The following is a 113,491-nucleotide window of genomic DNA, read 5'->3' as shown; positions in this document are numbered from 1 at the left end:
GCGCGAAGCGAACCGGGCATCCACAGCCCCTCGGGCTCTTTCCCTTCCGCCTTTGCCGCCGCGATCATCGCGGGCGTCGGCTTGCCCTTCTTCGTGCCGCCCTGGGGGTGCTCGACGAAATTGATCGCCAACCCCAGCTGGTGAACCTCTTCCTCGAACCGCCGGAATGCGTACCGGTCATACCCGACCATGCCGATGTCGAAGTCCCGATCGTCATCGGCGAGCGACTGTGCGACGTGATCGAACCGGATGCTCTGTCCGGGCGGTGCCTGAAGGTGACCCTCCCTGACCCATACCTCGTACGGCGCCTTGTCCCGCGCCGCCCGCGCTGCGAGCGTGTCACCGGGCGTCCATGCCTCGATCCACGCATCGTACGTCGGCTTTTCGACGACGACCGCCTCGCCTTCCACAATTACGGTCACCGGCACGCTGCCCGTCTCGACGACGCAGGCCTTGGCCGTAATGTCGCGGCTTTGGGAAAGGTCGAGCCCCTGGGACACCCTCTTGCCATGATGGATCGCCGGGTCGAAGTCGGCGAGGCAGGGTTCGAGCACCGCCCGCGTCATCCATGCCGCCTCGGCGTCGGTCCAGACGCAGAAGTGGAGCCTCAGAATGCCGTTCAGCTTCCCGGGGATCGCCTTCGCCTGGGCGACGACGTCCGCCAGATAGTCCTCGGTGATCGTCACGCCGAGCAGCGGGTTCGCCTTCGCCCAGCACGAACGATCGTTCAACGGGTCGTCGCCGGGGTCGAGCGAACACACGAACGAGAAGGTCGTGTCGTCGATCGGGACACCCAGATATGCCGGATCGTCGTCCTTGGCGTCCGGGTTTCCTGCCGCCACGCGCACCGCGTGTTCGTGCTCCTCCCAGCAGATGCTGTTGCGGTCGGTGCCGCTGTTCGTGATCATCGCCAGCAAGGGCTGGCGGCGAAACTTGAAGCCGCGCTCGATCATCTCAACCGCGTCGCGGTTCGGATGCTCGTGCATCTCGTCGGCGAGGCCGAAGTGCGGGCGCAGACCCGACCCCGATTTGCCAGCCGAGCGGCTGAGCGGTTTGAAGAACGACGAGGTTTTTAGCCAGGCCATGTTGTAGCGCCGGCCCGGTCCGCCGCTCATCGTGATCCGCGATTCTAGATCGGGCGACTGCTCGACCATCGACACGGCGTCGTTGAACAGAATCTTCGCCTGATCGCGATGCGCCGCGACGGCGTATATCTCCGCGCCGGGTTCGCCATCGGCCATCATGCCGTACAGGCCGACGCCGCCGATGAACGGGCTTTTCCCGTTCCCTTTCCCTTCCTCGATGTACGCACGGCGGAACCGACGGGTGCCGTCGGCGCGCAGCCAGCCGAAGATGTTGCCCAGCTTGAACGCCTGGCTGGGGTGCAGCAGGAACGGGCGACCCTCGAATTGCCCGCCGTTCAACCGCAGCTTCTTCTCATAGAACCGGATGACCCGGTCGGCCTTCGCCTCCGAATATGACAGCCCGCGGTCAGCGCCATACTGCAGGTCGTCGATATGCCGGCGGCAGGCGTTGCGAACATGCGGGCCGGCGACGAACTTGCCGTCAAGGACGTCCAGCGCGAACCGGGTGGCGCGATCAGCAGTCGCCGAAGAACTCGTCTTCTTCCTTCTCGTCATCCGGCACCGCCACCTTACTGCGATCGGCCGGCGATCCGCCCAGCTTGCTGAGGATCGACTGCAACATGCTGAGCGCCTGAACCCCGACGTCGCCGCCGGACAGCAGCTTTCCGCGAACAGAGCAGGCGACTTCGATCAGCGAGCGGTCCGATTCCATCAGCCACGGCAGTTCGCGGCGATATGCCTCCCATGCCATTCGGCCGTGCTCGTCGAGGAAGGTCGACGGGTCGCCAAGGGGGCGGGAAACGGGTTCTTTGCGGTCGCGATGGCGCTGGGGGTTCTTCGCCGCCGCGCCCGTCGCCTTCGCTTTCGCGACAGGGGTGCGCGCACGGGCCATCGGGGTCATTCTTTCAATCGTGGATGCGAGAGTTTTGGGACGGGATCGGTACTAGGGGGCGACGACCCTCAACTTTCCGACCTCCCCCCCTCGGGATGCGCAACAATGTTGCGTGTTGCCGGGTGTCGAGGGGTTTCGCACTCGGTTCGTCGCATTTTCGGTCAGATCGCGTCCGGCGCGGTCAGGTGACCGGCCATCCGTCCTCGCCGATCGTCGGTCGCACCCGGTGCCCGCGATCGGCCGCGCTCTTGCGGTCATGGCAGGGCTTGCACAGGGGGCGCAGGTTGCTCCGGTCATCGGTGCCGCCCTTGGCCTTCGCCTTGATGTGGTCGACCTGCGTCGCGGCGGTGACGATACCGTGTTCCTGTAAGCAGGAACGGCACATCGGTTCGTCAGCCAGCACCTGCGCACGGAGCTTGTCCCATGCCGTGCCGTAGCCGCGTTCGTGCCGGCTCTTGCCTCCGTGGTCCCATGACCGACGCGGGACATAGCGACGCAGCGTCAGGCTGGGCGGCTTGCTCGGCATGATGCCACCTATCGATGTTCGCCAATGCGTCGCACAACCGCTGAAACGCGGGGCGGGAGCCACCGTAGGCGACGGTCGTTGCGACCTGCTCCCTAGCTGCTCATGCAGCGATGCCATAAGGCTACCGATTGGGCTGTACTGCATCACCGGTCAGAATGAAAGTCTCAATCTTCACTTCCATCCGACCGCCGAACGCTACCAGCGTGTACCCGCCATCGCTCGCCTGAACGATGCCATCCAGCCCGGCGAACGGACCGTCAGGCAGGCGGATCGTCGATCCTACGGGAACGGTACGGCGCTCGGCCTTCGGCACCGCTTGCCGCTCGAACATGCGCAGCGCCTCGATAGCGGCGTCGTTCAGCAGGGGCGCGCGGTGGTAGAACCGGAACACCGAGTAGGGCGGGTGGGGGCTGGCCGGTGATCGTTCATACCGAACCAGTTCGTCGAGGTGGTCGGCATCCACGAACACGAACGTTGGCAGCATCGCCGCCTCCCGGACGACGAACGACGGCGATCGACGGGACTTCCGGCGCCGGGCGGTGGTAATTGGTGTCCATGCTCGGACCCCAGCCGTCGCCAGCGATCGGACGAGGGGCAGGGTGCGAGACCCGGCGGTCCGCAGGATGAACCACCGGGTCATGTTGCGGCTCCCTCCGCAGTGCGGTCCTTAATGTGTGGAACACATGAGAACACCACACACCTATATAGGTGTTCCCGTAAACCCACGCTTTTCCGCGCCGGAACACCGCGAACACCCGGAACACCTTGCGCTAAAGCCGCCCCCAAATTTTCCTCCATCACCGTAGCTCCATATCGGCCAGCGCCCACACTGGCGGGGCGTCGGCAGCGATCAGCCGCCATACGATCTCGTCCGCCGCACCTCGCTTGAGGTGCGCGGCATGTCGTCCCCGCTCATCAACGAAAAGACGGCGGACGCTGCCGCCGTTGATCAACAGGACCAATCCAATCGCCCCATTCGGTTCGCCCGGGTCCAGTCCGAACACATGCCCGACTGTCCAACCCATTTCGTCAGCCTGATCGTGCCAGTTCAGCAGGAATGTCGCGGCGTCGCGAACGATCTGCCGCCATCGTTCGGGGCGGGCGCATGACGGGCAGGGCACCTGAGCCAACGATCGCATCGCACCCGTCCAATGAGGCGGCAAATGCGTCAAATCGCGCATCCTTAGCCCTCCCGGTTCTAGCCGGTGTTCCTCGTGTTCCCGGTGTGCAATGGCGGAAAAGTGCGGTTTTTCTTCGAACACCTCTGCCGTGTTCGCGTGTTCCGGGTGTTCTTCGACCTGGGTGTACGAGGTCGTTTCCTCCACATCGCGCTTGCGGATCAAGGCGAACGGGTCAGCCATTCGGCCCCTCCGTTTCCGAGACGCTCACGACATAGACCCGCGCCTTCCCGATCTCTGGAAGGGTTCGGCTTTGCGCGGATTTCTTTGCCTTGTCGGGGTGCAGCAACCCTTCCCGGATCAGCACTCGGGTTACGGTCGCCATATCAAAGCCCGCGAAGACGTCCTTGAACGCTTCGGGCAGGAACAGGTATTCCCGGACCGTCTCGCCGCCGACCAATCGGTTCGCCCAAAAACCGGCTCGATTGTTTACCGGACGTTCAAAGCTGGCATCGGGCTGGACTATTGGTGAGAAGCGCGAACTGCCATGCGCTTCGATGAACGCCATGAGGCGGTCGCGGATATTGCGGTCCTCTGCCGAACCCACGCCACCGCGGCGACCGATCCACGCTTTGAACATGACACCAGCCGCGCCGAACGCTTCGTTCTTCGGCCATGGAAGGATGTCGAGCGCCGTAGCCAGTTCTCCAGCCGCCGCCACGAGACCGAAACGCCGAGCTGCGCGCTGAACCTGTCCATCGGCACCGGCCGGCACATGGGTCGCCACGAAGTCCGCCACACTCGCTGCGATCATGTCGCCGACATCGCCGTGTATCGCGGCCAGCTCCTCAATGAACGCAAGCGAAGCAGTGCCGTAATATTCGTCGCCTGCCGATTTGATCTGACGGGAGAACGCCTCTGGGCTGTCGGCGCCGTGAATGTTTTCGAACAGGCCCATGCCCTTGCCGGCGTCAGCGGGCACGTCGAGGATGCGGACCTCTTGCCCCGCCATCGGCGACTTGCCGGGTTTGCTTTCGCGCGCGATGTCCGCCAACGAAACCTCGCCCGTCGACAAGTACATGATGTTCCATGTTGCCGGGGCTCGTGAACCGCCGCTGCGCGATGCGCGAACCTTTCCCTGACCGTTGCCAAGCATATAGGCGACTGGCCCGGCCTCACGCGGTTCAAGCTGCCCGAGCTCGTCGAGGCACAGCAGCGTTTCCGAATGCTGCGCGGCGACACCTTCGAGGCCGTTTCCGGTCGCCCGCCACGTCCGCATGAACGATGGCGGCCCCCAGACGCTGACCGCGGCTTTGAGACCAGTGGTCTTGCCGGTACTCGACCCGCCGACAAGGTTGACGCCGCCACCCTCTTCGGTCGCGGGCGCGAGGATAGGGCCGACGAATGCCGCCGACATCATGAAGACGAGACGACTGTTACCAATCGCCAGCTTCGCGACGTTGTCCTGCCATTCCCGGAGGGTGCCGGCGCTGGTGTAATGGTGGGCGCCTGCGTCCGGGTTCTGGAATATGACGCGATCAGTGGCGGTGTCGCCGATGGTGACATGCGGCAAGGCGAACGCCGTTCCAGCCCAACCGACCTTTTGCACCGCACGGGCGCGAACTGACGTGTCGACCGTCGACAGAAACTCAAGCAGTTTCGCGCGGGCTTTCGGATCGGTCGACACGAACAGGCCGCGACTGAATAGCTCCTCGCGAACTGCTCCGCCGTCGCCGGCCAGCATCGCCTTCGGCATAGACCAGCGGTGTACCCGGCCATCATCGTCGCGCCATTCGAGCAGCAGGCCCCATGAGCCCCCGTTTAGATCGCGCGTCTTCGCCAGCACCTTGACCCGGCCGCAGATGCGAAGTCGGCGGCTTTCGGACTCGACGTGGAACAAGCCCTCGGCCGTGTTCTCGAAATTGTATGGCAGGACGGTGCCGATGGCTTCCTGATCGACCGCGCGCGCGTACTGGTCGACGAAAGCTGCAGCCCGTTCGGCTGTCCAACCTTCTTTAACGGCGTCGTCCGCGTCCCAGCCATCCTCGCAATCGAACTCCGACAGGTCGAGCAGGCGGATAGTTGCCGCGACACCCTTCAGCCTGCCGACGATGTTCTCGGCTGCGATCGTGCCCGGTTGGTCATCGTACGGCTTCTCTTCGCCGGCCACGTCGGTATGCCGATCGCGATCCGGCCAGATTAGGACGTTGCGCCCCTTTAGGGACGACCAGTTCGTCTGGGATATCGCGTTCGCGCCACCTGACCATGACATCGCAACATGATCCGGCAGCAGCGTGCCGGCCGCGTCCGCGCTCTTCGCACCTTCGGCAATGACAACCGGCGCATCTGGCCGCTCCGCCAGCCGGTCGAGCCCGTACATCGGACGAGGCGCAGGCAATGCCTTTGATCGCCATCCCTGTTTATCGCCGACCTGGCAGAAGGTGACGGGCAGGACGTCTTTCGCCGGCTCGCCGTCCGCCATGTATTCGAACCGGGCGTCATACCCAAGCAGCGCTCCGGTTCCGTCCCGGTACGCCCATGTGCGTTTCGGCGCTCCACCAAGCGCGGGAATCTTGAAGTTGAACGGCGGCGCGTCGGCAGGAACCGGGACGATCGGCACCTTGTCCGCCTTCTTTGGTGGCGCCGCCGCCTCGGTCGCCTCGTCCGGCGTGATCGTGACGAACGGATCGGCCCCGAACGTCATAGACCCACCATTCGCTTGACATCGGTCGCCGCGGCGATCTGGTCGTTTGCGTGGAACAGGTAAGCGGCGAGGCTGATCGGATCTCCGCCCCGCGCACCTTCCTGTGCGAAGTCGGCCCATTTGCCGGTGTTGACGTTGATACGGAACGATCCGGGCTTGCCATCCGCCCGCGTCGGGTTCCTCGCGACCCATTCGTTGCCGTACAGCGTGCCATCGGGAAGCCAGCGCCGGCAGACGGCGTGCAACACCGCCAGCGCCGCCTTGTTGATCGCCGCGAAGTCGAGGGGTTCACGCTCGGCAAGTGCCTGCAACCATTCGAGTTGCCCGGTCGTCAACGGTATCTGCACCCGAGCGCGGTTCTGACCGGCGATCGACGTCAGGAACTCAACTTCCCTAGCGGTATAGATTTGCGACTTCGCCCGGCATTGACCGAGCAAGCCTGCAACCTGTTCGGACCCGGCGACCACAGCGCTGGGCTGCCCCCCTGTCGGTTCAGCCATCGCTATTCGCCTGCGGCGGGAAAGAAGTCGTTCGGCTGAACTCGGCCATTCGTCGCGGCCATGATCTTAGCCATCATCGAACCGGCCGGTACCCGGCCATGCTTCGTGTATCGCTGGATCGTGCGGGCGTTCTTGGCGCCTACCTGTCGGGCGAAAGCTGAGAGGCTAATGCGCTGTTCGGCTAGATAGTCGGCTAATTGCATGGTGGCATAACTAGCCACATGGCTAGTTCGTGTCCAGCTATGAGACTAAGGGTTTAGCCGATTTCTCTTTCCATCCTTAGCCAACCGGCTACTAAGGCGCGGAGGGAGGGCCGCATGGTCGACGTTACGAATATGAACCGCATCCGTGAGGTCCGGCTCCGCAAGGGGCTGACGATGGCTGAGCTCGGTGAGAAGGTCGGCGTCCACTTCACGACCATTGCAAAGGTCGAACGCGCCCAGCGCGCTGCCAGCGGCGATCTCATCATGAAGATAGCAAACGCCCTCGACGTACCAGTTACCGACCTACTGGCGAACATGCCCGCAACGGTCCCTGCGCGAATGATCCCAATCGTAGGGCAGATCGCGGCAGGAAACTGGCGCGAAGCTGTTCTCGATCCTAGCGGCTATATTGCAGTTCCCTATCAGGGCGAGCGTGCTTTCGCTCTGCGGCCAGATGGCGATAGCATGGACCTCGTAGTTGGTGAGAACGCCTACGTCGTTGTCGACCCTGACCTGACCGATCTGCTCGACGGCAAGCTGTACGCGATCATGAATGCCGACGGAGAAACGACGTTCAAACGGTTCCGCGGCGACCCACCGCGACTCGAGCCGGTTTCGTCCAATCCGGACCATCGACCCATCCCGCTAGGTCGGGAACCGTTCACCGTCGTAGGCCGCGTCGTGTTCCAAGCATCACAACTTTAGCCAGTAGGCTAATTTGGTCTTGCAGTCCGCTAGCCGTGTGGCTAAATGGGACATATCAGGTGAGTGCAGCCGTTAGGCCCGCCGACCCTGACCGCAAGGCTAGGAAAGTCGTGCTCGGTATCCCGCAATAGGGGCCAGCCTCCGCCAATCCACTTGCGACCCACACACCGCAGGGAGGATGGCTCATGGCCGCCGAAACCACTTGCTCGACCTCGTCGGGCGAACCGAAGACTGCTGCCCGCGAAGCGCGGACCCCGCCTATTTTCAGCGCTCCGGCCGGCAGCATCGCCGCCCGTCTCGCAGCAGTCGTGTTTCATCCACAGCTTGGCACCGCGGCAGCTTGGGATGCCGCGCAGTGGCGGATCAATCTCGCTAAGGCGACTGGCGACCGCCTGATCGCAGCGTTGCAGGCGATGCCCGACGGGGAAGGCCGGGACGCAGTTCGCGACGCGATCAACGACAACGATCAAGAATACAACGCTGCCGTCGACGCAGCGATTGAAATGCCCGCTCCGCACCACGGCGCGCTCCTGTGGAAGATGCAATATTTTCTGGCGCCGGGCGAGGATGGTTGGAACGACCAGTACAGGGCCGACGTCCTCAAGCCGCTATTCGATGACGTCGCGCGGTTCGCAGCTTCTGAACGTTCGCCGACCCGTCTCGATAGCGAATGGGCGTCCGCCCGCGCCGCCTATGTCGAGGCTCGCGAATGGGAGAACCAAGCCGAAGCGGACGATCAGGTCGACGCTTACGCGTTGGACCGGTGTGTAAAGCGTCGCGATCAAGCGGAAGACGCATTGATGTCGATCCCATCGCCTGACGCCAATGCTTTCGCCTTCAAGTTCCTCGTCGCCAAGGGCGGCGGCCGGTTCACCGATTGCTGGGACGATATGCTCGAAACCGAGGCCATGCGCTTCGGGCAGGAGGGCTGAACGATGGCGAACGGCTTTGAAACTCAATTCGTCATAACCGACCCGACGAAGGTCGTTGATGCCGTCGCTATGTGGCTCGAGCAGGCAGGGTTGGCGCTGACCAGTGCCAACTGCGACGTGATGGACGTCGTTATCCCGTCACTCGACGCCAAGTCGACGGCAGGCATCGCCGCGATGCGGTCATGGAGCGCGGCCGAGATCCTCGCTGACAAGCTGGAACAGATGGCGGCGCTGTTGAGCGACGCCGCGCCGATGCTGACTGCGAAAGGAACCGTAGCATGACGGCGCCTCGTCATAGGGAATGGCTGGCCAATCGGAACGAACTGTGCCGCATCGTCAACGCCGAAGCAGGCAAGTTCTTGAGCACTGAGCAAACCGATGCGCTTTGCGGGGGTATCGCCGCGCTCGAAACTCGCATCCTCGGCACCAAACCTGAAAGCGCAGCAGAACTCGAAGCCGTGATGGTGCTCGCTTTGCAGCTGACCGCCGAAGGCAACGAGCTGGATATGGAGGTAGCGGCAAAGATCGTTGTCGACGCGCAGGCGATCCTCGTTCTCGGCAGCCTCGACAACGCGTGGGAAAGTGTTCGTGCGCAGTTTCCGGAAGGAGCCAGCGCATGACCGCCGCAATGCCCCGCACAACGTGGGATAAGCTGAACGCTGCCTACCTTGCTGCCCGATCATATTCCGACAGCCTGCCGGATCGGCACCCCGACGAGGATGCGGCGGTCGACCGGTACTGTGCAGCGATGGACCTTGTCGTCCATGCGCCCGCCCCGGATTGCGAGGCGCTGGCGACCAAGATCGCCTACATGCGCGACCGCGAGTTCTATGCCGACGACTGGCTGGAGATATTCGAAGCAGACGCGCGTCGCCTTCACGGGGAGGGCCGCTGATATGGGGACCGTTACCCCGATCGCCGACGCTCGCGCCAAGCGACAGCAGCCGTCCGATGCCGTCCGCAAGGCACTGGCATTCGAGCGGACGCCCGCCCTTGCGTTCATCATGGCAATGCTCGAACGGATGCCGCGGAAGGATCGCGGACCGATCCTTGCTCGCGTCATGGGGATGGCGGAGCGGATGCCCGACTGCGACGCGACGCAGGAGGCCGGCCGTATCGCCGCCTATCTCACTTTCGCCATGCAGGAGGGTCGCTGACATGCCCCCTCGTCATCACGAACGCTGCGCGAACTGCGAATGGTGGGAGCGGGGCCGTCCAGCCTTCGCTAGTTGGGAGACGTTGCCCGGCGAACCCGAACAGTTCCTGGGTGTCTGCACAATCGACCCGCCGCGGCTGGTAGGCGACACCACTCGGACTGTCCGGGCCATGTTCCCGCAGACCCATGAAAGCCGGCGCTGCGGCGCGTGGGAGGAACGCGAAGCCGACGACCCGAACGATGGCGAACGTGCGCCGACGGGCTTCGTCGTGAACCTCGCCGATCACAGGGGGAAGGCGGCATGACGTTCTTCGAACGCTTGTCCGAACGCTGGGGCGGTAGCCTTCTGCCCGATATCCGTATCGACCGCGACAACACGACCGAGCGCTGGGACCTGCGCGGCGAAGGGCGTGCGTGGTGCATCTGCTTCGAAGGCTTCGGCCTGTCGTGGTCCCTCTTTTTCGGCCCGACGCCCGACGTTCGTCGCGACGAGCCTACCAACACCACTGCAACGAAAGAAGCCGCAGCATGACCGACAACACCACCGCACCAGCCGCGATCGACGGCGTCACCACCTCGTTTCGCGGCAAATTCCTTCTGTGGCGGAAGGCCGGCGCTGGCGTCGTGAAACCCAGCCACAAGAGCCAGGTGCGCAACCCTCGCTTCCGCCATGCCGATCGCGCAGCGGCAGAGACGGAGGCTCGTCGCCTCCTGCAAGTCTATCCCGAAAGCACCTTCATCATCATGCAGGAGGTCGGAACGGTGAAGGCCGGGACGCGCGGCGATGGCTGACGCAATCGACGACGCAAACGAGCTGGCCGAACAGCACCTCGCGCACAGCCTAGCGGCGGCGCGATTGCCGGTCCCGGCCGGCGAACCCGGCGAATGCGGACAATGCGGCGAGGATAGCAAGCGGCTGGTCGGCGGACGCTGCGCGCCGTGCCGTGATGGAAGGAACAGACGATGACGAACGAGACCACCAATATCGACCCGCGCGTCATCGCGTTCTGCGATTGGCTCGACACGCTGCCGGCCGGCGTCCGGTTTCACGAACAGAAAGGCTATGCTGCCTTTGCCGACCTGAAGGCCGGGCAGATCGAAGCTGCAAAGCGCGAGATGGCTCGCCGCGCGTACGCGGACCTCTCGGCGATCGAGCAGTTGGAGAGGACGCAGCCAACCGAAGGGCAAATGGCGCTCATTCTCGCAATCTCGAAAGCTGTCACCGATAAGGAGCCCGAACCGTGCATAGCGGCGGGTGTGCTATGCGCAGCCGCTTCGAACGTCCTGATGCAGAACTTCGCGCCGATGATTGCTGCGCAACTGTACGACCACGTCGTCGAGGGTCCGCGCTCGGTTTTGAAGGAATGTGAAAAGGATGCCGGCGAGCTGGTAGTGGAATGCGCTTGGGAGGGCGACGAAAAGCGACCTGTCTGGATCGTCACCTTGGTAGGCGGCGACGGGCAACTTGAAGATGTCGGCGGCGTCATCATCACCGATACCCTCGACCAAGCCGTGACGGAGGCGATCCGGCTTTCGGCAGAAACCCATCTGCCGTGGCGACAGGGCTGCGTCGACCATGCCGAAGCGAAGGTTACACCGATTAAGCATCGGAGGCGGCAATGACCGATCGAAGCCGAGACAACTTCCTGCGGCTGGCCGATGTCGTGAAGCGCACGGCTCTTTCCCGGTCGACGATTTATCGTAGGATCGCAGCGAAGACATTCCCCGAACCGACCCCGATCAGTGACGGACTGGTCGCGTGGTACGAAACCGACATCAACGCGTGGGTCGCGAACCCGATGGGTTGGCGCCCGACAGCGTAAGGAGGCAACTATGGGCGAAGCGAAGCGGCGCGCAGCCGCACAGAAAGACATGGTGTGGCACCACACCAGCATCATCCGCACGAACCTAATCTGGATGTCGGGAGTGATCGATCTCGAAGGGCGATCGGACGGTGCAGAGCACCCGGCGTTCGGCAAGGTCTACACCTCGGCCGGGTTCCGCCGGCCGTTGGAGGACTTCCCGGCGCTGGCGTGGTTCACTTCCGACATCAACGTGCCGAAGTGCCTTCAGCACTTCGACGTCTATACGACAGACAAGGAAACTGGTGAAACGAAGCGGCTCGAGCTCGACGCTACGGCAGTCTCGGTACTGGTGATGAACCGGATCGCGCTTGGCTTCCGGACCAGCGACATTCCGGTCGTGCCGTGGCCGACGCATCGAGGGTACGATACGGGCGAGGGCAGGGCACTGAACGAGAGCGCCCGCGACGTCGGCGACAACCCCGATCTATGGTGGGTTTCCGACACCCCGGTCGACGTGCTGGCAGCGTCCGATATCCGCGGCACGCGGTCGTCGATGGCTACCAAAATGGAGAGGCTTGAGGGGTATCTCGCGCAGGTACACAACATGGTTCGGCTCTGCCGAGAGGTGCCGGGGACATACATCCCGCCGACGTGGACGGGGTCGGCAGAACACAGAGCCTTGATCGCAGCAGGGAGGGATTACCGTGGGTGAAGCGAAGCGCCGCGAGGCAATACTGCGCGCAGCGATCCTGCTGGAATGCGACCTATGGGACCGCCCGGGATCGGAGTGGGAAGCGCGACAGGTCGAAGAGATACGGCAGCTACCCTTCGTGAAGGGTGAGCGTGCGCCGGCCCACGAACTCGCTTGGGCCAATATGAAGGCGCGGGAATGCCATGTGAACTGTATCTTCTATGCCAAGAACGATCCGACAGGGGTCAGCAAACACGTTCTCGGTTGGTGGGTACAGGGCGACTTACTGGTTTTGCATTCGATGATTGAGAACGAAGGCCGGTATATCTGCATCACGCCGCAGGAGAAGGACGTGCCCCCCGTCTTTCCGTTCATCCCCGACGACAAAATCGAGACCGTCGAGGATGGGGATGGCATCAACTACCTTCGTGATGGGGAACCGATCGTCGCCGGTTTGCGCGTCGACCCGGAGGCGCACCGGGCAATGATCCTGCTCATGCGCGAACGGGTTCTGGGCGGCATGAAACCGTGGCAGGCGATGCACCTTGCCGACGACGAGGCTTGCGAGCGGCTGGGTATCCCCAAGGCGAAGCGGCGTTAGCCGCCTCGCCGGGCACCGCCGATTAGATCGTTCGCCGCCGCCATTCCCTTCATAAGCATGTCCGACCATTCTTGAGACAGTTCGCGCCGGCGCTCCATGTGGCCGGCGCGATCGTATGCGGCCTTCACCTTGTTCTCCGGGACGTGCGCCAGCATCAATTCGATGACGGCCGGGTCGCTCAGAAACTTCCGCTTCACCGCCAGCGCGTTCATGTTCGTTGAGAAGCTGGACCGCCAGCCGTGGGGTACGTGCCGACCGTGATACCCCACGCGGTTATACAGATACCCGATCGCGTTCTCGCTGAGCGGCTTGTGGCTATGGCGCTGACTGGGGAAGACCAGCCGATTGCGACCCGTCAACCGTCGCGCAGCGCGCAGCACGTCGACCGCCTGCCATGTCAGCGGCACGATATGCTCGAATGATTCCTCGTCCTTCAGATGCAGCGTCAGCTTCATGCGGGCGGCCGGCACGCGCCAGATCGGCAGGAACGGGCCATAGGTCCGGTCATCCCAATCGACTCCCTCGATCTCGTCCCACGCGACGCCCCGGACCATGCCGGGCCGCGATTGGGTCAGCGCGAGGAAGCGCGACGCAAGTTTCGTGATCGGCGACGCGCCGGACGCCTCGGCCGCGAGCAGGACGCCGCGCGCCTCGTCGATCGCGATCAACGCAGGCTGTTGCCCCTTCTTCGGCAACGGCTTCAGCGCATTGCCGACGACCGCCGCGGGGTCGCTCTCCACGATGCCTTCGGAGATCGCGTAGGAATAGACGGCCGATATGCGCTGGCGTAGCCGCTTCGCTGTCTCGATCGCGCCGCGGTCCTCGACGACGCGCAGCGTCTTCAGCACCATAGGCGCGGTGATCGCGACCAGCGCCTTGTCGCCCAGGCTGGGGAAGATGTCGCGTTCGAGGCTCGTTAGCACGTCGTCGGCGTGAACCGGCGCCCAGCGACCTTTCTGCAAGTCGAACCACAACCGCGCCGCCGATTCGAACGTCACCAGTTTGGCTTGTTCGGCCCGCTCGCGCTCGCGTTCTTCCTGCGCCCGACGACGCGCGCCCGACGGATCGACGTTTTGGCGGATCGATAGACGTGCCGCGTCGCGTTTCTCGCGCGCGGCCGATAGCCGCATATCGGGATAGGTGCCGAACGTCAGGAGCTTCTCCTTTCCGTCCATGCGAAACTTCATGCGCCATGACTTCAGCCCCGAGGGGGCGACGAACAGGTAGAGCCCGCCGGTATCGGAGAGCTTATATGGCTTGTCCTTCGGCTCGGCCTTCCGAGCGGCTGCGTCCGTCAGCATGATACCCCGACCTCGTTCTATCGTACCCCGACCGATACCCTCGATACCCCCGCGCTGGGCTGGAACAAATCAGGATCGGTTGAGACGGGCCATAGCCGAAAACGCACGCAAATGCTGCCCCGTAGGGACTGATTGGGCTGTATCGGGATGGGATAATGGCGGAGAGGGAGGGATTCGAACCCTCGGTACCCGTAAAGGCACGCCGCATTTCGAGTGCGGTACAATCGACCACTCTGCCACCTCTCCGCAGAGGTTTCTCGCTCCATGCCGCAGGTCAGCGCGGCACGGTGGTCAGCGAGGGCGGTCGGTTAGCCCAAGGATTCGAGACTTGCAAGCGCCTCCTTGCTGCAATCGCACATCGGACCTAGATTATTTCGCATGAAGGCCCCGTCCTCCCCCCCGCTCGACCGCGGCACGCCGTTGCCGCCGGTCGCCCATGCCCGTTTCTCGATCGGCGACGTCGTGCGCCACCGCCTGTTCGATTTTCGCGGAGTCGTGTTCGATATCGATCCGATCTTCGCCAATAGCGAGGAATGGTATCAGTCGATCCCGGCCGAGGCGCGCCCGCGCAAGGACCAGCCCTTCTATCACCTGCTCGCCGAAAATGCCGATGCGAGCTATGTCGCCTATGTCAGCCAGCAGAATCTGATCGCCGACGACAGCGAGGAACCGGTCGATCATCCCGCGATCACCGGCCTGTTCGACGACTATGCCGATGGGCGCTACCGGTTGCGGCGCGAGCACCGCCACTGATCGCCGCTCAATAGATATCGCGGCGGTAGCGACCGTCGGCCAGCATCGCCTCGACCATCGCATCGCCGAGGATCGTGGTGAGGGCTGCATGGACCGCTGGTGCCATGCCCTGCACGCTGCCGCAGACATAGATCGCGGCTCCGCCCGCGACCGCCTGCGCGATCGCCGGCGCATCCGCCGCCACCGCGTCCTGGACATAGCGATGGCCGCCCGGATCGCGGGACCAGGTGGTGACCGACCGGGTCAGGATCCCGCGCTCGATCAGCGCCTGCCGCTCCGCCACGTGGAAATCGTCGCGCGCCGCCTGTCGCTCGCCCCAATAAAGCGCCACCGGTCCGCCGCCGCCGGCCGCCCGGTGACGGAGATGGGCGAGCAGTCCCGCCAGCCCGGTGCCGTTACCGATCAGGAGGAGCGGCGTGGCGGGGTCCTGCGGCGGGTGGAAGGCCGGATTGGCCCGCACCCGCGCCTGTACGATCCCGCCAACCGGAGCGCCGTTGCACAGCCAGCCCGATCCCAGACCGTCGAAGCCGTCAACTGCCGGGCACCGCCGCACGATCAGTTCGACCCGGCCCGATGCGGCGATCGACGCGATCGAATATTCGCGGTGGCCGATCGGCTTGAGCGTCGCGATATCGGTATCGGGCGCACCCGACAGGATACGCGTCATCAGCAGCGCGCGCGTCTCCGGCGTATCGGCGATGCCGGTCGTGGTCAGGAAGGCGTCGACCCGGCGCACATCCTGTTGCGGTACGATCTCGACGATATCGCCAGCGGTCCAGTCGGCGCTGCCGTCGACCGGTTCGAGCACGACATGCCACGCCTCGCCGCCGCTGCTGCCCGGATTGAGCGGCCAACGTTCGACCAGTCGCCATCCACCCATCGCCGCCGGCGCCCAGTCCGGCTGATCGGTGCGCGCGCCCAGACCGGCCAGTTGCCGTTGCCAATGACGCTGCGCATCGGCATCGTCGCCATCGGCCTCGACCGCATCGAACAGCCGGGTCGCGCCGCGATCGTGCAGCCAGCGGTCGACCCGGTGGCCGAACGCACAGAATTCGGCATATTCGCGGTCGCCCAGCGCCATCACCGCATATTCGAGGTGCGACAGGTCCGGCGCCGTTCCGTCGAGCGTCCGGGCAAAGGCGCGCGCAGCGTCCGGCGGCTCCCCCTCGCCATAGGTGCTGGCAACCACGAACAGCCGCCTGACCCGCGCCAACGCGGCATCGTCCAGCGCCGCGATCGGCAGCGCGGTGGCGGAGGGCAGGGCCTTGGCGGTCAGTCGCGCGATCCGCTCTGCCGATCCGGTCTGGCTCGCATAGGCGACCAGCGTCGTCGCCTGCGCCATCGGCACCTCGGACGTGTCGGTCACGACCGCGGCCAATGCCGCCTTGCGCCGCCGACGCGCGAAATACAGCAGGAAGCCGGTGATGGTGAATAACGGCATCGCAAGGCTGCTCAGTAGGATCGCGATCCGGCCGGCAATGCCGAAATAGGCGCCGCGATGCAGTTCATAGACGCTGGTGACGATATCCTCGCCCAGCGTCCGAGCGGCATAGGGTGTCGCCGATACTACCGCGCCGCTGATGCCGTCGATGGTCAGTTCGTCGCTGACCCGGTCATGGCGCGCATCGGGCAGTTTCGCGCGGAACTGCACCTGATCGTCGCGAACGCTGGCGACGACCCGTTCGTACTGGCGTCCCTCGGTCGCGCGTTCGAAACTCCGCCATGCCAGCGTCAGATCGGCCTTGGCTCCCTTGGCGTGGCGGGTTCGGTCGGCGGGCGCCTCGGCGACCAGCATCGCCTTCACCCCGTCGCGATACCAGTCATAGGACCACCACAGCCCGGTCAGCCCGCTGATGACGTAGAACACCAGCACCCAGCCGCCGACCACCGCATGCAGCGCGCGATACAGGTTGCGTCCGGTCTTCTTCAGGTCGAGTACGAACCAGTTGCGCCAGTCGAGCGCCCGTTTCGGCCAGCGCAGATACAGCCCTGACAATGCGAAATAGATCAGCGCGATCGCCGAAAAGCCGGTGATCTGCCGCCCCCACCCGTCGCCGCCGTCGGGCAGCGCCAGCCAGCGGTGCAGATCCTCCATCACCTCGAACACGCCGATGCCGCGCAATTCGCCCGTTAGCCGCCCGGTTGCCGGGTCGATCCGCTCGATATGGCGTTCCTTCGACCCGGGCAGGGTATAGCCGACCAGCGTCGGCTCGCTCGAAATCGGCCGGCACGGTCAATCGGGTGATCGCCGCATCCGGCCGTTGCGCCGCGAACCGCTCGGCCAGCGCCGGTCCCGACAGACGGGTACCCGCCGCGACGGGGCCATCGCGGTTCAGCGCCGCCAGAATTTCCGGTCCGAAACTGAGCGATGCGCCGGTCACGCCCATCACCGCCAGCACCAGTCCCGCAGTGATGCCGAGGAACCAGTGAAGCTGAAAAAGCACGGTACGGGTCATCGACGGTTCGCTCATCTGGGGTTGCTATTGATAATTGATCGCGATAGCGGCCGCGTTGATACAGGTCAATCGTTGCGTAAGGGAAATGATAGTGTTGTCGAATGGGAGACGTTCGTACTGGCTGATCGGGACGGCGGCGTTCGCGCTGGTCCCGCAAGGGGCATTCGCGCAGCAGGACGTGCCGGCCGCCAGCGACGAAGCGTCGGACGACGACATCGTCATCACCGCCGCGCGCACCATCCTGCCGCCCAACGCCCTGCCGCTGACCATCGACCTGATCGACAAGCAGGCGCTCGACCAGCAGATCGCGATTTCCGGCAGCGTCACCGATGCCGTCGCGACGCTGACGCCCAGCTTCTCACCGACGCGCGGCAAATTGTCGGGGGCGGGGGAGACGTCGCGCGGCCGTTCGCCGCTCTATGCGATCAACGGCATTCCGCAGACGACGCCGCTGCGCGACGGCAGCCGCGACGGCTTCACCATCGACGGCTTCTTCATCGACCGCGTCGAATTGATCTATGGGTCGAACGCGTTGCAGGGCGTCGGCGGTACTGGCGGCATCGTCAATCAGGTGACGGTCGGCGCCCCGCGACAAGAGGGCGTCAGCGGCCGGGCACTGGTGCAGGGGACGAGCGCAGACGGCTTCGAAAAGGATGGGTTCGGTGGCAAGGCGGCCGGACTGGTCCAGGTCAAGACCGGGCGGTTCGACGCGACGGTCGGTGCCAGCTACGAACGGCGCGGTGCGTTCTACGATGCGCAGGACCGGCGCATCGGCGTCAACCTGACCCAGGGCGAGACGCAGGACTCGCGCGCCACCGACATTTTCGCGCGGTTCGGGCTGGAGGTCGGCGCGACCGGACGGCTCGACCTGATCGTCAACCGCTATGAACTGAATGGCGAGGGCGATTATCTCGCGATCGCGGGCAACCGTCGCACCGGCGTGCCGACCAGCGCGGTGCGCGGCGACCCGCCGGGCAAGCCCGCCGCCAACCGGGCCGAGGCACTGTCGCTCTCCTATACCGACAGCGACCTGTTCGGCGGCAATCTCGTCACCCAATTCTTCTTCAACCGCACCCACGATACGTTCGGCGGCGAGGTGACGATCATTCCGACTTTCCAGGACCCGGCGCTGGCCCCCATCGGCACGCTGTTCGACCAGTCCGAGAACCGCTCGCGCAAATTGGGGGCGAAGGCCAGCTATGAACGCGCACTGCCGGGGTTCGAGGCACTGGTCGCGACGATCGGCTTCGACGCGCTGTTCGACAAGACCGAACAACGGCTGATCGCCACCGACCGCATCTGGGTCCCGCCCGCCGACTTCCGCAGCCTCGCCCCGTTCGCCCAGGCCAATCTGAAGCTGTTCGACGGCGTCGTCCGCCTCGCCGGCGGTGCGCGTTGGGAGAATGTGCAGGTCCGCATCGACGATTTCCGCACGCTCGCCTCGACCACCTATGACGGTCGCAACCCGGCAAGCTATGGCGGCGTCGCCGTGACCGGCGGCACCCCGAAATTCAGCGACCTGCTGTTCAACGGCGGCGCGATCGTCGAGCCGGTCGCGGGCGTGCGCGCCTATGCCAGCTATGCCCAGGGGTTCACCATGGCCGATATCGGCCGCATCACTCGCGCCATCGCCACCCCCAATGTCCGGCTCGACGGCTTCCTCGATATCCAACCGGTCGTGTCGAACAATCGCGAGGTCGGGGTCGAGGTGAAGCGCGGACCGGTCGATGCCAGCACCACCTATTTCTGGTCGTCGAGCGATCGTGGCCAGCTGCTGATCGCGCAAGGCAACGGCATTTTCGAGGTCCAGCGCCAGCGGGTCGAGATCGAGGGGCTGGAGGTCAGCCTTGCCGTACAGACCCCGCTGCCGGGCCTGCGCGTCTCGACCGGCTATGCCCATATCCTCGGCCGCTACGACAGCGATCGCGCGCCGGGCGACGGGGTGGTCGACACCGATCTCGACGGCACCAACATCTCGCCCGACCGCCTGAACCTTGCGGCGGACTTCGCCAGCGGTCCACTGACCGCGCGGGTGCAGACGCAATTTTACCTGTCACGCAACTTCCGGGGGAAGGCGAATCCCAATCCCGACAATAATTTCAACGGCTACGACGTGACCGACGCGCAACTCCGCTATCAGACGAAATTCGGCGGACTGTCGCTCAGCGCGCAGAACATCTTCGACCGCTTCTATATCGACTATAACAGCGACACCCGCCTGCCGACCGACAATTTCGCCTTCTTCGCCGGGCGCGGACGGACGTTTACCCTGGGCTGGGATGTGCGTTTCTGAACTGGACAGGTGGGCCGGGCGGGGGCTACCCGCCCGGCCATGCCTATCACTGCTACGATCATGAATTCGTCCACCGGCCAGCCGATCCAGAAGATGACCTTCGGCCGCATGCCCAAGCCATGGGCGTCGTTCAATCTCGAAACCGGCGAACTGGTCACTGCCGATCGCGTCGATGTGGGCAAGCCTGCGCCGGGCAAGGTGGTGGTGCCGGTGTCGGTCTGGGTCACGCCCAAGAAATAACCCCTCCCGACATGGTCAGGAGGGGCTGTTAGCTCAACCGCAGACGCGGCGGCCGTTACGGATGACGTAGCGGCACGGGCCGCGATACTGGACCCCCATCGCCGCGGCTTCGCGCGACCCGCCATAGATGATCCGCTCGCCACGATAGCCATAGCGGTCCCGGCGCCCGTCGCCGCGCCGGTCGTTCCACGCCCGGCGATTGTTCCAGCGCCGCCGGTCGTTCCAGCCACGCCGGTTGTCCCAATGGCGGCGATCGTCCCAGCGGCGGCGGTCATGGTCGCGCGCACGTGGACCGTCGTCATGCCGGTGCGCGTGATGGCGCGGCTGCGCATCCGCCACGGCGGGAACGGCGGTCAGCCCGGCGAGCGTCAGGCCGACCCCGGCAAAAATCTGCATCAACTGCTTCATATCGGTTCCTCTCTGCCCCGTCCTGCGCCGGTCCGGGTGAACCGGCGCTGGACGGTATCGACAGCAAAGCGAAAGCCGATCGGGGCGGCAGGGTTCCGCGATCGTCAGTAGGTGGGTGTCCACATCTGGGCCGCGATGCCCTCGCGGTCGGTCACGGCGCCGGGCGAAGCGACTCCGTCCGCAACCGCCTGCGCCGCCACGACCACGGCGATGTCGAGGGCTACGTCGCGCAATCGCTCGATCGGCGGCAACAGCATATCCTCGCCGCCCATCGCCCCCAGCGCCCGGGCGGCGGCCATGAACATCCCGTCGGTGATCTTCGTCGCGCCCGCCGCCAGGGCACCCAGCCCGACGCCGGGGAAGATATAGACGTTGTTGACCTGGGTGACGCCGGCCACGCCGAACGGGCTGCCGGTGCCGATCAACGCGCGACCGGCGCTCCAGCGATACAGGTCATCGGGGTGCGCTTCCGCCCGCGACACCGGGTTGGACAGCGGAAAGATAACCGGCTGGGCGACCGCCTGTGCCATGGTACGCACTACCGCCTCGGTGAACGCGCCATGCTGACCCGATGCGCCGATCAGCACGGTCGGATGGACATTGGCGACGGTGTCGAACAGGTCGATCGCCCCATGCGCGGTCCGCGTCCACGCCGCCACGTCCTCCGGATCGCGCGCGAGTCCGGCCTGCGCCGGCGACAATCCGTCCATGTCGCTGAGGATCAGCCCGTCGCGATCGACTGCCCAGATGCGCTTGCGTGCCTGCGCCTCGTCCAGCCCTTCGGCCCGCAGCGCCTGCAACAACATGTCGGCGATGCCGCATCCAGCCGCTCCGGCGCCGAACAGCAGGATGCGCTGCTCGGTCAGAGGCACGCCGGTCCGCTCGATCGCCGACAGCAGCGTGCCGACGGCGGTGGCGGCAGTGCCCTGGATATCGTCGTTGAAGCTCAGCAACCGGCCGCGATATCGCTCGAGCAGCTTGTACGCATTGTGACCCGCGAAATCCTCCCATTGCAGCAGCACGCCGGGGAAACGATCGGCGACGGCGGTCACGAAATCCTCGACGAACGCGTCATATTCCGCCCCGCGGATGCGCGGGTTGCGCCAGCCGACATAGAGCGGATCGTCGCGTCGTGCGGCATTGTCGGTGCCGACGTCGAGCAGGATCGGCAGGACTTCCGCCGGATGGATGCCGGCGCAGGCGGTGTAGAGCGCCAGCTTGCCGATCGGGATGCCCATGCCACCCGCACCCTGATCGCCCAGGCCCAAAATGCGCTCGCCATCGCTGACCACGATCACCTTCACCCGGTCGAGCGCCGGATCGGCAAGGATATCGGCGATGCGGTGCCGGTTCGGCCAGGACAGGAACAGGCCGCGGGGCCGGCGCCAGATGTCGCTGAAGCGTTCGCACCCTTCGCCCACGGTCGGGGTATAGACCAGCGGCAGCATCGCCGGCAGGTCGCGCTGGACCAGCGCGTGGAACAGGATTTCGTTCGAATCCTGCAATTCGCGCAGGAAGGAATAGCGGTGGAAGTCGTCGGGCATCCCCGCTAGCGCCCGGCGGCGCCGCTCGATCTGGCTGTCGAGCGTGCCGACATGCGGCGGCAACAGCCCGTGCAGCCCGAACAGGTCGCGCTCCGCTTCGGTAAAGGCGGTGCCCTTGTTGGTCAGCGGATCGGCGAGCAGCGCGCGGGCGGCGGCATGGGCGGCGGGGGACATAAGCGAGCCCTTCGGGTACGGAAACAAAGAAAACGCCCCGGCGGACGACCGCCGGGGCGCAAGTTCGCTCAAGGAACTAGAAGCGGAAGCTGATCCAGCCCGCCAGGAAGTCCGAGCTTTTGTAACCTGCATCGGTGAGGGCCGGTCCGGCGATCAGATGCTCGTAACGCGCGGTCAGGCTGACCCGCGGGCTGAGCGGATAGATCGCCTGGAACCGGATCGTATCGGCAACCTTGCGCGAATTGCCGAGCTGCGTTCCGGCAAAGGGCTGTCCGTTGGCGCGGTACACCGCGTCGTTCAGGCTGTCGCGCCACGACAGCTGATATTCCGCCGCCAGCCGCAGCTTCGACGTCGGCTGCAACTGCACGCTGGGTGCGAACGCGATCATATTGGTCGGCGTCGCATAGAGCTGATAGCTGTAATAGATGTTGTTGCCGAACGGCGCGAGCGAGGTCTTGAGCGTGCCGTTGCCATAGGAGCCGCCGCCGCTGGCATAGTCGAAGTGGAAACCGACGCGCGGTGCGGTCTTCGACTTGCCGACCTTGTACATCTGTTGCAGCAACACCAGCCAGGCCGAGATCGGGCGGTTGTCGAACTCGCCGCCCTGATAGTTGACCGTCCAGTCGATATTGACCGGGCCGGTGTCACCATAGAGGTGCAGACCGTAGAATTTGCGCACTTCCTCCGCCGTCCGGCCACCCCATGCCGCGTTGGTGTTGCGCAGGCGCCAGACGAACGGATCGAAATACAGGTTCGATCCGCCGAGCAAGGTCTTGGGCAATACGAACCCGACGGTCGCACCCGAGAAGCGGCGATTGTCGTCGACGATATCGTCGCGCGTGCCGCCGACGCCGAGCCGCGTCGTCTTGAAATCGAACACGTCGCCGCGGACCTTGTCGCCCTTCGCCCAGGCGCGGACGCCGTTATAGACGAAGAAGATGGTGTTGTTGTCGCGCGGCACGACCATCAGGTTCGGACCGTCGGCAAAGGTCTGCCGGCCGTAGCGCACACCCAGATCGACGCCGCCGACGGTGCCGGTGACGTCGGCGAAGCTCTGCTGCACCACCAGGTCGTTGTGGAGCTGCCCGGCCTTCGCGCCCAGGTTGCGGCCCGACATGCCGGCATGCGCCAGTTCGCCGTACAGGCGGACATGCTCGCCCAGATGCAGGTCGGCACCGCCGACGAGCCGGAAAATATCCTGCCGCTGCGCTTCGCGATCACGCAGATTGGGATTGGTGGTCAGGTTGACGCGGGCACGGAACTCGCCCGACAGCGTCAGATAGACGTCGTCGCCGCCGATCGGAACATATTTCAACTGGTCGAGAATGTCGTCGCGCTTCTTCGGATCGCGGAACTTGGTCCAGTCCTCCGCCCAGCGCGACTGGTTGTAGCCGCCGGCGGTCACGCCGTCGCCGACACCGGCGGTCGGATATTCCTGCGCGACCGGGCGTGCATTGCCGCGATCGGCGACCTGACCCGCGGCCGTTACGGTCGGTTCGGGGGCGGGGGCTTCGACAGCCCACGCAGCGGCGGGGACCATCAGGGCGGCGGTGGTGCAGCAGAGCCGCAGGAACATCTTCATCAAAATCTCTCCGGTGCCTCGCGGGGCAGAAAACCGAATGCCGGTGCGGGTCGTTACCCCTGCACCGGCATCCCCCTTGGTCGATTATTCGGCGGGAACGGCGCCTTCGGGCATCTCATCCACCCGCACGCTGCGACCGGCCAATGCCTCGTCGAATTGATGCTTGTCGAGCTTGCCTTCCCACTTTGCGACGACAACGGTTGCTACCGCGTTACCGATGAAGTTCGTCAGGCTGCGGCACTCGCTCATGAAGCGATCGACGCCGAGGATCAGCGCCATGCCGGCGACCGGCACGGTCGGCACGATCGACAGGGTCGCGGCAAGGGTGATGAAGCCCGCACCGGTGACGCCCGCCGCGCCCTTCGACGACAGCATCGCGACGGCGAGGAGCAGCAACTGCTGGCCCAGCGTCAGGTCGACGTTGCACGCCTGCGCGATGAACAGCGCCGCCAGCGTCATGTAGATATTGGTACCGTCGAGGTTGAACGAATAGCCGGTCGGAACGACGAGGCCGACGATCGACTTCGGAATGCCCGCCCGCTCCATCTTTTCGATCAGCGAGGGCAGGGCGCTCTCGGACGAGGAGGTGCCGAGCACCAGCAGCAGTTCGGCCTTCAGATACGAGATCAGCTTGAAGATCGAGAAGCCGCAGAATTGCGCGACTGCACCCAGCACGACGATCACGAAGATCAGCGCGGTGAGATAGAAGGTGCCGACCAGCGCCGCGAGGCTGAACAGCGTGCCGATGCCGTATTTGCCGATGGTGAACGCCATCGCGCCGAACGCACCGATCGGGGCGGCCTTCATCAGGATCGCGACGACCTTGAAGAAGGCGATCGAGATTTCGTTCAGGCCGTCGAGGACGCGTTCGCCCTTGTCGCCGATCATGGCGAGGCCGATGCCGAACAGGATCGCGACGAACAGCGTCTGGAGAATATTGCCCTCGGTCAGCGCCGAGATGAACGTGTCCGGGATGATCCCCATCAGGAACCCGGTGATGGTCGTGTCGTGCGCCTTTTCGGCATATTCGGTGACCTTCGACGTATCGAGCGTCGAGGGATCGATGTTCAGCCCGGCGCCCGGCTGCACGAGGTTGCCGACGATCAGGCCGACGATCAGCGCGAGGGTCGAGAAGAACAGGAAATAGGCGAACGCCTTGCCCGCCACGCGGCCGACGCTGGCGAGGTCGCGCATGCCCGCGATGCCGGTCACGATCGTCAGGAAGATCACCGGCGCGATGATCATCTTGACGAGCTTGATGAACGCGTCGCCGAGCGGCTTCAGCGCTTCACCCGTCTGCGGATAGAAATGGCCCAGCAGCACGCCGCACACGATGGCGACGAGAACCTGTACGTATAGGTGCGCATACCACGGCCTCGCCGCGGGCGGGACCGGCGGGTGGGCGGAATGACCAGTGATTATCATGTGACGACCTTTCATCCTCTGGTGCGCCCGACCCTGCTCTTCCCCGGCGGTTGGCGCGACCAAGATGGTTTAGCGAATTGCAATCAGGGTTGTCTTTCGTGCAATCCAGATTGTTAAAAAGCGCAAATACAATGAGTTAAACGGAATGCGGCAGGCATCTTGCGCCATTTTCCGCCACCGGATTCGCCAGAAAGTGCAACTTCTTGCACAAAAGCTTTCCGGTTCGTAAAGCTGCACTTCGATGCGGGCGGGACTCAGATCGACATGGATCCGGTGGATGTTCGGGGCATTGCTCCTGAGCGCCCTTGCCGCCGCGCTGGTCGGTCGGGTGGCCGAACGCCGCGCCCGGGCCGATCTCGTCGCTTCGCTGGATGCCGATGCCCGGCTGCGACAGGTATTGCTTGCAAGCGAGATCGCCCGGTTCCGGCTGCTGCCGGTGGCACTGGCCGATGATCGCGACGTGGTCGCCGCGGTGCGCGGTGTCGACGGGGCGGCACAGGCGCTGAACGTCAAGCTCAGCGCGCTCGCCACCTCGACCGGGGCGTCGGTCATCTATGTCATCGGGCGCGACGGACTGGCCGTGTCGGCCAGCAACTGGGCCGATCCGCAAAGCTTCGTGGGCAAGGACTATACGTTCCGTCGCTATTACCGGGACGCCATGCGGACAGGGTCCGGCATGCAGTTCGCGCTCGGCACCGTCAGCCACCGGCCCGGCCTGTATCTCAGCCGCCGGACGGCGGAAGGCGGGGTGCTGGTCGTGAAGCTCGAATTCGACCAAATCGAGCAGGAATGGCGCGCGGCGGGCGGACTGACCTTCGTCACCGATCGGGCCGGGGTGGTGCTGATCTCCAGCCGCCCACAATGGCGCTTCGCCGCGACGATGCCGATCGCGCCGGCGATCGCCGCCGCCGTGCGCGCCGACAGCGGGGCCGCATCGCTGCGCCCGCGACCGTTCGCGATGGTCGGCGATGCGATCCGGTTGAACGGCGAACGGCGGCTGTTGCAGCATGTCCAGACCGAACCCGATGCGGCGGGCTGGCGTGTCCATCTTGCCATGCCGCTGCAACCGGCGGTCGGGGGCGTCGTGCGCGGCAGCGCGATCGCCGCAGCCATCGCCACCCTTGCGCTGCTTGCCATGGCGTGGGGCTTGCGCGAACGGTCGCGTCGCCGGGCGATCCGGACCAGCGAGCTGGAGGCCGCCGTCGCCGATCGTACCCGCCTGCTGCGCGACGAGATGGAGGAACGCGCCGCTGCCGAGGCGCGCGCCGCCGAATTGCGCGAAGGGTTGCGACAGGCCAATCGCCTCGCCGCCCTCGGACAGATCACCGCCAGCGTCGCGCATGAAACCGCGCAGCCGGTCGCCGCGATCCGCAACTATGTCGCCGCCGCCCGCCAGTTGCTGGCACGCGGCGACGCGCGGCAGGTCGACGACAATCTCGGCGCCATCGCCCGGCTGACCGATCGCATCGGCCTCGTGACCGCCGAACTGCGCGGTTTCGCCCGCAAGGGCAGCGGCACGATCGGCCCGGTGCCGCTGGCCGATATCGTCGACGGCGCGCGCCTGATCCTGAAGGAACGGCTGTCGGAGGTCGCCTTTTCCGCACCGCCCATTCCCGCCGACCTGCTGGTGGTCGCAGGACGCGTCCGGCTGGAACAGGTGCTGGTCAACTTGCTGCAGAACGCGCTGGAGGCGCTGGACGGCCGTCCCGATCCGGCGATTGCGATCGACGTGCGGGTCGATGGCGACATCGTCTCGCTGATCGTCGCCGATAACGGGCCGGGCATCGATCCGACGGTCGCCGAACGCATGTTCACGCCGTTCGTCACCAGCCGCCCGAACGGTCTCGGCCTCGGGCTGGTGATCGCGCAGGACATCATGACCGACCTCGGCGGTACGCTGCGCCTTCTGCCCTCGGAATGTGGGGCGCGCTTCGAAGCGAAGCTGTTGCGGGCGTCATGACCGATGCGGGCGCAATCAGGGGGCGGGTGGCGCTGGTGGAGGACGATCCCGACCTGCGCGCCTCGACCCAGCAATTGCTGACGCTGGCGGGGTTCGACGTCGTGCCCTTTGTCGCGGCCCAGCCTGCGCTGCTCGCGATCGATGCCGATTTCGACGGCATCGTCGTCACCGACGTGCGCATGCCGCATATGTCGGGGATCGAACTGTTCCGAACCTTGCGCGAACGCGATCCGACACTGCCGGTCGTGCTGGTCACCGGCCATGCCGATGTCGAAATGGCGGTCGATGCGCTGAAGGCCGGGGCATGGGATTTCCTGTCCAAGCCGTTCGATCCCGACGCGCTGGTCGCGGCGGCCACCCGTGCCGTCGCCGCGCGCGCGCTGGCGCTCGACAATCGCCGGTTGCGGGCACAGGCGGCGGGCGGCGAACAGGTGGCGCTGATCGGCCGCTCGCCTGCGATCCTTCGCCTGCGCGAGATGATCCCGGTGCTGGCCGATACCGATATCGACCTGCTGATCGAGGGGGAGACCGGCACCGGTAAGGAATTGCTGGCACGATCTATTCACCGCGCCGGCCGCCGCGCGCGGCACCGCTTCGTCGCGGTCGCCTGTGCCGCACTGCCCGGACCGGCGATCGAGGACGAATTGTTCGCGACCGTCGGTGATCGCGGCATCGTCGGGGCGCAGCGTGGCACGCTGTTCCTCGACGATATCGATCAGGCGCCCCGCGCGCTGCAGGGCCGGCTGACCCAGGTGATCGAGGATCGTGCGATCCGCGGCCCGCGCGACGCCGTGCCGGTCGACATTCGCGTCATCGCGACTGCGGCGGAGGAGGCGCAGCGGGCGCCGGACGCAATCGCCCCGGCGCTGCTGTACCGGCTGGCGGCGGTGCGGCTGCGCATTCCGCCGCTGCGCGAACGGCGCGAGGACGTGCCGCTGCTGTTCGCGCATCTGGTCGATGCCTCGGCGGCGCGACTGCGGCGCGAGGTGCCGTCGCTCACGCACGAGGCGCGCGACCTGCTCGCGCACCACGACTGGCCGGGCAATGTCCGCGAACTGGCGCATTTCGCCGACCGCTTCGTGCTGGGGCTCGACGGCAGCGGCAGCATGGCGGTGGCCGACGATGCCAGCCGCCCGCTCCCCGAACGCATCGCCGCGTTCGAGCGCGAGGCGATCCTGGCGGCGATCGCGGCGACCGGCGGCGAGATCGGCGCGGCGATCGATCGCCTCGGCATCCCGCGCAAGACCTTCTACTACAAGGTGCAGCGGCTCGGCATCGACCTGAAGACGGTGCGCGGCCAGCCCTGACGATCAGCGCGTCGCTTCGGGCGCCAATCCGTCATCGGCGACATAGGCAAGGCCGGCTCGCGCCTCCAGCGCCGCGCGGTCGCGCATCGTGATCCGCCCGCGCGAGCACCGCACCATATGCTCTCCCTCGAGGATATGGAGGCAGTCGGTCACCGTCGCCCTGCGCAGGTTCAGCGTCGCGGCGATCGATGCATGCGTCACCGACATGGTGTCGCCATCGATCCGGTCGTCGATCATCAGCAGCAGCCGGGCGATGCGCCGTTCGGGCACGTCGCGCAGCGCCGATGCCAGCGTCCGCGCCATCTGCATCGTGAAACGCTGGGCAAAGGTCAGCACCGCCTTCAGCAGCGCCGGATCCTCGTTCGCCGCGTCGACCACGGCCGAGGCGGGGATTTCGATCGCGCTGCCCGACTGGATATGGACGCGTGCGGTGAACGGCGTCGGCTGGTCGCTGAACAGGCGCGACCACCCCACCACGCCGTCGCGACCGATCATGCCGACATCCTGCGACGATCCCCCGGTCGATACCGACAGCATCGCCGGCGCGCCTTCGGGAAAGACCAGTCGATCGATGGGTTCGCCGGCACGGGTTAGCACGTCGCCCGTATTTAATTCGATCCGGCTCGCCGCCATCGCCAGTCGTCGCCGCGTTTCCGCGCGCAGCGATCCGATCAGCCGATTGTCCGTCGTCGGCAGAAAACTGCCGCTATCGGGCGAAATGTCTGTTTGCACTACGAACGCCATTTGCCGACCTTTTGCCTGCAAGATTTTTTGCAATCCAGTCATCGGCCCCGCCTTGTACGGAACCGTACGTCCGGTTTCGGCGTGCATCTTTAGTCGGATCGGCGTCGTTCCATCGCAAGAACGATGCAGGGAGACGGTGCCATGACCGATCAGACGTTGTTGACGGAGGCGTTCGAAGCACGCGCCAAACGCCGCGAGGAGCGGCGAGACTTCTTTCGGATGCTGGGGGGAGCGGCCGCGATCGGCGGTGCCGTGATCTTCGCCTCGGAATCGAACGAAGCGGTTGCGCAGTCGGCGCCAAGCGACGCGGACGTGCTGAATTTCGCGCTCAACCTCGAATATCTCGAAGCGCAATTCTATTATTTCGCCGCCTTCGGCACCGGCCTGTCCAGTTCGCTGCTGACCGGTACCGGAGCGCAGGGCGCGGTGACCGGCGGACGGCAGGTGACCTTCACCGACCCGATCGTCGCGCAATATGCGCGGGAGATCGCCGCCGACGAACGCGCGCATGTCGAATTCCTGCGCGCGGGTCTCGGGACCAGCGCCGTTGCCCAGCCGGCGATCGACATCAGCGCGTCGGCGACCAGCGCCTTTTCGAACGCCGCACGCGCCGCGGGGCTGATCGGGGCGGGCGCCAGCTTCGACCCCTATGCCAGCGACGAGAATTTCCTGCTCGGCGCGTACATCTTCGAGGATGTCGGCGTCACCGCCTATAAGGGCGCAGCGCCGCTGCTCTCCAACAAGGTGTTCCTTGAAGCCGCTGCCGGCATCCTCGCGGTCGAGGCGTATCACGCCGCGATCGTCCGCACGACGCTTTATGCCAAGGGGATAGAGACGCCTTCGTCGCAGTTGATCGCCGCCAGCGACGCGATCTCCAATGCGCGCGATAGCCTCGACGGCACGACCGATCTCGATCAGGGGCTGACGCCGCTCGCCAGCAACCCGAACGCCAGCAACATCGTGCCCCTCGACAGCGACGGCATTGCCTTCAGCCGCTCGACCGGACAGGTGCTGAACATCGTGTACCTGAACAACACCCAGGTCAGCGGCGGCGGCTTCTTCCCCAATGGGGTGAACGGCACCATCCGCGTCAGCGCCGCGAACTGAGCCAGGGAGACAGTATCATGACCAACGATCCGATTCTTCAGGTGCTCGAAGCCTGCGACGAACGCCGCAACGCCCGGCGCGAATTCATGCGCTATGCCGGTGGTGCCGCGATGGCGACCGCCGGTGCCTCGCTGCTCGCCGCATGCAGCGACAGCGGCGGCGGCCCGATCAACGGGGGCACTCCGACGCCCACGCCTACACCCACCCCGACTCCGACCAGCGCGATCAGCGACGCCGACGTACTGAACTTCGCGCTGAACCTCGAATATCTCGAAGCGCAATTCTACTCCTTCGCCGCGCTCGGGACCGGCCTGCCTAACAGCAGCCTGTCGGGTACCGGTAATCAGGGCGCGGTGACCGGCGGCCGGCAGGTGACCTTCACCGATCCGCTCGTCGCCCGCTATGCCCGCGAGATCGCAGCGGACGAGATCGCGCACGTCAACTTCCTGCGCCGCAATCTCGGTTCGGCGGCGGTCGCGCAACCGGCGATCGATATCGGCGTGACCGCGACCAGCGCTTTTTCGAACGCGGCACGCGCGGCGGGACTGATCGGCGCCGGTGCGGCCTTCGACGTCTATGCCAGCGACGAGAATTTCCTGCTCGGGGCCTATATCTTCGAGGATGTCGGCGTCACGGCGTATAAGGGCGCGGTCGGCTTCATTTCGAACAAGACCTTCCTCGAAGCCGCTGCCGGCATCCATGCGGCGGAGGCCTATCATGCCGGGCTGGTCCGCACGGTCCTGTATCGCAAGGGCGTCGCCACCCCGGCGCTGATCGATGCGGCCGATGCGATCTCGAACGCGCGCGACAGCCTCGATGGCAGCACCGATCTCGACCAGGGCATTCGCGCCACCAGCAGCGGTTCTGTCCTCGTGTCGAACATCGTCCCCGCCGACAATATGGGCATCGCCTTCAGCCGCACGCCGGGTCAGGTGTTGAACATCGTCTATCTGAACAACACCGCCCAAACCGCCGGCGGCTTCTTCCCGAACGGCGTCAACGGCACGATCCGCCAGAGCGCGTCGAGCTGATCTTAGCCCCCTGGGGTTTTCGGGCCGCTCCGTTTCGGGGCGGCCCTTTTTTTGGTCGAGTCGCTCGCTCAGCTTGTGACGGTCCGCACCAGCCGTTCATAGGCCGCTTCGGCGGAGCCATAGGTATCGGCGGCCAGCGCCAGCAGCTTTTCCCGCTCGCGCACGATCACCCGCCCACGAACCGACCGGATCGCATGCTGCTCCTCCAGCCGATGCAGCGCGTCGGTGATGCTGCTGCGCCGCACACCAAGCATGATGCGGAATTCCTCGTGCGTCATCGTGATCTCGTCGCCGCGCACGCGGTCGTGATACAGCAATATCCACCGCGCCAGTCGCCGCTCGACCGAATGGCTGAGCGCCGATACGACGGTCCGCCCCATCTGGATCATGAACACCTCGATGAAGCGCAGCAGCGCGCGGCGCAACGTGTCGCTCTGTTCCGCCGCCGCGATCACCCGCTCCACGGGAATGCGCAGCGCGGTGCCGGCTTCGGCGCGCAGGATAGTGGCATAGGGCGACCGGTCGTCGCCCAGCAGCACCGGCCAGCCCAGATACCCCTCGTTACCGATCAGCCCGACCGCATGCAGCCGCTCGCCCTCGATCGTATCGAGCAGCGCGGCAATGCCCGAATCGAGGAAGGTCAGATATTCGATCCGCCCGCCCGCCGGCACGATGACGTCGCCCACCGCGATCGACACCCGTTCGAAGTGTGGGGAAAGCAACGCGAAATCGGCGTCGCTCAGATTGGCCAGAAACAGATTGGCCGACATGCGCCGGCCGGCGGGTGCGGTGGCGGTCCGGTTCGCAAATCCGGTATGATCGTGCTGCAAACTCATGATTGCTCCCGTACAAACCAGCCTGTCATGGGTCCAAGTCCGTAGCGTACCAACGGTAAACCATCGTTACGGTTGCGGACGGCGATGCGACGTCGATCCGCATTGCCGTTTGCGTGCGGCTTGCATAGACAGGGCGCGACCGTGCCCAGCATCCATGCCCTTGCCAATCCCCGTCGATTTCTGTCGATCGCGCGACCGCTTACCCCGCTGCTGGTCTGGGGCGGCCTTGCGCTGTTCCTGTTCGGTTGCTGGGCCGGGCTGACCCGGACGCCGGCGGACTATCTGCAGGGCGAGAGCGTCCGCATCCTGTACGTCCATGTCCCCGCCGCCTGGCTCGGCATGGGTGGCTGGTCGAGCCTCGCCATCGCCAGCATCGTCTATCTGGTATGGCGGCACCCGCTGGCGGCGGTCGCGGCGCGGGCGATCGCGCTGCCCGGTGCGGTCTTCGCCGGCATCTGCCTTGCGACCGGATCGATCTGGGGTCGCCCGACCTGGGGCACGTGGTGGCAATGGGACGGGCGGCTGACCTCGATGCTGCTGCTGTTCTTCGTCTACCTGGCCTATCTGGCACTGGCCCGCGCCGATGCCGAGCGTGACGGCGACGGGCGGATTCCGGCATTGTTCGGCATTGCCGGCACTGCATTGCTGCCGGTCATCCGTTATTCCGTGCTTTGGTGGTACACGCTGCATCAGGGGCCGAGCATCACGCTGACCAAATCGACCATCGATCCGTCGATCCTGTGGCCCCTGGGTTTCACCGCGGGCGGCGCCAGCCTGTTGTTCGGCGGCATCGTGCTGATGCGAATGCGCGCCGATCTCGCGCGGATCAAGGCGGAGGCGCGGATGCGTCGCCGGGCCGCCGCATGAACCATTGGCCGTTCATCCTCGCCGCCTACGGCCTGACCATTGGTGCGATCGTCGCGCTGATCCTGTTCGCATGGGTAGCGATGCGCCGCGCGGAGCGGGGATGAGTCCGAAACGGCAACGCATGACGCTGGCATTGCTGGCGGTGGTCGCGATCGTCGGCGCGGTGCTGCTGGCGATGTCGGCGCTCAGCGACGAAGCGGCATTCTTCTACGCCCCCGCCGATGCCGCCTCGGCGCCGATCGACAAGCCGGTGCGGCTGGGCGGCATGGTCGCCCCCGGATCGGTGAAGCGCATGGCCGATGGCGTGACGATCGCTTTCACCGTCACCGATGGCAAGGCGACGGTGCCGGTCCGTTTCTCGGGCATCGTCCCCGACCTGTTCCGCGAGAATTCAGGCGTGGTCGCCGAAGGAAAATTCTTGGCCGGCGGCGGCTTCGTCGCCGACAATCTCCTCGCCAAGCATGACGAACGCTACATGCCGCCGCAGGTCGCCGGAAAGATGCACAAGAGCGAAAGCATCGCGCAGTGATCGCCGAAGCCGGTCTGGCGGCGCTGTGGCTGGCGGCGGCAATGGCGTTGCTGCAACTGGCGATGGCGGCGATCGCGCTGTCGTCGCGTGCGACGGAACCGCCGCAGATCGTCCGCGATCTGCTTGCCGCGGTTCGGCCGGTCGCGGTGGCGCAAGGGTTGCTGGCGCTCGGCGCCTTTGCCGCGCTGGTCGCGCTGTTCGCGCGGACCGACCTGTCGGTGCTGCTGGTCGCCGAAAACAGCCACAGTGCCAAGCCGATGCTGTACAAGGTCGCGGCGACATGGGGCAATCACGAAGGGTCGATGCTGCTCTGGGTCACCGTGCTGGCGGTGGCGGGCGGGGCGATCGCGCTCTTCGAACGGTTGCTGGCCACACGCACCCATGTCGCGACGCTCGCGGCGCAAGCGGCGATCGCGGCGGGCTTCTATGCGTTCCTGCTGTTCGCTTCCAATCCCTTTGCCCGCCTGTCGCCGGCACCGCTCGACGGTCTCGGTCTGAACCCGCTGTTGCAGGACCCCGGTCTCGCCTTCCATCCGCCGACGCTCTATCTTGGCTATGTCGGGCTGTCGGTGGCGTTCTCCTTCGCGGTTGGGGCGCTGGTCACCCGCGATGTAGGCCGCGATTTCGCGCGGGCGATGCGGCCATGGGTGCTCGGCGCATGGATCTTCCTGACCATCGGCATCACCGCCGGCAGCTACTGGGCCTATTACGAACTGGGCTGGGGCGGCTGGTGGTTCTGGGACCCGGTCGAGAATGCCTCGCTGATGCCGTGGCTGGCGGCGACCGCACTGCTCCACTCGGTGACGGTGCTCGCGACCCGCGATGGCTTGCGCGCATGGACGATCATGTTGTCGGTCGTCGCCTTTTCGATGTCGATGGTCGGCACCTTCCTCGTCCGCTCGGGCATCCTGACCAGCGTCCATGCCTTTGCCGTCGATCCGACGCGCGGCAGCTTCATCCTCGCGCTGCTGATCCTCTATATCGGCGGAGCGCTCGCGCTGTTCGCCTTCCGCGTCGGCACGGTCCGGCAAGGGGCATTGTTCGAACCGGTCAGTCGCGAGGGCGGGCTGGTGCTCAACAACCTGTTGCTTTCGGTGATCCTCGGCATCGTCCTGATCGGCACGCTCTATCCGCTGCTGGCCGAGGCGTTCGGCGTGCAATTGTCGGTCGGCCCGCCCTTCTTCAACCGCGCCGCCGGACCGATCGCATTGCTGCTGGTCGCCGGCATGACGGTCGGGCCGTTGCTGCGCTGGCGGCGCGATCGGGGCAGGGCGGTCGCCCGGCGGATCGCGGTGCCGGCGGCGGTGACGCTGCTCGCGTTCGTCGCGCTGCTGTTCACCGATGCCGGGCTGATGCCGGTCCTCGGCCTGTCGCTCGCCGCCGGGCTGGCGGTCGCCAGTATCCTGCCGCTGGTCGGACGCAGCCCGTGGCGGACCCCGCTGCCCATCTGGGGCATGGTCGTTGCGCATCTCGGCATTGCCGTCAGCCTTGCCGGCATGGCGAGCGACAGCGCCTTCACCGCCGAACGCCTCGTCGCCGCCGCGCCCGGCGAGGTCAATCGCGTCGGCCCGTTCGCCGTCCGCTTCGAAGGGATCAAGCCCGTCGTCGGCGACAATTGGTCCGCCATACAGGGGCGGCTGATCGTCACCCGCGACGGCGGCATGCCCTTCCTGCTGCGCCCCGAACAGCGTTTCTTCGCCAACCCGCCGACCGAAACCAGCGAAGCCGCGCTCGCGACCTTCTGGGACGGACAGCTTTACGCCGTGCTCGGCCGCGACGATCATGGCGGGCGGCGGCAGTTGCGGCTGTGGTGGAAGCCGTTCGTGACGCTGATCTGGGCCGGGGGCGGGCTGATCGCGCTCGGCGGGTTCGTGTCGCTGATCGGCCGCGTCCGGCGGCGGAGGGTGCGGTGAAGCGGCGACTGCTCTGGGTGCCGCTGCTGGCGTTCGTCGTCATCGCCGGCCTGTTCGCGTGGATGTTGTCGCAGGAGCCCGACCGGCAGGTCCGGTCGCGCCTGATCGGCCAGCCCCTGCCGGCCTTTACCCTCGCGCCTGCCCTCCCGACCAAGCCGGGCCTGACCACCGCCGCCTTCCGCACCGGCCAGCCACGCCTGCTCAACGTCTTCGGCAGCTGGTGCGTCCCCTGTGCCGCCGAAGCCCCGCAGCTTGCCAAACTGGCCAGGGCGGGCGCGACGATCGACGCGATCGCGATCCGCGATACGCCCGACAAGGTCGCCGCCTTCCTGAGCGACTATGGCGACCCCTATGCCGCGATCGGCGACGACCGGAACAGCTCGGTACAACTCGCGCTCGGATCGTCGGGCGTGCCCGAAACCTTCGTGATCGACGGGCAGGGCCGCATCGCATACCAGCATATCGGCGCGATCCGCGACGAGGACGTTCCCGTCCTGCTCGCCAGACTGAAGGCCGCGCGATGAGGTGGCTGCTCCCCCTCGCACTGCTGTTCGCCGGCCCCGCCTTCGCGCAGTCGAACGTGCCGCCCCCGGCACTCGCCGATACGCAGCTGCCTGATCCCGCGCAGGAACGATCGGCCAAGGCGCTGATGGAAACGCTGCGCTGCCTCGTCTGCCAAAGCCAGTCGATCGCCGACAGCGACGCCGACATGGCCGCCGACATGCGGGCGCTGGTCCGGCAACGCATCGCAGCGGGCGAACGCCCCGATCAGGTCCGCGACTGGCTGATCCAGCGCTATGGCGATTATGTCAGCTACGATCCGCCCTTCTCGCCGGCCAGCATCCTGCTCTGGGCGACGCCGCTGCTGCTGCTCGGCATCGGCATCGTGCTCGCACGGCGCAGCCTGAAGCGGAGACGGCGATGAACGGCTGGCTGACCCTGTTCGTGCTGCTGGTCGGCAGTTTCGCGCTGCTGGCCATCGCGCGCGTCGCTAAGCCGCTCTGGGGGTTCGTAGGAGCGGCACTCATGCTGGGCGCAGCCGGCTATGCATGGCAGGGCAGCCCCGAGCTACCCGGCACGCCGCGCATCGCGCAACGCGCGACCGAACCGGTCGATATCGCCGCCGACGATCTGCGCGACGCGATCTGGGGCCGGTTCACCTACGACTATGCCTATGCCGTCGCCGCCGACGGCCTCTCCCGCGCCGGCGCGACGCAGGCGGCGGTGAATGCGCTACTGGGCGGGCTGCAGGGTAATCCACAGAGCGCGCGCCTGTGGACGCGGCTCGGCTCAGCAATCCTCGCGCATGACGGCGGCCGCGTTCTGTCGCCCGCCGCCAAACTCGCTTTCGGACAGGGTATCGCCTATGCGCCGGACCATCCCGGGCCATATTTCTACTACGGCATGGCGCTGATCCAGACCGGCGACCTGCCGGGTGCGAAGCGGGCGTGGCTGGCGGCGCTCAAGCGGTCGCGGCCGAATGCGCCCTATCGCGTCGACCTAGCGACCCGACTGGTGCTGCTCGACCGACTAATGGCGATGCGGCCGACCTCCTGACCCTGACCCCCGTTCGGTTCGAGCAGCTTCGAGCGAAGTCGAGAAGCGTCTGTCGAGAACGGGGCGCTCGAGGCACCCACTTCTCGACTACCGTTCTCGACAAGCTCGAACCTCTGCTCGAAGCGAACGGAAGGGGGTAGGGGAAGTGCCGAACCTCAGCCCGCCCCGCGCCCGGTCTTCTCCTGCAACGCATCGATCGCCTTCGACGCTTCCGCCTTGGTCAGCCCGTCGTCGAACGGCTCGCCCGCTTCCTCGCTCAGCGTCTTCAGATACGACGCCTGCGCCCCGGTCATCTTCTCATCGCCGGTCGTCCAGTCGTCCGGGTCCTTCTCGGCATTCGAAAAGGGTTCGCTCTTGGGATTGGCATGTTCGGTCATGGCAGTTCCTTTCGCCGCCACCAACCGCCGCGTTCTCAATTCGTTCCGTCAAGTCACCGCGTTGCGCGCATGATAGTGCGGCACGTCCCAACTGCCATCGCGCAGCACCTCCGCCAGCACCGCCACTGCCCGCCACAGATCGGCAAAGCCGACATAAAGTGGCGCGAAGCCCAGCCGCAGCACGTCGGGCGCGCGGAAATCGCCGATCACCCTGCGATCGATGAGCGCCTGACAGATCGCATAGGCCTGTGAATGGCGGAACGAGACATGACTGCCTCGCGTCCCCGCATCCCGTGGCGACACCAGTTCCATTTCGGGACAATGTTCGGCCATCAGCGCGATACACGCATCGCCCAGCGCCTGCCCCTTGGCGAACAGCGCCGCACGATCGACACCATCGAACTGGGCGATCCCTTCCTCAAGCGCAGCGATGCCGAGGATCGGCGGCGTCCCGCACTGAAACCGCCCGATATCGCCCGCCGGTGCATAATCGTCGCCGAAATCGAACGGCGCGGCATGGCCGAACCATCCCGACAGCGGCGATCGCAACACCGCCTGATGCCGCTCCGCCACATACAGGAATGCCGGCGCGCCCGGCCCACCGTTCAGATACTTATAGCCGCACCCGACCGCCAGATCGGCGTTGCAGCCATTGAGGTCGACCGGCACCGCCCCGACGCTATGGCTCAGATCCCATAGCACCAGCGCGCCCTTCGCCTGCGCAGCGGCAGTGATCGAAGCCATGTCGAGCATCGCGCCGCTCTTGTAATGGACATGGGTGAGCAGCACGACCGCGACATCGTCGTCGATCGCATCGACGATCTGCGCCACCGGCACCGTCTCCACCCGCGCGTCGCCGATGCTCCATGCCGCACCATCGGCCATATACAGGTCGGTCGGAAAATTGCCCGGCTCCGACAGGATCGTCCGCCGCCCGTCTTGCGCCTTCACCGCCGCGACCAGCAGCTTGTAGAGATTGGCCGAGGTGGAATCGGCGACCACCACCTCGTGCGGCTGCGCCCCGATGAACGGCGCGATCTTCGCCCCCACGCGCCGTCCCGCGCCGACCCAGTCATGCGCGTTCCAGCTGCGGACCAGCCCGTCGCCCCATTGCTCGACTGTCACCGCCTGCAACCGCGCCGGCGTCGATTTCGGCAGCGCGCTCAGCGAATTGCCGTCGAGATAGATCACCCCCTCGGGCAGCACGAACCGATCGCGAAACCCGCGCAAGGAATCAGCTGCATCCAGCGCCTCGGCCTCCGCCAGCGACTTCACAGCGCCACCCGCACGGCCAGCAATTCGGGGAAAAACACTTCGTCGATCACCTTCGCCAGATAGGGGACACCGGCCGTCCCGCCGGTGCCGCGCTTGAAGCCGATGATCCGCTCGATCGTCTTGAGATGCCCGAACCGCCATAGCTGCACGCGATATTCTAGGTCGACCAGCTTCTCGGCCAGTTCGTACAGGTCCCACCACCGATCTGGGTCCCGATACACCGTCTGCCACGCCGCCTCGACCGCAGGCGACGTGGCATAGGGTTGCGTGAAATCGCGCTCCAGCCGGTCCGCCGGAATGTCGAACCCACGCCGCGCCAGCATCCGCAGCGCTTCGTCATACAGGCTGGTCCGCGACAGCGCCTCGGTCAGCACCGCCTGCGCTTGCAGGTCGCCGTCATGCGCCGCCAGCATCCCGACATTCTTCGCACCCAGCATATATTCGAGCAGCCGATATTGCACCGACTGGAACCCCGAACTGCCGCCCAGCTTGCCGCGCATCGCCGAATAATCGGCCGGGGTGATCGTCGCCAACACCTCCCAGCTCTGGATGAGCTGCTGCTGCACGCGGGCGACGCGCGCCATCATCTTGAACGCGCTGCCCGGCCGGTCGGCGATCAGCGCCTGCCGCGCCGCCCCCAGCTCGTGCAGGCACAGCTTGATCCACAGTTCGGACGCCTGATGAATGACGATGAACAGCAATTCGTCATGCGTGTCCGACAGCGGCTCCTGCGACGTCAGCAGCCGGTCGAGCCGGAGATAGCTGCCATAGGTCGGGCCGCTGGCGGGCGGGGCGGGGTGGTCCGCCTCGCGGCTCTCCATTATTTCGGCTCGCCCATGTCACGGAAGCTGTCGGGGACGTCGGTACGCGGATGCCCCGACGGCGTCGGCAACGGCTCGATCACCGGCGATTCGGGCGCGTCGAACCCGCCCTCCCACTTGGCGATGACACTGGCGGCGATGGCATTGCCGACGACATTGGTCGCGGTGCGCCCCATGTCGAGGAAGTGATCGATGGCGAGAATCAGCAACAGCCCCGCCTCCGGGATGTTGAACATGCCCAATGTCGCGGCGATTACCACCAGGCTGGCGCGCGGCACCCCGGCAATCCCCTTCGACGTGACCATCAGCACCAGCAGCATCAGGATCATCTGTCCCCAGCTCAGGTCGATGCCATAGGCCTGCGCGATGAAGATCGACGCGAACGTCATATACATCATCGACCCGTCGAGGTTGAACGAATAGCCGAGCGGCAGCACGAAGCTGGCGATGCGCGGCGGCACCCCGAACCGGTCGAGCGCCTCCAGCGTGCGCGGATAGGCGGCTTCCGAGGATGCGGTCGAGAAGCCCAGCAGGATGGGATCACGCAGATAGCGCAACAGCATCTTCACGCGCGGACCGATGATGGCGAAGGCGATGCCGATCAGCACCGTCCACAGCGTGGCGAGGCCGAGATAGAAGCTGCCCATGAAATAGGCGAGGTCGCCGATGATCCCCGGTCCGCGCTCGGCCAGCGTCGCCGTCACCGCCGCGAACACCGCGAACGGCGCGAAACGCATGACATAGTCGGTGACCTGCAACATCACCGCGACAAGGCCTTCGAGCGCGCGGACCAGCGGCCTGCCCTTGTCGCCGACCGCCGTCAGCGCGACGCCGATGAACAGCGAGAAGATGACGATCTGCAAGATCTCGTTGGTCGCCATCGCCTCGATGCCGGAGGCGGGGAAGATATGGCCAACGAACTTGACGAAATCGAACGCCGGCTTGTCGACGCCGCTGGCGGCGGTCACCGGCGGAACCGGCAGGCCCAGCCCCACGCCCGGCTGCAACAGATTGACCAGCACCAGCCCGAGCATCAGCGAGATGAAGCTCGCCATCACGAACCAGCCGAACGACCGCAGCCCGACCCGGCCGAGCGACGAACTGTCGCCCATATGCGCGATGCCGACGACCAGCGTCGAGAAGACCAGCGGGGCGATGATCATCTTGATCAGCCGCAGGAACACGGTGGTCACGGCGGACAGGTAATAGGCGATGTTCTTCAACGTCGCGCTGCCCGCGCCGCCGCCATCGTCCAGGCCGGCGTTCAGTGCCCAGCCGAGCACGAGTCCCGCGACAAGTGCGATAAGAATGAAGGTCGTAAGCCGCTTGGCCATGCGCAGTCCCTGATCGTTTGCGCGGGAAAGGACGGGAATGTTTCGTCCGGGTCAACCCCTGTGCTCGTCCCAGCTTGGCAAGTCGTGCGCGCCTGCGTATCGAGCCGCAATGACCTCGACCAATGATGTCCGCCGCTCGTTCCTCGACTTTTTCGAGAAGGCGGGCCACGCCCGCGTCCCCTCCGCGCCGCTCGTTCCGCAGAACGACCCGACGCTGATGTTCGTCAATGCGGGCATGGTGCCGTTCAAGAACGTGTTCACCGGCCTCGAAACGCGGCCCTATGTGACGGCGACCTCGTCGCAGAAATGTGTGCGCGCGGGCGGCAAGCATAACGACCTCGACAATGTCGGCTATACCGCGCGGCATCACACCTTCTTCGAAATGCTCGGCAATTTCTCGTTCGGCGATTATTTCAAGGAACAGGCGATCCTGAACGCCTGGACGCTGCTGACCCGCGACTGGGGCCTGCCGGCGGAGAAACTGACCGCGACCGTCTATCACACCGACGACGAAGCGTTCGACCTGTGGAAGAAGATCGCGGGGCTGCCCGATCACAAGATCATCCGCATTCCGACCAAGGACAATTTCTGGGCGATGGGCGACAGTGGCCCGTGCGGCCCGTGTTCGGAAATCTTCTACGATCACGGCGATCATATCCCGGGCGGTCCTCCCGGTTCGCCTGATGAAGACGGCGACCGCTTCGTCGAAATCTGGAACCTCGTGTTCATGCAGTTCGAGCAGGACGCGAACGAGATCGTCGGCGAACTGCCGAAGAAGTCGATCGACACCGGCATGGGTCTCGAACGCATCGCCGCCGTCATGCAGGGCGTGTCGGACAATTACGACACCGATACCTTCAAGGCGCTGATCGGCGCGTCGTGCGAACTGACCGGCACCCGTGCCGAGGGACCGACCCAGGCCAGCCACCGCGTCATCGCCGATCACCTGCGCGCCTCGGGCTTCCTCGTCGCCGACGGCGTGCTGCCGGCCAATGAAGGGCGCGGCTATGTGCTCCGCCGCATCATGCGCCGCGCGATGCGCCATGCACATCTGCTGGGTGCCAAGGATCCGTTGATGCACCGCCTGGTCGGCTCGCTCGTGTCCGAAATGGGCGCCGCCTATCCCGAACTGGTCCGCGCCCAGCCGCTGATCGAAGCGACGCTGCAACAGGAGGAAACCCAGTTCCGCCGTACGCTCGACAAGGGGCTGAAGCTCCTCGACGAAGCGACTGCCGATCTGGCCGAAGGCGCGACGTTGGCCGGCGAGACCGCGTTCAAGCTCTACGACACCTATGGCTTCCCCTATGACCTGACCGAGGACGCACTGCGCGCGCAGGGCTATGGCGTCGACCGCGCGGGCTTCGACGCGGCGATGGCCGAACAGAAGCGCGCCGCCCGCGCCGCATGGAAGGGCTCGGGCGCCAAGGCATCCGACGATGTCTGGTTCGACGTCCTCGAAACCGCCGGGGCCACCGAATTCATCGGCTATTCGGTCGAGGCGGGCGAGGGGCAGGTCGTCGCCATCGTCAAGGACGGCGCGCGCGTCGAATCGGCTGAGGCCGGCGACGAGGTGCTGGTCCTGACCAACCAGACGCCCTTCTACGCCGAAAGCGGCGGGCAGGTCGGCGATGCCGGCACCATGACCACCGATGCGGGGTTCAACGCGACCGTCACCGACACCGCCAAGCAATTGGGCAAGCTCCACGCCCATGTCGCGACGATCGACGCCGGCACGCTGAAGGTCGGCGACAGCGTCGCGCTGACCATCGACACCGCCCGCCGCGCGCAGATTCGCGCCAACCATTCGGCGACGCACCTGCTGCACGAGGCGCTGCGCGAGCGGCTCGGCACCCATGTCGCGCAAAAGGGGTCGATGGTCGCGGCCGAACGGCTGCGCTTCGACTTCTCGCAACCCTCGCCGATCGCTGCGGACGCGCTGGCGCTGGTCGAGGCCGACGTCAACGCCCAGGTCCGCGGCAATGGCGCCGTCACGACGCGCCTGATGACCCCCGACGACGCGATCGCGATGGGCGCGATGGCGCTGTTCGGTGAGAAATATGGCGATGAGGTCCGCGTCGTCTCGATGGGGCAGGATCCGCAAGGCACCTATTCGATCGAACTATGTGGCGGTACCCACGTCAATGCGCTGGGCGAGATCGGCCTGTTCAAGATCGTGTCCGAAGGCGCCGTCTCCTCGGGCGTCCGCCGCGTCGAGGCGCTGACCGGCGAGGCCGCACGGCAATGGCTCGGCAACCGCGACGCGAAGCTCCGCGAAGCCGCCGCTGCCTTGAAGGCCACCCCCGACGAAGTGCCCGCGCGCGTCGCGCAGCTGGTCGAGGACCGCCGCCGGCTCGAACGCGAACTGGCCGAGGCCAAGAAGGCGCTGGCGATGGGCGGTGGTGCCGGAGCGGCGCCCGCCGGTCCCGAACAGGTCGGCGATATCGCCTTTCTCGGCCAGGTCATTGACGGGCTGGAGGCAAAGGCCCTGCGCGGCACGATCGACGAAGCCCGTGCGCGGGTTCCCTCGGGCGTGGTCGCGCTGGTCGCGGTCAATGACGGTCGCGCCTCGGTCGGCGTCGGCGTGTCGAGCGACCTTGTCGGCCGGATCAGCGCCGTCGATCTGGTCAAGGCGGCGGTCGCGGCGCTGGGGGGGCAGGGCGGTGGCGGCCGTCCCGACATGGCGCAGGGCGGCGGCCCGGACGGATCGAAGAGCGCCGAGGCGATCGACGCGATCAAGGCGCTGTTGGCGGGCTGATCGCCCAACGCACGGGCGTTATCGTACCCCGGTGAAGGCCGGGGCCCAGTTGGGAAGACCTCCGCGAGATGCGGGCAGCGTCCCTCAACTAGGCCCCGGCCTCCGCCGGGGTACGTCGTTTGTGTGGGGTAGGGCGTGACCCGCCCCAAACCGTATCCCCGCGCAGGCGGGGATCCAGAGCCAAGCAGCGCACCGCGCGTGACCCTGGACCCCCGCCTACGCGGGGGTACGTCCTCTATCGGGGGACGGCCAGAAGCCTCAGATATACGTCCGCAAAAACTCCGCCAGCGCACACACCGCCAGGCTCTGCCCGTACGGCATCGAAGTCAGCGCGATATCCTTATAGAATTGCTGCGTATCGCCCATCGCCGTCCCGAACGACACCTGCTTCAACTCGCCGGTCTCATCGATATTGGCCAGCACCCCGCGCACCGCCTTGATGCCCACCGCCTCGTACGCACGCGGCAGATACCCCTTCCGCACCGCCTTCAGGATGCCGTACGCGAATCCCGCCGCCGCCGACGCTTCCAGATAGCTGGTCGGGTCGACGATCAGCGTATGCCACAACCCGCTCTCGTCCTGCGTCTCCGCCAGCGTCTTGACCTGCGCCGCCAGCGTATCGATCAGGAACATGCGCAGCGCATCGCCCTGCGGCAGTTCGAGGATCTCGATGATCTCGGGGATCGCGATCGTGACCCAGCAATTGCCACGCGCCCACAGCGCTTCGGCGAAATTGTGCCGCCCGTTGAAATCCCATCCGTGGAACCACAGCCCGGTCTTCTTGTCGAACAGATATTTGATATGGACAAGGAACTGGCGCTTCGCCTCCTCGACATAGTGCGGGCGGTTCAGCAGCAGCCCGATCTTGGCCAGCGGCAACACGCTCATCATCAGCGTGTCGTCCCACATCTCGCCCGGATTTTCGTCGTTATAGACGATATGCTGGAACCCGCCCTCTTCGGTCTTGGGCAGGCCGTCGGGCGCCATCAGCCATTCCGCCCATGTATCCAGATACGGGATATAGCGCGGGTCCGGCTCATGCTCGTACAGATAGGCGAGGGTGATGAACGGGGCGACGGTGTTGATGTTCTTTGTCGGCGTGCCCTCGGCAAAGCGATCCTCGAACCATTGCTTGATGATCGCCAGCGCCGCCTTGTCGCCGGTCTGCTCGTAATAGCGCCACATGCCGAACAGGCCTACGCCATGCGTCCATTCCCACCCGGCCCAGCCCTTGGTGTCGATGATCCGCCCGTCGTCGAGATGGAGCAGGAACTCGCCCGTCTCGTCCTTGATATTGACCAGATTGTCCATCAGCAGCGCGATGGCGTTGGTCACCTGTTGGCGGGGAATGTCGTGGGTCAGCGCGGCCATGATAGCTCCGGTAGAAGGGTTGTATTCAGGTGGGTCGGACGGACAATCCGTCAGGAAATTGTCGTCATCCCAGCGCAGGCTGGGATCTCGCGCGGCAGGCGCGACACCTCAGCAACCGGGATGCCCCAGCCTTCGCTGGGGCGACGTCGGGGTAGGGCGGGCGCACAGCTCACTTCGCCGTCGCCAACACCGCCGGCGCATCGACCATCCGCACCGGCACCCCGCCGCGAACGTTGCGCATCGTCACCAGCCGCACCTGCTCCAGCGCGTTGCCCGGCGCACCATCGCTGGTGACGGCGAGCGACAGCACGTTGCGCCCGCGATGGTTCAAGATGCCTTCGGGCACGACGAAGGTCCGCTGCGGCCCGACATGGGCGATGAACTGGCCCATGTGCCAGCCATTGACGAACACCAGCACCCGGTAATCGACCGGCGAGCGCGGCACGGCGGCATCGCCGAACGCCACCCCGATCGTCGCATCTTGCCCCTTTGGAACGTTCAGGTCGAAGCTGGTGCGATACCAGCTGGTCCCCGCGGGTGCCGAGGTCGCCGGCAACGTCACCTTGGCCCACCGCGCATCGTCGAAGCCGGGCAGATGCCAGCCCATCCGCTCGCCATATTGCCCGCCATTATTGGCGACGCCGCGGACCGGGTCGACGATATCCTCGCCGCCCTGCCGCCCCTGTATCTTCCACGCGACCGGCACCGCGAAGGACTGGCCCGCCTGCTTTTCGACCGAGGCCGACACGATCCCGCGCGCTTCCTTATGGAAATCGTCGGCGTCGAGGTCCCAGTTATGCCCGTTGTTGCGCAGCATGACCGACAGCACATGCTCGCCCGGCTTCCGCGCCGCGTCCGGCAACGCGATCGTCGCCGTGCCGGTCGTGATCGGCCGCGGCAGTCCGGCGGGCAGTTCGTCCTGCCCGATCAACTTCCCGTCGAGAAAGACCTGCACCATCCCCGACCCGCCGGCGCCGTAATAGAGCCGTAACCGCTCTGCATCCGCCGTGCCGGTGAAGCGCCCGCGATACCAGACATCGCCGTCGTGAAAGCCGTACGCGTCCATCAGCATGTTCGGCTGCCCATCCGGCCGCGCGGTGATGCTGGCATAGGCGCGATTGTCGATCGCCTGCCACGTCGCATCGTCAAAGCCAAGTTCAGCCTCGGGTGATCCCGGCGCCATCCGCCACTCGGCCAGCACCGGCAACGTCACCGCCGCCGGACCGGGCAGGGGCGACCGCGCCACCAGACTGCCGCCACGGCCTGCCCCGGTCGCGACCCGCGCGCCATTCCACGTCACCGACCGCACCCGCTTCGGTGCCCAGACCTCCAGCGGTGTCGCCTCCTTGGTATCGCCGGTCAGCGCCAGCGTCGCACCGCCCTTGGCCGATCGCACCAGCGCCGGCCCGCGCACCAGCACGTCGCCGGTTTTCCAGAATGTCGCGACCTCGGCCTCATCGCCGATCAGCAGCGTCATCGGCGGCCGTCCGCCGCCCGACACCTGCACCCGCGCGAGGCTGCCATGGGTGTAATCGAGCCGCAAATCGCCCTTTGCCACATCGAACGACGACCGCACGTCCCCGGCGATCACCCGCACGGTCGGCGCGCTGGCATAGCGCAGCACCGTCGTCCCCGCTTCCTGCGCCCGCCCGTACAGCAGCAGCACATCGCCGCCATCGATCCGCAGATGCGACTGCACTTCCGACGTCGCATAGACCAGCCGCTGCCCGCCGAGATTTACGCCGGCGATCAACCACTTCGCATCGAAGCCGTTCAACCGCATCTCGGGCAACGCATAGCGCCCGTCGGGCAGGTCGGCGGTGATGGTGAAGCGGTCGTCGCTCGCCTTGTTCGACGGATTGTGCGTGACCAGCAGGAAGCGGGCGTCGGTCTCGGGCGACTTGTTGTGATAGACCTGGATGTTCGGCGACGAGATCGTCACCGGCCCCGCCGGCACCATCCCCGCCAGATCGGGCACCGCCGCGATCATGCCGGCCAGCGCCTTCAGCTCCTCGGCCTTCTCGCGCACCTCGCGCGTCTCGCTGAACGCCGCACCATAATCATAGCTGGTGAAAACCACCGGCGCCGGCAGCCAGCCCCAGCTCGTGCCCCCGAACCCCATATAGAAGCTCTGGATCGCGATGCCGTTGGCCAGGTTGGTGCCGTAGAATACCCGCTGGAACCGCTTGCCGCGCTGACGGGCATTGCACTCGTACCCGCCGTTCGATCCCCAGTAATCGAACCAGCCGCCGCCGAATTCCGCCGCAAAGCCCGGCGTGTTGGGGCTGGCCGACGCACCACCCTTCGCCCCGCCCGGACCGTAGAAGCCCCAATCGGGCGCGGCGCTCCCGCGCGTGACCTTACCCCCGACGGTGCAGGTGCCGCCGGGATAGCCGTCGAACGCATAGAGATCGGGTGAACCCTCGACCGTCTTCGCCACGTTCGATCCGCGCGGCACCCAGTACCCGTTGCGCCCTTGGTCGTTGTGGAACAGCGGCACGGTGATCCCGTCCGCCCGCGCCTTGGCATAGAGATGGTCCATATACCGCCCCTGTGCCGGGGTGGTCAGCGCAAGTTCGTTCTCGATCTGGTGCAGGATCACCGTGCCGCCCTTTTCTCCCTTTGGGCCACCGTTGATCTGGTGGCGGGCGATGATCGGGTTGATCTGGCTAAGCCATTCGTCGGCGGCGGCCAGATAGTCGGGATCGTCGGTCCGCGCCCGCGCCCGCTGGTTCTGCAACCATCCCGGAAAGCCGCCGCGCGTCAGCTCGGCGTTCACATACGGCCCGGCACGGGTAATGACGTACAGCCCTTCTTCGGCCGCCATGTCGAGCAGCCGGTCGATATCGCGAATGCCCTTGAAGTCGTACACCCCACGCTTCGGGCTGTGGAACCCCCAGTCGAAATAGAAGGCGACGGTGTTGAAACCGCTCGCCTTCATCTTCTGCAGCACGTCGCGCCACAGATCGGGGGAGGGCAGGCGGAACGCATGGACCTCGGCCGACCAGATGGTGAGCCGCTTGCCATCGATCATCAGCGAGCGCGCATCATACGACACACGCCCGAATTTCTTGACCGGCGCGGCCAGATTGGCGGTCGGTTTCGCCGTCTGGGCGACTGCCGGCGTCAACATCGACGCGGCAACGCCACACAGCAACAGGCTACGCAGCATCTGGGTCATGCCATGTGGAACATGGGGGTGAGCGGCCATTCGAGCGGCCGGTGGTCGGCCTGCGTCTCCATCAGCGGCGCCATCGATTCCCACCAACGCTGCATGACCGGATGGCTGGGCAGGGTATCGCGCTGATTCTGCTCGGCCAGTTCCAGCGTCGCGAATAGTGCGCCCGTCGCTTCGTCGAGAAAGATCCAGTAGTCCGAAATCCCCGCCTCGTGCAGCAGCGCCGACAATTCGGGCCAGATCGCGTCGTGGCGCGCGCGATATTCGGCGGCCATGCCCGACTTCAACTGCATCCGAAACGCGTGCCGTGCCATCCGCCCCTCCAACTTGTCCACTATATGGACTTTATATTCAAATAATAAAATGACTGACGCCGCGGGTCAATCGCTACGTGTAACCTTCGTCACCTTTACCCCTGCGACATCGTCCATCCGCATCGCCGGCCGCCCATCGCCCTTGGTCGTCAGGTCCAGCCCCTCGACCGTCAGCCCCCGCACATGCCGGCACCACAGCCCCCATGCCGGCGTCGGCCCGAACATGCTCGGCTCGGGATAGGCGTCGGCCAGTTCCGGCGGCATCGCCACCGGCTGCCCCCCGCCCGAAAAGGAAAGGCTGATATCGCGCAGGGTTACGTCCTCAATCGCGTGCCCCGGCAACCCCGCCAGCGTCGCCGCGAAGCGATGGTCGATCCCCGTCGCGCTCAGTCGTTCGACCGTCACCCCCCGGATCGCACCTACCCCGGTTCCCGCCGGCCCCCGCCGCCGGTCGCCGATCCGCAGGAACAGCGGCGCGGTCGTCACCTCGGCCATGGTCAGATCGCGGACGACCACGTCCTCGATCACGCCGCCATCGACCGTCTCCAGTGCCAGTCCCCGCGACCGTTCGAACCGGCACCGCTCGATCCGGATCCGCCGGAACCCGCCATTGCTCTCGGTCCCCAGCTTGATCCGCCCGGTCACCCGGTCGCGGTCGGGCGCGACCTGCTGTGTCCGCCCCCGCGTCCCGTCGATCAGCGTGCCCGGATCATAGCCCGACACCACACAGTCGCGCACCGTCACATCGCTACAGGGCAGTGCTCGCCCCAGCGCAAAACTGCTCTTCAAAACAATGGCATCGTCATTGGGCGTATTCACCCGGCACCTCTCGACCAACACGTCCTGCACGCCGTCGAGGTCGATCCCGTCGCGATTGGTATCGATGGTCAGGTCACGCAGCACCATGCCCCGACAGCCCGTCGCAAGGATCGCGAAATGCCCGCCCCGCGCGATCGTGATCCCCTCGATCCGCACGTCTCGTGCCTCGACCAGCGCCAGGGCCTTGTTCCCCAACCCGTTCATCCGCGCCGCATCGGGCTCCAGCGCGGCGATCTCCGCCGCCGTCATCTGCCGCATCGACAGCGGCCGCTCGCCCGCCTGCTTGCGCCACCGCGCACCCGGCCCGTCGCGCGTCAGCCCCTCGCCATCGATCATGCCCGGCCCGACGATCGCGACCCGCTGTACCCGGTCACCGAAGATCAGGCTGTTATGCCAGTGGCTATGCCCGAAATCCTGATAGAGCTGCTCGCCGCGATCTTCGGGCAGCGCATAGCGCCCGCCGTCGCGCGCCGGATCGGCGGCGACGATCACCGCCTCCCGCTCCAGCACCAGCGTCACGTCGCTCGCCAGCCGCAACGTGAAGCACCGATAACGCCCCTTCGGCACCACGACCGTCCCGCCGCCCCGCGCCGCATCGATCGCCCGCTGCACCGCCGCCGTGTCGATCGTCCGCCCATCGCCGGCCGCGCCGAACTGCCGCACGTCGAACCGCCGAGCGGCATGGGCCGGAAAGGGCAGGGCGAGCATTCCCAGCAAAAGGGCGCGCCGATCGATCAATTGCCGTCCGGCCGCACGTCGCTGCGCGCCGCACTCGGCACGATCGCCACCGCCGCCGGCAAGGGCGGCCGTGCCGGATCGAAGCGCGCGGCGGTCACATGCGCGGCCATGCCCGGCAGCGCGCGAATCCCCTCCGCCACTGCCCGCGCCAGCAGCCATGCGCCGTAATTATTGTGGTGGGTCCGGTCCTTGCCGCCATCGTTGAACGCCTGCGGACTGACCGCCGGCCCAAGCGCTTCGTAGATGGCGATGCTTGCGGCGTTGAGGTCGATGAGCGCCACGCCTTCCTCCGCCGCGACTGCTCGGACGGCGGCGGGATAGTCCCCCAGTGTCGGCGTGATCCGCCCGGTCGCATCGAAATTGCGCCGTTCGGGACTGGTCACCAGCACCGGCGTCGCCCCCCGCCGCCGCGCCTCGGCAATATAGGCCCTCAAATAGGCGCGATAGGTCGTCCCGGCCTCGACATAGGTTTGCGGCCACTGCGCTTTCTGGTCGTTATGCCCGAACTGGATCAACAGCCAGTCGCCCTTGCCGATCGTCGACAGCACCTTGTCGAGCCGCAATTCGGTCAGGAAGGATTTCAGCGTCTCCCCCGATTCCGCATGGTTCGCGACCGCGACTTGCCCATCGAGAAACGCCGGCAGCATCTGCCCCCAACTTGCCGCCGGTTCGGATGGCTGGTCGGTAACCGTCGAATCCCCGATCAGATACAGGGTCGGCACGTCGGCCGGCTCGATTCGCACCGTGTCGACCGCCGCATCGCCGAGCAGTTCGAGCGTCAGGCGATCGTCCCATGTCGGACTGCCCGCCTCGCGAGGCTTCAGGCGGACCATCGCCCCGCCCGGCGCATTGGCCGGCGGGGGCGCCAGCATCGCCGTCCGGGTATTGACCACGAAGCTGCGCGTCACCCGCTGTCCGGCGCGGGTCACGACCCGGTCGAGCATCAGCCGCCGGGCCTCGGCCTTCACCGTGGTCGTCGCCGTCCGCCGATCACCCAGCGTCATCGTCACCCGCCAGTTACCCTCGGGCAACGCCACGGAGAACCGACGCCCCCCCTCCGGCTCGTAACCATAGCCATCCCGATAGGGACGATCGCGCTCGACCCGAACCTCGCCCTCGCGCGGTCGGGCATCGTCAAGGCGATAGGTGACGGGCGTCACCGGTCCGGCAAGCAGCATTGCCAGCGCTACGATCACTTTGGCGCGACCAACGGATGCGGCGGCTGGTTGTAGGCGGTGTTCTGCCACGCGACGGCCAGTCGATAGATCGGATCGTGCATCAGCGTCTCGCGCCGGATGCTGGTCGGGAAGGGCGTCGCATAGATGCGCAATTCGCGATTATCCTCGCTGCACAGGATCACCTCCTCGCGCCAGTCGCCCAGTATGTCCGCCGACAGCGCGGGTGTCGATTTGGTGCCGTTGTTCGACGTCGCGCCTTCCGCGACCAGCAGCGGTACCTCGATCCCTGCCTTCCAGTCCCATTTGGTGATGCGGTTGCGGTCGAGCAGCTCGCGCTGCGCATCGCCATCCCACCAGATGGCGAAATTCGCGACCTTGGGCTTGGGTCCGGGAATGATTTGCCCCTTGGCTGTGTAGAGGTTGGGCGTGCTCGAGTTCCAGTTTTCCTCGCCCGGATAGCGCGGGTCAATATCGGCCGACAGGCCCCGACCGGTGTCCTTGGTCGCCGGCGTCGTCCACAGGATCGCGCCGGTCCGTGCGTCGAGCATCGCCGATCCGATCCCGCCATTGCGCGTCACCTCTTCATGGACGCCGAATTTTTCGAGCCCCGGCCGGTCGGGATCGAGGTCGCCGACATGCATCGTATCGCCATGCCCAAGGCCCGCGCTCCACAGTCCCCTGCCGTCGTCGTCGATCGCCATCGAACCGTAGACGATCTCGTCACGGCCATCGCCATCGACATCGGCGACCGACAGATTGTGGTTGCCCTGTCCGGCGAATTTCGCATTGCCCGGCGCCGAACTGTCGAACAGCCAGCGCTGCGTCAGCTTGCCGTCGCGCCAGTCCCATGCCGCGACGGTGGATCGCGCGTAATAGCCGCGCCCGAAAATCCCGCTCGGCCGCTTGCCGTCCAGAAAGGCGACGCCGGCGAGGAACCGGTCGGAACGGTTGCCATAGCCATCGCCCCACAGTGCCTGCAGCCCCTCCGGCGTATCGCTGCCGCGGGGCGGCGTATAGGGTTGCGTCGCCAGCGCCCGTCCGGTCGCTCCTTCGAACACGGTCAGATATTCCGGCCCCGTCAGGATGCGCCCCTGGATCCGCGCGACCTTACGCCCATCGGGCAGGGTGGTCGCACCGGTGCGATCGGCCTGCGGCAATTCGCCGTCCTTCGCTCGCCAGTCGGCTTGTCGGTCGCCCAGTACCCGCCCGGTCCCGTCGACCGTACCATCGGCGGTCTTGACCATGATCTCAGCCCGGCCGTCGCCGTCGAAGTCATAGACCATGAACTGGCTGTAATGCGCGCCCGACCGAATGTTGCGGCCCAGATCGATCCGCCACAGTCGCTTGCCGTCCAGCGTATAGGCGTCGAGCAACGTTTCGCCGCTATAGCCGCCGAACGCATTGTCCTTCGAAATGGTCGGGTCCCACTTCAGCACGATCTCATAGCGGCCATCGCCATTCAGATCGCCGACGCTGGCATCGTTGGCCGTATAGCCATAGCGCTCACCGGCCGGTGTCACCCGTTCGGCCGGCGGATCGAGCGGGACCGACCAATAGCCCTTCGACCAGACCGCTGCCGTGGCCGCCGGCTCACCTATCCCAATCGTCTCGAGCCGGTAGCGCGCCGCGGACGTTCCGGTCCGGTCGTGGAAGCTCGACGCCCCGGACACTCGCGCGGCGATCACCCTGCCGTCGCGCAGCAGGCGGAACGTGGTGCCCGGCCGGTCGGTCGCGAGCAGCCGCCACGAAATGTGATTGCCACCATTCTGCGCCGGCACCGCCACCAGTCCCCGATCGAGTCGCTCGACCTGCCGGCCGCCCGTCGCGGCATTCGGCGCGGCGAGGGCGGTTGCCGACACGCTCGCAGCCAGCATCCCCAGAATCAATCCGCGCATCGTCCGCTCTCCCGTCGACCATATTGTTTCACCATATGGACACAAATATCATATTGCGAAGATTCTGCTTTGCAAGCGGTCCGTTCCACGGTAGGCCCGAGGTCGAGCAAAGCGATTTTGATCGGCGACGGGGAACACCCACGCGCCGTCCCGGACATGAGGAGGGGTTTGCATGACGTCGTTCGCCAACATCCGTGGAGCCAGGCTGCGCGCCGCCGCGTCGGGCCTGGCGCTGATCGTGGCGCTGGGTAGCGCGCCGGCCTTTGCGCAGGTGAATGACCCGAATAACGCCGCTGATGCGCCGGCGACCGGTCAAACGGTGGACGATCCCGCCGCGAGCGAAGGTGAGATCCTGGTCACCGGTACGCGCGCATCGCTCCAATCGGCGATTGCTCGCAAAAAGAACGCAGCGACCGTCGTGGACAGTATCGTTGCGGACGATATCGCAAGCTTCCCCGATAAGAACGTGGGAGAGGCGCTCGCACGTATCACCGGCGTGCAGTTGAGCCGCGATTTCGGTGAAGGCACAGCGGTTTCGATTCGGGGAGTCGAGCCGGACCTCAACCGCGTCGAGATCAATGGCGTTAGCCAACAGTCGGCGTTGGGCGGACGCAGCGGCGATTTCCGCGAACTCGCCGTCGAACTCGTCAAATCGATCGACGTCTACAAAGGCTATTCCGTCGATTTGACCGAGGGCGGGATCGGCGGCACCGTCAGCATCCAAACCCGCCGTCCGCTCGAACTGGTCAAGCCGATCTTCAGTGTTTCGGCATCTGCGCAGCGGCTCGACCTCACCGAAACAATCAAGCCCCGCTTCAACCTGACCGCGGGCCGGTCCGACTTGCTGAACGGCAAACTTGGCGTCATCTTCAACGCGACCTACTCCGATGTGGACCTGCGTCAGGATTACGCTTCAAACACCAATTGGAACCGTCTAGCCGATTTCGATCGTTCGAACGAGAAGACGATCGCCGATCCGACCTATGCCAATTTCGGAACGTATGAGAGTTGCGCGGGTGTCGCCGGGGCGACAGCTGCCGCACGACAGTCGAACCGCCTCGCCTGCGAAACCCAATTCTTCGATTGGATGCCGACCGTCGCACGGTATCGTAAGCTCGATCGCAATGACAAGCGGACCAGTGTCGATCTGTCTGTTCAGTACGAATTCGCCGACAACTTCTCGGCTTGGGGTCAGGCGCAAGCAAACTTTCGTAAGAACACATTGCAGGACGCGAATTACTCGGTCGATCTCGGTCAATTCACGCGCTTCAACCTCGACACCGCGTTGCCAACGGTGAACGGTGCCGCATCCCGACCGCGCGTAGCGCCGGGTACGTTCACGATTGACGATCATGTGGTGACCAGTCTCGAAACAGCCTATAACGGCATTACGCCAGGAACCACCGCCAACGGCGCGAACAGCATCGTCGGAGTTCAGCGTCGAGATTTCGATTACAATCAGGAAACGCGATACTTCCAATCGGGCTTTAAATGGGAGCTCGACCGGATGCGAATGGAGTTTCTCGGTTCCACGTCGAGCGGAAAGCTCATCAACAATACCAATCTGGTAGCAATCAGCACCGGCGTAGCGGGCATTACCGTTGACCGTCGGAACGACCTGGGCATTCCCGTGTTGATTTTCCCGGAAAGTTTCGATCCGGCGGACCCGGCGTCGTATGCCGACTTCACGCGTCGTGGACGGGACGGCGCGTTGCTGACGCAAGCCGGCCCTACCGTCCAGTACCGTCCTGCCGAAACCGGTACGAAGGAAAAGCAACTGAAGCTGGATGTCGACTATGACCTCGACTTCGGACCGCTAACGACCTTCCAGTTCGGTGGCCAGTACCGGACCCAAAACTATATCAACTATACCGGTGGTGGTGCGCGGGTGCTCACGCCGGCCGTCGCTGCAGGGCCGGGACGCCCCGCTCGAAATCCGGTCTACCAGACGTCGGCTAACGTCTCGTACAATACGGTCATTGGTTCACCGCCGCCGGCCGGACCGGCAGCCAACACCTATTACTTCACGCAGGCGCAGTACCAGCAGTTCATTGCGCAAAACTCCGGTGTTACAAACGGGGCTCCTCTCTTTACCGGGCTACAAGGTGCGCCGGACGGAGCGCCATCGCGGCTTGCAATACCGTTGTTCGACTATGGAAATCTCTCACGTTACTACGATTTGTCGAATTTCAATCAGGGATTGTTGAAATTCGCCGACGGATTGCCGCAAATCCCGAACTACGTGATCGATGAAGATATCGTGGCCGGATATGCGATGCTTGATTTCGCGCAGGACTTTCTGGGCATGCGACTGACGGGTAACGCCGGGTTGCGCTATACGTTCACTCGTGATCGATCGACTGGCACCAACCGCCGTAACGAAATCAGGTTGCGCGAAGGTACTGGCGTCAACGGGGTTGCCCCGATCTATGACACGATCATCGCAGGTATTCAGGAAGTTACGATCCAGAACGAATATCACGATTTCTTGCCGGCAGTGAACCTTAACCTAGAAGCGCTGCCAAACCTGTTTGTCCGTGCAACGTACGCGAAAAATCTTGCGCGGCCAATCCCTACCGATTTGACACCGGCTATCAACTGCAACATCGATCTTGCCGATTTCGTGGTAGGTGAGGACGTCTGCAGTGCAGGTAATCCTGCTCTGCAACCATATCGCGCCGACCAGTATGATCTGAATGCATCCTGGTATCCGAATGCCGATACCATGGTCAGCGTCGGATATTATTACAAAAATATTACGAGTTTCGTCCTACCGGCTCAAACTCGCAACGGCGTGGACCTGTTTGGTGATGGCGTCCTCTATACCGTTCGGCAGAAGGTGAATGGCTTCGGCGCGAAGTTGGACGGGTTCGAATTTACCGGCCAAACCTTCTTCAGCTTTCTACCTGCTCCGCTCGATGGGTTCGGCGTAAAGGGCAACTTCACCTACGCCCGCGCGCTGAACAGCGCCCTGACCAATCTGTCGACAGGTGAACCACTGGACGGGTATCCTGGGCTGTCGAAATACACGTACAACGCGTCGCTGTTGTACGATAAGGGCTTTTTACAGGCGAGCTTGAACTACAATCGCCGCAGCGATTGGCTGCAAGCCGCCGCAGATGGCAATAACGGCAATAATCCAATTTTCCGTCGCGGCGAAACTTTCATCGATGCGAAGGTGCAGTTTCGCATCAGCCCGCACTACAGCATCACGATCGAGGGGCAGAATCTCGGTAAGGAGTTTTCGAAAACCTACATCGATGATGCGCGACCCATCGAATACTATTATCCTGGTCAGCGCCTATGGTTGGGTATGCAGTTCAAGCTGTGATCGGGTTGGTTAGCCGGTATCTTGGCGTGACACACCGGCTGCTACCTTTGTTACTTATAGGGTGCGTAGGGTCCAAACCATCCGACCAGCAATGGTCGATTGAGACCGAATCACCGCAAGCACAGGTCCGCTACCTTCCCGGCGGCGTGATCGATATCGACACGCCGCGCGGGCTTACCCTGTGGTATCCCGATCGGCTGGACGGGCCGGTACGCATCGCCTTCGATGCGATGGCGGTATCGGCGGGCGGGCCGAACGATCAGGTTAGCGATCTCAACGCCTTCTGGATGGCGACCGATCCGGCGGTACCTGATCGGTCGGTGTTCTCCCGACCGCGCGATGGTCGGTTCGAGGCGTATGACACGCTGACTACCTATTATGTCGGCATCGGCGGCAACCGGAACACGACGACGCGGATGCGACGCTATACCGGCCGGCCCGGGGACCGGCCGCTGCTGCCCGAACATGACCGGGCCGATCCAGCGGCATTGTTGCAGCCCAATCGCTGGACCCGCGTCGCGCTGATCGCCGATGGCGAACGGATCGCTGTCGAACGGGACGGCCGCTTGCTGTTCGTCATGACCGACCCTGCGCCCTATCGCAGCGGCTGGTTCGCGCTGCGCACGACGCAGAGCCATTTGCGCATTCGCCGGGTGACGATTTCCCGGCCCTGACCATCGGAGACACGACCATGCCGATCACCCGCCGCGGCCTGATGGGTGCGACCATGTTAGCGGCCGGTTTGCGCAGCCTGCCGGCATTCGCCGCTCCCGTCGACCATGGGCGAATAGTGGAAGGACGCGCGAACTGGGTCGAGGGACGGCCGCCGGCCGCGCATGCCGGGCAGACGTTCGGCATGGCATGGCCGCGTGGACGGGTGTCGTCGCGGCAGCGCTGGGCGGTGCGCGACGATGCCGGTCGGCCACTGCCCGCCCAAAGCTGGGTGACGGCGACATGGCCCGATGGCAGCGTGAAATGGACGGCCCATGCGCTTCCGGCCGATACGGCACCGGGCGCTGCGGTCATCGTCGGACCGGGTCGGGCGGCGCTGCCGGATGCGCCGGTGCGGGTCGAGGAGCAGGGCGACATAATCGTCATCGCGACCGGCGACCGGCGCTGGGAGATCGGCCGCAGCGGCGACGCCTTGGTCCGGCGCGCAACCTGCGGCGACCGTACGGTGCTGCGCGACGCGGCGCTGGTCGCCGAACTGCGGCAGGGTTCGCCCGAAGGCCCGCGCCTGTCGCTGAACGGACATATCGACCGCGTGACCGTCGAGCAACGCGGACCGGTGCGCGCGGTGGTGAAGGTCGAGGGCTATCATGTCGGTGGCGAACAGCGGGCGCTGCCGTTCGTCGTCCGCCTCTATGCCTATGCGGGGTCGCACGGGCTGCGGATCGTCCACAGCTTCGTCCACGACGTCGATCCGTCGCGATGGTTCGTCTCGGGGATCGGGTTGACCACCGCCGTGCCGATGGTGGCGCCGCTGCACGATCGGCATGTGCGCATCGCGCTGGATGAAGGGGCGATGTTCGTCGAGGCAGTTCGGCCGCTCACCGGGCTGCGGCGCGATCCGGGGGAGGCGACTCGCGCGGCGCAGATCGCCGGCAGGGCGACGCCGCCCCCGGCGGCGATGGCGAAACCCGTTGGCGATCTGCTGGAGCGGATTCCGGCATGGGGCGAGTTCTCGCTCGCACAATTCTCATCGCAGGGTTTCACGCTGCGCAAGCGGACCGGGGCGGATCATGGCTGGGTCGATGCGGGGGAGGGCGGTCGCGCGCCGGGCTTCGCCTATGTCGGTTCGCCGCAGGGCGGTGCCGCGATCGGCGCGCGCTGGTTCTGGCAACGCCATCCCGGCGAGATCGCGGTGACGAACGCGACGGGGGACGATGCTCGTCTGACGCTGTGGCTATGGTCGCCGCGCGCCGGCGCGATGGACCTGCGATCCTATCGCGGCGTGATGGGGATGGAGGGATATGCCGCCCAGAACGAAGGGCTGGCGGTAACCTACGAGGATTTCGAGCCGGGCTGGGACAGTGCCACCGGTATCGCCCGCACCAGCGAACTGATGCTGTGGGCGTTCGGCTCGACCCCGCCGACGGAGCGGTTGCAAACGTTGGCCGCGATCGCTGCCGACGCGCCGCAACTGGTTGCCGGTCCGGCCGGACTGCACGCCGCCGGGGTGTTCGGCCATTGGAGCCTGCCCGACCGATCGACGCCCAACCGGACCGCGATCGAGGATCAGTTGGCGCATCTGGTCGATTTCTACGCCGGCGAGGTCGACCGACGCCATTGGTATGGTTTCTGGAACCATGGCGACGTCATGCACAGCTATGATTCGGATCGCCACCAGTGGCGTTACGATATCGGCGGCTTTGCCTGGGCCAACAGCGAATTGTCGCCCGATCTGTGGTTGTGGATGCAGGCGCTGCGCACCGGCGGTGGTCAGGCCTATCGCCTTGCGGAGGCGATGACCCGCCATACGGGGGAGGTGGACGTGTACCATCTCGGCCGGTTCCGCGGCATGGGCACACGCCACGGCGTGCAGCACTTCAGCGACAGTTCCAAACAACCCCGCGTCAGCAACGCCACCTACCGCCGAATTTATTATTATCTGACCGCTGACGAACGGGTTGGCGACCTGATGCGCGATCTGCTGACATCGGACCGGACGTTGGCGACGGTCGAGATCGGTCGCAAGGTACCGGGCGGCGCGCGCGCCGTCCTGCCGGCTGGCACGGTCGAGATGTCGTTCGGGACGGTATGGTGTTCGCTCGCCTCCGCTTGGTTGACCGAGTGGGAGCGTACCGGCGACCGGCGGTGGCGCGACCGCCTGATCGCCGGGATGGACAGTATCGGCCGTCTGAAGAATGGGTGGATGGCCGGCAGCGCGCCCTATGATCTGGCAAGCGGGCGGTTCACCGGGTCGGGCGACACGGTATCGATATCGCATCTCAACGCGGTCTTCGGTGCCGCCGAGATCAATGCCGAACTGCTGCAGCTGCTCGACGTGCCGCGCTACCGAAAGGCATGGCTCGACTATTGCCGCTACTACAACGCGCCCCGTGCCGTGTTCGAAGCGCGGTTCGGACCGCGCAAGGGGTCGGATAATCTTGCCGAAGCGCACTCTCGCCTGACGGCGTTCGCGGCGTGGGCCGACGTCGATGCGACTCTTGCCAACCGGGCGTCGGTCGAATTCTTCGTCGGCAAGGCTGGGCTGGGCACTCGGATGGACGATCCCAGACGAACGCTGCCCGGCGGCATCGTCGAATGGCCCGGCATCAGTACCAATGCCGCATCGCAATGGGGGCTGGCCGCAATCGAGAATCTGGCGCTGATCCCGGCGGCGATCGACAGCGGCAGGCTGCGCTCCTGATTGGATGCCGATGTGCAACGCCGTTCATCGAAGGTGCAGGTGGATCGGCCCATCAGCGAACGTTGCGCGGCTATGGTGCGCGTGCTAACGGCGCGCGCTCAAACCATTGGGACGCGGTCGACATGACCAACCTCGTTGCCACTTCGGCGCGGTCCCCGCGCCCGTGATGTTCTCCAGAGAGGCTTCCGGCGAAGCCACCGATCTTCCCGCGGAGGGGCCGGGCCATCACGGCCCCGCACAGTCGCTCGCCAAGCTGTCGCTGGGCGCGCTCGGCATCGTCTATGGCGATATCGGCACCTCGCCGCTGTACGCGATGAAGGAAACGTTCGTCGGGCACCATCGCCTGCCGGTCGATCAGATCAACATTTTCGGCGTCGTCAGCCTCGTCTTCTGGTCGTTGATGCTGATCGTGACGCTGAAGTACGTCTTCATCATCATGCGAGCGGACAATAACGGAGAGGGCGGCAGCCTCGCATTGCTTGCCCTGATCCAGCGCAAGACCGGCGGCGGTCGCTGGACGGCAAGCCTCGTCATTCTCGGGGTGCTGGCAACGGCGCTTTTCTTCGGCGACTGCATGATCACGCCGGCCGTGTCGGTATTGTCGGCGGTAGAGGGGCTGGCGACGGTCAATGCCGGCTTCGACCCGTTCGTGATCTCGATCGCCGTCGTCATCATGATCGCGCTATTCTGGTTGCAGGCTGTCGGGACGGCAGGGGTCGGGCGCCTCTTCGGACCGATCATGATTGCCTATTTCGTGACATTGACCGGCCTCGGCATCCTCAACATCCTCGAACGGCCGGAGATCGTTCAGGCGCTCAACCCGATCTGGGCGGTGCGATTCTTCTCGCAGGACGGGATCCTCGCCTTCCTCGCGCTCGGATCGGTCGTGCTGTCCGTGACCGGAGCGGAGGCGCTATATGCCGACATGGGGCACTTCGGACGACGGCCGATCTCTGTCGCCTGGCTTTACTGCGTGTTTCCGGCACTGATGCTCAACTATCTCGGGCAAGGCGCATTGCTGCTCGAGAACCCGGATGCGGCATCGAACCCGTTTTTCTTCATGGCGTCGGAAGATTTCCGGCTGCCACTGGTCATCCTTGCGACGCTCGCAACGATCATCGCCAGTCAGGCGGTCATCACCGGTGCGTTTTCGGTGGTGCAACAGGCCGTGCAACTCGGATTGATGCCGCGCCTGCGCATCGAACACACCAGCGCGGATGCCGCCGGCCAAATCTACATTCCCGCCGTCAACTGGGCACTGCTCATCATGGTGCTGCTGCTGATCTTCGGATTCCAGGAATCGTCGAACCTCGCCGCCGCCTATGGGATCGCCGTGACCGGCACCATGTTCATCAGCACCTGCATGATCGCCGTGCTGATCAAGCGCGTGTGGAACTGGCCGGTAGCGGCAGTCGCGGGCTTCATGGCGATCTTTCTGTGCATCGACGGCGCCTATTTCGCGTCCAACCTGACCAAGGTTCCCGATGGCGGCTGGTTCCCGCTGCTCGTCGGCATCGTCGTGTTCGTCTTACTCACAACCTGGGCCAAGGGGCGCAAGCTGATGATCGAGCGGATGCGCGAGGCGGCGATGCCCATCAAGGTGTTCATTCAGTCGGCGGCCAGTTCGGCGACGCGCGTACCGGGGACCGCGGTCTTCATGACGTCGACGCCGGAGGGCGTGCCGCACGCGTTGCTGCACAATCTGAAGCATAACAAGGTGCTGCACGACCGCGTCATCCTGCTGACCGTCAAGATCGCCGATACGCCCTATGTGGACCCGGAAGTGCGGACAAAGACCGAGGATCTGGGGCAGGGCTTTCATCGCATGATCCTGAAATTCGGCTTCATGCAGGATCCGGACGTGCCAGGCGCGTTGAAGGCGGTCGGCTGCTGCGGCGGCGATTTCCGGATGATGGATACCAGCTTCTTCCTTGCGCGGCAGACGCTGTTGCCGTCGTCGCGACCCGGCATGATGATCTGGCGCGAAAAGCTGTTTGCATGGATGCTGCAGAATTCTGAGAGCGCGATGGAGTTTTTCCGCCTGCCGACGAACCGAGTCGTCGAACTGGGCAGTCAGGTCGAGATTTGACCGATCATCACGGCCCTGCGCCGATCATCGTCACCGCCCTGTTCGGGCACGAGGATCAGGCGTGGTTCGACCGGCAGCGCCGTGCCTATTTCCCGCCGGAGCGCAACGTGCTGGCGGCGCATTGCACCATGTTCCACCATCTCGCACCGGAACTGGGCGCCGAGTTGAAGCAACGGTTGAACGCGGCGACACGGGGGCTGCCGGCTCCGCATGCCCGGGTCGGCGGGTTGATGAACCTCGGGCGCGGCGTCGCCTATCGGATCGAGTTCGCCCGATCTGGAGGCGATCCGTGCCGATTTGGCCGATGCCTTTGCTTCGATGCTGATCCCGCAAGACCGGAGCGGGTGGCGGCCGCATGTAACCGTCCAGAACAAGGTCGAACCAGCTGAAGCCAAGGCGTTGCTGGCGACCCTGTCCGCCGGATTTTCACCGCGACCGGTCAGAATCGCAGGCTTGGCGAGCTGGTGGTATCGCGGCGGACCGTGGGAAGCATTTTCTCGTCACATGTTCGCTTGACCGGGGCGATTCCCGTTCGTATAGGGCCGCCTCCCGACGGGAAGTGGCGGGGCGAAGTAGCTCAGTTGGTTAGAGCACGGGAATCATAATCCTGGGGTCGGGGGTTCAAATCCCTCCTTCGCTACCACCGAATTGTCCAAGATCGGAAAGCGCAAGCCGTTGCGATGCCATGATATGCATCGTTACGGCTTTTTATGTGCCAAAATCGAACTGTTGCCTCCTTCGTTCGTTAAGATTGGACAACGAAATTGGAGAGGCACAGCCATGGTTACCATCAGTCAGCGTCGCCCGATGCTCGATGGATCGCGCGATCGTCCACCCAATATGACTGGTCTGATCCTTTGCACCCTATTGGCGGTACCGTTCTGGGGCGTGGTTCTGGCGTTCGTTCTGTAGGTCGACGCGTGGCGTGGGTTGCAGCAGCCTACGAATGACCCATGTTGCGTTCGAACGGCCCGTCTGATTAGACGGCGCAAACGCCTCGAACGGAACTATCGCAATGTCTGTGACCCATCATACCCGCATGCTCGTCCTCGGCTCGGGGCCAGCGGGACTGTCTGCCGCGATCTATGGCGCGCGGGCCGGTATGGAGCCGATCGTCGTGCAGGGCATCCAGCCCGGTGGTCAGTTGATGACCACGACCGATGTCGAAAATTATCCGGGCTTTCGCGATGTGGTGCAGGGCCCCTGGTTGATGGGCGAGATGCAGGCGCAGGCCGAGCATGTCGGCACGCGGATGATGTGGGACACGATAGTCGACGTCGACCTGACGCGCCGTCCGTTCCGGCTGACCGGGGACAGCGGCGACGTGTACGAAGGCGAAGTCCTGGTGATCGCAACTGGCGCGCAAGCACGCTGGCTAGGGCTTGAGAGTGAGGAACTGCTGAAGGGGAAGGGCGTGTCGGCTTGCGCCACCTGCGACGGGTTCTTTTATCGCGGTAAGAAGGTGGCGGTAATCGGCGGTGGTAATACCGCCGTCGAGGAAGCGCTGTATCTGACCAATCACAGCGACGACGTGACCATCATCCATCGTCGCGACAGCTTCCGCGCCGAACGCATCCTGCAACAGCGGCTGTTCGCGAGCGACAAGATCAGCGTGCTCTGGAACAAGCAGGTCGAGCGGTTCGTCGGTGGCGGCGATCCCCACGGCCTTGTCGGTATCGAATTGAAGGATACCGTTACCGGCGAGATTTCAATGCTGGATGTCGATGGCGGCTTTGTCGCGATCGGTCACCATCCGGCGACCGAGCTGTTTCGTGGCCATCTCGCACTTGATGACGATGGCTATATCGCGGTCGAGACCGGATCGACCCGCACCAGCGTACCGGGCGTATTCGCGTGCGGCGATGTGATGGACAAGGTCTATCGGCAGGCGGTGACAGCGGCCGGCACCGGCTGCATGGCTGCGCTCGATGCCGAACGCTTCCTGCAAGCCGCCGAGTTCGACGATCTGGCGGAAGCTGCCGAATAGCGAAGCGGGCGGGGGTGGTCCTGCACCCCCGCAGCGTGCATCACACGCCCGCGTCGGTCAGCCGGGCAAGCTGGTCGGCTGACAGTTCGACCCGCCACGACCCGACCAGTTCTTCCAGTTGTGCGACACTGGTCGCGCTGGCGATCGGCGCAGCAACGCCCTCCTGCGCAGCGAGCCATGCCAGCGCGAGTTGCGGCAGCGTTGCACCGGTTTCCTTGGCGATTGCGTCCATCGCCGCCAGCACCGCAGCGCCCTTGCCGCTCAGCAACTCGGACATGCCGGCGCCGCGCACGCTCTGCGACAGGTCGTCGGTCGAGCGATATTTGCCGGTGAGGAAGCCGGAGGCGAGTCCGTAGTAGGGCGCGACGCCGATATTGTGCTCGACACAGAGATTCTGCAGTTCGCCTTCGTATCGGCGCCGGCTGACCAGATTATATTCGGGTTGCAGCACGTGGAAACGCGGCAACCCTTCGGCGATGGCAAGATCTATCGCCGATTTCAGGCGCATCGCGCGGAAGTTCGAAGCACCGAGCACACGCACCTTGCCGGCGTCGATCAGCCGTCCGAAAGCAGCGAGATACTCTGCCTGTGGCACGTCTTCGTCATCCTGATGCGCATAATATAGGTCGATGCGATCGGTGCCGAGCCGCGCAAGCGACGCTTCCGCCGCCGCCGCGATCCGTGCCGGCGCCAGCTTCTCGCCGCCCTCGCCGGGCAGCATGCCGACCTTCGTCGCGATCAGCACGCGGTCGCGCTTGCCCGAGTGTCGCAGCCATTCGCCGATGATCGTTTCCGACTCGCCGCCATGATGGCCGGTGACCCATGCCGAGTAGACGTCGGCGGTATCGATCATCGTGCCGCCCATATCGACAAAGGCGTCGAGGATGCGGAAGCTCTGCGCGCGATCGATCGTCCAGCCGAAGACGTTGCCACCGAGGATCAGGGGCGGGGTGGCAAGGTCGGTCGCGCCCAATGTACGCAACGGGAAATCGGTCATCAGGGTTCTTTCTGTTGGGGCGGCAGCACATTGCCATCGAGGCTGTTCGCGTCGAGCATCGCTGCGGCATCGTTCAGCGCTGCGGCTTCGGTCTGGGTCACGCCGCCCGGCCCAGATGGTTCGTCATCGCCGCTACAGGCGGCGAGGAGCAGCGGGGCGAGGGCAAGAAACTGGCGCATCGATCGTCTCCCAACGAAAAAGGCCGCCCCCCGTTGCATCGGGAGGCGGCCTGTAGCTTCTAACCGGTTCGGGTCAGCGCTGCATGTCGCGACCGGCCTTTTCCAGTTCCTGACCCGCTTCACGCTGCGCATTGTCGGCGGCGGCGTCGGCCTTGGCCGCACCGCGATCGATGGCGGCACCGGCGCGATCGGTCGCGTTCTCGATCTTGTCTCCGGCGCGATCGGTGGCGTTCTCTGCTGCACCCAGTGCCCGCTCGCCGGCCGTCTGAACGTCGTCGACTGCTTCGCCCATGGTCGCGTTCACGTCCGCGGCAACGGCATCGGCCGCTTCACCCGTCTCGTTCTGCGCCTTCTGGCTGCATGCTCCGATCGAGAAGGCGGCAGCGGCGAGCGGCAGCAGGAAAATCTTCTTCATGTCGGTTACCCTTCCGTTATGATCGGCCGCCCAACGCACCAGCCTGCCGACAGTTTCCCTTGCGCAATGATGGCGCGGCACGGCGCGCTATCGATTGACGTCATATAAAGATTTCTTTATATGAGGGTCCATGGTTCCGGCCCTCGATATCCTGCGCGCGGCAAGCGATGCTACCCGGCTGCGGGTGCTGATGCTGTTGCGGGCAATGGAATTGTCGGTCGGTGAACTGGCACAGGTGCTGGATCAGAGCCAGCCCCGCGTCAGCCGCCACGTCAAGATCCTGTGCGATGCCGGGCTCGCGGTGCGGCGCAAGGAAGGCAGCTGGGTCTTTGTCGCGCTCGGTGCGCCGACGCTGGTCGAACCGCTGCTTGCGGCGCTGGATGCATGGATGCCGGCAGACGATGCGGTGACCGTCGCGGATCGGGCGCAGCTTGCGGCCGTACGGGCCGACCGGACGGCGGCGGCGGCGGCATGGTTCGAGACGCATGCCGGGGAATGGGATGCGATCCGCTCGCTGCACATCGCCGAGGAACAGGTCGAGGCTGCGATGATCGCAGCGCTCGGCACCGACCCGATCGGGCTGCTGGTCGATATCGGTACCGGCACCGGACGGATGCTCGAATTGTTCGGGCCACAGGCAACGCAGGCGATCGGCATCGACCGGTCGTCGGAAATGCTGCGACTGGCGCGGGCGAAGCTGACCGAACAAGGGCTCGACCATGCCGAATTGCGGCAGGCCGATATTCACGCGCTGCCATTGGCCGAAGCGGTCGCCGATGCGGCGGTGCTGCATCATGTGCTGCACTTCGTACAGCATCCGGGCGCCGCGATAGAGGAAGCGGCGCGTGTTCTGCGACCCGGCGGGCGGCTGCTGATCTGCGATTTCGCACCGCATGCGCGGGAGGAGCTGCGACAGCGCGACGCCCATGCGCGGCTCGGCTTTTCGGACGAACAGATGCTCGGATGGTTCGCCGATGCGGGGCTGGCACCGATATCGACCCAGACGCTGGGCGGCGGTGAATTGACGGTAAAACTATGGATGGCACGGCGGACGTTCGACGTGCGAGAGGTAAAGGCGGCATGACTCCTACCATTTCCGACCTCGAAGAAGCGCGACGCGCCCTCGATGCGCCATTGTTCGCCGATCTGGCGGGCGACTGCGCGGTCAGCTTCGAATTCTTTCCGCCCAAGACCGAGAAGATGGAAGCGGCGCTGTGGGAAACGGTTCGCGCGCTCGAACCGCTGGCGCCGAAGTTCGTGTCGGTGACCTACGGCGCCGGCGGATCGACGCGGGAGCGGACCCATGCGACCGTTGCCCGCATCGCCCGTGAAACGTCGATGCCCGCCGCCGCACATCTGACCTGCGTCGAAGCGAGCAAGGCCGAGATCGATCAGGTGGCCGAGGAATATTGGCAGGCTGGCGTGCGTCATATCGTCGCATTGCGGGGCGATCCGCCGACCATGGGACAGAAGTTCGTGGCGCATCCCGACGGCTATGCCAATGCCGCCGATCTGGTCGCGGGATTGCAGAGGCTGCACCCGTTCGAGATTTCGGTCGCCGCCTATCCCGAATGTCACCCGGATTCAGCGCATCAGGCCGCCGATCTCGATAATCTGAAGCGCAAGATCGATGCCGGGGCGACACGCGCGATCACCCAATTCTTCTTTACGCCCGAAGCGTTCTTTCGCTTTCGTGACGCGGCGGGGGCGGCGGGGATCACTGCCGATCTGGTGCCGGGCATCCTGCCGGTGTCGAATGTCGGGCAGGTGCGGAAGTTCGCCGGGCTGTGCGGTGCGTCGATTCCGGCGTGGATGGATCGGTTGTTCGAGGGGCTCGACGATCATCCTGGTGCGCGGCAACTGGTCGCAGCGACCATCGCCGCGGAAATGTGCCGCAAGCTCTATGCCGGCGGCGTGCGCGATTTCCATTTTTACACGCTCAACCGCGCCGAACTGTCCTACGCCATTTGCCACCTGCTGGGGCTGCGACCCAAGCCGACGCCGGTCGCGGCGGCGGCCTGATCCCCAAAGGTTCGAAGGAAGACCCATGACCTCCGCCCGCGAACGGCTGAACGCCGAAGCCGCCCAGCGCGTCCTCATCACCGATGGCGCGTTCGGCACCGAAATCCAGAACTGGAAATTGTCCGAGGTCGATTATGCCGGCAGCCTGTCGCTCGGCCATGATCAGAAGGGCAATAACGACATCCTCGCGATCACCAAGCCCGAGGTGCCGGAGACGATCACCCGCGCCTATCTGGACGCGGGGTCGGATATCGTGTCGACCAACACGTTCAGCGCGAACCTTATCAGCCAGGCGGATTATGGCGCCGAAGCACTGGTCGCCGACATCAACATTCAAAGCGCGCAGATCGCCCGCCGGTTGGCCGACGACTATGCCGCGCGCGACGGGCGGCCTCGCTTCGTCGCGGGGGCGATCGGGCCGACCAACAAGACGCTGTCGCTGTCGCCCGACGTCAACGATCCGGGCTATCGCGAGATCGATTTCGATTATCTGAAGAATGTGTATCGCGAGCAGATCGACGCGCTGGTCGATGGCGGGATCGATTTCGTGCTGATCGAGACGGTGTTCGACACGCTGAATGCCAAGGCGGGCGTGATGGCTGCGATCGAGGCGGGGCAGGCCCTGGGTCGTGATCTGCCGATCATGTTGTCGATGACGCTGACCGACCTGTCGGGACGCAACCTGTCGGGGCATACGGTCGAGGCATTCTGGCACGCGATCCGCCATGCCAAGCCGGTGACGATCGGGCTGAACTGCTCGTTCGGGGCGGAGCAGCTTCGCCCGCATGTGAAGACGCTGTCGGACATCTGCGATACGCTGATCATGGTGTATCCCAATGCCGGGCTGCCCAATGAACTGGGTGCCTATGACGAGGCGCCGGCGACGACTGCGGCTTTGGTCGGCGACTGGGCGGATCATGGGCAGGTGAACGTGCTGGGCGGTTGCTGCGGATCGACGCCCGCGCATATCAAGGCGATGGCCGAACGGGTGAAGGGCGTCGCCCCGCGCAAGGTTCCGGCAGTGCCGGTGCAGACGCGCCTTGCCGGGCTGGAACCCTTCACGATGGCGGCGTAGAGGCCGTTTTCGGAAGAGGGCATCAGATCCTCTCCGGTATGAGGGGGACCATGCGCAGGATGGTGGAGGGGGGTCTCCGCCATCGCTACCGTTTCGTTTGAGGAGGCCCCCCTCCACCATGCTTCGCATGGTCCCCATCCCCGCGGAACGGGGAGGATTTGAGAAACCTCGATGACCAACGCCTCGACCAATTTCGTCAATATCGGCGAACGCACCAACGTCACCGGCTCCGCGCGCTTCAAGAAGCTGGTGATGGCGGGCGACTATGCCGCGGCGGTCGAAGTCGCGCTGCAACAGGTCGAGAGCGGGGCCCAGGTGCTCGACGTCAACATGGACGAAGGGCTGCTCGACGCGCATCATGCGATGACGACCTTCCTGAAGCTCATTCAGGCCGAGCCGGACATCGCCCGCATTCCGGTAATGGTCGACAGTTCCAAATGGGACGTGATCGAGGCGGGGCTGAAATGCGTCAGCGGCAAGCCGATCGTCAATTCGATCAGCATGAAGGAGGGCGAGGAACAGTTCCTCCGCCATGCCCGCATCTGCATGAACTATGGTGCGGCGGTTGTGGTCATGGCGTTCGACGAGGTCGGGCAGGCCGATACCCAGGCACGCAAGGTCGAGATCTGCACCCGCGCCTACGACCTGCTGATGACGATCGGCTTTCCGCCCGAGGACATCATCTTCGACCCCAATATCTTCGCGGTGGCGACGGGGATCGAGGAGCATAACAATTACGGCGTCGACTTCATCGAGGCGTGCCGTGAGATCAAGGCGCGCTGCCCGCACTGCCATATCTCGGGCGGGTTATCGAACCTGTCGTTCAGCTTCCGCGGCAACGAGCCGGTGCGGCGCGCGATGCACTCGATCTTCCTTTACCATGCGATCCCGGCGGGGATGGACATGGGGATCGTCAATGCCGGACAGCTCGACGTGTACGACACGATCGACCCAGAACTGCGCACCGCGTGCGAGGATGTCATTCTCAACCGCGATCCGGGCGCGACCGACCGGCTGATCGCGCTGGCGGAAAAGTACAAGGGCACCGACGCCGTTGCCGAGAAGGCGGCGGCGGAATGGCGTTCGCTGCCCGTCGTCAAGCGGCTCGAATATGCGCTGGTCAAGGGCATCGACGCGCATGTCGTCGACGATACCGAGGAATGCCGCCAGCAATTCGCCCGGCCGATCGAAGTGATCGAAGGGCCGCTGATGGACGGAATGAACGTCGTCGGCGACCTGTTCGGATCGGGCAAGATGTTCCTGCCGCAGGTCGTGAAATCCGCTCGTGTCATGAAGAAGGCGGTAGCGCACCTGCTGCCCTTCATCGAGGCGGCAAAGGAGCCCGGTGCCAAGGGCAAGGGCAAGATCATCATGGCGACCGTCAAGGGCGACGTGCATGATATCGGGAAAAACATCGTCGGCGTCGTGCTTCAGTGCAACGGCTTCGACGTGGTCGACCTGGGCGTGATGGTGCCGTGGACCAAGATTCTGGAGGCCGCCAATGAGAATGACGCGGACATGATCGGCCTGTCGGGTCTCATCACCCCGTCGCTGGACGAGATGGTCACCGTCGCCGAGGAGATGAAGCGCGCGGGCATGACCATGCCGTTGCTGATTGGTGGCGCCACCACGTCGAAGGTCCATACCGCGCTGCGTATCTCGCCGGCCTATGACGGGCCGATCGTCCATGTGCTCGACGCGAGCCGCGCGGTGGGGGTCGCGACGACGCTGGTCAGCGAGACCGGGCGCGATGCCTATGTCGAGCAGGTCGCAGCGGATTACGAAGCGGTGCGGATCGCGCGCGCGGGCAAGGGGCAGAGCGAACTGACCCCGATCGCGGACGCGCGGGCCAATGGGTTCAAGACCGATTTCAGCCAGAAGCCCGGCGCGCCGGCCGAACCCGGGCGGCATGTGTTCGACGATTGGGATCTGGCGGACCTGCGCGATTATATCGACTGGACGCCGTTCTTCCGGGCGTGGGAGCTTGCCGGCAACTTTCCGGCGATCCTGACCGACGAAGTCGTGGGCGAGAGCGCGTCGTCGCTCTACGCGGATGCGCAGGCGATGCTCGACCGGATCGTCGCGGAAAAATGGCTGACGGCGAAGGGGGTTGCCGCCCTGTGGCACGCCCATGCGCAGGGCGATGACGTCATCGTCGACGTGCCCGCCGAACAGATCGAGCCGGCGCTGGAGGCGGGGCGGGTGTCGCCGCTGTCGGGCGTGCCGCACGAGTTCGCGACGCCGTTGCAGAACAGTCATGCCACCCATGCGATCCGCATGCCGTTCCTGCGCCAGCAGGTGCAGAAGCGCGAGGGGCGGGCGAATATGTGTCTGGCCGATTTCGTCGATCCGGCGGGCGACTGGATGGGCGGGTTCGCGGTCGGCATCCACGGGATCGACCCGCATATCGCGCGGTTCAAGGCCGAGAATGACGACTATCAGGACATCTTGCTGAAGGCGCTGGCAGACCGGCTGGCGGAGGCGTTTGCCGAGCGGCTGCACCATCATGTGCGGACGGTGCTGTGGGGCTATGCGCCCGACGAGCAATTGACCAACGAGGCGATGATCCGCGAGCAATATCGCGGCATCCGCCCCGCGCCCGGCTATCCGGCATGCCCCGACCATAGCCAGAAACCGATCTTGTTCGAGATGCTGGGTGCGACCCAAGCCACTGGAATCACGCTGACCGACAGCTTCGCCATGCTGCCGACGGCGGCGGTGTCGGGATTCTATTTCGGGCATCCGGACAGCGCCTATTTCGGGGTGGCGCGGATCGGGCGGGACCAGCTGGAGGATTATGCGGCGCGGCGCGGGGTCAGCGTCGAGCAGGCGGAGCGGTGGCTGCGGCCTAATCTCGACTGAGCGCGGCCAGTATCCGGGCGCGCAGCCAGTCGCGGTCGGCGGGGCGGGCGAAGCTGTGGCTCGCGGAATCGTGCTGGTGCAGGGGGATACGGGCGCGCAGCGGCGAAAGGTGACGAAGGTGCCACGCAGCGAGGAATGCGCGGGCGGTGTGGTCGTCGCTTGCCAGCAGGATTTCGGCAGCAATTCCCGAGCCTAACCCCTCGGCGAAGCGATTGGTCAGGCCAGTTGGCGTTTGGCGAGTGGTGGCGACGGTGACCAATCCGCGCGCCAAGCGGTGGAAGTTGACACGGCCGGTCAGCAGCCGCCGCCACGCGGAGGGCGAAACCAGCCGCTGCGCATAGGTTGCGCGGATGGCAGCGGGGGGCGGCAGGTCGTTGGTCGGCTCCACCACCCATGGATTGGCGAGCAGCAGGCGGTCGATCCCGGCCTGCACATGGAACAGGGCAAGGGTCGTGGCGGCGTCGCAATTGCCGAAGCCGACGATACGCACCGCGCCGGTCGCGGCACGCAGCCACGTCGCAGCGGCGACAAGGTCCGGTGCGGCCGACAGAAATCCGCCGTTGGTGCCGGTCGAATCGCCGATCCCGCGCCGGTCGTAGCGCAGCACCGGATAGCCGGCCGCGGCGACTGACGCCGCCAGCAGCGCCATGCCGCGATGCGCGCCGATGCGTAGTTCGTTGCCACCCGAGACGATGAGCAGCGCGGTGTCACCTTCGGCGGGATCGAGCGTCGCGGCGATGGTTTCGCCCGCACAAGGGATCGTTACCAGCCGACGCATGCGCGGCTCCATGCGGCGAGGTCGTCGGCAAGCACGTCGGCGAGCACGGGGTCGTCGCCGGGTTCGCTGCGGCGCCATAGCGGCGCGGCGTCGATCCGCCGGTCTGCCGGGCCGGGATCGGTGCCGAGGCGAACGGTGCGCAGCGGCTGTGTGCTTGCGGGCGTTGCAGCCTCGAGTTCGGCGAGCAGCGCCGTCGACAAGCGGTTGCCGCCAACTTCGGCGATGTCGGTGGCGCGATCGATGCCGATGCGGGCCAGTTCGCGCAGCAGCCGTGCACCCGATTGCGGGGCGAGATGCCAGCGGCCGACGACAGCCGCGTCATGGTCGAGCAGCGCATCGGCGCGGATCGCGGCGGTGACGACCGGACGGTCGCTTGCCGCCACCAACGCGGCGACGGCGCTGCGCCAGACGGCAAGGGTAGCGGCTTCGGTCGGCAGCAGGCTCTCGCCCTGTCCGGGAAGGTCGGGCAACATTGCGCCGATATCGCGGGCGGCGAGCGCGCGGAGCAGGCCGACCGCGAAGGTGCGGGTGCGGTTCGCCTCCTCGAACGGGGGCAACAGCAACAGCACGACCGGTCCGGTGGCGGGACCGAAACGCCAGAGCGCCTCGCTGCCGCCGGGCCAGTCGTAGCGGTCGATCAAGCGGGCGCCTTGGCGCTCGCGAAGCGGACGAGCGAGCCGAACGTCTCCATCGTGTCGCCGTCGATATCGTCGTCCTCGATCAGGATACCCAAACGGTCCTCCATCTCGGTCAGGACGCCCGCGACCGCCATCGAATCGAGTTCGGGCAGCGCGCCGAACAAGGGCGTGTTGTCGTCGAACGCGGCGGCGCGTTCGTCGGACAGGCCCAGCACGTCGCGCAACACGGCGCGGACAGTCTGCTCGGTCGATGCTGAACCCTGTGCGATCACTCAATTTCCCCTGTCGGCGATAGGGTCGCCGGATCGCGGGTGTTTAGGGGGTGGGCGGCGCGATGCCAAGGTGGTGGGTTGGGGGGCGGGGGTATGGTTTGAGGTTCGATATAGGATCGTCTGTCGTACCCCCGCGCAGGCGGGGGTCCAGGGTTGCAGTCGCATGCCGTTGTTTTGCTTGGCTCTGGGCCCCCGCCTGCGCGGGGGCACGGCTGGCTGATTGGATTGGATTCCACGCCGCCGGTGCTTCGAAACGGATCTTCGACTCTCCACCTCGCCTCGCCGGTTCAATCCACCTCGCAACTGGTCTAAGGCGCGGACATGCTTGATCCGGTTCCGCAGACGATCGATCGCTTGCCGTTGCGCGGGGACCCCGACGCGCCGGCGTTGATCGATCGTGATGGCACCGTGACCTTTGCCGAGCTCGAAATACTGGTCGCGCGGGTGGCTGGCGGGTTGCGGGGGTTGCCGGCGGGGGCGCGGGTGGCGACGTGGTTGCCCAAGACGCGACTGGCCTGCGTCATGCCATTGGCGGCCGCGCGGGCCGGGCTGGTGCATGTGCCGGTCAATCCGGTGCTGAAACGGGCGCAGGTGGCGCATATCCTCGCCGATAGCGGCGCCTCGCTGCTGGTGACACAAGGCGCGCGGGTCGCGGCGCTGGCGTCGGGGGATGTACCCGAGGGATGCGCGGTCATGACCGATGCGCCCGATGGGACGCCGGTCGGGGCGAGCGAGGGCAACCCGGACGCGCTGGCGGCGATCCTCTATACCTCCGGGTCGACCGGGCGGCCCAAGGGCGTGATGCTGAGCCACGCGAATTTGTGGCTGGGGGCGATTTCGGTCGCGCATTACCTGCGGATCGTACCCGGGGATCGGGTGCTGGCGGTGTTGCCGCTGAGTTTCGACTATGGGCAGAACCAGCTTTTTTCGACCTGGGCGGCGGGCGGCGCGGTGGTGCCGCTCGACTATCTGACCGCGCGCGACGTGGTGAAGGCGGTCGAGCGGTTCGGGGCGACGACGCTGGCCGGCGTGCCGCCGCTATGGACGCAGTTGCTGGAGGCGGAATGGCCGACGGAGACGGCGGCGCGGTTGCGGCGGCTGACCAATTCGGGCGGGGCGCTGACCCCGCGTCTGGTGCGAGGGTTGCGGGAGCGCTTCGCGGGGGCGGACCTGTATGCGATGTACGGGCTGACCGAGGCGTTCCGCTCGACCTTTCTGGACCCGGCGCTGATCGATGCGAAGCCCGAGGCGATGGGTACGGCGATCCCCTTTGCCGAGGTGGCAGTGGTACGCGCCGATGGCAGCCGTGCCGAACCGGACGAGCCGGGCGAACTGGTCCATGCCGGGCCACTGGTCGCGCAAGGATATTGGCAGGATGCCGAGCGGACCGCGCTGCGGTTTCGGCCGGCGCCGGCATGGATGGCGAGCGGCGGCATGGCGGTTTGGTCGGGCGATACGGTGGCGCAAGGCGCGGACGGATTGCTGCGCTTCGTGGGACGCGATGACGAGATGATGAAGGTGGCGGGCAACCGGATCAGCCCGACCGAGGTCGAGGAGGCGGTCGAGGCCGGCGGCGAAGTGGCCGAGGCGGTGGCGGTCGGGCTGCCCGATGCGCGGCAGGGGCAGGCGATCGTCGTCGTCGCGCGCGCGGCGATCGAGGGGGCGGAGGAGGCGGTACGGGCGCGGCTGCGGCGCGACCTGCCGAGTTTTCAGCAGCCGGCGCACTATGTCTGGGTCGAGGCGCTGCCGCGCAACGCCAATGGCAAGCTCGACCGGGTGGCGGTGCGCGCGCTGGCGCAGGCTGCGGTCGCATGAAGCCGATCGGTCCGATTCCGGCGGGCTTTGCCGGGCAGTCGCGGTTGATGGTCGGCGGGGTAGATTTTGCCGAGCTGCTGGCGCGCGCCGGGGATACGCCCGCATTCCTGTATGACGGGGCGGCAATCGCGGCGCGGGTGGCGCGGTTGCGCGTGGCGCTGCCGGCAGAGGTTGGCGTGCATTATGCGATCAAGGCCAATCCGCATCGCGATCTGCTGGCGATGATCGCACCGCTGGTCGACGGGCTGGACGTGGCGTCGGGCGGCGAACTGGCGATGGCGCTGGGCGTGAAGCCGGCGGTGGCGATCAGCTTTGCAGGGCCGGGCAAGCGCGACGACGAACTGGCGGCGGCGATCGGGGCGGGCGCGACCTTGCATGTCGAGTCCGAGGGCGAGGCAGAACGGGCGCTGGCGATCGGAGATCGGCTGGGACTTGCCCCGCGCATCGCGGTGCGGGTGAACCCCGATTTCGAACTGCGCGGGTCGGGGATGCGGATGGGCGGGCGTGCTTCCCCATTCGGGATCGATGCGATGCGGGTGCCGACGTTGGTGCGGCGGCTGGTGGCGGTCGGGGCGGACTGGCACGGTTTTCATATCTTTGCGGGGTCGCAGACGCTCGACAGTGCGGCGATCGTCGAGGCGCAGGCGGCGACGGTGACGCTGGCCGAGCGACTGGCGGAGGAAGCGGGGGCGGTGCCGGCGTTCGTCAATCTGGGCGGCGGGTTCGGCATTCCCTATTTCGCGGGCGATGTGGCGGTCGATGTCGAACGCGTCGGCGCGGCGCTGGGCGAGCGGCTGGCGGTGCGGGGCGACGTGCTGCGCGCGACGGGCTTCGCGGTCGAGCTGGGGCGCTGGCTGGTCGGGGAGGCGGGCGTCTATTGCACACGCGTCGTCGACGTGAAGGTCAGCGGCGGCGAGACGTTCGTGGTGGTCGATGGCGGGCTGCATCACCAATTGGCGGCGAGCGGCAATTTTGGCACCGTGGTGCGGCGCAACTATCCGGTGGCGGTGGCCGAGCGAATGGATGCGGCGGCGACGATGACGGCGTCGGTGGTCGGGTGCCTGTGTACCCCGCTCGACCGGCTGGCGGATCGGGTGGCGCTGCCGCAGGTCGCGGTGGGCGATACGATCGTGTTGTTCCAGGCGGGGGCCTATGGCGCGACGGCCAGTCCGGCGGCGTTTCTGGGGCATCCGCCGGCGCGCGAATTGCTGGTCGGGACAGCGGGTTAGCAACCGACTGTCGCAAAATGGGACAGGATCGACGTTTGTCGCTGTACTCAACCGGATATTTACCCCTTGGCCGGCATAGCGGGCTACAGTCCTGCGCGGTCCGTGTCGGCCGTGCGCGTTCGAACGAGGAAGTGATATGCGTTTGAAGGGTGGAGTTGCCGGGGTGGCGCTATGCGCGGTGCTGGGCGGATGCGCCGGCGGCGCGACGCGCCCCGAACTGCCGCCCGCGCCGTTCGTGCAGGCGAAGGAGGCACCGGGCGAGGCCTATGTGATCGGGCCGCTCGACCAGCTCAGCATCTTCGTATGGCGCAATCCCGAACTGTCGGCGAAGGTGCAGGTGCGGCCCGACGGGCGGATCACCACGCCGCTGATCAACGACATGCCCGCCACCGGCAAGACGCCGGCGATGCTGGCCGACGACCTGAAACTGGCGCTGGGCGAATATGTGAAGGACCCGCTGGTATCGGTGATCGTCGAGAATTTTTCCGGCACGTTCAGCCAGCAGGTGCGGGTGGTCGGTGCGACCGAGAAGCCGGCGTCGCTGCCGTACCGGGCGAACATGACGCTGCTCGACGCGATGATCGCGGTGGGTGGGCTGAACCAATATGCGTCGGGCAATCGCGCGCGGCTGGTCCGGTACGACCGGGCGACGGGCAAGCAGGAGGAGTTCGCGCTGCGCATCTCCAGCCTGCTCAAGAACGGCGATTCGAGCGCGAATGTGAAGCTGCAGCCGGGCGACGTCATCATCATCCCCGAGAGCATGTTCTGAGATGGACGGGCTGGTTGGCGAGCTGAAGCTGATCCTGCACGCGATCTGGCAGCGGCGCTGGATCGCGTTGGCGATCGCATGGGTGGTGTGCCTGGGCGGGTGGCTGGTCGTCAGCCAGATCCCCAACAGCTATCAATCGACCGCGCGGGTGATGGTCGAGATGCGGCAGGTGCTGCCGGGGGCCGAGGCGGCGGTGGCGCAGAATGCGCAGGCCAAGGACATCGATCGCATCCGCCAGACGCTGACCTCGGCAGTGAACCTCGAGAAGGTCGTGCGCGGCACGTCGATGGCGGAGACGATCGCCAACGACCGCGACGTGGCCGATCGGGTGGCGTCGCTGCAGAACGCGATCAAGCTGACCGCGCAGCAGGACAATCTGTTCGAGATTTCGGCGACGGCGGGCAATCCGAAGCTGGCGCGCGAGATCGTCCAGAAGATGATCGATATCTTCGTCGAGGATAATCTGGCGAGCGATCGCGACGCGACGGTGCAGTCGCTGCGCTTCCTCGACCAGCAACTGGCACAGCGGCAGAAGCAGCTGGCCGATGCCGAAGCGCGGCGTCAGGCATTTCAGGCGCAATATATGGCGATGCTGCCGGGGACGGGATCGCTCGACGATCGCATGTCGAACGCGCGGGCCGAACTGGCGCAGATCGACGGCAACCTTGCCGCCGCGCAGTCGAGCCTGTCGGCGGTGAATGCGCAGATGGCGGGCACGGCGGCGACGCTGCCGGGGACGGCCGGCACGGCGACGGTCGGGCCGGCACGCGCGCGGCTGAACGCGATCGAGGGGCAGATCGCCGAGGGGCGCAGCCGGGGATGGACCGATGCCCATCCCGACATGGTCGCGCTGAACCGGCAGTTGGTGGCGGCGCGGGCGGCGGCGCGCGGCGAGGGCGGTGGCGTCAGCGGGGGTACGGCGGCATCGCCCAACCCCTTCTATCTCCAACTCCGCGCGACGCAGGCCGATCGCCAGGCGACGGTGGCGGAACTGACGCAGCGCAAGCGACAGATCGAGGGGCAGCTGAACGGATTGCAGGCGAAGATCGCCGAGGATCCACAGGCGGCGGCGCAGCAGTCGCAGCTCGACCGCGATATCGCGTCGCTCAAGCAGCAATATGACTCGCTGTTCCAGGACCGCGAACAGGTGCGGATCCAGAGCAGCGTGCAGACCGATACCGATGCGGTGAAGTTCAGCGTGATCGACCCGCCGACCCAGCCGCGCGCACCGACCGCACCGAACCGGCCGCTGCTGTTGCTGGGCGTGCTGGTCGTCGGGATCGGGGCGGGCATCGGCGCGGCGTTCGCGCTCAGCCGGTTGAAGACGAGCTTTGCCACGGCGGCGCGGCTGGAGAAGATCAGCGGCATGCCGGTGCTGGGCGCGATCGGCGAAGTCGTGACCGATGCGGTACGCGCCGAACGCCAGCGGCGATTGAAGCTGTTCGCGGGAGGCACGGGAGCATTGCTCGTCGCGTTCGTGCTGTTGCTCGGCCTCGAGTTCGCGCAACGCGGGCTGGTTGCCTGAAGGGAGGACGGCCCAAGTGAACGATCAGTCGCATCGTGGCCTGCGTAGCCAGTCGCTGCTCGAACGGGCGGCGGCGCGCTGGCAGATGGCGCCCGCTCCCGAGGTCTTGGCCGAGCCGGTCGCTGACGTCGCGCCGGTCGCGAAAAAGCCGATGCCGGCCGCGCGCATCCGGCCGGTCGATCCGGCGAAGATCGATCGCGACGCGCTGGCCGAGGGCGGAATGCTGGTCCCCGGCGGGCCGGTGACGGCCCTGGCCGAGGAATTCCGGCTGGTGAAGCGGCAGTTGCTGGCGACCGGGGCCGATATCGCCAAGCGCGACGAGGATGCCGCGCGAATGATCCTGCTATGTTCGGCGCAGCCGGGCGATGGCAAGACCTTCTGCGCGATCAACCTTGCGCTGTCGCTGGCGGCCGAGCGCGACCTGAACGTCCTGCTGGTCGATGCCGATTTCAACAAGCCCGACATTCTCGGCCGACTGGGGCTGAAGGCGGAGCGCGGGCTGCTCGACGCGCTGGGCGATGCGAGCATCGATCCCGAAACGCTGGTGATCGCGACCGACGTGCCGCAACTGTCGATCCTGCCGGCGGGCACGCGGACCAACGCCGATACCGAATTGTTGCGCAGCGACCGGGCGCGGGCGGTGCTCGACGCGCTGCTCGCCGCCGACCCGGATCGCATCCTCCTGTTCGATTCCCCGCCGGCACTGGCGGCGTCGTCGGCAGCAGTGCTGGCGACCCTGGTCGGGCAGACGGTGCTGGTGGTGCGCGCCGATCGCAGCAGCGAAGCCGATCTGCGTGAAGCGGTGGCGCTGCTCGACGGGTGTGCCGAGATACAGTTGTTGCTCAACGCGACGACCTATCGCGCCGAGGGGCCGCGCTTCGGCTATTACGGGCAGGAACAGGATTGATGGTTCGCGCGGCGGTCCTGCCGGTCCTGATCGCGGCCGCCGCGCCCGCACAGGCGCAGCGGGTCGATGTCAGTCCCTATATCGAGGTCGGACAGGCGGTCGCCGCCGACCTGACCGACGGCGATGTGGTGACCTATACGCAGGTGACCGCCGGGATCGATGCGCAGGTCACGACGCAGCGCGTACAGGTACAGGCCAATTACCAGTATCAGCGCATCTTCGACTGGGGCAGCGATTTCGGCGGCGGTGAGATTCATTCGGGGCTGGCGCGCGCCAATGTCGCGATCACGCGCTGGCTGAACCTCGAAGGCGGGGCGATCGCGACGCGGGCGCGCGGCGATCAGCGCGGGGGCGGGTTCGGGCCGTTCGTCAACGCTAGCAACGTCAACACCGCGCAGGTGTACGGACTCTATGCCGGGCCGACGATCGCGACGCGGGTCGGGCCGTTCGCGGTCAACGGCACCTATCAGTTCGGCTATGTGAAGGCCGAGGCGCCGGGCGCGATCGATCTGGCGCCGGGGCAGCGCCGGGTCGATTATTTCGACGAAGCGACCAGCCATCTGGTGATGGGCAGTGCGGGCACGCGGGCGGGAACGATCCTGCCAATCGGTTTCACCGTCTCGGGCGCGTGGCTGCGCGAGGATGCGGGCCAGCTCGACCAGAAGTTCGAGGGCGCGTACGGCCGGGTCGATGCGGTGCTGCCGATCACTCGCACGCTGGCAGCAGTCGGCGGCGTCGGCTATGAAAAGATCGAGGTAACGCAGCGCGATCCGCTGCTCGATGCGCAGGGGCAGCCGGTGCTCGACGGGGCGGGGCGGTTCGTGACCGATCCGGCGTCGGAACCGCGCATCGCCTATGACACCGACGGGCTGATCTGGGACGCCGGGGTCTTGTGGCGACCGTCGCCGCGCACCGCGCTGGAGGCGCGGCTGGGCCGGCGCTATGGTTCGATGAGCTATACCGCGTCGCTGCAATGGCAGAGCGGACCGGGCGCGGCGGTACAGGTCGGCGTCTATGACAGCGTCACGACGTTCGGGCGGCAGCTGACCGGATCGCTGGCGCAACTGCCGATCAACTATATCGACGGGCAGGACCCGTTCGGCGCGCGCTATGGCGGCTGCGTGTTCGGCGGCGGGGTAACGCCCGAGGGGCAGTCGAACGCGGGCGCGTGCCTGACCCCGGTATTTCAGTCGATCAGCGCAGCGACGTTCCGCGCACGCGGGATCGATGCGGTCTATTCGATCACGCGCGGTCCGACCCGGCTGGGGCTGGGCGCGGGCTATGCCAGCCGGCGCTTCTACCTGCCACCGGTGCCAGGAGCGGTCGTTTATCGATCGCGCGACGAAAGCTATTATGTCCAGGGGTTCGGGCAGTGGGCGGTCGACGGGCGGTCGTCGATCGGCGTCGACGTCTATGGCAATTATTTCGTCAGCGGGATCGAGGGCGGACTGGACGCATGGGGCGCAGGCGCCCAGGGCGGATATTATCGCCGGTTCGGGCGGGCCTATGGCAGTCTGACGGCGGGGCTGTATGGCTTCGATGTGGAAGGCGCGGAGTCCGATGTGATCGCGCAGGCGTTGCTGGGGGTCGGGTATCGGTTCTAGGGTACTACGGGAATATGTAAAACCGTTCGTGCTGAGTAGGGGCTGAGCCTGTCGAAGACCCGTATCGAAGCACCTGTCCAAACGGTCCTTCGATACGCGATTTCGACAAGCTCAATCGCTACTCAGGACGAACGGGCAGGGCTTATTTTATCGTGTTCTGAGGTGCCAGGATAACGCCGCGTGCTCCTATCGGCTTCCCGTCATCCCCGCGCAGGCGGGAATCCATATCCGCGGACCTTCGTGAAAAATCGGCTACTTGGCGTATAGGGACGCGCGCCCTCGCGGGGAGACGAATGCAGAATCCCGCGATCTTCAACGGCTTGCGGTGCATTTGCGGCGGACACATTCGTCCCGCCGCAAAATTTTAAGAAGAATAAACCGATCGGGGTTATACAACTCCCAACGGAGATGTTGATGTACGACGATCACTATGGCCTGACCGGTCGCCCGTTCCAGCTGACGCCCGATCCGGCCTTCTGGTTCGATACCGCGACGCATCGCAAGGCGATGGCGTATCTCGGCTATGGATTGAGCCAGGGCGAGGGCTTCATCGTCATCACCGGCGATCCGGGCACCGGCAAGACGACGCTGCTCGGCCATCTGATGCGGACGATCGATGCCGCGCGGCTGAACGTCATCCGCATCGTGACGACGCAGATCGAGGCCGACGACCTGTTGCGGCTGGTCGCCGCCGGACTCGACGTCGAGCATGACGGGCTGACCAAGGCGCAGTTGCTGAGCGGGATCGAACGTGGGCTGCACAATGTCGCGCGCTCGGGGCGGCGGACGCTGCTGGTGATCGACGAGGCGCAGTCGCTGCCGGTCGGGTCGATCGAAGAATTGCGGATGCTGTCGAATTTTCAGGCGGGCGGATATGCGCTGTTGCAGATATTCCTGCTCGGCCAGCCTGAATTCCGCCAGCGGCTGCACGGGTCGGACCGGCTGGAGCAGCTGCGCCAGCGGGTGATCGCGATGCATCACCTCGACCCGATGGAGGTCGAGGAGGTTGGACCGTATCTCGAACACCGGCTGCGCGTGGTCGGATGGAGCGGCAGCCCCAGTTTCTCGCCCGATGCGCTGGAGGCACTGCACCGCTGGTCGGGGGGTATCCCGCGCCGGCTGAACCAATTGGCCAGCCGGGTGCTGCTATTCGGTGCGATCGAGGGGATCGACCGGTTCGGCACGCTGGACGTCGAGAATGTGATCGCCGATCTGGACAAGGACGGGCTGGGCAGTCGGGCGGGCGATGCCGAGGCGGACGAGCCGACGTCGTTCGGCGATGCCGAGCCGCGGCCGATGACGCCGGCGCCGCCGCCGATGCCGCCGCGTCCGATCCATTTGTCGGTCGTCGAAAGCGGACAGCGTCCGGCCCCGCCGGTCGCCGAAACCGAGGCGTTGCTGGCGCGGATCGAGTCGCTCGAAGCGCGATTGAAGCAACAGGATCTGGCGCTGCGCCGGGTGCTCACGCTGCTGGTCGACTGGGTCGAGGGCGAGCAGCGTCGGCCCGACCTGACGTCCGTGCGCGTCGCCGGCTGAGTCACCCCTATGCGCAACGCGATGTCGGTCGACGTCGAGGACTGGTTTCAGGTCGGCGCGTTCGAAACGGTCATCGACCGGCGCGACTGGGACGCCCTGGAGCACCGGGTCGAGGCGAATACCGATGCGGTGCTCGACCTGTTCGCTGCCGCCGGGGTGTGTGCGACCTTCTTCACGCTCGGCTGGGTGGCGGATCGGTTTCCGGCGCTGATGCAGCGGATCGTCGCGGGGGGGCATGAACTGGCCAGCCATGGCTGGGACCATAAGCGCGTCTTCACGATGACGGCGGACCAGTTTCGCGACGATCTGGCGCGGGCGCGGACGGCGCTGGAGGATGCCGGCGGGCAGGCGGTGACCGGCTATCGCGCGCCGAGTTTTTCGATCGATGCGCGGACGCCATGGGCGCATGGCGTGCTGGCCGATGCCGGCTATACCTATTCATCGTCGGTCGCGCCGCTGACCCACGACCATTATGGCTGGGCGGGGGCACCGCGCGGGCTGTACCGGCCGGTGGCGGACAGCGCGCTGATCGAGTGGCCGATCACGCTGGCCAAGGTGCTGGGGCGCGATGTGTCGGCGGGGGGCGGGTTTTTTCGGCTGCTGCCGAACAAGGTCGTCGAGGATGCAGTGGTCCGCAGCAACCGGGTGGAGGCGCATCCGGCGATGTTCTATTTCCATCCGTGGGAGATCGACCCGGGCCAGCCGCGCGTCGCCAATGCGCCCCTCAAATCGAAGCTGCGCCATTATCCGCGGCTGGGGGCAATGGCGGGCAAGCTGCAGCGGCTGATGGCACGGCATGACTGGGGCCGGGCCGATGCGATCGTCGCCGAGCGCGCGGTCGCGCTGTGAGCCTGCGCGTCCGGCGGGCGGAGCTGGCCGACGTCGCCGAGCGCGCGCGGATCGCGGCGTTCGTCGAGCGGCGGGCGGAGGCCACCCCGTTCCATCTGCCGATCTGGGGGGAGGCGACGGCGGCGGGGTGCGGGCAGGCGTATCGCATGCTGCTGGCCGAGGAGGCGGGGGCGCTGGTCGGGCTGGTGCCGCTGACGCAGGTGCGCTCGCCACTGTTCGGGGCAGCTTTGGTATCGACCGGCTTCGGGGTCGGCGGTGGCGTGCTGGGCGACGGGGCGGCGGCGCGGATGCTGGCCGAGGCTGCGGTGGGCGTAGCGCGTGAACTGGGTTGTCCGACGATCGAGATGCGCGGCGGAGCGCCGATCGATGCGGCGGGCTGGACGTTCGACGATACGCGCTATCTGGGGTTCGTTCGACCGTTGGCGGCGGATGATGACGCCGAGTTGCTGGCGATCCCGCGCAAGCAGCGCGCCGATGTGCGCAAGGCGCTGGCCGCGCCGTTCGAGGTGGTGGTCGGGCGCGACGCGGCGGCGCTGGCCGAGCATTTCCGTGTCTATGGAACGTCGGTGCGCAATCTCGGCACGCCGGTCTTTCCACGGTCGCTGTTCCGCGAGGTCGTGGCGGCGTTCGGGCAGGATGCGGATGTGCTGACCATCCGCCATGCGGGGCGGGCGGTGGCGAGCGTGCTGTCAATCTATTGGCGGGGGACGGTCTATCCCTATTGGGGCGGCGGGACGGCCGAGGCGCGGGGGCTGCGCGCCAATGAGCGGATGTATTTCGAACTGATGCGGCATGCGCGGGGGCGTGGGTGCGCGCGGTTCGATTTCGGGCGGTCGAAGGTCGGAACGGGGCCGGCGGCGTATAAGAAGAATTGGGGCTTTGTCGGCGAACCGCTCGGCTATCCGACCTGGACCGCCGATGGGGCTGCGCCGCGCGATGCCAGTCCGCTGAACCCGAAATACCGGTTGAAGATCGCGGCATGGCAGAGACTGCCGCTTGCAGTGTCGAACCGGGTCGGGCCGTGGATCGCAAAGGGGCTGGGGTGAGCGACATCCTGTTCCTTGCCCACCGCGTGCCCTATCCCCCCGATCGCGGTGACAAGGTGCGCAGCCATCATGTGATGCGGCATCTGTCGACGCTGGGGCGGGTACATCTGGCGAGCTTTGCCGACGATCCGCGCGACCTGGACCATGATGCGGCGCTGAGCCAGTGGTGCGCGAGCGCGGGGGTGGTGCCGCGGACCAAGGGCAATGCGCGCGCGGCGGTCGAGGCTTTGGCGAGCGGGCGGCCGGTGTCGCTGACGGCGTTCGATCATCGCGAGATGCGGGCGGCGGTGGCGCGGTTGCTGGCGGAGCGGCGCTATGATGCCATTTATGTCTATTCGGGGCAGATGGCGCAGTATCTGCCGGTCGATGCGCGGTTTGTGATGGATTTCGTCGACCTCGATTCAGCGAAGTTCGCCGGCTATGCGGAGGATGCGCGCGGGCCGATGCGCTGGATGCTGCGGCGCGAGGCGCGGTTGCTGGGCTCGTTCGAGCGGGCGGTGGCGGCGCGGGCGGCGGCGACGCTGTTCGTCAGTGCGGCGGAGGCGGCATTGTTCGTCGGACAGGCGCAAGCGGTGGAGAACGGCATCGACACCGGTTTCTTCGATCCGGCTTCGGTCGCGCCCGTGGCGGAGGCGGGGCCGCTGATCGTATTTACCGGGCAGATGGATTACCGGCCGAACATCGATGCGGTGCGCTGGTTCGTGACCAACGTGCTGCCGGGGGTTCCGGGGCGGTTCGCGATCGTCGGGCGCAGTCCCGTGGCGGCGGTGCGGGCGCTGGCGGGCGAGCGGGTGATCGTCACCGGCGAGGTCGCCGATGTACGGGGCTGGATCGCGGCGGCGGATGTCGTCGTCGCGCCGCTGCTGCTGGCGCGCGGCGTGCAGAACAAGGTGCTGGAGGCGATGGCGATGGCGCGGCCGGTCGTCGCCTCGACGGCTGCGGCGGAGGGGATCGATGATGCCGGATCGATCCGTGTCGCGGCGGATGCCGGTGCGTTCGTTCGCGAAATCAGTGGTTTGCTGAACGATCCTGCCACGGCGTCCGCACTTGGGCAGGCGGCACGGACGCGGACGATCGCGCGCTATGGATGGGATGCGCGACTGGCGCCGCTCGCCGGGTTGATGGGGTTGTGAGCAGTCTCGCGCTCGATCGTCCGGCGCAGTCGCTGACGCCCGAATGGCGGCGGTCGCTGATCGCGCTTGGCGGGATCTGGGCGGCGCTGCTGTTGATCTTTCACCGCGACGTGGCCGATGTGGTCGAGATCTGGTGGAATTCCACCACCTATGGCCACTGCCTGTTCGTGCCGCCGATCATCGGCTGGCTGGTCTGGCAGCGGCGGCGCGAGGTGCTGCCGTTGCGGCCGGGGGCGTGGTGGCCGGGACTGGCGATCGTCGTCGGGGGCGGCATCGGCTGGCTGGTGGGGGAGGCGGCGGCGGTCGCGTTGTTCCGCCATGTCGGGCTGGTGATGCTGTTGCAGGGGGCGGTGGTCACGCTGCTCGGACCGCGCGTCGCACGCGGGCTGTCGTTTCCGCTCGGCTATATGGCCTTCATGGTGCCGTTCGGCGATTTCATGGAGCCGTGGCTGCAATCGGTGACGGTAGGGCTGACGATGCCGATCCTCCATGCGCTGGGCGTGCCGGCGAGCGTGGACGGGGTGCTCATCACGATTCCGAACGGCTATTTCGAAGTCGCCGAGGCATGTTCGGGCGCGAAGTTCGTCATCGCGATGATCGCGTACGGCGCGCTGGTCGCCAATGTCTGTTACGTCGCATGGGGCCGGCGGGCGGCGTTCATGGCGCTGGCGTTGGTAGCGCCGGTATTGGCCAATGGCGTGCGTGCGGCAGGGACGATCTATGCCGCGCACCTGACCTCGGTCGCGGCAGCGACGGGGTTCGATCATATCGTCTATGGCTGGGTCTTCTTCGCACTGACCATGGCCGGCGTGCTCGCGATCGGATGGCGCTGGTTCGATCGCGATCCCGATACGCCATGGTTCGACGTCGCGCGGGTGCAGGCGATGCCGATGCGCGTCGCCGACCGGTCGATGGCGGCGGGCGTGGTGCTAGGCATCGCCGTCGGCTTTGCTGCATGGGGATGGGTGATCGACAGCCGCGCCGATCGTCTGCCCGACCGGATCGATCTGCCGGACGTGCCGGGGTGGCAGCGGACCGCGATTACCGGCGAACCATGGGTGCCGCATTATCCGGGTGCCGACCATTTCCTGATCGGCCGCTATGGCGACGCGCGCGGGCGCAGCGTCGATATGGCGATCGCGGTCTATGCTGCGCAGGGCGAGGGCCATGAACTGGTCGGGTTCGGGCAGGGACCGATCCGCGAGAATGACCGCTGGGTGCGGATCGCCGACACCCCGCCGATCGCCGGCGGCGCGACGCTGCGGATGGCGGCGCCCGGCCCGGTCGAGCGCGAGGTCGCGACCTGGTACCGGATCGGATCGGTCACCACCGGCAGCGAGGATCGGGTGAAGCTGGAAACGCTGAAGGCACGGCTGCTGGGCGGACCGCAACGGGGCGTGGCGGTGCTGTTGTCGGCAGAGAAGGGCGCGGGGGATCCACGTGCAGCCATCACTGACTTCCTGCGCGCCGCCGGGTCGATCGACGCCATCGCCGATCGCGCGACGGGAGCAAACTGACCATGTGCGGCATTGCCGGCCTCTTCCATTCCGCAAGTCCCAAGCCGGTCGATCCGGCGCGGATCGTGGCGATGACCGACGCGCAGGCGCATCGTGGGCCGGACGGATCGGGGGTATGGACGGCGCTGGGCGTCGGGCTTGGCCATCGGCGGCTGTCGATCATCGACGTGGCGGGCAGTCCGCAGCCGATGGCGCTGCCGGGCGAGGGACTCGTCGTCACCTATAATGGCGAAATCTACAACTTCGCCGAACTGCGCGCCGAACTGACCGCCCGGGGCGCGGTGTTCCGGACGCAGGGCGATACCGAAGTGTTGCTGCACGCATGGACGGCATGGGGGCCGGACATGCTGGCGCGGCTGAACGGCATGTTCTCCTTCGCCATCTACGATGCCGATCGCCAGTCGCTGTTCGTCGCGCGCGACCGGATGGGGGTCAAGCCGCTCCATTATGTCGAACTGGCCGATGGTGCGGTGGCGTTCGCTTCGGAGTTGAAGGGGTTGCTGGCGCACCCGCTGGTGCGGCGGACGCCTGATCTCACCGCGATCGAGGATTATATGGCGCTCGGCTATGTGCCCGACGACGCCTGTATCGTCGCGGGGGTGCGCAAGCTGCCCGCCGGACATTTCCTGTGGATGCAGCGCGGGCGGGCGGTCCCCGAGCCAGTGCGTTGGTGGGACATCGACTTTTCGAAGCGCGCGAAGGGCAGCACTCGCGATCTGCAGGCCGAACTGGTCGAACGGATGCGCGAAGGGGTGCGGTCGCGGATGGTTTCCGATGTGCCGCTCGGCGCGTTCCTGTCGGGCGGGGTCGATTCGTCCGCCGTCGTCGCGCTGATGGCGGAAGCCAGTCGCGCGCCGGTACAGACCTGTACGATCGGATTCGACGAGTCGGGGCATGACGAACGCGGCCCGGCGGGAGAAATCGCCGCGCGCTTCGCGACCGATCATGCGGTGCGGACGGTGCGCTCGGACGATTTCGCGCTGATCGACACGATGGTCGCGGCGTTCGACGAACCCTTTGCCGATGCATCGGCACTCGCAACCTATCGGGTTTGTGCATTGGCGCGCGAGCGGGTGACAGTGGCGCTGTCGGGTGACGGCGCCGACGAAGCGCTGGCGGGATATCGGCGGTACAAATTCCACGCTGCCGAGGAGCGCGTGCGCCGGTTGCTGCCGCCCGGGTTCCGCGAACCGGTGTTCGGGGCGCTTGGCGACGTCTATCCGAAGGCCGACTGGGCACCGCGCCCGTTCCGGGCCAAGACGACGCTGCTCGCCTTGGCACAGGACGGCGACGAAGCCTATGCCGGCGCGGTCGGGGTGACGACGCCCGGTGTGCGGCAGTCGCTTTATACACCGGCGATGGCGCGGCAACTGGGCGGGTATCGCGGCGAAGCCCGTTATGTCGCGGCGATGCGGGGGGCACCGGCACGCGACGCGCTGGACCGGGCGCAATATGCCGATTTCCGCCACTGGCTGCCGGGCGATATCCTGACCAAGGTCGACCGGACCAGCATGGCCGTCGGGCTGGAGGCACGCGAGCCTCTGCTCGACCACCGACTGATCGAATTCTGCGCCACCTTGCCGGCCGGGCTGCGGTTACGGCGAGGCGAGGGCAAGTGGCTGATGAAAAAGGCGCTCGAACCGTGGCTGCCGCGCGACATTCTGTATCGCCCGAAAATGGGGTTCGTCACCCCGGTCAGCGCGTGGTTCCGCGACGGACTGGCCGATGAGGCCGCCGCACTGACGCGGTCGCCGGTGCTGGCGAGCTGGTTCGACCTGCATGCGGTCGAGCGGATCGTCGCCGATCACCGCACCGGACGGGCCGAGCATGGCCGGACGCTGTGGCAGCTCGTCATGCTGGAGCGGAGCGCAACCCGGCTGTTCGGCTGATCTCCTTCGAATCTGCACCCAATCCCCACTCGACAAGTCAGGGCACTGCGATAGACCTTGGCGTACCGGCGGGGGCCGGTGGACAGGGGGATGACGTGAAGCCTTTGATAATGGCGCGTGCGGCCGCATTGGCAGCGGTATGTATTCCGGCTTTGGCATGGGCGAGCGATACGCCGCTTTATCAGCCGGCACCGACATTGGTCGTGGCGCCACCGAACGTTCCGGCGGGGCCGGCGGAGGAATTGCCGCCGATCGTGCTGCTCGATTTCCAGAAGCGGATCGAGGGCGACCGACTATGGTCCTATGTCCATCAGCAGACGCGGATCGCGAGCAGCGAGATGCTGTCGCAGGCGGCGACGCTGACGCTTCCCTGGGCTCCGGACAAGGGTGACCTGATCGTCCACGGCCTGACCATCTTGCGCGGCGACCAACGCATCGATTTGTTGGCGAAGGGGCAGAAATTCGTCGTGCTGCGGCGCGAACAGTCCCTCGAGCAGCGTGAGTTGACCGGTATTCTGACCGCGACGATGGCGGTCGAGGGGCTGGAGATCGGCGATATCCTCGACATGCGCTTCTCGGTCACCGGCCGCGATACCGCGCTGGGCGGGCGGGTGCAGGACGTCATCCCGCTGGTCGCGGCGCCGATGCGGGTCGGGGCGGGGCGCGTCCGCTATAGCTGGCCCAAGGGGATGCAACCCAAATATCGGTTGCTGGCCGAAGGCGTGCAGGCGACGCCGGTGACCAAGGGCGAGTTTACCGAGATCAGCTTCCCGCTGCCGATCGCCAAGCCCAAGGACATGCCCGAGGACGCGCCCTCGCGCTTCCGCCACCCGCCGCTGATGGAAGTCGCCAGTTTCACCGACTGGGCCGACGTGTCGAAAACCTTTGCCGCGCTGTACAAGACGGACGGACTGGTCGTGGCGGACGGCCCGATCGCTGCCGAGGTCGCGGCGATCATGAAGGCGGAGGCAACGCCGATCGGCCGTGCCGAGCGCGCGTTGGAAGTGGTGCAGGACAAGATCCGCTATCTGATGGTCGGTATGGACGGTGGCAACTATGTCCCGCAAGTGCCGGCAAAGACGTGGGAAGTCCGCTATGGCGACTGCAAGGCGAAGACGTTGCTGCTGCTGGCGATGCTCCACGCGATGGGGATCGAGGCGGAGCCGGTGGTGGCGAGCGTCGGCATGGGCGACTTCGTACCCGACCGGTTGCCGAGCGCGGCTGCGTTCAACCACGTCTTCGTCCGCGCGACGATCGGCGGCGAGACGCTTTGGCTCGACGGAACGGGCAGCAATGCGCGGATCGTCGATATCCACGACACGCCGGGCATCGGCTATGTCCTGCCGCTGCGTGCTGCCGGGGCCGATCCGGTCAAGGTGCAGACCCATGCCAGCGCCCGTCCGATCGCGAGCGTGACGATCGATGCCGACGAAAGTGGCGCGGTCGACCTGCCCAGTGCGATCGACGTCGCCTTTACCGCCCACGGGGCGATGGCGGCACAGTTGCGGGCGGCCAAGAGCCAGATCGGTCCGAAAGAGCAGCGCGACCTGATTTCCAGCATCTTGCAGAATGCGGTTGGCGTGGGGCAGTTCGCCGACGGGACGATCACGGTCGACCCGGCGACCGGCGATGTCGTGTTGCGTGCGAAGGGCGTGGTCGGCACGAAATGGGGAATGGAGGACCGGCGACGCAAGCGGGCGTTGGGTGGTCCGCTAAGCGAACTGAGCTTCGCGCCGGATCGCAGCCGGCCCTATTGGAGCACGATACCCGTCGCGGCGCCGCCGGTGATGGGGTTCGAACGGCGGTTGCGCGTGAAGCTGCCCGATGCCGGGCGGGGCTTCACGCTCGACGGAACGGCCGATGCCGATCAGCGCTTCGCCGGGCATGCCGTCAAACGGACCACGCGGCTGGCGAACGGCGTGCTGACGATGGACGAACGGGTCGATGCGCTCGGCGTCGAGGTGCCGGCGGCGCAGATCGCGACCGAACGCGATGCGGTGGCGACGGCGATCGCCAATATTCCGCGCGTGGTGGCGCCCGCCGACACGCCGCGGCGATGGACGCTGGATAGCGCGACGATCAACCAGTCGAGCCAGATCAAGGCAATCCGCGCGACCTTTGCCAAGGCGATAGCCGACGATCCCGACGAGATGAGCGGCTATCGAAGCCGCGCCAGTTTCGAGAGCGGGGTCGGTAATTACCGCGCGGCGCTACCCGATCTCGACCGGGTCATCGCCAAGGAACCCAGTCTCGAACTGTATCTGCAACGCGCCTATGTGCAGGACATGCTGGGCGATCGGGCGAAGGCTTTGGCCGATGCCGAACGGGCACGGCAACTCGATCCGTCGAACCAAGGCGCGACGGCACGGCTGGCGTGGTTGAAGGCGGAGAATGGCGACCTGCCCGGTGGCGTCGCGCTGCTCGACCAGCGGATCGCGCTGGGCGGGGAACAGCAGCGCGCAGCGCGGCAGGACAAGGCGGCGTTGATCGGGGAATTCGGCGACGCGGCGGAAGCGGTGAAGCTGTACGACGCGATGATCGCCGAGAAGCCGGGATCGCCCAACCTGTTGAACGGGCGCTGCTGGATCAAGGGTACGCGGTCGATGATGCTCGATACCGCGCTTAAGGACTGTACCAGCGCGATCGAGCTGAGCGACAGCACGCTCGCCGCGCTCGATAGCCGGGCGATGGTCTGGTACCGGATGGGCCGCTATCCCGAAGCGCTCGCCGATCTCGACGCGGTGCTTGCCGCGGAGCCGGATATGGCCAGCAGCCGCTATCTGCGCGCGGTGGTGCTGAAGGCGATGAAGCGCGATGCCGATGCGGTCGCCGACCTGACGATGGCGCGGCGGGTCGCCCCGCAGATCGACCGGCAATATGCCCGGTTCGGGTTCAGGATGTAGGCGTCCGGCGATCCGCTGATACGAGAACGGCGGGGGATCGCTCCCCCGCCGTTTCGTTTCGTGGCGATGTGCGGACGATCAGTCGAACATCTTGCCGAAGGCGCGCTTGGCGCGGTCCTTCCAAGCGCCGCGATGATAGGCGTCCGACGCCAGCAGCGGCATGACCGACCCTGCTTCGGCGAAGACCATCTGTTCGAGCGCGGTGTCGACCTTGCCCCAGCTGGCCGCTTCCTTCAGCGTCGACGACGAGCAGGCGCCGTCGCGCACGTCGGCGACGGTGATCTGCACGGCGTATTTGTGCATCTCGACATCGTCGTGACCCAGGATCTCGGCGCAGACGACCGTGTCCTGGATGAAGTTCTTCGGCACGCCGCCGCCGATCATCAACAGGCCGGTGGTGCCCGCCTTGATCTTGATGTCGGTCAGTTCGCGGAAGTCGGCAATGGCGTCGAGCACCATGTACGGCTTGCCTTCCTTCGCGCGATCGACCTGGTGCTTGACCAGACCGAAGCCGGCCGAGCTGTCGACGAAGGCCGGGCAAAAGATCGGCACGTCATGCTCGTAGGCGAGCTTGACGAGGCTGTTTTCCTTCTTGCCATGCTCCGACAGATATTTGCCCATCTCGCGGATGAAGGCGCGCGAAGAATAGGCCTTCGGCTCCAGCGAGTCGGCGATCTTGCCGATCGTGTGGTCGCAGTCCTGCAGCTGCTCTTCGTCAATATAGGTGTCGTAGATGCGGTCGATGTAAAGCGAACGCAGCGTGTTGTCGTCGGGGATTTCCAGCGCCTGATAATGCTTGTGGCCCAGCCCTTCGAAGAAATCCATGTCGACGATCGATGCGCCGGTCGCGACGACGCCGTCGATCATGTTCGAGCGCAGCAGTTCGGCGTACAGGTCCATGCAGCCGCCGGCCGAGGTCGACCCGGCGATCACGAGGAAGATCGAGCAGTCCTTGTCCTCCAGCATCTGGTTGTAGATGCGGGTGGCGCGCGCGAGGTCGCGGCTGGTGAAGCTCATCTTGCCCATGGCGTCGATGATCGGGCGGGCGTCGAACTTGGTGATGTCGACATGCTCGACGGTGGTCGAGAGCAGTTCGGCCTTGCGGGTGTCGTTGATCGTCGTGTCGGTCATGATGGTCCCATCATCATCGATAAGCCGTCGTCGTTATGGGGACGCGGAAACCCGGTTGGCCTCCTGTCCACAGAATGCGGGAGGAGCCGATGGCGGTCGCATAGCGGCAAAGCCATGCAAAGCCCACCCCCGGCCCCTCCCGCAAGGTGCGGGAAGGGGGAGGTGGGTGGTTAGGATGGTGTCGTTACAGCTTGACGACGTTGTTCGAAACGAACGCCGGCATGGGGTCGAGGTCGATATACATCGACTCCATCGGCTCGTCGTCGGTCAGGACGGTTTCGCCATTGCCGAACCCGTTGAACGCGGTGCGCATGGCCGAGCCATAGGCGCCGAGCATGCCGATCTCGAAATAATCGCCGCTGCGCGTATCGGCCGGCAGCGGGAACGGGCCCTGCATCTGGTCGATATCGTCGCAGGTCGGACCCCAAAAGCTGAAGTCCATGTCGCGCGCGTCCGATTCCGGCTGCCGCAGCAGCTGCACCGGATATTTCCAGCCGATATGCGCCGCATCGAACAGCGAGCCATAGGCGCCGTCGTTGATGAACAGCTCCGAACCGCGGCGATGTTCGACGCGGACGACAACCGACGCATATTCAGCGCACAGCGACCGGCCCGGTTCGGCCCACAGCTCGGCCGAATAGCTGATCGGCAGGCTTTCGAACGCGCGGTGGATCGTTTCGAAGAAACGCTCCAGCGGCGGCGGGGTCATGCCCGGATAGTGCGACGGGAAGCCGCCACCGACGTCGATGACATCGACGGTGACGCCCGCATCGACGATGGCGGCACGGACGCGCTCCATCGCATTGGCATAGGCATCGGGCGACATGGTCTGGCTACCGACATGGAAGCAGATGCCCAGCGCATCGGCGACCTGACGGGTCGCGATCAGCAACTGCTTGGCTTCGCCCGGACCCACGCCGAACTTCGAGCCGAGCGACAGCTTCGCATATTCGGACGACACGCGCATCCGCACGCACAGGGTCAGATCGGTCGCTCCATCGGTGGCGGCGACGATCTTTTCCAGTTCGTCCATGCTGTCGAGCGAGAAGGTCCGCACGCCATGCGCGAAATAGGCTTCGGCAATCGCTTCCGGCGCCTTGATCGGGTGCATGAAGTGGCAGGTCGCTTCCGGCAGCGTCGCCTTCACCAGACGGACCTCGCCGATCGACGCGGTGTCATAGTGGACGATGCCGTTGTCCCACAGGACACGCAGCAGGTCGGGCGACGGATTCGCCTTCACCGCATACATCGAGCGCCCCGGAAACTTCTCCACGAAGAATCGGGCTGCGCGCGCGGCGGCGTGCGGGCGAACGAGCGTTACCGGTTCGACTGGTCGGCGCTCTGCGATGTCGATCCCGCGCTCGAACGAGGAGTCACGGGCGATAAAGGGGGCAGCTAGCCCCAGCGCGCTATGGTGCTTGGCCAATTCAAGGGACCTCCAATTGCCTTTCGGCATACGGTGACAAAAAGCTGCCTTGCGGTTGGAAGTCCCATGGGGCAGCGGAGGCGCGATCTATGACCCGCAAACCTTGATGTAAAGTGTTTGTGCGGCGGAAAGTGCAATTTATGACGATTATGCGACAACCCACCCGTGCCGGCGTCCGCGATGCGGCGGCGAAGATGGCGGAGATCCTGCCATATTCCCCGTTAATGATACGCGAAATCAATGGCTTGGCGGTTGCTTTCAAGATGGAATCGCTGCAGCCGATCGGCGCGTTCAAATTGCGCGGGGCATGGCATCGCTTGACCGCGTTGAGCGACGAATCGCGGCTGCGTGGCGTCGTCGCCTTCTCGTCGGGCAATCACGCGCAGGGCGTCGCATGGGCGGCGAAGCGGCTGGGCATCCCTGCGACCATCGTGATGCCCGCCGACGCCCCGGAGACGAAGCTGAGGGCTACGATGGCGCTGGGCGCGGAGGTCGTGCGCTACGACCGCGCGACCGAGAGCCGCGAGAAGATCGCCGCCCATCTGGCCCATGCGCGCGGTGCGACGCTGGTGCCGAGCTTCGACGATGCCTGGGTGATCGAGGGGCAGGGTTCGGCCGGGATCGAAGCGGCGGAGCAGATGGTTGCCGCAGGACTGCCCCAGCCGTCGCGCGCGATCGTACCCTGCGGTGGCGGCGGCCTTTCAGCAGGGATCGCGCTGGCGCTACCCGAGGCCGAGATCGTGACGGTAGAACCCGAAGGATGGGACGATATGCGCCGCAGCCTCGAAGCCGGTTGGATCGAGCCGGTCGCCGATGGGCCACCCCCTACCGCCTGCGACGCGCTACAGACGATGCGCGTGGCGGAGCGGACCTTCGACGTGCTGTCGCGACGCGGCGCTACCGGCGTGGCAGTCAGCGAGGCGGAAATCGCCGATGCGCAACGTTGGGCGTTACGACACTTGCGGTCCGTGGTCGAACCGGGGGGCGCAGTGGCGTTGGCGGCGATCCTGTCGCGACGGGTGGCGGTCGAACCGGGCACGCTGGTGCTGGTGTCCGGCGGCAATGTCGATCCCGCCGCCTATGGCAAGGTCATCGCCGCGTGACGCACGGGCCGGCGGGAACGCTGCTCGCCGTGCTGATGCTCGTTGCGATCCTGCTGACCGTGTTCGGTATCAGGATGATCGCGCGGGGAGAGCGGCGCAACGGTTGGCTGATGCTGGCGTGCGCCGTCGTGATGGTCGGGAACGTCGCGATCTGGACCGTGTAGCCGTCAGTCGCGCTGCGGCGACATGCGATAGCTACGCTGGTCGAGCGCCTGCCCGGCATTGGCGGCGTTCTGGGTGTCGATCTGCATCCATTCCGCCTTGGTGCGGCAAACCGGACGCGCCATGATCGAACCGGTCGTCACCTCGCGACGGCAGATCTTCTTCTCGGGCTTCGGGGTTTCGGCAGCGGGCGCGGTCTGGCTCGCAGCGACGAGTAGGAGCGTGAAAAGCATGATGCGGCAGTCCTGTAACGGAGTATTGCCAGCATCCTATGGTGTTCAAGCAATATGACAAGCATGAATGCCCGGCGCGGCGGAACCACGTCATCGGTTGGCGCGGGTGCCCCGCCGGCCGGGCGGCCGCGCACGACGCGGATTAGCTTGGCTAATCCGCTCGCACGAGCCTCACTTGATCGGTGAGTTCGGGTCGAGGCGCATGTCCAGATACTTGTCCACGCTGCCCATCAATTCGGGCATCTCGTTCTGGAAGAAGTGGTTGGCGCCGGGAATGACGTCGTGATGGATCGTGATGTGCCGCTGGGTCCGCAGCTTGTCGACCAGCTTCTGCGTCGCGGCGGGGGTGACGACCTCATCGGCATCGCCCTGGATGATGATGCCTGACGACGGGCAGGGCGCGAGGAAGGTGAAGTCGTACATGTTCGCCGGGGGCGCGATCGAGATGAAGCCGCGGATTTCCGGGCGGCGCATCAGCAATTGCATGCCGATCCACGCGCCGAAGCTGACCCCGGCGATCCACGTCGTCTGCGCTTCGGGATGGAAGCTTTGCACCCAGTCGAGCGCCGAGGCGGCGTCCGACAATTCGCCGACGCCATTGTCGAACGTGCCCTGGCTCTTGCCGACGCCGCGGAAGTTGAAGCGCAGCGTCGCGAAGCCGCGGCGCTGGAACGTCTTGTAGAGTTCCTGGACGATGCGGTTGTTCATCGTGCCGCCCGACGACGGGTGCGGGTGCAGGATCATCGCGACGGGCGCGCGGGGGCGCGGAGCGGGGGCGAAACGGCCCTCCAGTCGACCTTCGGGACCGGGGAAGATGACTTCGGGCATGGGACGTCCTGCTAACAAATGGGCGCGGCAATGGCGCGGAATGGGATCGCGGCTATATAGGCGTACCCAATCGGAACGGAAGTGTTTTGACGACCCGCATCTATCTCGACCATGCCGCGACGACCCCGATCCTTCCGCAAGCGGCGGCCGCCGTCGCCGAGGGCATGGCGTACTGGGCGAATCCGTCGAGCCCCCATGCCGAGGGGCGCGCGGCGCGGCGGATGCTGGAGGACGCGCGAGGCCGGATCGCGAAGGCGCTGGGTTGGGATGGCGAAGTCATCCTGACCAGCGGGGCGAGCGAGGCGCTTGCGATCGGACTGGGACGAGCGAAGCGGACGCGACGACTGGTGTCGGCGGTGGAGCATGACGCGGTGTTCCGGGGGGCACCGGGCGCGGACGTGTTGCCGATCGTCGCGGGGGAGCCGGACGGGGATGCGCTGGCGCGCTACCTCGCCGACGGCCCGCCGCCGGTCGTCGCGGTGCAGGCGATCAATTCGGAAACCGGCACGATGCTGCTGCCGGGGGCCGACAGTCCGGCGATCGCGATGGTGCGTGAGGCCGGTGGGCTGGTGCTGGTCGATGCGTCGCAGGCGGCGGGGAAGCATTCGCTGGCGGACGCCGATATGATCGTGGTGTCGGCGCACAAGCTGGGCGGCCCGCCCGGGATCGGCGCACTGTTGCTCCGCGACTATGCCATGGTCGCGCCCGATGGCGGGCAGGAGTCGGGCTATCGTGGTGGGACCGAGAATCTGCCGGGGGTGCTGGGCCTTGCCGCCGCGCTGGAGGCGGGGGGGCTGAATAGCTGGGCGACCAGTGTCGACGAGCGGTTTCGCTTCAAGGACCGGTTGTACGACGCGGGCGAGGTGATCCAGCCCGGCGTGCAATGCTCGCACGTCTTCGCGGTCGCGCATGCGACCCTGCCGGCAGCGGCCCAGTTGATCCGGCTCGATGCAATGGGTTTTGCGGTATCGGCAGGCAGCGCCTGTTCGTCGGGGACCCTGAAACGCAGCCGGGCGCTGGCGGCATTTGGCGTACCAGGCGAGGTCGCGGACCGGACGATCCGGGTCAGCCTCGGCTGGTCGACGACGACGGATGAACTCGACCGTTTCGCCGACGCCTATGCGGGACTGATCCGGCGATGACCTATCTCGATTATCAGGCGACGACGCCGCTCGCGCCACAGGCGTTCGACGCGATGGTGCCGTGGCTGCGCGACCATCACGCCAATCCGCACTCACCGCATCGCGAGGGGCGGCGGGCGAAGGCGGCGGTCGAGGTCGCCCGGGCGCAGGTGCTGGCAGCGCTGGCACCGGAGGAGGACGGACGGCTGTTCTTCACCAGCGGCGCGACCGAAGCGGCGAACTGGGCGATTGCCGGTACGTTCGCACGCGTGGATTCCGCCCGGCCGAAAGTGGTGACGATCGCGACCGAGCATAGCTGTGTGCTCGACACCGTTCGCGCGCTGGCGGCGCGGGGGGCGGAAGTCGTGGTGCTGCCGGTCGGCGCGGACGGCTTGGTTGATCGCGGCGCGGCGCGGGCCGCGATCGATCAGCGGACGGCACTGGTCGCGGCGATGTTGGTCAATAACGAAATCGGGGTGGTGCAGCCGATCGCATGGCTTGGCGAACTGGCCCGGTCGGTCGGCGCGGTGGTGGTCTGCGATGCCGTACAGGGCTGGGGGCGGGTCGCTTTGCCGGTCGCGGCTTGCAACCTGATCGCGGTGTCGGCGCACAAGGTCTATGGCCCGAAGGGGATCGGGGCGCTGTGGGTGCGGACGGGAGCGGAGCCGACGGCGATGCTGCACGGTGGCGGGCAGGAGGGCGGCTTGCGATCGGGTACGCTCAGCCCGGCCCTTTGCGCCGGTTTCGGGGCAGCGGCTGCGTTGTTGGCACGGGATGATCCGTCCCATATCGAGACATTGTGGGCCGCCGCGCGCGAGACCCTGTCGGGACCTGATTGGATATTGAACGGCGATGCAGAGGCGCGGTGGCGCGGCAATCTGAACGTGCGGATGGACGGATTGGACGTGGCGCGGTTGATGAGCGAATGTCGCGATATCGCCTTTTCCGCCGGGTCGGCCTGCGCGAGCGGGTCGGGGCGGACCAGCCATGTGCTGCGCGCGATCGGGTTGAGCGATGCGCAGGCGAAGAACGCGATCCGTATCGGGTTCGGACGGTACACAACTAGCGAGGAACTGGTGCAGGCGGTGCAGACGATCGATCGCGCGGCGCGGGGGCAACGATGATCATCCGCTTCGTTCGGCCCGACGGGAGTGTCGAGGAAGCGCGGGCTGCGGCCGGCGACCGGTTGCTCGATCTGGCGCAGGCCTATGACCTGCCGTTGGAGGGGACGTGCGGCGGACAGATGGCGTGTTCGACCTGTCACGTCATCGTCGATCCGACCGACGCACCACGCCTGCCCGCCGCCAGCGAGGAAGAGGAGGATATGCTCGATTTCGCCGAAGGGGCGGTCGCGACCAGCCGGCTGGCGTGTCAGATCGTGCTGGACGAATCGCTCGATGGCCTGACGGTGCGGGTGCCGGCATCGGCGCGCGACGCGCGTCGGTAACGCTCGATGAGCAGCACCGCGACCGCGCCGCTCGCATAGGCGATGAAGTCTTTCGGATCGAACCCGTTGCCGAGGATCATGCGCGCGAAACGGTTGTGGTCGAGGCCGATAGCCTTGAGCAGCCGAAAATACTGGCTGAACTCGATCACTACGGCGATGGCGAAGGCGATCAGCGTCGCCGGCACCACCGGCAACCGGGTCACTGCCCTAAGGCCGGCATAGACCAGCACCACCGCCAGCGCGTCGCCGACATAGGGGCGCACGATCGGATCGTTCAGGAACAACGCGATCGCCAGTTCGATCACCAGCAACGCGATGGTCAGCGCAGCATAGCCCTTGTGCAGTCGCATGAACGCTCCCCCCGAAGCGCGACGGCCATGGCGTGCGACGGACGCCGACGCAAGCGCTTGCCCCGGTGCGGCACCACCGCCTAAAGACCCGCGATGACCGTGAACGTCGATATGGGGACGGACCCGGCGGGCAAGACCGTTCCCCTTGATCTCGAAGAATTGTTGGCGACCCGATTGCTGGTGCAGGGCAATTCGGGTTCGGGAAAGTCGCATCTTCTCCGCCGCCTGCTCGAACGCAGCGCCGGCCATGTCCAACAGGTGGTGATCGATCCCGAAGGGGATTTCGTAACGCTGGCCGGCGCTTATGGCCATGTCGTCATCGAGGCGGCCGACCATAGCGAACGCGAGGTCGCTAAATTCGCGACGCGGGCACGCGAGCATCGCGCGTCGGTGGTGCTCAGCCTCGAAGGGCTGGAGGCCGAGGGGCAGATGAAGTGCGCCGCGTCGTTCCTCAACGCGCTGTTCGATGCGCCGCGCGAGCATTGGTATCCCGCGCTGGTCGTCGTCGACGAGGCGCAGTTGTTCGCACCGGCGGGCGGGGGCGAAGTGGTCGAGGAGGTGCGCCGCGCGTCGCTGTCGGCGATGACCAATCTGATGTGTCGCGGTCGCAAGCGCGGCCTTGCCGGCGTCATCGCGACCCAGCGTCTGGCGAAGCTGGCCAAGAACGTCGCGGCCGAAGCATCGAACTTCCTGATGGGGCGAACCTTCCTCGACATCGACATGGCGCGGGCCGCCGACCTGCTCGGCATGGAGCGGCGGCAAGCCGAGGCGATCCGCGATCTGCAACGCGGGCATTTCCTGGCACTCGGGCCGGCGGTGTCGCGGCGGCCGCTTTCGATCAAGATCGGGCCGGTGCAGACCTCCGCCCGCAGCGGCAGTCCCAAGCTGACGCCGCTGCCGACCGCGCCGGTGGCGGATATCAAGGACCTGTTGCTGGCACCGGTCGAAGCGATGCTGCCGCTGGGTCCGCCAATCCGGCATGTCGCGCCGCCCGAAGCGGTCGAGGCGGCGATTGCGGCGCCGGTACGATCCAGCGCGGCACCGGATTTGCCCGAACGATCGGCCGATGAGACGGACGCGATCGTCGCCGACGTGTTGCGGGCGCTGGTCGAGGATGAGGGGGATCAGCCGCGCGCGGCGGCGGTGCTGTATCAGGATTTCGACGTGCGTTGCCGCATGGTCGGCCTGCCGCGTCCGCCGCTCGACCTGCCGGCCTTCACCCGGCGGCTGGCGTGCGCGCGGGCGGGCATTTTCGAAGCGCCCGATGACGAATGGGCGCAGGCGCTGGCGATCGCCGACGTGCTGCCCGACGATATGCTCGGCGCGTTCATGCTGATCGCCCGGGCGGCGCGCGAGGGGCGGCCATGTCCCAGCGATGCCGAGATCGCACGGACCTATGGCACCAGTTCGCTCGGACGGGTGAAGCGGATGCTGGCGTATATCGAGGGGCGCGAGTTGCTGGTGTGCCGGATCGACCTGGCGGGCAAGCGGTCGATCGCGCTGCCGCATCTGGGGTGGACGACCGAGGCGGCGGAGGCGGCCTAAATTCCTCCCCGAGGCGCGGGAGCGAAACCAGCCGCAGGCTGGTGGAGGGGGAACGCCGCAAACGGTCCGCTTGTGGCGAACCCCCTCCACCACCGCTTCGCGGTGGTCCCCCTCCCCGTGCCGGGGAGGATTTACGGTCTCAAATACCGATCCTTCAGCAATCGCCACGTCGCGCGTAGGCCGTATGCCTCGCCGCCTTTGGAGCGACCCGGCTTGGCACTGGCACGCCATGCGAAGGTGTCGAGATGCGCCCATGCGGTGCCCGGCGTCACGAAGCGACGCAGGAACAGCGCGGCGGTGACTGCCCCGGCCATGCCGCCTTCGGGTGCGTTCACCATGTCGGCGATGTCGGACTTCAGCATGTCGTCATAGCCGTCCCATAGCGGCATGCGCCACAATGGATCGTCCTCGGCGGTACCCGCCGCGAGCAGATCGGCGGCGAGTGCTTCGTCATTGGCGAAGGTCGCGGGCAGATCGGGGCCGAGCGCGACGCGGGCCGCGCCGGTCAACGTCGCGAAATCGATCAGCAGTTCGGGGTGTTCCTCGCAAGCTCTGGTCAGGGCATCGCCCAGCACCAGCCGGCCTTCGGCATCGGTATTGGTGTTCTCGACCGTCAGCCCTTTGCGCGTGGCGAGCACGTCGCCGGGACGGAAGCTGTCGGCGGACACGCTGTTTTCGACCGCCGGGATCAGCAGGTGAAGCCGGATCGGCAGATGCGCTTCCATCGCCAGTCCGGCCAGCGCCAGCGCGTGCGCCGCCCCGCCCATATCCTTCTTCATCAGCCGCATGCCCGACGACGGCTTGATATCGAGCCCGCCGCTGTCGAAGCACACGCCCTTGCCGACCAGCGCGACGCGCTTATGGGCGGGGTTGCCCCAGACCAGTTCGATCAGGCGCGGTTCGCGGCCCTTGGCGGCGGCCTTGCCGACCGCATGGATCATCGGATAGCCGGTTTCGAGATCGCGACCGCTGGTGACGGTGACGGTCGCGCCATGGGCGTCACCAAGGGTGCGGACGGCCGTCGCGAGTTCGGCCGGGCCGAGATCGGCAGCGGCGGTGTTGACCAGGTCGCGGACGCGCGCGGTGGCGGCGGCCTGGCGGAGCGCTTCGTCGATCCGGGCGGGTTCGTTGGACAGGAGCACGCGCGGGGCGTCGTCCTCCCCCTTGCGGTAGCGGGTGAAGCGATATTGCGCGGTCGCCCAGCCGAGCTTGGCCGGGCCGGGCGTACCGCCGACGAGGCGATAGCTGCCGGGCGGAAGCAGGGCGGGCAGATGGGCCAGATCCCAGGCCGAAAGCTTCGTGGGGTCGGTGACGACGGTAGCGACCGACCAGTCGTCGGGCTGCTCGCCGGGCAGCGTCGCGGTCTTGCCGACCTTTGCGATTAGGCGCTGCGCGGTGGCTGCAGCGCGGACGCGCGGCGGCTGTGCGGCGAGCCATGCGTCGAAGAGGTCGGCAGGGATCAGGTGAATGGTGCGGGCGGGCTGCCCACGGTCGGCGACGATCGTCGGTGTCATGTCCGTGATGTAGGACCGACCTTTCACCAAGCGCAAGCCAATCCTCCCCGGAACGGGGAGGGGGACCAGCGAAGCTGGTGGGGGGGGCCTCCGCAAGCGGTGCGCTGGCGGCCAGCCCCCTCCACCACCGCTTCGCGGCGGTCCCCCTCCCCGTGCCGGGGAGGAGTTTTAGTTTAGCGGAACGCCATACAAGTCGTGTTCGTCGGCGTCCTCGACCTCGACCTTCACAATGTCGCCCTGGGCCAAATGCCCGGCGTCGCGCAGGAAGACCTCGCCGTCGATGCCCGGCGCGTCGGCGGTGCTGCGGCCGGTCGCGCCGCCTTCCTCACCGACCTCGTCGATGATGACGTCGACGGTGCGGCCGATCTTCGCGGCAAGCTTGGCAGCGGAGATGGCGGCGGTCTTTTCCATGATCCGGGCGTAGCGTTCTTCCTTGACCGCTTCGGGTACCGGATCCGGCAGGGCATTGGCGGCGGCACCCTCGACGGGTTCGAAGCGGAACGCGCCGACCCGGTCGAGCTGCGCTTCGTCGAGCCAGTCGAGCAGATACTGGAAATCTGCCTCGGTCTCGCCCGGAAAGCCGACGACGAAGGACGAGCGGATCGCGATATCCGGGCAGACTTCCCGCCAGCCGCGAAGTCGCTCCAGCACCTTGGCGTCGTTGGCCGGGCGCTTCATCGCCTTCAGCACATTGGGCGAGGCATGCTGGAACGGAATGTCGAGATAGGGGAGGACCAGCCCCTCTCCCATCAGCGGGATGATGCTGTCGACATGCGGATATGGGTAGACATAATGCAGCCGCACCCATGGCGCGATCCGACCCAGTTCGCGCGCCAGATCGGTCATGTGCGGCACGACCTCGCGCCCCTTCCATGCACGCGGTTCGCGGCGGATGTCGATGCCGTAGGCGGAGGTGTCCTGGCTGATGACCAGCAGTTCCTTCGTCCCTGCCGCGACCAGCTTTTCCGCCTCGCGCAGGATCGCATCGGGACGGCGGCTGACAAGGTCGCCGCGGATTGACGGGATGATGCAGAACGAACAGCGGTGGTTGCAGCCCTCCGAAATCTTCAAATAGCTGTAGTGGCGCGGCGTCAGCTTCAGCCCGCTTTCGGGGACCAGATCGACGAAGGGTGAGGGGATTGGTGGCGCGGCTTCGTGGACCGCGTCGACGACCTGTTCATATTGATGTGCGCCGGTGACGGCCAGCACCTGCGGGAAGCGGGCGCGGATCGTCTCCGCCTCCTGTCCCATGCAGCCGGTGACGATGACGCGGCCATTCTCCGCGATCGCCTCGCCGATCGCTTCGAGCGACTCTTCCTTGGCGGAATCGAGGAAACCGCAGGTGTTGACCAGCACCACGTCCGCCCCGGCATAGTCGGGCGACATCTGATAACCGTCGCTGCGCAGCTTGGTCAGGATGCGTTCGCTGTCGACGAGGTTCTTGGGACAGCCGAGCGAAACCATCCCGACACGGGGGGGCGAGGGAAGACGAGTTGCCATGATCGCCGCGTCACATAGCGATTTCGGCGAAAAATGATAGGGGCAGCGGAACGCCCCTCGCTCCGCTCACGCGAACGGGTGCCGGGTCAGATCATTGGCGGAACAGGAAGAAGGCGCCACCCGCGATCAATGCGAAACCGATCATGTGGTTGACCGTGATCTTCTGCCCCAGATAGGCGACCGAGAAGATAGCGAAGATGGTCAGGGTGATGACCTCCTGCATCCCCTTGAGCTGCGCGGCCGAATAGACCTGCGACCCGATCCGGTTCGCGGGGACGGCGAGGCAATATTCGAAAAAGGCGATACCCCAGCTGACGACGATAACGAAGAACAGGGGCGCGCCCTTGTGCTTCAGATGGCCGTACCATGCGAAGGTCATGAAGATGTTGGAGGCGATTAGCAGAACGATCGGCCAGATACGGGCAGCGTCGGGCATTATCGGGTCACCACTTCGACGATCGTGTCGCCGGGTTGCAGGTTGCGGGCTTCGGGACTGTCGAACCGGATCTTGCCGCCCTGCCGATAGATGCGCAGGCCGAGGCCGGTGGTGATCGCGGACAACGGCTGACCGACCTCGTGCGGGGCGACCGGCCGTTCGGACAGCGCGACCGACCCGTCGATTGAAGCCAGGTCGAGCATATAGTCGGCGATATGCGGTCCCCGGCACGATCCAGCGAGCAGCAGTCCGGCGAAGCTGACCGGGTTGATAACCGTCGTCGCCCCGGCGGCACGCGCGGGAAATTCGTTATCCTCCGCCTTCACGATCACGCTGATCGTCAGGTCCGGGGCAAGATGGCGGGCGGTGAGCGTCACCAGCACCGACGTATCGTCGCGACCGGTGGCGACGATCAGCGCGCGGGCGCGGGCGATGCAGACATCGTTCAGCGTGGCGTCGCGGGTCGCATCCGCCTGAAGCACGATGCAACCGAGCTTCTGCGCCGCGTCGAGATGTGCCTGCACCGGTTCGATGACGACGATCCGGCGCGGGTCCTCGCCACGCGCGATCAGTTCGTCGACCGCTTCGGAACCGGTCTTGCCGAAACCGGCCACGACGATGTGTCCGGTCAGCTTGTCTTGCAACAGCGCCATGCGCCAACGCTCCCAACTGCGCCGAAGGACGAATTGATAGGTCGTGCCGATGAACAGCAGCACGACGAACACCCGGATCGGCGTAACGATCAACGCATCGAATAGTCGCGCGCGTTCGGTGACGGGTGCGATATCGCCATAGCCGGTCGTGGTGATCGAGATCATGGTGAAGTAGATGACGTCGGCGAAACTCACCCGTCCGTCATAATTGTCGCGCAGGCCTTCGCGATCGAACCAGTGGACCGCGACGGCGATGCCGACCAGCGTGAGGACCGCGACCACCCGCCACAGGATCGACGCCCAGACCGGCAGCGGCGACGATTGCCGCAGGATCGCGCGGCGGGCGGGCGGCGTCACTGGCGCGGCAGCCGTGACAATGGATCGACGGGGGTCCGGCCCGACCGGATTTCGAAATGGACCGCCGGGCGCTCGGCATAGCCGGTGTCGCCCGACAGCGCGATCTTCTGCCCCTTCTTCACTGCCTGTCCACGCTGGACCAGCAACTGGCTGGCATGGCCGTAGACGGTCGTCAGGCCACTGCCGTGGCGGATGATGACCACGCCGCCAAGGCCGGGCACGCCGGTCCCGACATAGGCGACGGTGCCGGCGGCGGCCGCGGCGATCGGCGTGTCGAGCGGGACCGCGATCTTGATGCCGTTGTTGCGTTCGCCGCTGTCGCCAGCGCCGAAGCGTTTGAACACGCGGCCGTCGACCGGCCAGATCAGCGTGCCGGGGTTGGCACTGGGCGGTGCGACTGCTGCGGTCGAGGGCAGCACCCGGCGTGGCGAGGTGACGGCGGGGGCGGGGCGGGCGTTCGGCTCGATCGCCGGTTCGCCACCGGTCAGAATGTCGTCGATGTCGAGCTGGAACGCGGCGGCGCGTTCGGCGGCGGAGCGTGGTGCCGCATCCCCCGGGATCAGGATACGTTGTCCGGCCCGCAGGATGAACGGCTCGGTCAAGGCGTTGGCGGTGGCGATGCGCGACCAGTCGACGCCATAGGCGCGGGCGATGGCGATGCCGCTCTCGCCCCGTCCGACCATGTGATAGCGACCGCCGGGGATGGTCAGCCGCTGCCCCGAGCGGATCAGGAACGGCGGCGGCAGATTGTTGGCACGCGCGATCGCTTCGGTTCCGGCCCCGGTCGTGTTCGCGATGCCGCGCAGCGTATCGCCGGGGCGGACGACGTAGCTGCTGGCTGCGACGCTGCGGGCGTTGGGCTCGACCCGCTTCGCTTCCCATGCGGGCGGCGGCGAGGGCAGCGCGGTGACGCCTTCGCCTTGCGGTTCGGTGGCGGCTGGCGTGCCGGGGGCGACGGTGGGGAGGGTTTGCTGCGCGGGCAAAATACGGCCCGGGTTGGAGGGAATGCATCCGGTCGCGCCGATCATCAGCGCCGCTGCTACCGTGCTCCGTTTCGCGAACCGCATCGCCGCCCCCCGTTCGTCGCTCAATCCGCCGGTGTCAGCACATCCTGTCCGATATAGCGGCGCAGCGCCTCGGGCACGACGACCGAGCCGTCGGCCTGCTGATAGTTTTCCAACACCGCTACCAGCGTGCGGCCCACGGCGAGACCGGATCCGTTCAGCGTATGGACGAAGCGTGTCGCCTTCTCCCCCTCCGGGCGGTAGCGCGCGTTCATCCGCCGTGCCTGGAAATCGCTGCAGGTCGAACAGCTCGAAATCTCACGATAACGGCCCTGACCCGGCAGCCAGACTTCGAGGTCATAGGTCCGCGCCGCCGAAAAGCCCATGTCGCCGGTACACAGCTTCATCCGGCGGAACGGCAAAGCGAGGCGGTTGAGGATGTCCTCGGCCGCCTGCGTCATCCGCTCATGCTCGGCATCGGACTGATCGGGAGTAGTGATCGACACCATCTCCGCTTTCTCGAACTGATGCTGGCGGATGAAGCCGCGCGTGTCGCGCCCCGCAGCGCCGGCTTCCGAGCGGAAGCACATGGTGAGCGCGGTGAAGCGAAGCGGCAATTCGCGCTCGGCGAGGATTTGTCCGGCGACGATATTGGTCAGCGATACCTCGGCGGTCGGAATCAGCCAGCGATCGTCGGTGGTGCGGAACAGGTCCTCGGCGAATTTGGGCAACTGGCCGGTCCCGAACAATGCGTCGCCGCGCACCAGCACCGGCGGCACGACTTCTTCATAGCCATGGATGCCGGTCAGCGTGTCGAGCATGAACTGGCCGAGCGCGCGGTGCAGCTTCGCGGCAGCCCCGCGCACCAGTGTGAAGCGGGCACCCGACAGCTTGGCGCCGGTCTCGAAATCCAGGCCGATGGCCGGGCCGATCGCGTCATGTTCGCGCGGTTCGAATCCGAAGGCGGTCGGATCGCCGACCGTCTTCTCGACGACATTGTCGTCCTCGTCGGCGCCCTGCGGCACATCGGCGAGCGGCAAATTGGGGATCGCGGCGAGGCTGGCGTTCAGTTCCTCGCCGAGCGTCGCTTCCTCCGCTTCGATCGCCGGCATCCGTTCCTTCAGCGCGGCGACTTCCGCCATCAGCGCCTGCGCGGTGGCTTCGTCGCGGCTCGCCTTTGCCGCGCCGATCGCCTTCGACGCTTCGTTGCGGCGCGCCTGTGCGACCTGCACTTCGGTCAGCAGCGCCCGGCGGCGTTCGTCGAGATCAACCAGCGCCGCCGATCGCGGCTCGAGTCCACGGCGGGCAAGGGCGGCATCGAAGGCGGCGGGATCGTCGCGGATCAGGCGGATATCGTGCATGGCCGGGCTATGGCGAGCGATCCGCAGCCATGCAAGCCGCAACCGCCGCCGCTGCCGGTGCGTTGGACGGGCAGCGAAACCCGAGGAGAGATGGAATGCGGATACCCCATGACGCCTGCGTACTGGTCGCCGATGGCCGCAAAATGCTGTTCTTTCGCAACGAGGGCGATGCGAATGCGCCCAACCTGATCGTCGAGGATCAGGCGATGCAGGCCAATCCTGCCGATCGTCATCAGAAGACCGATGCCGCCGGCCAGGCGCAGTCGATCCGCGGCGGTAATTTCGCGCAGGGCGGCGGCAGCATGGGCGAAACCGATTATCACCAGCAGGCCGAAGATCGCTTCGCCGCCGATGCCGCCGAACTGCTGCGCAAGCGCGCGCTGGCCAACGAGTTCGAAGCGCTGATCGTCGTCGCGCCGCCCAAGACGCTGGGTGAGATGCGCAAACATTATCACAAGACGGTCAGCGACCGTCTGACCGGCGAACTCGACAAGGACTTGACCGGCCACCCGGTCGATCAGATCGAGAAGCTGATTTCGGCCGCCTGACCGGCGCGGGGGCCACGCGCTGGCGCACGGTCCCCTATGCGGCGTCGGCGGTCTTGCGGCCGAAGCGCTTGCGCACGACCAGCGCCGCGGCCGCACCGCCGAACAGCAGCAGCATCGGCGGTGCCGGCACCGGCGTCGGACCGTCGGGTCCGGGCGGCGGTTTGCCGTGCGAGCTGCCGTTCGAACTCCATCCGCCATTCGAACTCCACCCCTTGCTCGACGAACCGTTAGACGAGGAGGAGGTAGAGGTCGAGGTGCTGGTCGATCCAGACGATGCGGAAGAAGTGCTGGTCGAAACATTGCCGCTCGACGACGACGAGGTCGATGACGACACGTCGCCGCTGGACGAAGCGGACGATGAGACGTTACCGCTCGAGGAAGAGGACACGTTCCCGCTAGACGACGACGAGACGTTCCCGCTGCTGCCGCCCGAGGCGGACGAGGTGCTGCTGGTGCTCGATACGCCGCCGGTACTGGTCGACGATCCCCCCGAGGAGGTCGAGGACGAGGTCGCGCCGGACGAGGTCGACGAGGAGGACCCGCCCGAGCCACCCGAAGAGGTCGAGGTCGACCCGCCGCTGGTGCTCGACGTCGAGGACACGACGATCCCGCTCGAACCGCCGCCCGAACCACCGCCGCCGAAGAAGCCGCCGGCAAAGAAACCGCCACCGATCCCGCCGCCGCCGGTGCCACCGACCAGCAAGGGGCCGCCGCCGAAACCGCCACCGCCGGTCATGGGCGGCATTTCCGCACCGGTGAAGGCGGGGGGCAGGGGAACCGGCGCTGCCTGGCTGGCGACGGTGACCACCGTCGGCGGGCAGACATTCGTGGTGCGCGTAACAACGCGGGTGACGACTCGACGCGGGGCCGGGCGCGGAGCGGCACGTTTGGTGATGGCGCGCTTGGTGATCGCGCGTTTGGTGATTTCCCGGTTCTGGGTCGATTCCGCGACATGTACCGCACCGCCGCCGATGACCGCGCCACCGCAGGCACATGCGCACAGTTTCGCCAGGGCCATCTTCACCGACATGCCAAACCATCTTCCATTAGAATCAACGATCACCGCGGTGATCGGATCGACTTGCGCCACCAAGGCAAAACAAAGCGTAAAACACAACCGTCGCTGGTTCAAATTTCAGCCTTATTTCGGAACGCGATGACATGCCAGCGGGGGATGATGGTTAACGTACCGTAAAGGGACGTAGGCCCAGAAGGAAACCTATCCGGTTAACCCTGTGAACAACGGGCATTTCGTCGGTTGGTCCTGAACGCTTGTGGTGCCGCCCTCCGCCCGATATAGGCGCGCGGACTAATGAGAGGGGGCGCCCTGCCGATTTGGTCGGGGGGAAGCTCCGGGGCGGAGATTGGGGATGGCCACGGTTTTGAGCGACACGACACAACCTCTCGACATACCGCCGCCGGCAAACGACGACGGATATCGGCCCCATGCGGACGAGCCGTTCATGAACCCGCGGCAACAGGCCTATTTCCGGGCCAAGCTGCTGGCATGGAAGGATGCGATCCTGCGCGAGTCGCAGGATACGCTGGCGCATCTGCAGAATGAATCGTTGCGCGAGGCGGATCTGACCGATCGCGCGTCGAGCGAGACCGACTGGTCGATCGAGTTGCGCACCCGCGACCGGCAGCGCAAGCTGATCTCCAAGATCGAGGCGGCGCTGCGCCGAATCGATGATGGCGAATATGGCTATTGCGAAGTGACCGGCGAACCGATCGCGCTGGGCCGGCTGGAAGCGCGCCCGATCGCAACGATGACTGTCGAGGCGCAGAGCCGCCACGAACGGCAGGAAAAGGTCTCGCGCGAGGAATAGCGCGAATGCGAAGCGCGGGGCCGGTGGTCGGCCCCGCGCGGTGCGTCACAGCGACGCGATCTCCTGCTTCACCAGCAGCTTGCGTTTCTTGAGCGACGACAACAGCGACTGGTCCGGCGATGGCCGCTGGGTTTCGACCGCAATCTGTCGGTCGAGCGTCGCATGTTTCGCTTCGAGTGCGGTGAGGTGGGCAGACTGCATCGTTGCATCCTCCTGCTTGGCTGTTGGGGGACTGAGTAAAACACAGGACCGGGCGAATGTCGCCATGTCGGATGGGATTTTCGACATGACGTGGCAAAATCGCTGACGGACCGTTGCCAGCGCCCGAGCGGCAGGAGACAATGGCGGGCGATGGACGAATCGGACCTTGAACAGCGGCTGGGCCTGTTGCGGATCGAGCACCGCGACCTCGACGACGCGATCGCGGCGCTGGCATCGGCGACTCACCTCGACCAGTTGCAACTCGCCCGGCTGAAGCGTCGGAAATTGCGCCTCCGCGACGAAATGGCGGCGATCGAGGACCAACTGATCCCTGACATCATCGCCTGATCGTCGCGTTCGGGGACGGTCGACACAGAGGCACGATCAGGCGCCCCTTTCGCGAGTCGCGGGGGCGTGGCATTCTGCGGCGATGGACGTACCCGCAAACGGCGCGATGGTGCATCGCCGACTGATCGATTCGATGTATGTCGAGGCAATGGTGCTGGCCGACGAGGCGCGCGCCTATTTCGATCAGGGCGGGCTGGCCGAACGGGCGATGCTCGACCCGATGGCGCGAGTCGTGCTGTCCTGCGAATCGCTGAAGATCACCACCCGACTGATGCACGTCATCGCATGGCTGCTGACCCAGAAGGCGATCGATGCGGGCGAGATGACGGTGGAGATGGGCGACGATCCGATGCGCGCACTCCCTGCCGGGCCGGAAACCGAGGATGACGCGCTGGCGACGATGCCGGCGGGAACGCAGGCCCTGATCCGGGCGAGCATGGATTTGTACCGCCGCGCCGAGCGGATCGAGCGGTCGCGCAGCGCTCCCCCGGCGGCGAGTCCCGCGCGGGCGATGTTCGAGCGGCTGGCGACGCGGCTATAGCAGGCGGGCGCGGGCGGCCCGATATTCGGCGGCCATACGCGCGATGCGATCGGCGGCGGGGACGACCGCATCGACCGCGCCAATGCCCTGGCCGGCGCCCCAGATATCCTTCCAGGCCTTTGCACCCGAACCAAAATTCATTGCCGAACTGTCGCTTTGCGGCAGGGCGTCGGGATCGAGCCCGGCAGCGACGATCGAGGCGCGCAGATAATTGCCATGCACGCCGGTGAAGAGATTGCTGTAGACGATATCGTCGGCGCGGCCATCGACCACCGCCTGTTTATAGGCAGGCACGGCATTGGCTTCCATCGTGGCGATGAAGGGCGAGCCGACATAGGCGAGATCAGCCCCCGCCGCCTGTGCGGCCAGCACCGCGCCGCCATTGGCGATCGCGCCGGACAGGGCCAGCGGGCCGTCGAACCATTGGCGGACTTCCTGGGTGAAGGCGAAGGGGTTCAGCCGGCCGGCATGGCCGCCCGCGCCGGTGCAGACGAGGATCAGACCGTCGGCGCCTTTCTCGACCGCCTTGTGCGCGAAACGGTCGTCGATGACGTCGTGAAGGGTGATGCCGCCCCAGCCATGGACGGCGGTGTTCAGATCCTCACGCGCGCCGAGCGAGGTGATGACGATCGGCACCTTCCATTTGGCGCAGGTGGTCAGGTCGGCCTCGAGCCGGTCGTTCGAGCGATGGACGATCTGATTCACCGCGAAGGGGGCGGCGGGGCGGTCGGGATGGGCGCGGTCGTGTGCGGCCAGTTCCTCGGTAATGCGGTGCAACCATTCGTCGAGTTGCGCCTGCGGGCGGGCGTTGAGCGCCGGGAAGGAACCGACGATCCCCGCCTTGCACTGGGCGATCACGAGGTCGGGGCCGGAGATGATGAAGAGCGGCGAGCCGATCACGGGGAGGGCGAGCGTGTCGAACAGGGGAGGGAGCGCCATATGAGTTTCATAGCGCAACCGTAATGGCTGTCCAGTGGCGGAAGTTGGCGAAGTTGACACGCATTTGGTGTCGTGGGGCGGGATTTGTTTACGACAAAGATAGCAATTGTAATTGGTTAGGCTGCATCGTCGGCGTCGAAGTTGACACCGAATGCTACATTGGATGCAGATCGGAACGGCACTGTCAAAGAACATGGCCTTTGTCGCATCCGCCGATGCTGTAGGAAAGTTCGGCCAGCGGGGATGACCAACGCCTTCTTAACCCTCCTGTCCTACCGTTGGCGGGTACAGAGAGGGGAAGGATCGATGGTCGAAGTCGCGCGCAAGCGGAGTCTGGTACTGTTCGAGATCGGTGCGGCGGCGCTGTTGCTGCTGCTGGCGTTCGGGGTGGCGGCGAAGGGCGTGCTGGAGATGCATCGCTATCCGAGCCAGCCCGTGGTGGCGGCAGCGTTCGAGGCACCCGCCGGCTGCGACTATATCGCGTCGAAGCGGGTCGCGCAGGTGCCGACGGCGTGTGTCGCCCCGGCGTATCGGTTGACCAAGCTGACCGATCTGGGGCTGGGCGCGGCGAAGGGCGACGAGCATTGGTACCGGGTCGGTGACGATGCGCTGCTGCTGCTGTGCTTCGAGGGCGGCGATGCCTGTGCGGTGCGCGGGCGGGTGTCGGGCAAGTTCGTGCGGGCGGCGGGGGTGGAGGCCTAAGCGCGGGTCAGCCCGTCACCACCTGATACAGCAGCACCGAGTTCAGCACGATCACCGCCGCGCAGATCGTCCATGCGGAAATGGCGAGGATCGGGCGGTTGGCGAAGTCGCCCATCTTGCCGCGGTCGCCGGTGAAGCGGACCAACGGATAGACGGCGAAGGGTAGCTGGAGACTGAGCACCACCTGGCTGGCGATCAGCAACTGCGCGGTGCCGCTTTCGCCATAGAGGCCGGCGACGACTACGGCGGGCACGATCGCGATCAGGCGCGTGACGATCCGTCGCAGCCAAGACGGCAGGCGGATGTTGAGGAACCCCTCCATCACGATCTGTCCGGCGAGGGTGCCGGTGATCGTCGAATTCTGCCCCGATGCCAGCAGGGCGACGGCGAAGAGGATGCTGGCGGCCCCCGCACCGAGCATCGGCGTCAGCAACTGATAGGCGTCCTGTATCTCCGCCACGTCGGTGCGTCC

General features: G+C 66.1%; 108 protein-coding genes, 2 tRNA genes and 2 pseudogenes (2 of these 112 only partly in view). 64 read left to right on the top strand and 48 right to left on the bottom strand.

Translation table 11 applies throughout. From position 1 onward, the window contains the following. From ACZ1JS_RS06755 to ACZ1JS_RS06720, 8 genes are all read right to left on the bottom strand, one after another. On the bottom strand, positions 1-1,640 hold the 5' portion of the coding sequence (locus tag ACZ1JS_RS06755) for a terminase large subunit (RefSeq protein WP_465168274.1). 226 nt of this gene lie to the left of the window's left edge; the window shows 1,640 of its 1,866 coding nt (coding positions 1-1,640); its start codon is at positions 1,638-1,640; its stop codon lies beyond the left edge, outside the window. Next, positions 1,600-1,986 carry a hypothetical protein gene (locus tag ACZ1JS_RS06750; RefSeq protein WP_465168273.1) on the bottom strand — a complete coding sequence of 129 codons (387 nt, stop codon included), beginning with the start codon at positions 1,984-1,986 and terminating at the stop codon, positions 1,600-1,602. Before ACZ1JS_RS06750 ends, ACZ1JS_RS06755 begins: the two co-directional genes overlap by 41 nt. A 172-nt stretch (positions 1,987-2,158) precedes the next feature. After that, positions 2,159-2,503, bottom strand: a complete 345-nt coding sequence (locus tag ACZ1JS_RS06745) for an HNH endonuclease (protein ID WP_465168272.1) — start codon at positions 2,501-2,503, stop codon at positions 2,159-2,161. Between the two features lie 121 nt (positions 2,504-2,624). Next, positions 2,625-3,143, bottom strand: coding sequence for a transcription termination/antitermination protein NusG (locus tag ACZ1JS_RS06740; RefSeq protein ID WP_465168271.1), 519 nt, complete (start codon positions 3,141-3,143; stop codon positions 2,625-2,627). Positions 3,144-3,300: 157 nt separating this feature from the next. Next, positions 3,301-3,864: a hypothetical protein gene (locus ACZ1JS_RS06735; protein WP_465168270.1), complete on the bottom strand. Its 564-nt coding sequence runs from the start codon at positions 3,862-3,864 to the stop codon at positions 3,301-3,303. Then, positions 3,857-6,325 (bottom strand): DUF927 domain-containing protein, encoded by a 2,469-nt coding sequence (locus ACZ1JS_RS06730; RefSeq protein WP_465168269.1) that lies wholly within the window; start codon positions 6,323-6,325, stop codon positions 3,857-3,859. Before ACZ1JS_RS06730 ends, ACZ1JS_RS06735 begins: the two co-directional genes overlap by 8 nt. Beyond that, on the bottom strand, positions 6,322-6,825 hold the full coding sequence (locus ACZ1JS_RS06725; RefSeq protein ID WP_465168268.1) for a hypothetical protein: 504 nt from the start codon (positions 6,823-6,825) through the stop codon (positions 6,322-6,324). The genes ACZ1JS_RS06730 and ACZ1JS_RS06725 overlap by 4 nt, the downstream gene beginning before the upstream one ends. A gap of 2 nt (positions 6,826-6,827) precedes the next feature. Continuing rightward, the gene (locus ACZ1JS_RS06720; protein ID WP_465168267.1) at positions 6,828-7,028 is read right to left on the bottom strand and encodes a hypothetical protein; all 201 of its coding nucleotides are present in this window, start codon (positions 7,026-7,028) and stop codon (positions 6,828-6,830) included. Positions 7,029-7,142: 114 nt separating this feature from the next. Between ACZ1JS_RS06720 and ACZ1JS_RS06715 the strand changes: the two genes are divergently transcribed. The 13 genes from ACZ1JS_RS06715 (at position 7,143) to ACZ1JS_RS06655 (ending at position 12,918) form a co-directional block, all read left to right on the top strand. Continuing rightward, the gene (locus ACZ1JS_RS06715; RefSeq protein WP_465168266.1) at positions 7,143-7,733 is read left to right on the top strand and encodes a LexA family protein; all 591 of its coding nucleotides are present in this window, start codon (positions 7,143-7,145) and stop codon (positions 7,731-7,733) included. Between the two features lie 185 nt (positions 7,734-7,918). Further along, complete coding sequence (locus tag ACZ1JS_RS06710) at positions 7,919-8,665, top strand: hypothetical protein (RefSeq protein WP_465168265.1); 747 nt, start codon at positions 7,919-7,921, stop codon at positions 8,663-8,665. A gap of 3 nt (positions 8,666-8,668) precedes the next feature. Beyond that, positions 8,669-8,947: a hypothetical protein gene (locus ACZ1JS_RS06705; RefSeq protein WP_465168264.1), complete on the top strand. Its 279-nt coding sequence runs from the start codon at positions 8,669-8,671 to the stop codon at positions 8,945-8,947. Continuing rightward, complete coding sequence (locus ACZ1JS_RS06700) at positions 8,944-9,285, top strand: hypothetical protein (RefSeq protein WP_465168263.1); 342 nt, start codon at positions 8,944-8,946, stop codon at positions 9,283-9,285. Before ACZ1JS_RS06705 ends, ACZ1JS_RS06700 begins: the two co-directional genes overlap by 4 nt. Beyond that, positions 9,282-9,560, top strand: coding sequence for a hypothetical protein (locus tag ACZ1JS_RS06695; RefSeq protein WP_465168262.1), 279 nt, complete (start codon positions 9,282-9,284; stop codon positions 9,558-9,560). Before ACZ1JS_RS06700 ends, ACZ1JS_RS06695 begins: the two co-directional genes overlap by 4 nt. A gap of 1 nt (position 9,561) precedes the next feature. Further along, complete coding sequence (locus ACZ1JS_RS06690) at positions 9,562-9,822, top strand: hypothetical protein (RefSeq protein WP_465168261.1); 261 nt, start codon at positions 9,562-9,564, stop codon at positions 9,820-9,822. A gap of 169 nt (positions 9,823-9,991) precedes the next feature. After that, on the top strand, positions 9,992-10,126 hold the full coding sequence (locus ACZ1JS_RS06685; RefSeq protein ID WP_465168260.1) for a hypothetical protein: 135 nt from the start codon (positions 9,992-9,994) through the stop codon (positions 10,124-10,126). Further along, positions 10,123-10,353, top strand: a complete 231-nt coding sequence (locus ACZ1JS_RS06680; RefSeq protein WP_465168259.1) for a hypothetical protein — start codon at positions 10,123-10,125, stop codon at positions 10,351-10,353. The genes ACZ1JS_RS06685 and ACZ1JS_RS06680 overlap by 4 nt, the downstream gene beginning before the upstream one ends. Next, positions 10,350-10,613 (top strand): hypothetical protein, encoded by a 264-nt coding sequence (locus ACZ1JS_RS06675; protein ID WP_465168258.1) that lies wholly within the window; start codon positions 10,350-10,352, stop codon positions 10,611-10,613. Before ACZ1JS_RS06680 ends, ACZ1JS_RS06675 begins: the two co-directional genes overlap by 4 nt. 171 nt (positions 10,614-10,784) lie before the next feature. Continuing rightward, entirely contained in the window at positions 10,785-11,444 is a 660-nt protein-coding gene (locus ACZ1JS_RS06670) for a hypothetical protein (RefSeq protein ID WP_465168257.1), read from the top strand. Then, positions 11,441-11,644, top strand: coding sequence for a helix-turn-helix transcriptional regulator (locus ACZ1JS_RS06665; RefSeq protein ID WP_465168256.1), 204 nt, complete (start codon positions 11,441-11,443; stop codon positions 11,642-11,644). The genes ACZ1JS_RS06670 and ACZ1JS_RS06665 overlap by 4 nt, the downstream gene beginning before the upstream one ends. Positions 11,645-11,654: 10 nt before the next feature. Then, the gene (locus tag ACZ1JS_RS06660; RefSeq protein ID WP_465168255.1) at positions 11,655-12,338 is read left to right on the top strand and encodes a hypothetical protein; all 684 of its coding nucleotides are present in this window, start codon (positions 11,655-11,657) and stop codon (positions 12,336-12,338) included. After that, positions 12,331-12,918: a hypothetical protein gene (locus tag ACZ1JS_RS06655; RefSeq protein WP_465168254.1), complete on the top strand. Its 588-nt coding sequence runs from the start codon at positions 12,331-12,333 to the stop codon at positions 12,916-12,918. The genes ACZ1JS_RS06660 and ACZ1JS_RS06655 overlap by 8 nt, the downstream gene beginning before the upstream one ends. On the opposite strand, the gene ACZ1JS_RS06650 is transcribed toward ACZ1JS_RS06655, so the two are convergent. Together ACZ1JS_RS06650 and ACZ1JS_RS06645 are read right to left on the bottom strand one after the other, a co-directional pair. Then, entirely contained in the window at positions 12,915-14,219 is a 1,305-nt protein-coding gene (locus tag ACZ1JS_RS06650; RefSeq protein WP_465168253.1) for a tyrosine-type recombinase/integrase, read from the bottom strand. The two genes, ACZ1JS_RS06655 and ACZ1JS_RS06650, sit on opposite strands and share 4 nt — an antisense overlap. Before the next feature lie 156 nt (positions 14,220-14,375). Then, positions 14,376-14,465 (bottom strand) — tRNA-Ser (locus ACZ1JS_RS06645). 132 nt (positions 14,466-14,597) lie between these two features. Between ACZ1JS_RS06645 and hspQ the strand changes: the two genes are divergently transcribed. Continuing rightward, a complete protein-coding gene (hspQ, locus tag ACZ1JS_RS06640; protein WP_345875632.1) occupies positions 14,598-14,972 on the top strand; it encodes a heat shock protein HspQ in 375 nt (124 codons plus the stop codon). Between the two features lie 7 nt (positions 14,973-14,979). Here the strand turns inward: hspQ and ACZ1JS_RS06635 are convergent, their stop codons facing one another. Both ACZ1JS_RS06635 and ACZ1JS_RS06630 read right to left on the bottom strand, forming a co-directional pair. After that, complete coding sequence (locus tag ACZ1JS_RS06635) at positions 14,980-17,127, bottom strand: PepSY domain-containing protein (RefSeq protein WP_465168645.1); 2,148 nt, start codon at positions 17,125-17,127, stop codon at positions 14,980-14,982. 133 nt (positions 17,128-17,260) lie between these two features. Next, positions 17,261-17,359 (bottom strand): annotated as a pseudogene (locus tag ACZ1JS_RS06630) (hypothetical protein); the annotation flags it as partial. 154 nt (positions 17,360-17,513) lie between these two features. On the opposite strand from ACZ1JS_RS06630, the gene ACZ1JS_RS06625 reads away from it, so the two are divergent. Together ACZ1JS_RS06625 and ACZ1JS_RS06620 are read left to right on the top strand one after the other, a co-directional pair. Continuing rightward, entirely contained in the window at positions 17,514-19,721 is a 2,208-nt protein-coding gene (locus ACZ1JS_RS06625; RefSeq protein WP_465168252.1) for a TonB-dependent receptor, read from the top strand. A gap of 39 nt (positions 19,722-19,760) precedes the next feature. Then, positions 19,761-19,961 (top strand): hypothetical protein, encoded by a 201-nt coding sequence (locus tag ACZ1JS_RS06620; protein WP_465168251.1) that lies wholly within the window; start codon positions 19,761-19,763, stop codon positions 19,959-19,961. Between the two features lie 33 nt (positions 19,962-19,994). On the opposite strand, the gene ACZ1JS_RS06615 is transcribed toward ACZ1JS_RS06620, so the two are convergent. The 4 genes from ACZ1JS_RS06615 to ACZ1JS_RS06600 form a co-directional block, all read right to left on the bottom strand. Beyond that, positions 19,995-20,369, bottom strand: a complete 375-nt coding sequence (locus ACZ1JS_RS06615; protein ID WP_465168250.1) for a hypothetical protein — start codon at positions 20,367-20,369, stop codon at positions 19,995-19,997. 104 nt (positions 20,370-20,473) lie between these two features. Beyond that, positions 20,474-22,087, bottom strand: a complete 1,614-nt coding sequence (locus ACZ1JS_RS06610) for an NAD-dependent malic enzyme (RefSeq protein ID WP_465168249.1) — start codon at positions 22,085-22,087, stop codon at positions 20,474-20,476. A gap of 76 nt (positions 22,088-22,163) precedes the next feature. Then, complete coding sequence (locus ACZ1JS_RS06605) at positions 22,164-23,669, bottom strand: alginate export family protein (protein WP_465168248.1); 1,506 nt, start codon at positions 23,667-23,669, stop codon at positions 22,164-22,166. Between the two features lie 84 nt (positions 23,670-23,753). Next, a complete protein-coding gene (locus ACZ1JS_RS06600) occupies positions 23,754-25,094 on the bottom strand; it encodes a dicarboxylate/amino acid:cation symporter (RefSeq protein WP_465168247.1) in 1,341 nt (446 codons plus the stop codon). A gap of 277 nt (positions 25,095-25,371) precedes the next feature. Between ACZ1JS_RS06600 and ACZ1JS_RS06595 the strand changes: the two genes are divergently transcribed. Both ACZ1JS_RS06595 and ACZ1JS_RS06590 read left to right on the top strand, forming a co-directional pair. Next, entirely contained in the window at positions 25,372-27,054 is a 1,683-nt protein-coding gene (locus ACZ1JS_RS06595; RefSeq protein ID WP_465168246.1) for a sensor histidine kinase, read from the top strand. Continuing rightward, entirely contained in the window at positions 27,051-28,361 is a 1,311-nt protein-coding gene (locus ACZ1JS_RS06590; protein ID WP_465168245.1) for a sigma-54-dependent transcriptional regulator, read from the top strand. Before ACZ1JS_RS06595 ends, ACZ1JS_RS06590 begins: the two co-directional genes overlap by 4 nt. A gap of 3 nt (positions 28,362-28,364) precedes the next feature. Here ACZ1JS_RS06590 and ACZ1JS_RS06585 read toward each other — a convergent pair whose 3' ends face one another. Next, a complete protein-coding gene (locus ACZ1JS_RS06585; RefSeq protein WP_465168244.1) occupies positions 28,365-29,093 on the bottom strand; it encodes a Crp/Fnr family transcriptional regulator in 729 nt (242 codons plus the stop codon). Between the two features lie 153 nt (positions 29,094-29,246). Between ACZ1JS_RS06585 and ACZ1JS_RS06580 the strand changes: the two genes are divergently transcribed. Next, positions 29,247-30,212 (top strand): ferritin-like domain-containing protein, encoded by a 966-nt coding sequence (locus ACZ1JS_RS06580; RefSeq protein ID WP_465168243.1) that lies wholly within the window; start codon positions 29,247-29,249, stop codon positions 30,210-30,212. A 17-nt stretch (positions 30,213-30,229) separates the two neighbouring features. Next, entirely contained in the window at positions 30,230-31,243 is a 1,014-nt protein-coding gene (locus ACZ1JS_RS06575; protein ID WP_465168242.1) for a ferritin-like domain-containing protein, read from the top strand. A gap of 68 nt (positions 31,244-31,311) precedes the next feature. Here ACZ1JS_RS06575 and ACZ1JS_RS06570 read toward each other — a convergent pair whose 3' ends face one another. Continuing rightward, the gene (locus ACZ1JS_RS06570) at positions 31,312-32,079 is read right to left on the bottom strand and encodes a Crp/Fnr family transcriptional regulator (RefSeq protein WP_465168241.1); all 768 of its coding nucleotides are present in this window, start codon (positions 32,077-32,079) and stop codon (positions 31,312-31,314) included. A gap of 141 nt (positions 32,080-32,220) precedes the next feature. On the opposite strand from ACZ1JS_RS06570, the gene ccmC reads away from it, so the two are divergent. The 7 genes from ccmC to ACZ1JS_RS06535 are packed head-to-tail and all read left to right on the top strand — an operon-like array spanning position 32,221 to position 36,945. Then, entirely contained in the window at positions 32,221-32,946 is a 726-nt protein-coding gene (gene ccmC / locus ACZ1JS_RS06565; RefSeq protein ID WP_242117806.1) for a heme ABC transporter permease CcmC, read from the top strand. After that, positions 32,943-33,050 carry a heme exporter protein CcmD gene (gene ccmD, locus ACZ1JS_RS06560; protein ID WP_156359823.1) on the top strand — a complete coding sequence of 36 codons (108 nt, stop codon included), beginning with the start codon at positions 32,943-32,945 and terminating at the stop codon, positions 33,048-33,050. Before ccmC ends, ccmD begins: the two co-directional genes overlap by 4 nt. Then, positions 33,047-33,475: a cytochrome c maturation protein CcmE gene (gene ccmE, locus ACZ1JS_RS06555; RefSeq protein WP_465168240.1), complete on the top strand. Its 429-nt coding sequence runs from the start codon at positions 33,047-33,049 to the stop codon at positions 33,473-33,475. The genes ccmD and ccmE overlap by 4 nt, the downstream gene beginning before the upstream one ends. Continuing rightward, positions 33,472-35,388 (top strand): heme lyase CcmF/NrfE family subunit, encoded by a 1,917-nt coding sequence (locus tag ACZ1JS_RS06550; RefSeq protein WP_465168239.1) that lies wholly within the window; start codon positions 33,472-33,474, stop codon positions 35,386-35,388. Before ccmE ends, ACZ1JS_RS06550 begins: the two co-directional genes overlap by 4 nt. Continuing rightward, positions 35,385-35,912, top strand: coding sequence for a DsbE family thiol:disulfide interchange protein (locus ACZ1JS_RS06545; RefSeq protein WP_465168238.1), 528 nt, complete (start codon positions 35,385-35,387; stop codon positions 35,910-35,912). Before ACZ1JS_RS06550 ends, ACZ1JS_RS06545 begins: the two co-directional genes overlap by 4 nt. Further along, complete coding sequence (locus tag ACZ1JS_RS06540; RefSeq protein ID WP_465168237.1) at positions 35,909-36,313, top strand: cytochrome c-type biogenesis protein; 405 nt, start codon at positions 35,909-35,911, stop codon at positions 36,311-36,313. Before ACZ1JS_RS06545 ends, ACZ1JS_RS06540 begins: the two co-directional genes overlap by 4 nt. Continuing rightward, on the top strand, positions 36,310-36,945 hold the full coding sequence (locus tag ACZ1JS_RS06535; RefSeq protein WP_465168236.1) for a tetratricopeptide repeat protein: 636 nt from the start codon (positions 36,310-36,312) through the stop codon (positions 36,943-36,945). Before ACZ1JS_RS06540 ends, ACZ1JS_RS06535 begins: the two co-directional genes overlap by 4 nt. Before the next feature lie 155 nt (positions 36,946-37,100). Here ACZ1JS_RS06535 and ACZ1JS_RS06530 read toward each other — a convergent pair whose 3' ends face one another. Genes ACZ1JS_RS06530 through ACZ1JS_RS06515 form a run of 4 tightly spaced genes read right to left on the bottom strand, consistent with a single transcriptional unit; the run spans position 37,101 to position 40,752 of the window. Next, a complete protein-coding gene (locus ACZ1JS_RS06530; protein ID WP_242117819.1) occupies positions 37,101-37,322 on the bottom strand; it encodes a DUF3072 domain-containing protein in 222 nt (73 codons plus the stop codon). A 48-nt stretch (positions 37,323-37,370) separates the two neighbouring features. Next, positions 37,371-38,597, bottom strand: coding sequence for a kynureninase (kynU, locus tag ACZ1JS_RS06525; protein ID WP_465168235.1), 1,227 nt, complete (start codon positions 38,595-38,597; stop codon positions 37,371-37,373). Continuing rightward, complete coding sequence (locus ACZ1JS_RS06520) at positions 38,594-39,418, bottom strand: tryptophan 2,3-dioxygenase (protein WP_465168234.1); 825 nt, start codon at positions 39,416-39,418, stop codon at positions 38,594-38,596. The genes kynU and ACZ1JS_RS06520 overlap by 4 nt, the downstream gene beginning before the upstream one ends. After that, positions 39,418-40,752, bottom strand: a complete 1,335-nt coding sequence (locus ACZ1JS_RS06515) for a dicarboxylate/amino acid:cation symporter (RefSeq protein ID WP_465168233.1) — start codon at positions 40,750-40,752, stop codon at positions 39,418-39,420. Before ACZ1JS_RS06515 ends, ACZ1JS_RS06520 begins: the two co-directional genes overlap by 1 nt. Before the next feature lie 109 nt (positions 40,753-40,861). Here ACZ1JS_RS06515 and alaS point away from each other — a divergent pair, with 109 nt between their 5' ends. Further along, entirely contained in the window at positions 40,862-43,507 is a 2,646-nt protein-coding gene (gene alaS, locus ACZ1JS_RS06510; RefSeq protein ID WP_465168232.1) for an alanine--tRNA ligase, read from the top strand. A 258-nt stretch (positions 43,508-43,765) separates the two neighbouring features. Here alaS and bglB read toward each other — a convergent pair whose 3' ends face one another. The 6 genes from bglB to ACZ1JS_RS06480 form a co-directional block, all read right to left on the bottom strand. Further along, positions 43,766-44,878 carry a beta-galactosidase BglB gene (gene bglB, locus ACZ1JS_RS06505; RefSeq protein WP_465168231.1) on the bottom strand — a complete coding sequence of 371 codons (1,113 nt, stop codon included), beginning with the start codon at positions 44,876-44,878 and terminating at the stop codon, positions 43,766-43,768. A gap of 169 nt (positions 44,879-45,047) precedes the next feature. After that, complete coding sequence (locus tag ACZ1JS_RS06500; RefSeq protein ID WP_465168644.1) at positions 45,048-48,050, bottom strand: glycoside hydrolase family 35 protein; 3,003 nt, start codon at positions 48,048-48,050, stop codon at positions 45,048-45,050. A 5-nt stretch (positions 48,051-48,055) separates the two neighbouring features. Continuing rightward, positions 48,056-48,370 (bottom strand): L-rhamnose mutarotase, encoded by a 315-nt coding sequence (locus ACZ1JS_RS06495; protein ID WP_465168230.1) that lies wholly within the window; start codon positions 48,368-48,370, stop codon positions 48,056-48,058. 66 nt (positions 48,371-48,436) lie between these two features. Continuing rightward, positions 48,437-49,897, bottom strand: a complete 1,461-nt coding sequence (locus ACZ1JS_RS06490) for a rhamnogalacturonidase (protein ID WP_465168643.1) — start codon at positions 49,895-49,897, stop codon at positions 48,437-48,439. A gap of 26 nt (positions 49,898-49,923) precedes the next feature. Next, positions 49,924-51,105 carry a rhamnogalacturonan acetylesterase gene (locus tag ACZ1JS_RS06485; protein ID WP_465168642.1) on the bottom strand — a complete coding sequence of 394 codons (1,182 nt, stop codon included), beginning with the start codon at positions 51,103-51,105 and terminating at the stop codon, positions 49,924-49,926. 14 nt (positions 51,106-51,119) lie between these two features. Beyond that, a complete protein-coding gene (locus tag ACZ1JS_RS06480) occupies positions 51,120-53,000 on the bottom strand; it encodes a rhamnogalacturonan lyase (RefSeq protein WP_465168229.1) in 1,881 nt (626 codons plus the stop codon). A gap of 172 nt (positions 53,001-53,172) precedes the next feature. On the opposite strand from ACZ1JS_RS06480, the gene ACZ1JS_RS06475 reads away from it, so the two are divergent. The 7 genes and pseudogenes from ACZ1JS_RS06475 (at position 53,173) to trxB (ending at position 63,780) form a co-directional block, all read left to right on the top strand. After that, the gene (locus tag ACZ1JS_RS06475; RefSeq protein ID WP_465168228.1) at positions 53,173-56,331 is read left to right on the top strand and encodes a TonB-dependent receptor; all 3,159 of its coding nucleotides are present in this window, start codon (positions 53,173-53,175) and stop codon (positions 56,329-56,331) included. A gap of 146 nt (positions 56,332-56,477) precedes the next feature. Beyond that, entirely contained in the window at positions 56,478-57,005 is a 528-nt protein-coding gene (locus tag ACZ1JS_RS06470; protein WP_465168227.1) for a DUF6250 domain-containing protein, read from the top strand. Positions 57,006-57,022: 17 nt separating this feature from the next. Further along, entirely contained in the window at positions 57,023-59,704 is a 2,682-nt protein-coding gene (locus ACZ1JS_RS06465) for an exo-rhamnogalacturonan lyase family protein (protein WP_465168226.1), read from the top strand. Positions 59,705-59,870: 166 nt separating this feature from the next. Then, positions 59,871-61,793 (top strand): potassium transporter Kup, encoded by a 1,923-nt coding sequence (locus tag ACZ1JS_RS06460; protein ID WP_465168641.1) that lies wholly within the window; start codon positions 59,871-59,873, stop codon positions 61,791-61,793. 128 nt (positions 61,794-61,921) lie between these two features. Next, positions 61,922-62,309: pseudogene (locus ACZ1JS_RS06455) on the top strand (2'-5' RNA ligase family protein). A 50-nt stretch (positions 62,310-62,359) separates the two neighbouring features. Beyond that, a tRNA-Met gene (locus ACZ1JS_RS06450) sits at positions 62,360-62,436 on the top strand. 372 nt (positions 62,437-62,808) lie between these two features. Beyond that, on the top strand, positions 62,809-63,780 hold the full coding sequence (gene trxB, locus ACZ1JS_RS06445) for a thioredoxin-disulfide reductase (protein WP_465168225.1): 972 nt from the start codon (positions 62,809-62,811) through the stop codon (positions 63,778-63,780). Between the two features lie 40 nt (positions 63,781-63,820). On the opposite strand, the gene ACZ1JS_RS06440 is transcribed toward trxB, so the two are convergent. The 3 genes from ACZ1JS_RS06440 to ACZ1JS_RS06430 all read right to left on the bottom strand — a co-directional run bounded on the left by ACZ1JS_RS06440 (position 63,821) and on the right by ACZ1JS_RS06430 (position 65,371). Then, positions 63,821-64,777, bottom strand: coding sequence for an aldo/keto reductase (locus ACZ1JS_RS06440; RefSeq protein ID WP_465168224.1), 957 nt, complete (start codon positions 64,775-64,777; stop codon positions 63,821-63,823). Further along, a complete protein-coding gene (locus tag ACZ1JS_RS06435) occupies positions 64,777-64,956 on the bottom strand; it encodes a hypothetical protein (protein ID WP_465168223.1) in 180 nt (59 codons plus the stop codon). The genes ACZ1JS_RS06440 and ACZ1JS_RS06435 overlap by 1 nt, the downstream gene beginning before the upstream one ends. A 73-nt stretch (positions 64,957-65,029) precedes the next feature. Next, complete coding sequence (locus ACZ1JS_RS06430) at positions 65,030-65,371, bottom strand: hypothetical protein (protein WP_465168222.1); 342 nt, start codon at positions 65,369-65,371, stop codon at positions 65,030-65,032. Positions 65,372-65,501: 130 nt separating this feature from the next. Between ACZ1JS_RS06430 and ACZ1JS_RS06425 the strand changes: the two genes are divergently transcribed. From ACZ1JS_RS06425 to metH, 4 genes are all read left to right on the top strand, one after another. After that, on the top strand, positions 65,502-66,455 hold the full coding sequence (locus ACZ1JS_RS06425; protein WP_465168221.1) for an ArsR/SmtB family transcription factor: 954 nt from the start codon (positions 65,502-65,504) through the stop codon (positions 66,453-66,455). Continuing rightward, a complete protein-coding gene (gene metF, locus ACZ1JS_RS06420) occupies positions 66,452-67,393 on the top strand; it encodes a methylenetetrahydrofolate reductase [NAD(P)H] (RefSeq protein WP_465168220.1) in 942 nt (313 codons plus the stop codon). Before ACZ1JS_RS06425 ends, metF begins: the two co-directional genes overlap by 4 nt. Before the next feature lie 25 nt (positions 67,394-67,418). After that, positions 67,419-68,468: a homocysteine S-methyltransferase family protein gene (locus tag ACZ1JS_RS06415; RefSeq protein ID WP_465168219.1), complete on the top strand. Its 1,050-nt coding sequence runs from the start codon at positions 67,419-67,421 to the stop codon at positions 68,466-68,468. A 171-nt stretch (positions 68,469-68,639) separates the two neighbouring features. Beyond that, on the top strand, positions 68,640-71,330 hold the full coding sequence (gene metH, locus ACZ1JS_RS06410; protein ID WP_465168218.1) for a methionine synthase: 2,691 nt from the start codon (positions 68,640-68,642) through the stop codon (positions 71,328-71,330). On the opposite strand, the gene ACZ1JS_RS06405 is transcribed toward metH, so the two are convergent. The 3 genes from ACZ1JS_RS06405 to ACZ1JS_RS06395 are packed head-to-tail and all read right to left on the bottom strand — an operon-like array spanning position 71,317 to position 73,018. After that, positions 71,317-72,108 carry a hydrolase 1, exosortase A system-associated gene (locus ACZ1JS_RS06405; RefSeq protein ID WP_465168217.1) on the bottom strand — a complete coding sequence of 264 codons (792 nt, stop codon included), beginning with the start codon at positions 72,106-72,108 and terminating at the stop codon, positions 71,317-71,319. The two genes, metH and ACZ1JS_RS06405, sit on opposite strands and share 14 nt — an antisense overlap. After that, positions 72,093-72,749 (bottom strand): alpha/beta hydrolase family protein, encoded by a 657-nt coding sequence (locus tag ACZ1JS_RS06400; RefSeq protein ID WP_465168216.1) that lies wholly within the window; start codon positions 72,747-72,749, stop codon positions 72,093-72,095. The genes ACZ1JS_RS06405 and ACZ1JS_RS06400 overlap by 16 nt, the downstream gene beginning before the upstream one ends. After that, entirely contained in the window at positions 72,746-73,018 is a 273-nt protein-coding gene (locus ACZ1JS_RS06395) for an acyl carrier protein (protein ID WP_465168215.1), read from the bottom strand. Before ACZ1JS_RS06395 ends, ACZ1JS_RS06400 begins: the two co-directional genes overlap by 4 nt. 321 nt (positions 73,019-73,339) lie before the next feature. On the opposite strand from ACZ1JS_RS06395, the gene ACZ1JS_RS06390 reads away from it, so the two are divergent. From ACZ1JS_RS06390 to ACZ1JS_RS06330, 13 genes are all read left to right on the top strand, one after another. Next, a complete protein-coding gene (locus tag ACZ1JS_RS06390) occupies positions 73,340-74,833 on the top strand; it encodes an AMP-binding protein (protein WP_465168214.1) in 1,494 nt (497 codons plus the stop codon). Beyond that, a complete protein-coding gene (locus tag ACZ1JS_RS06385) occupies positions 74,830-76,062 on the top strand; it encodes a pyridoxal-dependent decarboxylase, exosortase A system-associated (RefSeq protein WP_465168213.1) in 1,233 nt (410 codons plus the stop codon). The genes ACZ1JS_RS06390 and ACZ1JS_RS06385 overlap by 4 nt, the downstream gene beginning before the upstream one ends. Before the next feature lie 136 nt (positions 76,063-76,198). Continuing rightward, on the top strand, positions 76,199-76,831 hold the full coding sequence (locus tag ACZ1JS_RS06380) for an XrtA/PEP-CTERM system exopolysaccharide export protein (protein WP_465168212.1): 633 nt from the start codon (positions 76,199-76,201) through the stop codon (positions 76,829-76,831). 1 nt (position 76,832) lies between these two features. Beyond that, positions 76,833-78,356 (top strand): XrtA system polysaccharide chain length determinant, encoded by a 1,524-nt coding sequence (locus ACZ1JS_RS06375; RefSeq protein WP_465168211.1) that lies wholly within the window; start codon positions 76,833-76,835, stop codon positions 78,354-78,356. Between the two features lie 16 nt (positions 78,357-78,372). Next, on the top strand, positions 78,373-79,263 hold the full coding sequence (locus ACZ1JS_RS06370; RefSeq protein ID WP_465168210.1) for an AAA family ATPase: 891 nt from the start codon (positions 78,373-78,375) through the stop codon (positions 79,261-79,263). Continuing rightward, complete coding sequence (locus ACZ1JS_RS06365) at positions 79,263-80,867, top strand: hypothetical protein (protein WP_465168209.1); 1,605 nt, start codon at positions 79,263-79,265, stop codon at positions 80,865-80,867. The genes ACZ1JS_RS06370 and ACZ1JS_RS06365 overlap by 1 nt, the downstream gene beginning before the upstream one ends. 414 nt (positions 80,868-81,281) lie before the next feature. Then, positions 81,282-82,403, top strand: coding sequence for an AAA family ATPase (locus ACZ1JS_RS06360; RefSeq protein ID WP_465168208.1), 1,122 nt, complete (start codon positions 81,282-81,284; stop codon positions 82,401-82,403). A gap of 9 nt (positions 82,404-82,412) precedes the next feature. Next, positions 82,413-83,252 carry an XrtA system polysaccharide deacetylase gene (locus ACZ1JS_RS06355; protein WP_465168207.1) on the top strand — a complete coding sequence of 280 codons (840 nt, stop codon included), beginning with the start codon at positions 82,413-82,415 and terminating at the stop codon, positions 83,250-83,252. Then, positions 83,249-84,298, top strand: coding sequence for a FemAB family XrtA/PEP-CTERM system-associated protein (locus ACZ1JS_RS06350; protein ID WP_465168206.1), 1,050 nt, complete (start codon positions 83,249-83,251; stop codon positions 84,296-84,298). The genes ACZ1JS_RS06355 and ACZ1JS_RS06350 overlap by 4 nt, the downstream gene beginning before the upstream one ends. After that, positions 84,295-85,431 carry a TIGR03087 family PEP-CTERM/XrtA system glycosyltransferase gene (locus ACZ1JS_RS06345; RefSeq protein ID WP_465168205.1) on the top strand — a complete coding sequence of 379 codons (1,137 nt, stop codon included), beginning with the start codon at positions 84,295-84,297 and terminating at the stop codon, positions 85,429-85,431. Before ACZ1JS_RS06350 ends, ACZ1JS_RS06345 begins: the two co-directional genes overlap by 4 nt. Further along, positions 85,428-86,948 carry an exosortase A gene (gene xrtA / locus ACZ1JS_RS06340; RefSeq protein WP_465168204.1) on the top strand — a complete coding sequence of 507 codons (1,521 nt, stop codon included), beginning with the start codon at positions 85,428-85,430 and terminating at the stop codon, positions 86,946-86,948. Before ACZ1JS_RS06345 ends, xrtA begins: the two co-directional genes overlap by 4 nt. A gap of 2 nt (positions 86,949-86,950) precedes the next feature. After that, positions 86,951-88,837, top strand: coding sequence for an XrtA/PEP-CTERM system amidotransferase (locus tag ACZ1JS_RS06335; protein WP_465168203.1), 1,887 nt, complete (start codon positions 86,951-86,953; stop codon positions 88,835-88,837). Between the two features lie 95 nt (positions 88,838-88,932). Beyond that, positions 88,933-91,740, top strand: coding sequence for a DUF3857 domain-containing protein (locus ACZ1JS_RS06330; protein ID WP_465168202.1), 2,808 nt, complete (start codon positions 88,933-88,935; stop codon positions 91,738-91,740). A gap of 78 nt (positions 91,741-91,818) precedes the next feature. On the opposite strand, the gene ACZ1JS_RS06325 is transcribed toward ACZ1JS_RS06330, so the two are convergent. Together ACZ1JS_RS06325 and ACZ1JS_RS06320 are read right to left on the bottom strand one after the other, a co-directional pair. Further along, positions 91,819-92,871 carry a 1,9-bis(guanidino)-5-aza-nonane synthase gene (locus ACZ1JS_RS06325; RefSeq protein WP_242115386.1) on the bottom strand — a complete coding sequence of 351 codons (1,053 nt, stop codon included), beginning with the start codon at positions 92,869-92,871 and terminating at the stop codon, positions 91,819-91,821. Between the two features lie 184 nt (positions 92,872-93,055). Continuing rightward, positions 93,056-94,297, bottom strand: coding sequence for a type III PLP-dependent enzyme (locus ACZ1JS_RS06320; protein ID WP_465168201.1), 1,242 nt, complete (start codon positions 94,295-94,297; stop codon positions 93,056-93,058). Between the two features lie 140 nt (positions 94,298-94,437). Between ACZ1JS_RS06320 and ACZ1JS_RS06315 the strand changes: the two genes are divergently transcribed. Continuing rightward, entirely contained in the window at positions 94,438-95,400 is a 963-nt protein-coding gene (locus ACZ1JS_RS06315) for a threonine ammonia-lyase (protein WP_465168200.1), read from the top strand. Beyond that, complete coding sequence (locus tag ACZ1JS_RS06310) at positions 95,397-95,564, top strand: hypothetical protein (protein WP_465168199.1); 168 nt, start codon at positions 95,397-95,399, stop codon at positions 95,562-95,564. The genes ACZ1JS_RS06315 and ACZ1JS_RS06310 overlap by 4 nt, the downstream gene beginning before the upstream one ends. Before the next feature lie 3 nt (positions 95,565-95,567). Here ACZ1JS_RS06310 and ACZ1JS_RS06305 read toward each other — a convergent pair whose 3' ends face one another. Together ACZ1JS_RS06305 and ACZ1JS_RS06300 are read right to left on the bottom strand one after the other, a co-directional pair. Next, a complete protein-coding gene (locus ACZ1JS_RS06305; RefSeq protein WP_242115389.1) occupies positions 95,568-95,795 on the bottom strand; it encodes a hypothetical protein in 228 nt (75 codons plus the stop codon). Between the two features lie 171 nt (positions 95,796-95,966). After that, positions 95,967-96,623: an alpha/beta hydrolase gene (locus ACZ1JS_RS06300; RefSeq protein WP_066687669.1), complete on the bottom strand. Its 657-nt coding sequence runs from the start codon at positions 96,621-96,623 to the stop codon at positions 95,967-95,969. Positions 96,624-96,709: 86 nt separating this feature from the next. On the opposite strand from ACZ1JS_RS06300, the gene ACZ1JS_RS06295 reads away from it, so the two are divergent. From ACZ1JS_RS06295 to ACZ1JS_RS06285, 3 genes are read left to right on the top strand one after another with little or no spacing between them, the layout of a single operon-like run. Further along, a complete protein-coding gene (locus ACZ1JS_RS06295; RefSeq protein ID WP_465168198.1) occupies positions 96,710-97,765 on the top strand; it encodes a cysteine desulfurase family protein in 1,056 nt (351 codons plus the stop codon). Beyond that, positions 97,762-98,868 carry a cysteine desulfurase family protein gene (locus ACZ1JS_RS06290; protein ID WP_465168197.1) on the top strand — a complete coding sequence of 369 codons (1,107 nt, stop codon included), beginning with the start codon at positions 97,762-97,764 and terminating at the stop codon, positions 98,866-98,868. The genes ACZ1JS_RS06295 and ACZ1JS_RS06290 overlap by 4 nt, the downstream gene beginning before the upstream one ends. After that, a complete protein-coding gene (locus ACZ1JS_RS06285) occupies positions 98,865-99,191 on the top strand; it encodes a 2Fe-2S iron-sulfur cluster-binding protein (protein ID WP_465168196.1) in 327 nt (108 codons plus the stop codon). The genes ACZ1JS_RS06290 and ACZ1JS_RS06285 overlap by 4 nt, the downstream gene beginning before the upstream one ends. Here the strand turns inward: ACZ1JS_RS06285 and ACZ1JS_RS06280 are convergent. Then, positions 99,116-99,541 (bottom strand): ribosomal maturation YjgA family protein, encoded by a 426-nt coding sequence (locus tag ACZ1JS_RS06280; RefSeq protein ID WP_465168195.1) that lies wholly within the window; start codon positions 99,539-99,541, stop codon positions 99,116-99,118. The genes ACZ1JS_RS06285 and ACZ1JS_RS06280 overlap by 76 nt on opposite strands. A 93-nt stretch (positions 99,542-99,634) precedes the next feature. Between ACZ1JS_RS06280 and ACZ1JS_RS06275 the strand changes: the two genes are divergently transcribed. Then, on the top strand, positions 99,635-101,086 hold the full coding sequence (locus ACZ1JS_RS06275) for a helicase HerA domain-containing protein (protein WP_465168194.1): 1,452 nt from the start codon (positions 99,635-99,637) through the stop codon (positions 101,084-101,086). A gap of 131 nt (positions 101,087-101,217) precedes the next feature. Here the strand turns inward: ACZ1JS_RS06275 and ACZ1JS_RS06270 are convergent, their stop codons facing one another. The 6 genes from ACZ1JS_RS06270 to serS all read right to left on the bottom strand — a co-directional run bounded on the left by ACZ1JS_RS06270 (position 101,218) and on the right by serS (position 107,911). Then, the gene (locus ACZ1JS_RS06270) at positions 101,218-102,609 is read right to left on the bottom strand and encodes a leucyl aminopeptidase family protein (protein WP_465168640.1); all 1,392 of its coding nucleotides are present in this window, start codon (positions 102,607-102,609) and stop codon (positions 101,218-101,220) included. 159 nt (positions 102,610-102,768) lie between these two features. Then, the gene (rimO, locus tag ACZ1JS_RS06265) at positions 102,769-104,100 is read right to left on the bottom strand and encodes a 30S ribosomal protein S12 methylthiotransferase RimO (protein WP_465168193.1); all 1,332 of its coding nucleotides are present in this window, start codon (positions 104,098-104,100) and stop codon (positions 102,769-102,771) included. A gap of 91 nt (positions 104,101-104,191) precedes the next feature. Continuing rightward, a complete protein-coding gene (locus ACZ1JS_RS06260) occupies positions 104,192-104,536 on the bottom strand; it encodes a DMT family protein (protein WP_056451668.1) in 345 nt (114 codons plus the stop codon). Further along, positions 104,536-105,546 (bottom strand): potassium channel family protein, encoded by a 1,011-nt coding sequence (locus ACZ1JS_RS06255; protein ID WP_465168192.1) that lies wholly within the window; start codon positions 105,544-105,546, stop codon positions 104,536-104,538. Before ACZ1JS_RS06255 ends, ACZ1JS_RS06260 begins: the two co-directional genes overlap by 1 nt. After that, on the bottom strand, positions 105,543-106,613 hold the full coding sequence (locus ACZ1JS_RS06250) for a peptidoglycan DD-metalloendopeptidase family protein (protein ID WP_465168191.1): 1,071 nt from the start codon (positions 106,611-106,613) through the stop codon (positions 105,543-105,545). Before ACZ1JS_RS06250 ends, ACZ1JS_RS06255 begins: the two co-directional genes overlap by 4 nt. A 20-nt stretch (positions 106,614-106,633) precedes the next feature. Continuing rightward, complete coding sequence (serS, locus tag ACZ1JS_RS06245) at positions 106,634-107,911, bottom strand: serine--tRNA ligase (protein ID WP_465168190.1); 1,278 nt, start codon at positions 107,909-107,911, stop codon at positions 106,634-106,636. 95 nt (positions 107,912-108,006) lie between these two features. Between serS and ACZ1JS_RS06240 the strand changes: the two genes are divergently transcribed. From ACZ1JS_RS06240 to dksA, 3 genes are all read left to right on the top strand, one after another. Beyond that, the gene (locus ACZ1JS_RS06240) at positions 108,007-108,459 is read left to right on the top strand and encodes a host attachment family protein (RefSeq protein WP_242115400.1); all 453 of its coding nucleotides are present in this window, start codon (positions 108,007-108,009) and stop codon (positions 108,457-108,459) included. Between the two features lie 212 nt (positions 108,460-108,671). Then, on the top strand, positions 108,672-109,619 hold the full coding sequence (locus tag ACZ1JS_RS06235; protein ID WP_465168189.1) for a hypothetical protein: 948 nt from the start codon (positions 108,672-108,674) through the stop codon (positions 109,617-109,619). 210 nt (positions 109,620-109,829) lie between these two features. Then, positions 109,830-110,288 (top strand): RNA polymerase-binding protein DksA, encoded by a 459-nt coding sequence (gene dksA / locus ACZ1JS_RS06230; protein ID WP_242115402.1) that lies wholly within the window; start codon positions 109,830-109,832, stop codon positions 110,286-110,288. 45 nt (positions 110,289-110,333) lie between these two features. On the opposite strand, the gene ACZ1JS_RS06225 is transcribed toward dksA, so the two are convergent. After that, positions 110,334-110,489: a YdcH family protein gene (locus ACZ1JS_RS06225; RefSeq protein WP_242115403.1), complete on the bottom strand. Its 156-nt coding sequence runs from the start codon at positions 110,487-110,489 to the stop codon at positions 110,334-110,336. Between the two features lie 150 nt (positions 110,490-110,639). On the opposite strand from ACZ1JS_RS06225, the gene ACZ1JS_RS06220 reads away from it, so the two are divergent. Both ACZ1JS_RS06220 and ACZ1JS_RS06215 read left to right on the top strand, forming a co-directional pair. Continuing rightward, positions 110,640-110,837, top strand: a complete 198-nt coding sequence (locus tag ACZ1JS_RS06220) for a YdcH family protein (RefSeq protein WP_345875700.1) — start codon at positions 110,640-110,642, stop codon at positions 110,835-110,837. Positions 110,838-110,919: 82 nt separating this feature from the next. After that, positions 110,920-111,378: a DUF1465 family protein gene (locus ACZ1JS_RS06215; protein WP_465168188.1), complete on the top strand. Its 459-nt coding sequence runs from the start codon at positions 110,920-110,922 to the stop codon at positions 111,376-111,378. On the opposite strand, the gene ACZ1JS_RS06210 is transcribed toward ACZ1JS_RS06215, so the two are convergent. Beyond that, positions 111,373-112,317 (bottom strand): NAD(P)H-dependent flavin oxidoreductase, encoded by a 945-nt coding sequence (locus ACZ1JS_RS06210; RefSeq protein ID WP_465168187.1) that lies wholly within the window; start codon positions 112,315-112,317, stop codon positions 111,373-111,375. The genes ACZ1JS_RS06215 and ACZ1JS_RS06210 overlap by 6 nt on opposite strands. A gap of 306 nt (positions 112,318-112,623) precedes the next feature. On the opposite strand from ACZ1JS_RS06210, the gene ACZ1JS_RS06205 reads away from it, so the two are divergent. After that, on the top strand, positions 112,624-113,019 hold the full coding sequence (locus ACZ1JS_RS06205; protein WP_465168186.1) for a hypothetical protein: 396 nt from the start codon (positions 112,624-112,626) through the stop codon (positions 113,017-113,019). 7 nt (positions 113,020-113,026) lie between these two features. Here the strand turns inward: ACZ1JS_RS06205 and ACZ1JS_RS06200 are convergent, their stop codons facing one another. After that, a protein-coding gene (locus ACZ1JS_RS06200) for an Nramp family divalent metal transporter (protein ID WP_465168185.1) crosses the window boundary here: on the bottom strand, positions 113,027-113,491 show its end. It continues 870 nt past the right edge of the window; 465 of the gene's 1,335 nt are visible here — the last part of the coding sequence; its start codon lies beyond the right edge, outside the window; it ends in the stop codon at positions 113,027-113,029.

It is taken from the genome of Sphingomonas sp. BL-S-05, from assembly GCF_055521695.1.
Note: the sequence above shows the minus strand (reverse complement) of the source record. Positions and strands in the feature narration are given on the sequence as shown.

Coding starts and splice junctions, on each gene's coding strand:
- ACZ1JS_RS06515 (WP_465168233.1), bottom strand. CDS start 40,752: ATGGCCAAGCGGCTTACGACCTTCATTCTTATCGCACTTGTCGCGGGA.
- ACZ1JS_RS06465 (WP_465168226.1), top strand. CDS start 57,023: ATGCCGATCACCCGCCGCGGCCTGATGGGTGCGACCATGTTAGCGGCC.
- ACZ1JS_RS06285 (WP_465168196.1), top strand. CDS start 98,865: ATGATCATCCGCTTCGTTCGGCCCGACGGGAGTGTCGAGGAAGCGCGG.
- ACZ1JS_RS06725 (WP_465168268.1), bottom strand. CDS start 6,825: ATGGCTGAACCGACAGGGGGGCAGCCCAGCGCTGTGGTCGCCGGGTCC.
- ACZ1JS_RS06205 (WP_465168186.1), top strand. CDS start 112,624: ATGGTCGAAGTCGCGCGCAAGCGGAGTCTGGTACTGTTCGAGATCGGT.
- ACZ1JS_RS06665 (WP_465168256.1), top strand. CDS start 11,441: ATGACCGATCGAAGCCGAGACAACTTCCTGCGGCTGGCCGATGTCGTG.
- ACZ1JS_RS06375 (WP_465168211.1), top strand. CDS start 76,833: ATGGACGGGCTGGTTGGCGAGCTGAAGCTGATCCTGCACGCGATCTGG.
- ACZ1JS_RS06595 (WP_465168246.1), top strand. CDS start 25,372: ATGTTCGGGGCATTGCTCCTGAGCGCCCTTGCCGCCGCGCTGGTCGGT.
- ACZ1JS_RS06260 (WP_056451668.1), bottom strand. CDS start 104,536: ATGCCCGACGCTGCCCGTATCTGGCCGATCGTTCTGCTAATCGCCTCC.
- ACZ1JS_RS06620 (WP_465168251.1), top strand. CDS start 19,761: ATGCCTATCACTGCTACGATCATGAATTCGTCCACCGGCCAGCCGATC.
- ACZ1JS_RS06650 (WP_465168253.1), bottom strand. CDS start 14,219: ATGCTGACGGACGCAGCCGCTCGGAAGGCCGAGCCGAAGGACAAGCCA.
- ACZ1JS_RS06425 (WP_465168221.1), top strand. CDS start 65,502: ATGGTTCCGGCCCTCGATATCCTGCGCGCGGCAAGCGATGCTACCCGG.
- ACZ1JS_RS06680 (WP_465168259.1), top strand. CDS start 10,123: ATGACGTTCTTCGAACGCTTGTCCGAACGCTGGGGCGGTAGCCTTCTG.
- ACZ1JS_RS06215 (WP_465168188.1), top strand. CDS start 110,920: ATGGACGTACCCGCAAACGGCGCGATGGTGCATCGCCGACTGATCGAT.
- ACZ1JS_RS06435 (WP_465168223.1), bottom strand. CDS start 64,956: ATGCGCCAGTTTCTTGCCCTCGCCCCGCTGCTCCTCGCCGCCTGTAGC.
- rimO (WP_465168193.1), bottom strand. CDS start 104,100: ATGGCAACTCGTCTTCCCTCGCCCCCCCGTGTCGGGATGGTTTCGCTC.
- ACZ1JS_RS06390 (WP_465168214.1), top strand. CDS start 73,340: ATGCTTGATCCGGTTCCGCAGACGATCGATCGCTTGCCGTTGCGCGGG.
- ACZ1JS_RS06730 (WP_465168269.1), bottom strand. CDS start 6,325: ATGACGTTCGGGGCCGATCCGTTCGTCACGATCACGCCGGACGAGGCG.
- ACZ1JS_RS06745 (WP_465168272.1), bottom strand. CDS start 2,503: ATGCCGAGCAAGCCGCCCAGCCTGACGCTGCGTCGCTATGTCCCGCGT.
- metF (WP_465168220.1), top strand. CDS start 66,452: ATGACTCCTACCATTTCCGACCTCGAAGAAGCGCGACGCGCCCTCGAT.
- ACZ1JS_RS06690 (WP_465168261.1), top strand. CDS start 9,562: ATGGGGACCGTTACCCCGATCGCCGACGCTCGCGCCAAGCGACAGCAG.
- ACZ1JS_RS06440 (WP_465168224.1), bottom strand. CDS start 64,777: ATGACCGATTTCCCGTTGCGTACATTGGGCGCGACCGACCTTGCCACC.
- ACZ1JS_RS06625 (WP_465168252.1), top strand. CDS start 17,514: ATGATAGTGTTGTCGAATGGGAGACGTTCGTACTGGCTGATCGGGACG.
- ACZ1JS_RS06275 (WP_465168194.1), top strand. CDS start 99,635: ATGACCGTGAACGTCGATATGGGGACGGACCCGGCGGGCAAGACCGTT.
- alaS (WP_465168232.1), top strand. CDS start 40,862: ATGACCTCGACCAATGATGTCCGCCGCTCGTTCCTCGACTTTTTCGAG.
- ACZ1JS_RS06335 (WP_465168203.1), top strand. CDS start 86,951: ATGTGCGGCATTGCCGGCCTCTTCCATTCCGCAAGTCCCAAGCCGGTC.
- ACZ1JS_RS06480 (WP_465168229.1), bottom strand. CDS start 53,000: ATGCGCGGATTGATTCTGGGGATGCTGGCTGCGAGCGTGTCGGCAACC.
- ACZ1JS_RS06385 (WP_465168213.1), top strand. CDS start 74,830: ATGAAGCCGATCGGTCCGATTCCGGCGGGCTTTGCCGGGCAGTCGCGG.
- ACZ1JS_RS06530 (WP_242117819.1), bottom strand. CDS start 37,322: ATGACCGAACATGCCAATCCCAAGAGCGAACCCTTTTCGAATGCCGAG.
- hspQ (WP_345875632.1), top strand. CDS start 14,598: ATGAAGGCCCCGTCCTCCCCCCCGCTCGACCGCGGCACGCCGTTGCCG.
- ACZ1JS_RS06740 (WP_465168271.1), bottom strand. CDS start 3,143: ATGACCCGGTGGTTCATCCTGCGGACCGCCGGGTCTCGCACCCTGCCC.
- ACZ1JS_RS06475 (WP_465168228.1), top strand. CDS start 53,173: ATGACGTCGTTCGCCAACATCCGTGGAGCCAGGCTGCGCGCCGCCGCG.
- ACZ1JS_RS06575 (WP_465168242.1), top strand. CDS start 30,230: ATGACCAACGATCCGATTCTTCAGGTGCTCGAAGCCTGCGACGAACGC.
- ACZ1JS_RS06305 (WP_242115389.1), bottom strand. CDS start 95,795: ATGCTTTTCACGCTCCTACTCGTCGCTGCGAGCCAGACCGCGCCCGCT.
- ACZ1JS_RS06485 (WP_465168642.1), bottom strand. CDS start 51,105: ATGCTGCTTGCCGGACCGGTGACGCCCGTCACCTATCGCCTTGACGAT.
- ACZ1JS_RS06290 (WP_465168197.1), top strand. CDS start 97,762: ATGACCTATCTCGATTATCAGGCGACGACGCCGCTCGCGCCACAGGCG.
- ACZ1JS_RS06540 (WP_465168237.1), top strand. CDS start 35,909: ATGAGGTGGCTGCTCCCCCTCGCACTGCTGTTCGCCGGCCCCGCCTTC.
- ACZ1JS_RS06580 (WP_465168243.1), top strand. CDS start 29,247: ATGACCGATCAGACGTTGTTGACGGAGGCGTTCGAAGCACGCGCCAAA.
- ACZ1JS_RS06615 (WP_465168250.1), bottom strand. CDS start 20,369: ATGAAGCAGTTGATGCAGATTTTTGCCGGGGTCGGCCTGACGCTCGCC.
- ACZ1JS_RS06250 (WP_465168191.1), bottom strand. CDS start 106,613: ATGCGGTTCGCGAAACGGAGCACGGTAGCAGCGGCGCTGATGATCGGC.
- ACZ1JS_RS06220 (WP_345875700.1), top strand. CDS start 110,640: ATGGACGAATCGGACCTTGAACAGCGGCTGGGCCTGTTGCGGATCGAG.
- ACZ1JS_RS06605 (WP_465168248.1), bottom strand. CDS start 23,669: ATGAAGATGTTCCTGCGGCTCTGCTGCACCACCGCCGCCCTGATGGTC.
- ACZ1JS_RS06610 (WP_465168249.1), bottom strand. CDS start 22,087: ATGTCCCCCGCCGCCCATGCCGCCGCCCGCGCGCTGCTCGCCGATCCG.
- ACZ1JS_RS06670 (WP_465168257.1), top strand. CDS start 10,785: ATGACGAACGAGACCACCAATATCGACCCGCGCGTCATCGCGTTCTGC.
- serS (WP_465168190.1), bottom strand. CDS start 107,911: ATGCACGATATCCGCCTGATCCGCGACGATCCCGCCGCCTTCGATGCC.
- ACZ1JS_RS06280 (WP_465168195.1), bottom strand. CDS start 99,541: ATGCGACTGCACAAGGGCTATGCTGCGCTGACCATCGCGTTGCTGGTG.
- ACZ1JS_RS06405 (WP_465168217.1), bottom strand. CDS start 72,108: ATGCGTCGGCTGGTAACGATCCCTTGTGCGGGCGAAACCATCGCCGCG.
- ACZ1JS_RS06675 (WP_465168258.1), top strand. CDS start 10,350: ATGACCGACAACACCACCGCACCAGCCGCGATCGACGGCGTCACCACC.
- ACZ1JS_RS06325 (WP_242115386.1), bottom strand. CDS start 92,871: ATGACCGACACGACGATCAACGACACCCGCAAGGCCGAACTGCTCTCG.
- ACZ1JS_RS06380 (WP_465168212.1), top strand. CDS start 76,199: ATGCGTTTGAAGGGTGGAGTTGCCGGGGTGGCGCTATGCGCGGTGCTG.
- ACZ1JS_RS06660 (WP_465168255.1), top strand. CDS start 11,655: ATGGGCGAAGCGAAGCGGCGCGCAGCCGCACAGAAAGACATGGTGTGG.
- ACZ1JS_RS06355 (WP_465168207.1), top strand. CDS start 82,413: ATGCGCAACGCGATGTCGGTCGACGTCGAGGACTGGTTTCAGGTCGGC.
- ACZ1JS_RS06535 (WP_465168236.1), top strand. CDS start 36,310: ATGAACGGCTGGCTGACCCTGTTCGTGCTGCTGGTCGGCAGTTTCGCG.
- ACZ1JS_RS06460 (WP_465168641.1), top strand. CDS start 59,871: ATGTTCTCCAGAGAGGCTTCCGGCGAAGCCACCGATCTTCCCGCGGAG.
- ACZ1JS_RS06750 (WP_465168273.1), bottom strand. CDS start 1,986: ATGACCCCGATGGCCCGTGCGCGCACCCCTGTCGCGAAAGCGAAGGCG.
- ACZ1JS_RS06315 (WP_465168200.1), top strand. CDS start 94,438: ATGACGATTATGCGACAACCCACCCGTGCCGGCGTCCGCGATGCGGCG.
- ACZ1JS_RS06430 (WP_465168222.1), bottom strand. CDS start 65,371: ATGAAGAAGATTTTCCTGCTGCCGCTCGCCGCTGCCGCCTTCTCGATC.
- ACZ1JS_RS06710 (WP_465168265.1), top strand. CDS start 7,919: ATGGCCGCCGAAACCACTTGCTCGACCTCGTCGGGCGAACCGAAGACT.
- ACZ1JS_RS06495 (WP_465168230.1), bottom strand. CDS start 48,370: ATGGCACGGCACGCGTTTCGGATGCAGTTGAAGTCGGGCATGGCCGCC.
- ccmE (WP_465168240.1), top strand. CDS start 33,047: ATGAGTCCGAAACGGCAACGCATGACGCTGGCATTGCTGGCGGTGGTC.
- ACZ1JS_RS06685 (WP_465168260.1), top strand. CDS start 9,992: ATGTTCCCGCAGACCCATGAAAGCCGGCGCTGCGGCGCGTGGGAGGAA.
- ACZ1JS_RS06600 (WP_465168247.1), bottom strand. CDS start 25,094: ATGATAATCACTGGTCATTCCGCCCACCCGCCGGTCCCGCCCGCGGCG.
- ACZ1JS_RS06490 (WP_465168643.1), bottom strand. CDS start 49,897: ATGCTCGCCCTGCCCTTTCCGGCCCATGCCGCTCGGCGGTTCGACGTG.
- ACZ1JS_RS06735 (WP_465168270.1), bottom strand. CDS start 3,864: ATGGCTGACCCGTTCGCCTTGATCCGCAAGCGCGATGTGGAGGAAACG.
- ACZ1JS_RS06210 (WP_465168187.1), bottom strand. CDS start 112,317: ATGGCGCTCCCTCCCCTGTTCGACACGCTCGCCCTCCCCGTGATCGGC.
- ACZ1JS_RS06360 (WP_465168208.1), top strand. CDS start 81,282: ATGTACGACGATCACTATGGCCTGACCGGTCGCCCGTTCCAGCTGACG.
- trxB (WP_465168225.1), top strand. CDS start 62,809: ATGTCTGTGACCCATCATACCCGCATGCTCGTCCTCGGCTCGGGGCCA.
- ACZ1JS_RS06240 (WP_242115400.1), top strand. CDS start 108,007: ATGCGGATACCCCATGACGCCTGCGTACTGGTCGCCGATGGCCGCAAA.
- ACZ1JS_RS06500 (WP_465168644.1), bottom strand. CDS start 48,050: ATGCTGCGTAGCCTGTTGCTGTGTGGCGTTGCCGCGTCGATGTTGACG.
- ACZ1JS_RS06415 (WP_465168219.1), top strand. CDS start 67,419: ATGACCTCCGCCCGCGAACGGCTGAACGCCGAAGCCGCCCAGCGCGTC.
- ACZ1JS_RS06695 (WP_465168262.1), top strand. CDS start 9,282: ATGACCGCCGCAATGCCCCGCACAACGTGGGATAAGCTGAACGCTGCC.
- ACZ1JS_RS06700 (WP_465168263.1), top strand. CDS start 8,944: ATGACGGCGCCTCGTCATAGGGAATGGCTGGCCAATCGGAACGAACTG.
- ccmD (WP_156359823.1), top strand. CDS start 32,943: ATGAACCATTGGCCGTTCATCCTCGCCGCCTACGGCCTGACCATTGGT.
- dksA (WP_242115402.1), top strand. CDS start 109,830: ATGGCCACGGTTTTGAGCGACACGACACAACCTCTCGACATACCGCCG.
- ACZ1JS_RS06570 (WP_465168241.1), bottom strand. CDS start 32,079: ATGAGTTTGCAGCACGATCATACCGGATTTGCGAACCGGACCGCCACC.
- ACZ1JS_RS06520 (WP_465168234.1), bottom strand. CDS start 39,418: ATGGAGAGCCGCGAGGCGGACCACCCCGCCCCGCCCGCCAGCGGCCCG.
- ACZ1JS_RS06590 (WP_465168245.1), top strand. CDS start 27,051: ATGACCGATGCGGGCGCAATCAGGGGGCGGGTGGCGCTGGTGGAGGAC.
- ACZ1JS_RS06715 (WP_465168266.1), top strand. CDS start 7,143: ATGGTCGACGTTACGAATATGAACCGCATCCGTGAGGTCCGGCTCCGC.
- bglB (WP_465168231.1), bottom strand. CDS start 44,878: ATGGCCGCGCTGACCCACGACATTCCCCGCCAACAGGTGACCAACGCC.
- ACZ1JS_RS06300 (WP_066687669.1), bottom strand. CDS start 96,623: ATGCCCGAAGTCATCTTCCCCGGTCCCGAAGGTCGACTGGAGGGCCGT.
- ACZ1JS_RS06365 (WP_465168209.1), top strand. CDS start 79,263: ATGGTTCGCGCGGCGGTCCTGCCGGTCCTGATCGCGGCCGCCGCGCCC.
- metH (WP_465168218.1), top strand. CDS start 68,640: ATGACCAACGCCTCGACCAATTTCGTCAATATCGGCGAACGCACCAAC.
- ACZ1JS_RS06720 (WP_465168267.1), bottom strand. CDS start 7,028: ATGCAATTAGCCGACTATCTAGCCGAACAGCGCATTAGCCTCTCAGCT.
- ACZ1JS_RS06705 (WP_465168264.1), top strand. CDS start 8,669: ATGGCGAACGGCTTTGAAACTCAATTCGTCATAACCGACCCGACGAAG.
- ACZ1JS_RS06225 (WP_242115403.1), bottom strand. CDS start 110,489: ATGCAGTCTGCCCACCTCACCGCACTCGAAGCGAAACATGCGACGCTC.